Origin of the sequence: Maribacter sp. Asnod2-G09 (genome assembly GCF_045063795.1) — a bacterium.
In the GTDB taxonomy this organism is placed as follows: Bacteria; Bacteroidota; Bacteroidia; order Flavobacteriales; family Flavobacteriaceae; genus Maribacter.
The window spans coordinates 1-115,343 of the sequence record NZ_JBEFOA010000005.1; the positions used below are offsets into that span (position 1 = coordinate 1).

Annotated in this window: 129 protein-coding genes and 1 other RNA gene (1 of these 130 running past the window's edge); 45 read left to right on the plus strand and 85 right to left on the minus strand. The window is 35.4% G+C overall.

Annotated features, from left to right (window positions below):
* Positions 1-129 precede the first annotated feature (129 nt).
* Positions 130-675, plus strand: a complete 546-nt coding sequence (locus tag ACJJVT_RS12035; protein WP_405398972.1) for a hypothetical protein — start codon at positions 130-132, stop codon at positions 673-675.
* A gap of 233 nt (positions 676-908) precedes the next feature.
* A complete protein-coding gene (locus tag ACJJVT_RS12040; RefSeq protein WP_405398974.1) occupies positions 909-1,430 on the plus strand; it encodes a hypothetical protein in 522 nt (173 codons plus the stop codon).
* Positions 1,431-1,799: 369 nt separating this feature from the next.
* Here the strand turns inward: ACJJVT_RS12040 and ACJJVT_RS12045 are convergent, their stop codons facing one another.
* Positions 1,800-2,237: a winged helix-turn-helix transcriptional regulator gene (locus ACJJVT_RS12045; RefSeq protein ID WP_405398976.1), complete on the minus strand. Its 438-nt coding sequence runs from the start codon at positions 2,235-2,237 to the stop codon at positions 1,800-1,802.
* 150 nt (positions 2,238-2,387) lie between these two features.
* Here ACJJVT_RS12045 and ACJJVT_RS12050 point away from each other — a divergent pair, with 150 nt between their 5' ends.
* The 6 genes from ACJJVT_RS12050 (at position 2,388) to ACJJVT_RS12075 (ending at position 6,921) form a co-directional block, all read left to right on the plus strand.
* Positions 2,388-3,254 carry an SDR family oxidoreductase gene (locus tag ACJJVT_RS12050; RefSeq protein ID WP_405398977.1) on the plus strand — a complete coding sequence of 289 codons (867 nt, stop codon included), beginning with the start codon at positions 2,388-2,390 and terminating at the stop codon, positions 3,252-3,254.
* 1 nt (position 3,255) lies between these two features.
* The gene (locus ACJJVT_RS12055) at positions 3,256-3,996 is read left to right on the plus strand and encodes an SDR family oxidoreductase (protein WP_405398979.1); all 741 of its coding nucleotides are present in this window, start codon (positions 3,256-3,258) and stop codon (positions 3,994-3,996) included.
* Between the two features lie 21 nt (positions 3,997-4,017).
* On the plus strand, positions 4,018-4,383 hold the full coding sequence (locus ACJJVT_RS12060) for a nuclear transport factor 2 family protein (RefSeq protein ID WP_405398981.1): 366 nt from the start codon (positions 4,018-4,020) through the stop codon (positions 4,381-4,383).
* Positions 4,384-4,567: 184 nt separating this feature from the next.
* Positions 4,568-4,768 carry a hypothetical protein gene (locus tag ACJJVT_RS12065; protein ID WP_405398983.1) on the plus strand — a complete coding sequence of 67 codons (201 nt, stop codon included), beginning with the start codon at positions 4,568-4,570 and terminating at the stop codon, positions 4,766-4,768.
* 15 nt (positions 4,769-4,783) lie between these two features.
* Positions 4,784-5,479 (plus strand): hypothetical protein, encoded by a 696-nt coding sequence (locus tag ACJJVT_RS12070; RefSeq protein WP_405398984.1) that lies wholly within the window; start codon positions 4,784-4,786, stop codon positions 5,477-5,479.
* A gap of 938 nt (positions 5,480-6,417) precedes the next feature.
* Positions 6,418-6,921 carry a hypothetical protein gene (locus tag ACJJVT_RS12075; protein ID WP_405398986.1) on the plus strand — a complete coding sequence of 168 codons (504 nt, stop codon included), beginning with the start codon at positions 6,418-6,420 and terminating at the stop codon, positions 6,919-6,921.
* 192 nt (positions 6,922-7,113) lie between these two features.
* On the opposite strand, the gene ACJJVT_RS12080 is transcribed toward ACJJVT_RS12075, so the two are convergent.
* The 14 genes from ACJJVT_RS12080 to ACJJVT_RS12145 form a co-directional block, all read right to left on the minus strand.
* Positions 7,114-8,088, minus strand: coding sequence for a helix-turn-helix domain-containing protein (locus tag ACJJVT_RS12080; RefSeq protein WP_405398988.1), 975 nt, complete (start codon positions 8,086-8,088; stop codon positions 7,114-7,116).
* A gap of 294 nt (positions 8,089-8,382) precedes the next feature.
* On the minus strand, positions 8,383-8,904 hold the full coding sequence (locus tag ACJJVT_RS12085; RefSeq protein ID WP_405398990.1) for a DUF6985 domain-containing protein: 522 nt from the start codon (positions 8,902-8,904) through the stop codon (positions 8,383-8,385).
* Between the two features lie 280 nt (positions 8,905-9,184).
* Positions 9,185-9,838, minus strand: coding sequence for a hypothetical protein (locus ACJJVT_RS12090; protein ID WP_405398992.1), 654 nt, complete (start codon positions 9,836-9,838; stop codon positions 9,185-9,187).
* A gap of 82 nt (positions 9,839-9,920) precedes the next feature.
* Positions 9,921-10,634: a haloacid dehalogenase type II gene (locus tag ACJJVT_RS12095; protein WP_405398993.1), complete on the minus strand. Its 714-nt coding sequence runs from the start codon at positions 10,632-10,634 to the stop codon at positions 9,921-9,923.
* Between the two features lie 24 nt (positions 10,635-10,658).
* Positions 10,659-11,003, minus strand: coding sequence for a DoxX family protein (locus ACJJVT_RS12100; protein ID WP_405398995.1), 345 nt, complete (start codon positions 11,001-11,003; stop codon positions 10,659-10,661).
* A 35-nt stretch (positions 11,004-11,038) separates the two neighbouring features.
* A complete protein-coding gene (locus tag ACJJVT_RS12105; protein ID WP_405398996.1) occupies positions 11,039-11,701 on the minus strand; it encodes a peroxiredoxin-like family protein in 663 nt (220 codons plus the stop codon).
* Positions 11,702-11,723: 22 nt separating this feature from the next.
* Positions 11,724-12,368, minus strand: a complete 645-nt coding sequence (locus ACJJVT_RS12110; protein ID WP_405398998.1) for a DsbA family oxidoreductase — start codon at positions 12,366-12,368, stop codon at positions 11,724-11,726.
* A 3-nt stretch (positions 12,369-12,371) separates the two neighbouring features.
* On the minus strand, positions 12,372-12,686 hold the full coding sequence (locus ACJJVT_RS12115; protein ID WP_405398999.1) for an EthD family reductase: 315 nt from the start codon (positions 12,684-12,686) through the stop codon (positions 12,372-12,374).
* Positions 12,687-12,752: 66 nt separating this feature from the next.
* A complete protein-coding gene (gap, locus tag ACJJVT_RS12120; RefSeq protein WP_405399000.1) occupies positions 12,753-13,745 on the minus strand; it encodes a type I glyceraldehyde-3-phosphate dehydrogenase in 993 nt (330 codons plus the stop codon).
* 109 nt (positions 13,746-13,854) lie between these two features.
* Positions 13,855-14,403 (minus strand): carboxymuconolactone decarboxylase family protein, encoded by a 549-nt coding sequence (locus tag ACJJVT_RS12125; protein WP_405399001.1) that lies wholly within the window; start codon positions 14,401-14,403, stop codon positions 13,855-13,857.
* Positions 14,404-14,478: 75 nt separating this feature from the next.
* The gene (locus tag ACJJVT_RS12130) at positions 14,479-15,042 is read right to left on the minus strand and encodes a TetR/AcrR family transcriptional regulator (RefSeq protein ID WP_405399002.1); all 564 of its coding nucleotides are present in this window, start codon (positions 15,040-15,042) and stop codon (positions 14,479-14,481) included.
* 163 nt (positions 15,043-15,205) lie between these two features.
* Positions 15,206-16,468, minus strand: a complete 1,263-nt coding sequence (locus tag ACJJVT_RS12135; protein WP_405399003.1) for a serine hydrolase — start codon at positions 16,466-16,468, stop codon at positions 15,206-15,208.
* A 20-nt stretch (positions 16,469-16,488) separates the two neighbouring features.
* Positions 16,489-17,082: a hypothetical protein gene (locus ACJJVT_RS12140; RefSeq protein WP_405399005.1), complete on the minus strand. Its 594-nt coding sequence runs from the start codon at positions 17,080-17,082 to the stop codon at positions 16,489-16,491.
* 1 nt (position 17,083) lies between these two features.
* Positions 17,084-19,249 carry a PEP/pyruvate-binding domain-containing protein gene (locus ACJJVT_RS12145; protein WP_405401038.1) on the minus strand — a complete coding sequence of 722 codons (2,166 nt, stop codon included), beginning with the start codon at positions 19,247-19,249 and terminating at the stop codon, positions 17,084-17,086.
* A gap of 1,023 nt (positions 19,250-20,272) precedes the next feature.
* On the opposite strand from ACJJVT_RS12145, the gene ACJJVT_RS12150 reads away from it, so the two are divergent.
* The 3 genes from ACJJVT_RS12150 (at position 20,273) to ACJJVT_RS12160 (ending at position 23,118) form a co-directional block, all read left to right on the plus strand.
* Positions 20,273-20,578, plus strand: a complete 306-nt coding sequence (locus ACJJVT_RS12150; protein WP_405399007.1) for a hypothetical protein — start codon at positions 20,273-20,275, stop codon at positions 20,576-20,578.
* A gap of 139 nt (positions 20,579-20,717) precedes the next feature.
* Positions 20,718-21,452, plus strand: coding sequence for a polyphosphate--glucose phosphotransferase (ppgK, locus tag ACJJVT_RS12155; RefSeq protein WP_405399008.1), 735 nt, complete (start codon positions 20,718-20,720; stop codon positions 21,450-21,452).
* Positions 21,453-21,567: 115 nt separating this feature from the next.
* A complete protein-coding gene (locus ACJJVT_RS12160) occupies positions 21,568-23,118 on the plus strand; it encodes a hypothetical protein (RefSeq protein ID WP_405399009.1) in 1,551 nt (516 codons plus the stop codon).
* A 101-nt stretch (positions 23,119-23,219) separates the two neighbouring features.
* Here the strand turns inward: ACJJVT_RS12160 and ACJJVT_RS12165 are convergent, their stop codons facing one another.
* The 6 genes from ACJJVT_RS12165 to ACJJVT_RS12190 form a co-directional block, all read right to left on the minus strand.
* Positions 23,220-24,119 (minus strand): hypothetical protein, encoded by a 900-nt coding sequence (locus tag ACJJVT_RS12165; protein ID WP_405399011.1) that lies wholly within the window; start codon positions 24,117-24,119, stop codon positions 23,220-23,222.
* 34 nt (positions 24,120-24,153) lie between these two features.
* A complete protein-coding gene (locus tag ACJJVT_RS12170) occupies positions 24,154-24,942 on the minus strand; it encodes an SDR family NAD(P)-dependent oxidoreductase (protein WP_405399012.1) in 789 nt (262 codons plus the stop codon).
* Between the two features lie 295 nt (positions 24,943-25,237).
* Positions 25,238-27,040, minus strand: coding sequence for a translational GTPase TypA (gene typA / locus ACJJVT_RS12175; protein WP_405399014.1), 1,803 nt, complete (start codon positions 27,038-27,040; stop codon positions 25,238-25,240).
* A gap of 107 nt (positions 27,041-27,147) precedes the next feature.
* Positions 27,148-27,693: a hypothetical protein gene (locus tag ACJJVT_RS12180; RefSeq protein ID WP_405399016.1), complete on the minus strand. Its 546-nt coding sequence runs from the start codon at positions 27,691-27,693 to the stop codon at positions 27,148-27,150.
* Between the two features lie 52 nt (positions 27,694-27,745).
* Positions 27,746-28,330 carry a hypothetical protein gene (locus ACJJVT_RS12185; protein ID WP_405399017.1) on the minus strand — a complete coding sequence of 195 codons (585 nt, stop codon included), beginning with the start codon at positions 28,328-28,330 and terminating at the stop codon, positions 27,746-27,748.
* 89 nt (positions 28,331-28,419) lie between these two features.
* Positions 28,420-28,986: a hypothetical protein gene (locus ACJJVT_RS12190; protein WP_405399019.1), complete on the minus strand. Its 567-nt coding sequence runs from the start codon at positions 28,984-28,986 to the stop codon at positions 28,420-28,422.
* A gap of 83 nt (positions 28,987-29,069) precedes the next feature.
* On the opposite strand from ACJJVT_RS12190, the gene kdsA reads away from it, so the two are divergent.
* On the plus strand, positions 29,070-29,888 hold the full coding sequence (gene kdsA / locus ACJJVT_RS12195) for a 3-deoxy-8-phosphooctulonate synthase (protein WP_282049342.1): 819 nt from the start codon (positions 29,070-29,072) through the stop codon (positions 29,886-29,888).
* Between the two features lie 16 nt (positions 29,889-29,904).
* The gene (locus tag ACJJVT_RS12200; protein WP_405399021.1) at positions 29,905-30,441 is read left to right on the plus strand and encodes a hypothetical protein; all 537 of its coding nucleotides are present in this window, start codon (positions 29,905-29,907) and stop codon (positions 30,439-30,441) included.
* Positions 30,442-30,463: 22 nt separating this feature from the next.
* On the opposite strand, the gene ACJJVT_RS12205 is transcribed toward ACJJVT_RS12200, so the two are convergent.
* Complete coding sequence (locus ACJJVT_RS12205; protein WP_405399023.1) at positions 30,464-30,844, minus strand: DUF1801 domain-containing protein; 381 nt, start codon at positions 30,842-30,844, stop codon at positions 30,464-30,466.
* A 134-nt stretch (positions 30,845-30,978) separates the two neighbouring features.
* Here ACJJVT_RS12205 and ACJJVT_RS12210 point away from each other — a divergent pair, with 134 nt between their 5' ends.
* The 8 genes from ACJJVT_RS12210 (at position 30,979) to ACJJVT_RS12245 (ending at position 36,505) form a co-directional block, all read left to right on the plus strand.
* Complete coding sequence (locus tag ACJJVT_RS12210; RefSeq protein WP_405399025.1) at positions 30,979-31,623, plus strand: DUF1361 domain-containing protein; 645 nt, start codon at positions 30,979-30,981, stop codon at positions 31,621-31,623.
* A 50-nt stretch (positions 31,624-31,673) separates the two neighbouring features.
* Entirely contained in the window at positions 31,674-32,585 is a 912-nt protein-coding gene (locus tag ACJJVT_RS12215) for a phospholipase A (protein ID WP_405399028.1), read from the plus strand.
* 239 nt (positions 32,586-32,824) lie between these two features.
* Positions 32,825-33,460, plus strand: a complete 636-nt coding sequence (locus tag ACJJVT_RS12220; protein ID WP_405399029.1) for a hypothetical protein — start codon at positions 32,825-32,827, stop codon at positions 33,458-33,460.
* Between the two features lie 21 nt (positions 33,461-33,481).
* A complete protein-coding gene (locus ACJJVT_RS12225; RefSeq protein WP_405399032.1) occupies positions 33,482-33,772 on the plus strand; it encodes a winged helix-turn-helix domain-containing protein in 291 nt (96 codons plus the stop codon).
* A 55-nt stretch (positions 33,773-33,827) separates the two neighbouring features.
* Complete coding sequence (locus tag ACJJVT_RS12230; protein WP_405399033.1) at positions 33,828-34,280, plus strand: hypothetical protein; 453 nt, start codon at positions 33,828-33,830, stop codon at positions 34,278-34,280.
* Between the two features lie 127 nt (positions 34,281-34,407).
* Positions 34,408-35,808, plus strand: a complete 1,401-nt coding sequence (locus ACJJVT_RS12235; protein WP_405399034.1) for a DUF4173 domain-containing protein — start codon at positions 34,408-34,410, stop codon at positions 35,806-35,808.
* Positions 35,805-36,101, plus strand: a complete 297-nt coding sequence (locus tag ACJJVT_RS12240; protein ID WP_405399035.1) for a hypothetical protein — start codon at positions 35,805-35,807, stop codon at positions 36,099-36,101. Before ACJJVT_RS12235 ends, ACJJVT_RS12240 begins: the two co-directional genes overlap by 4 nt.
* An 11-nt stretch (positions 36,102-36,112) precedes the next feature.
* Positions 36,113-36,505, plus strand: coding sequence for a DUF2809 domain-containing protein (locus ACJJVT_RS12245; RefSeq protein ID WP_405399037.1), 393 nt, complete (start codon positions 36,113-36,115; stop codon positions 36,503-36,505).
* 14 nt (positions 36,506-36,519) lie between these two features.
* Here ACJJVT_RS12245 and ACJJVT_RS12250 read toward each other — a convergent pair whose 3' ends face one another.
* Positions 36,520-37,725 (minus strand): NAD(P)-dependent oxidoreductase, encoded by a 1,206-nt coding sequence (locus ACJJVT_RS12250; protein WP_405399039.1) that lies wholly within the window; start codon positions 37,723-37,725, stop codon positions 36,520-36,522.
* 176 nt (positions 37,726-37,901) lie between these two features.
* Here ACJJVT_RS12250 and ssrA point away from each other — a divergent pair.
* Positions 37,902-38,301: a transfer-messenger RNA gene (gene ssrA / locus ACJJVT_RS12255) on the plus strand.
* A gap of 214 nt (positions 38,302-38,515) precedes the next feature.
* On the opposite strand, the gene ACJJVT_RS12260 is transcribed toward ssrA, so the two are convergent.
* On the minus strand, positions 38,516-38,920 hold the full coding sequence (locus ACJJVT_RS12260) for a two-component system response regulator (protein WP_405399041.1): 405 nt from the start codon (positions 38,918-38,920) through the stop codon (positions 38,516-38,518).
* Between the two features lie 621 nt (positions 38,921-39,541).
* Between ACJJVT_RS12260 and ACJJVT_RS12265 the strand changes: the two genes are divergently transcribed.
* The 4 genes from ACJJVT_RS12265 (at position 39,542) to ACJJVT_RS12280 (ending at position 42,509) form a co-directional block, all read left to right on the plus strand.
* A complete protein-coding gene (locus ACJJVT_RS12265; protein WP_073242711.1) occupies positions 39,542-39,772 on the plus strand; it encodes a hypothetical protein in 231 nt (76 codons plus the stop codon).
* Between the two features lie 403 nt (positions 39,773-40,175).
* On the plus strand, positions 40,176-40,352 hold the full coding sequence (locus ACJJVT_RS12270) for a hypothetical protein (RefSeq protein ID WP_405399044.1): 177 nt from the start codon (positions 40,176-40,178) through the stop codon (positions 40,350-40,352).
* 287 nt (positions 40,353-40,639) lie between these two features.
* Positions 40,640-40,840, plus strand: a complete 201-nt coding sequence (locus ACJJVT_RS12275) for a hypothetical protein (RefSeq protein ID WP_405399045.1) — start codon at positions 40,640-40,642, stop codon at positions 40,838-40,840.
* Positions 40,841-41,144: 304 nt separating this feature from the next.
* Entirely contained in the window at positions 41,145-42,509 is a 1,365-nt protein-coding gene (locus ACJJVT_RS12280) for an exonuclease domain-containing protein (protein ID WP_405399047.1), read from the plus strand.
* Between the two features lie 18 nt (positions 42,510-42,527).
* On the opposite strand, the gene ACJJVT_RS12285 is transcribed toward ACJJVT_RS12280, so the two are convergent.
* The 7 genes from ACJJVT_RS12285 to ACJJVT_RS12315 form a co-directional block, all read right to left on the minus strand.
* Positions 42,528-43,937, minus strand: a complete 1,410-nt coding sequence (locus ACJJVT_RS12285; protein WP_405399048.1) for a rhodanese-like domain-containing protein — start codon at positions 43,935-43,937, stop codon at positions 42,528-42,530.
* A 53-nt stretch (positions 43,938-43,990) separates the two neighbouring features.
* Positions 43,991-45,739, minus strand: a complete 1,749-nt coding sequence (locus ACJJVT_RS12290) for a SulP family inorganic anion transporter (RefSeq protein WP_405399050.1) — start codon at positions 45,737-45,739, stop codon at positions 43,991-43,993.
* A gap of 53 nt (positions 45,740-45,792) precedes the next feature.
* The gene (locus ACJJVT_RS12295; RefSeq protein WP_405399051.1) at positions 45,793-46,137 is read right to left on the minus strand and encodes a TfoX/Sxy family protein; all 345 of its coding nucleotides are present in this window, start codon (positions 46,135-46,137) and stop codon (positions 45,793-45,795) included.
* A gap of 3 nt (positions 46,138-46,140) precedes the next feature.
* The gene (locus ACJJVT_RS12300) at positions 46,141-46,914 is read right to left on the minus strand and encodes an SOS response-associated peptidase (protein WP_405399053.1); all 774 of its coding nucleotides are present in this window, start codon (positions 46,912-46,914) and stop codon (positions 46,141-46,143) included.
* Between the two features lie 27 nt (positions 46,915-46,941).
* Entirely contained in the window at positions 46,942-47,727 is a 786-nt protein-coding gene (locus ACJJVT_RS12305; protein ID WP_405399055.1) for an aldose 1-epimerase, read from the minus strand.
* A complete protein-coding gene (locus tag ACJJVT_RS12310; RefSeq protein ID WP_405399057.1) occupies positions 47,720-49,015 on the minus strand; it encodes a M20/M25/M40 family metallo-hydrolase in 1,296 nt (431 codons plus the stop codon). Before ACJJVT_RS12310 ends, ACJJVT_RS12305 begins: the two co-directional genes overlap by 8 nt.
* A 76-nt stretch (positions 49,016-49,091) precedes the next feature.
* Positions 49,092-50,333: an ABC transporter permease gene (locus tag ACJJVT_RS12315; protein WP_405399059.1), complete on the minus strand. Its 1,242-nt coding sequence runs from the start codon at positions 50,331-50,333 to the stop codon at positions 49,092-49,094.
* Positions 50,334-50,336: 3 nt separating this feature from the next.
* On the opposite strand from ACJJVT_RS12315, the gene ACJJVT_RS12320 reads away from it, so the two are divergent.
* Positions 50,337-51,572 carry an exo-beta-N-acetylmuramidase NamZ domain-containing protein gene (locus tag ACJJVT_RS12320; protein WP_405401039.1) on the plus strand — a complete coding sequence of 412 codons (1,236 nt, stop codon included), beginning with the start codon at positions 50,337-50,339 and terminating at the stop codon, positions 51,570-51,572.
* Here ACJJVT_RS12320 and ACJJVT_RS12325 read toward each other — a convergent pair.
* The 5 genes from ACJJVT_RS12325 to ACJJVT_RS12345 all read right to left on the minus strand — a co-directional run bounded on the left by ACJJVT_RS12325 (position 51,561) and on the right by ACJJVT_RS12345 (position 55,401).
* A complete protein-coding gene (locus ACJJVT_RS12325) occupies positions 51,561-52,433 on the minus strand; it encodes a sterol desaturase family protein (RefSeq protein ID WP_405399060.1) in 873 nt (290 codons plus the stop codon). The genes ACJJVT_RS12320 and ACJJVT_RS12325 overlap by 12 nt on opposite strands.
* 273 nt (positions 52,434-52,706) lie before the next feature.
* Positions 52,707-53,273: a hypothetical protein gene (locus ACJJVT_RS12330; RefSeq protein WP_405399061.1), complete on the minus strand. Its 567-nt coding sequence runs from the start codon at positions 53,271-53,273 to the stop codon at positions 52,707-52,709.
* Between the two features lie 241 nt (positions 53,274-53,514).
* Positions 53,515-54,240: a tRNA-uridine aminocarboxypropyltransferase gene (locus tag ACJJVT_RS12335; RefSeq protein WP_405399063.1), complete on the minus strand. Its 726-nt coding sequence runs from the start codon at positions 54,238-54,240 to the stop codon at positions 53,515-53,517.
* Positions 54,241-54,360: 120 nt separating this feature from the next.
* A complete protein-coding gene (locus ACJJVT_RS12340) occupies positions 54,361-54,642 on the minus strand; it encodes a DUF3144 domain-containing protein (protein WP_405399064.1) in 282 nt (93 codons plus the stop codon).
* Positions 54,643-54,909: 267 nt separating this feature from the next.
* A complete protein-coding gene (locus tag ACJJVT_RS12345) occupies positions 54,910-55,401 on the minus strand; it encodes a YkgJ family cysteine cluster protein (RefSeq protein WP_405399066.1) in 492 nt (163 codons plus the stop codon).
* 75 nt (positions 55,402-55,476) lie between these two features.
* Between ACJJVT_RS12345 and ACJJVT_RS12350 the strand changes: the two genes are divergently transcribed.
* Positions 55,477-56,190: a class I SAM-dependent methyltransferase gene (locus tag ACJJVT_RS12350; protein ID WP_405399068.1), complete on the plus strand. Its 714-nt coding sequence runs from the start codon at positions 55,477-55,479 to the stop codon at positions 56,188-56,190.
* Positions 56,191-56,235: 45 nt separating this feature from the next.
* Positions 56,236-57,138: a hypothetical protein gene (locus tag ACJJVT_RS12355; protein ID WP_405399071.1), complete on the plus strand. Its 903-nt coding sequence runs from the start codon at positions 56,236-56,238 to the stop codon at positions 57,136-57,138.
* A gap of 16 nt (positions 57,139-57,154) precedes the next feature.
* Here ACJJVT_RS12355 and ACJJVT_RS12360 read toward each other — a convergent pair whose 3' ends face one another.
* Positions 57,155-57,787 carry a 7-carboxy-7-deazaguanine synthase QueE gene (locus ACJJVT_RS12360; protein ID WP_405399073.1) on the minus strand — a complete coding sequence of 211 codons (633 nt, stop codon included), beginning with the start codon at positions 57,785-57,787 and terminating at the stop codon, positions 57,155-57,157.
* Between the two features lie 171 nt (positions 57,788-57,958).
* Between ACJJVT_RS12360 and ACJJVT_RS12365 the strand changes: the two genes are divergently transcribed.
* From ACJJVT_RS12365 to ACJJVT_RS12385, 5 genes are all read left to right on the plus strand, one after another.
* Positions 57,959-59,464: a helicase HerA-like domain-containing protein gene (locus tag ACJJVT_RS12365; RefSeq protein WP_405399074.1), complete on the plus strand. Its 1,506-nt coding sequence runs from the start codon at positions 57,959-57,961 to the stop codon at positions 59,462-59,464.
* A gap of 3 nt (positions 59,465-59,467) precedes the next feature.
* Positions 59,468-60,022: a hypothetical protein gene (locus tag ACJJVT_RS12370; RefSeq protein WP_299320983.1), complete on the plus strand. Its 555-nt coding sequence runs from the start codon at positions 59,468-59,470 to the stop codon at positions 60,020-60,022.
* 65 nt (positions 60,023-60,087) lie between these two features.
* Positions 60,088-60,927, plus strand: coding sequence for an alpha/beta fold hydrolase (locus ACJJVT_RS12375; RefSeq protein WP_405399076.1), 840 nt, complete (start codon positions 60,088-60,090; stop codon positions 60,925-60,927).
* A 57-nt stretch (positions 60,928-60,984) separates the two neighbouring features.
* Positions 60,985-61,236, plus strand: a complete 252-nt coding sequence (locus tag ACJJVT_RS12380) for a Rho termination factor N-terminal domain-containing protein (RefSeq protein WP_299796917.1) — start codon at positions 60,985-60,987, stop codon at positions 61,234-61,236.
* Between the two features lie 2 nt (positions 61,237-61,238).
* Positions 61,239-61,664: a VOC family protein gene (locus ACJJVT_RS12385; protein ID WP_299320990.1), complete on the plus strand. Its 426-nt coding sequence runs from the start codon at positions 61,239-61,241 to the stop codon at positions 61,662-61,664.
* Positions 61,665-61,792: 128 nt separating this feature from the next.
* On the opposite strand, the gene ACJJVT_RS12390 is transcribed toward ACJJVT_RS12385, so the two are convergent.
* The 3 genes from ACJJVT_RS12390 to ACJJVT_RS12400 all read right to left on the minus strand — a co-directional run bounded on the left by ACJJVT_RS12390 (position 61,793) and on the right by ACJJVT_RS12400 (position 65,158).
* Entirely contained in the window at positions 61,793-62,374 is a 582-nt protein-coding gene (locus ACJJVT_RS12390; RefSeq protein ID WP_405399078.1) for a hypothetical protein, read from the minus strand.
* Between the two features lie 62 nt (positions 62,375-62,436).
* Positions 62,437-63,408: an aldo/keto reductase gene (locus tag ACJJVT_RS12395; RefSeq protein WP_405399079.1), complete on the minus strand. Its 972-nt coding sequence runs from the start codon at positions 63,406-63,408 to the stop codon at positions 62,437-62,439.
* Positions 63,409-63,424: 16 nt separating this feature from the next.
* The gene (locus ACJJVT_RS12400) at positions 63,425-65,158 is read right to left on the minus strand and encodes an alpha/beta hydrolase-fold protein (protein WP_405399081.1); all 1,734 of its coding nucleotides are present in this window, start codon (positions 65,156-65,158) and stop codon (positions 63,425-63,427) included.
* 115 nt (positions 65,159-65,273) lie between these two features.
* Between ACJJVT_RS12400 and ACJJVT_RS12405 the strand changes: the two genes are divergently transcribed.
* A complete protein-coding gene (locus ACJJVT_RS12405) occupies positions 65,274-65,420 on the plus strand; it encodes a hypothetical protein (protein WP_405399082.1) in 147 nt (48 codons plus the stop codon).
* A gap of 51 nt (positions 65,421-65,471) precedes the next feature.
* Here ACJJVT_RS12405 and ACJJVT_RS12410 read toward each other — a convergent pair whose 3' ends face one another.
* From ACJJVT_RS12410 to ACJJVT_RS12420, 3 genes are all read right to left on the minus strand, one after another.
* Positions 65,472-66,356 carry a bifunctional 5,10-methylenetetrahydrofolate dehydrogenase/5,10-methenyltetrahydrofolate cyclohydrolase gene (locus ACJJVT_RS12410; protein ID WP_036152216.1) on the minus strand — a complete coding sequence of 295 codons (885 nt, stop codon included), beginning with the start codon at positions 66,354-66,356 and terminating at the stop codon, positions 65,472-65,474.
* A gap of 33 nt (positions 66,357-66,389) precedes the next feature.
* Positions 66,390-67,727 carry a signal recognition particle protein gene (gene ffh, locus ACJJVT_RS12415; protein WP_405399085.1) on the minus strand — a complete coding sequence of 446 codons (1,338 nt, stop codon included), beginning with the start codon at positions 67,725-67,727 and terminating at the stop codon, positions 66,390-66,392.
* Between the two features lie 235 nt (positions 67,728-67,962).
* On the minus strand, positions 67,963-69,732 hold the full coding sequence (locus ACJJVT_RS12420; protein ID WP_405399087.1) for a hypothetical protein: 1,770 nt from the start codon (positions 69,730-69,732) through the stop codon (positions 67,963-67,965).
* A gap of 91 nt (positions 69,733-69,823) precedes the next feature.
* Between ACJJVT_RS12420 and ACJJVT_RS12425 the strand changes: the two genes are divergently transcribed.
* The 3 genes from ACJJVT_RS12425 (at position 69,824) to ACJJVT_RS12435 (ending at position 73,968) form a co-directional block, all read left to right on the plus strand.
* Positions 69,824-70,351, plus strand: coding sequence for an RNA polymerase sigma factor (locus ACJJVT_RS12425; RefSeq protein ID WP_405399088.1), 528 nt, complete (start codon positions 69,824-69,826; stop codon positions 70,349-70,351).
* A 205-nt stretch (positions 70,352-70,556) separates the two neighbouring features.
* Positions 70,557-71,468 carry a FecR family protein gene (locus tag ACJJVT_RS12430; RefSeq protein WP_405399090.1) on the plus strand — a complete coding sequence of 304 codons (912 nt, stop codon included), beginning with the start codon at positions 70,557-70,559 and terminating at the stop codon, positions 71,466-71,468.
* A complete protein-coding gene (locus tag ACJJVT_RS12435; protein ID WP_405399092.1) occupies positions 71,449-73,968 on the plus strand; it encodes a carboxypeptidase-like regulatory domain-containing protein in 2,520 nt (839 codons plus the stop codon). Before ACJJVT_RS12430 ends, ACJJVT_RS12435 begins: the two co-directional genes overlap by 20 nt.
* 1 nt (position 73,969) lies before the next feature.
* Here the strand turns inward: ACJJVT_RS12435 and argS are convergent, their stop codons facing one another.
* The gene (gene argS, locus ACJJVT_RS12440; RefSeq protein ID WP_405399094.1) at positions 73,970-75,751 is read right to left on the minus strand and encodes an arginine--tRNA ligase; all 1,782 of its coding nucleotides are present in this window, start codon (positions 75,749-75,751) and stop codon (positions 73,970-73,972) included.
* Between the two features lie 116 nt (positions 75,752-75,867).
* Between argS and ACJJVT_RS12445 the strand changes: the two genes are divergently transcribed.
* The 3 genes from ACJJVT_RS12445 to ACJJVT_RS12455 are packed head-to-tail and all read left to right on the plus strand — an operon-like array spanning position 75,868 to position 78,246.
* Positions 75,868-76,293 carry a hypothetical protein gene (locus ACJJVT_RS12445; RefSeq protein WP_405399095.1) on the plus strand — a complete coding sequence of 142 codons (426 nt, stop codon included), beginning with the start codon at positions 75,868-75,870 and terminating at the stop codon, positions 76,291-76,293.
* A gap of 1 nt (position 76,294) precedes the next feature.
* Positions 76,295-76,807 carry a DUF1648 domain-containing protein gene (locus ACJJVT_RS12450; RefSeq protein WP_405399096.1) on the plus strand — a complete coding sequence of 171 codons (513 nt, stop codon included), beginning with the start codon at positions 76,295-76,297 and terminating at the stop codon, positions 76,805-76,807.
* The gene (locus tag ACJJVT_RS12455) at positions 76,807-78,246 is read left to right on the plus strand and encodes an SDR family oxidoreductase (RefSeq protein WP_405399097.1); all 1,440 of its coding nucleotides are present in this window, start codon (positions 76,807-76,809) and stop codon (positions 78,244-78,246) included. Before ACJJVT_RS12450 ends, ACJJVT_RS12455 begins: the two co-directional genes overlap by 1 nt.
* Before the next feature lie 12 nt (positions 78,247-78,258).
* Here the strand turns inward: ACJJVT_RS12455 and ACJJVT_RS12460 are convergent, their stop codons facing one another.
* The 41 genes from ACJJVT_RS12460 to rpsL all read right to left on the minus strand — a co-directional run bounded on the left by ACJJVT_RS12460 (position 78,259) and on the right by rpsL (position 106,380).
* Positions 78,259-80,433: a molybdopterin cofactor-binding domain-containing protein gene (locus tag ACJJVT_RS12460; protein ID WP_405399098.1), complete on the minus strand. Its 2,175-nt coding sequence runs from the start codon at positions 80,431-80,433 to the stop codon at positions 78,259-78,261.
* A 3-nt stretch (positions 80,434-80,436) separates the two neighbouring features.
* Positions 80,437-80,928, minus strand: coding sequence for a (2Fe-2S)-binding protein (locus tag ACJJVT_RS12465; RefSeq protein WP_405399100.1), 492 nt, complete (start codon positions 80,926-80,928; stop codon positions 80,437-80,439).
* A 9-nt stretch (positions 80,929-80,937) separates the two neighbouring features.
* On the minus strand, positions 80,938-81,549 hold the full coding sequence (locus tag ACJJVT_RS12470; RefSeq protein WP_405399101.1) for a hypothetical protein: 612 nt from the start codon (positions 81,547-81,549) through the stop codon (positions 80,938-80,940).
* Positions 81,550-81,639: 90 nt separating this feature from the next.
* On the minus strand, positions 81,640-82,569 hold the full coding sequence (gene ctlX / locus ACJJVT_RS12475) for a citrulline utilization hydrolase CtlX (protein ID WP_405399104.1): 930 nt from the start codon (positions 82,567-82,569) through the stop codon (positions 81,640-81,642).
* A 42-nt stretch (positions 82,570-82,611) separates the two neighbouring features.
* A complete protein-coding gene (locus ACJJVT_RS12480) occupies positions 82,612-83,526 on the minus strand; it encodes a dimethylarginine dimethylaminohydrolase family protein (protein ID WP_405399106.1) in 915 nt (304 codons plus the stop codon).
* A 95-nt stretch (positions 83,527-83,621) separates the two neighbouring features.
* A complete protein-coding gene (locus tag ACJJVT_RS12485) occupies positions 83,622-84,908 on the minus strand; it encodes a citrate synthase (protein WP_405399108.1) in 1,287 nt (428 codons plus the stop codon).
* A 114-nt stretch (positions 84,909-85,022) separates the two neighbouring features.
* The gene (locus ACJJVT_RS12490) at positions 85,023-86,558 is read right to left on the minus strand and encodes a glycogen synthase (protein ID WP_405399109.1); all 1,536 of its coding nucleotides are present in this window, start codon (positions 86,556-86,558) and stop codon (positions 85,023-85,025) included.
* 119 nt (positions 86,559-86,677) lie between these two features.
* A complete protein-coding gene (gene eno / locus ACJJVT_RS12495; RefSeq protein ID WP_073242629.1) occupies positions 86,678-87,970 on the minus strand; it encodes a phosphopyruvate hydratase in 1,293 nt (430 codons plus the stop codon).
* Positions 87,971-88,072: 102 nt separating this feature from the next.
* On the minus strand, positions 88,073-89,200 hold the full coding sequence (carA, locus tag ACJJVT_RS12500; RefSeq protein WP_405399111.1) for a glutamine-hydrolyzing carbamoyl-phosphate synthase small subunit: 1,128 nt from the start codon (positions 89,198-89,200) through the stop codon (positions 88,073-88,075).
* Between the two features lie 94 nt (positions 89,201-89,294).
* Entirely contained in the window at positions 89,295-89,828 is a 534-nt protein-coding gene (gene rplQ / locus ACJJVT_RS12505) for a 50S ribosomal protein L17 (RefSeq protein ID WP_299321046.1), read from the minus strand.
* 59 nt (positions 89,829-89,887) lie between these two features.
* On the minus strand, positions 89,888-90,880 hold the full coding sequence (locus ACJJVT_RS12510) for a DNA-directed RNA polymerase subunit alpha (RefSeq protein ID WP_073242624.1): 993 nt from the start codon (positions 90,878-90,880) through the stop codon (positions 89,888-89,890).
* Positions 90,881-90,897: 17 nt separating this feature from the next.
* On the minus strand, positions 90,898-91,503 hold the full coding sequence (gene rpsD / locus ACJJVT_RS12515; protein WP_073242622.1) for a 30S ribosomal protein S4: 606 nt from the start codon (positions 91,501-91,503) through the stop codon (positions 90,898-90,900).
* A gap of 89 nt (positions 91,504-91,592) precedes the next feature.
* Positions 91,593-91,985, minus strand: coding sequence for a 30S ribosomal protein S11 (rpsK, locus tag ACJJVT_RS12520; RefSeq protein ID WP_027064807.1), 393 nt, complete (start codon positions 91,983-91,985; stop codon positions 91,593-91,595).
* A gap of 9 nt (positions 91,986-91,994) precedes the next feature.
* Positions 91,995-92,369: a 30S ribosomal protein S13 gene (gene rpsM / locus ACJJVT_RS12525; RefSeq protein ID WP_073242620.1), complete on the minus strand. Its 375-nt coding sequence runs from the start codon at positions 92,367-92,369 to the stop codon at positions 91,995-91,997.
* Between the two features lie 2 nt (positions 92,370-92,371).
* Positions 92,372-92,488: a type B 50S ribosomal protein L36 gene (gene ykgO, locus ACJJVT_RS12530; protein ID WP_013305171.1), complete on the minus strand. Its 117-nt coding sequence runs from the start codon at positions 92,486-92,488 to the stop codon at positions 92,372-92,374.
* Between the two features lie 8 nt (positions 92,489-92,496).
* The gene (infA, locus tag ACJJVT_RS12535; protein ID WP_013305172.1) at positions 92,497-92,712 is read right to left on the minus strand and encodes a translation initiation factor IF-1; all 216 of its coding nucleotides are present in this window, start codon (positions 92,710-92,712) and stop codon (positions 92,497-92,499) included.
* A 3-nt stretch (positions 92,713-92,715) separates the two neighbouring features.
* Complete coding sequence (secY, locus tag ACJJVT_RS12540; RefSeq protein ID WP_073242618.1) at positions 92,716-94,059, minus strand: preprotein translocase subunit SecY; 1,344 nt, start codon at positions 94,057-94,059, stop codon at positions 92,716-92,718.
* 14 nt (positions 94,060-94,073) lie between these two features.
* Positions 94,074-94,526: a 50S ribosomal protein L15 gene (gene rplO, locus ACJJVT_RS12545; RefSeq protein WP_405399115.1), complete on the minus strand. Its 453-nt coding sequence runs from the start codon at positions 94,524-94,526 to the stop codon at positions 94,074-94,076.
* A gap of 12 nt (positions 94,527-94,538) precedes the next feature.
* Positions 94,539-94,718, minus strand: coding sequence for a 50S ribosomal protein L30 (gene rpmD, locus ACJJVT_RS12550; RefSeq protein ID WP_073242614.1), 180 nt, complete (start codon positions 94,716-94,718; stop codon positions 94,539-94,541).
* Between the two features lie 10 nt (positions 94,719-94,728).
* Positions 94,729-95,253: a 30S ribosomal protein S5 gene (rpsE, locus tag ACJJVT_RS12555; RefSeq protein WP_058103817.1), complete on the minus strand. Its 525-nt coding sequence runs from the start codon at positions 95,251-95,253 to the stop codon at positions 94,729-94,731.
* Between the two features lie 9 nt (positions 95,254-95,262).
* The gene (rplR, locus tag ACJJVT_RS12560; protein ID WP_073242612.1) at positions 95,263-95,619 is read right to left on the minus strand and encodes a 50S ribosomal protein L18; all 357 of its coding nucleotides are present in this window, start codon (positions 95,617-95,619) and stop codon (positions 95,263-95,265) included.
* An 11-nt stretch (positions 95,620-95,630) separates the two neighbouring features.
* Positions 95,631-96,173, minus strand: coding sequence for a 50S ribosomal protein L6 (rplF, locus tag ACJJVT_RS12565; RefSeq protein ID WP_073242610.1), 543 nt, complete (start codon positions 96,171-96,173; stop codon positions 95,631-95,633).
* 19 nt (positions 96,174-96,192) lie between these two features.
* Positions 96,193-96,591: a 30S ribosomal protein S8 gene (gene rpsH, locus ACJJVT_RS12570; RefSeq protein WP_073242608.1), complete on the minus strand. Its 399-nt coding sequence runs from the start codon at positions 96,589-96,591 to the stop codon at positions 96,193-96,195.
* A gap of 66 nt (positions 96,592-96,657) precedes the next feature.
* Positions 96,658-96,927 (minus strand): 30S ribosomal protein S14, encoded by a 270-nt coding sequence (gene rpsN, locus ACJJVT_RS12575; protein WP_076547391.1) that lies wholly within the window; start codon positions 96,925-96,927, stop codon positions 96,658-96,660.
* 1 nt (position 96,928) lies between these two features.
* Positions 96,929-97,480 carry a 50S ribosomal protein L5 gene (gene rplE, locus ACJJVT_RS12580; RefSeq protein WP_036152150.1) on the minus strand — a complete coding sequence of 184 codons (552 nt, stop codon included), beginning with the start codon at positions 97,478-97,480 and terminating at the stop codon, positions 96,929-96,931.
* Between the two features lie 2 nt (positions 97,481-97,482).
* Complete coding sequence (gene rplX / locus ACJJVT_RS12585; protein WP_073242606.1) at positions 97,483-97,797, minus strand: 50S ribosomal protein L24; 315 nt, start codon at positions 97,795-97,797, stop codon at positions 97,483-97,485.
* A gap of 13 nt (positions 97,798-97,810) precedes the next feature.
* Positions 97,811-98,179, minus strand: coding sequence for a 50S ribosomal protein L14 (gene rplN, locus ACJJVT_RS12590; RefSeq protein WP_027064819.1), 369 nt, complete (start codon positions 98,177-98,179; stop codon positions 97,811-97,813).
* Between the two features lie 3 nt (positions 98,180-98,182).
* The gene (rpsQ, locus tag ACJJVT_RS12595; protein ID WP_027064820.1) at positions 98,183-98,440 is read right to left on the minus strand and encodes a 30S ribosomal protein S17; all 258 of its coding nucleotides are present in this window, start codon (positions 98,438-98,440) and stop codon (positions 98,183-98,185) included.
* 12 nt (positions 98,441-98,452) lie between these two features.
* Positions 98,453-98,644, minus strand: coding sequence for a 50S ribosomal protein L29 (gene rpmC, locus ACJJVT_RS12600; RefSeq protein WP_036152146.1), 192 nt, complete (start codon positions 98,642-98,644; stop codon positions 98,453-98,455).
* Positions 98,645-98,656: 12 nt separating this feature from the next.
* The gene (gene rplP / locus ACJJVT_RS12605; RefSeq protein WP_073242604.1) at positions 98,657-99,085 is read right to left on the minus strand and encodes a 50S ribosomal protein L16; all 429 of its coding nucleotides are present in this window, start codon (positions 99,083-99,085) and stop codon (positions 98,657-98,659) included.
* A 19-nt stretch (positions 99,086-99,104) separates the two neighbouring features.
* Complete coding sequence (gene rpsC, locus ACJJVT_RS12610; RefSeq protein ID WP_073242602.1) at positions 99,105-99,821, minus strand: 30S ribosomal protein S3; 717 nt, start codon at positions 99,819-99,821, stop codon at positions 99,105-99,107.
* 1 nt (position 99,822) lies between these two features.
* The gene (gene rplV / locus ACJJVT_RS12615; RefSeq protein ID WP_405399120.1) at positions 99,823-100,230 is read right to left on the minus strand and encodes a 50S ribosomal protein L22; all 408 of its coding nucleotides are present in this window, start codon (positions 100,228-100,230) and stop codon (positions 99,823-99,825) included.
* A gap of 3 nt (positions 100,231-100,233) precedes the next feature.
* Entirely contained in the window at positions 100,234-100,512 is a 279-nt protein-coding gene (gene rpsS / locus ACJJVT_RS12620; protein WP_027064825.1) for a 30S ribosomal protein S19, read from the minus strand.
* A gap of 13 nt (positions 100,513-100,525) precedes the next feature.
* Entirely contained in the window at positions 100,526-101,350 is an 825-nt protein-coding gene (gene rplB, locus ACJJVT_RS12625; RefSeq protein ID WP_405399124.1) for a 50S ribosomal protein L2, read from the minus strand.
* A gap of 9 nt (positions 101,351-101,359) precedes the next feature.
* A complete protein-coding gene (rplW, locus tag ACJJVT_RS12630; protein ID WP_073242596.1) occupies positions 101,360-101,650 on the minus strand; it encodes a 50S ribosomal protein L23 in 291 nt (96 codons plus the stop codon).
* A gap of 4 nt (positions 101,651-101,654) precedes the next feature.
* Entirely contained in the window at positions 101,655-102,287 is a 633-nt protein-coding gene (gene rplD, locus ACJJVT_RS12635; RefSeq protein ID WP_133672046.1) for a 50S ribosomal protein L4, read from the minus strand.
* Positions 102,288-102,292: 5 nt separating this feature from the next.
* Positions 102,293-102,910, minus strand: a complete 618-nt coding sequence (gene rplC, locus ACJJVT_RS12640; RefSeq protein WP_299797013.1) for a 50S ribosomal protein L3 — start codon at positions 102,908-102,910, stop codon at positions 102,293-102,295.
* Between the two features lie 141 nt (positions 102,911-103,051).
* On the minus strand, positions 103,052-103,357 hold the full coding sequence (gene rpsJ / locus ACJJVT_RS12645; protein WP_007094989.1) for a 30S ribosomal protein S10: 306 nt from the start codon (positions 103,355-103,357) through the stop codon (positions 103,052-103,054).
* Positions 103,358-103,366: 9 nt separating this feature from the next.
* Entirely contained in the window at positions 103,367-105,499 is a 2,133-nt protein-coding gene (gene fusA / locus ACJJVT_RS12650; protein WP_405399126.1) for an elongation factor G, read from the minus strand.
* A gap of 6 nt (positions 105,500-105,505) precedes the next feature.
* On the minus strand, positions 105,506-105,982 hold the full coding sequence (gene rpsG / locus ACJJVT_RS12655; RefSeq protein WP_282049290.1) for a 30S ribosomal protein S7: 477 nt from the start codon (positions 105,980-105,982) through the stop codon (positions 105,506-105,508).
* Positions 105,983-106,005: 23 nt separating this feature from the next.
* Entirely contained in the window at positions 106,006-106,380 is a 375-nt protein-coding gene (gene rpsL, locus ACJJVT_RS12660; protein WP_027064832.1) for a 30S ribosomal protein S12, read from the minus strand.
* A 401-nt stretch (positions 106,381-106,781) separates the two neighbouring features.
* Between rpsL and ACJJVT_RS12665 the strand changes: the two genes are divergently transcribed.
* From ACJJVT_RS12665 to ACJJVT_RS12680, 4 genes are all read left to right on the plus strand, one after another.
* The gene (locus ACJJVT_RS12665; RefSeq protein ID WP_405399128.1) at positions 106,782-110,024 is read left to right on the plus strand and encodes a SusC/RagA family TonB-linked outer membrane protein; all 3,243 of its coding nucleotides are present in this window, start codon (positions 106,782-106,784) and stop codon (positions 110,022-110,024) included.
* A 30-nt stretch (positions 110,025-110,054) separates the two neighbouring features.
* Positions 110,055-111,731, plus strand: a complete 1,677-nt coding sequence (locus ACJJVT_RS12670; protein ID WP_405399130.1) for a SusD/RagB family nutrient-binding outer membrane lipoprotein — start codon at positions 110,055-110,057, stop codon at positions 111,729-111,731.
* Between the two features lie 11 nt (positions 111,732-111,742).
* Complete coding sequence (locus tag ACJJVT_RS12675; RefSeq protein WP_405399132.1) at positions 111,743-112,612, plus strand: hypothetical protein; 870 nt, start codon at positions 111,743-111,745, stop codon at positions 112,610-112,612.
* Between the two features lie 83 nt (positions 112,613-112,695).
* Positions 112,696-115,343, plus strand: the 5' portion of a protein-coding gene (locus tag ACJJVT_RS12680) for a VCBS repeat-containing protein (RefSeq protein ID WP_405399133.1). Its footprint extends 724 nt past the window's final position; only the first 2,648 of its 3,372 coding nucleotides appear in the window; it begins with the start codon at positions 112,696-112,698; its stop codon lies off the right edge, out of view.

Sequence of the window (115,343 nt, forward strand, 5' to 3'; positions counted from 1 at the left end):
AATGTATTTTTAGGTTACTTTGATGAACATGTATTTAGAAAAAAAGAACAATCAGTGAGGTTAGAAACTAATTTAGTGTAAACTCTAATCTATAACTTTTGTAAACCATGTATATTAACGAACATTTTAATGAAATTTATAACCACAATCATATTTACAGTTTTTATCACCTTTTGTTCATTCTCTCAATATTCTAAGGAGTACAAAATTTTGACTGAAAAGTTGATTGCAACAGATACTATAAATTTTGAAGAGCTATACAAAAACGGAGAGTTAAAGGAAAAGGGAACTGTTTTAACATACAAAGTTGGGGATTATTCTGCCGACTACTATTTTAGAGATTACTATCAGTATTACAGGAATGGACAAGTGAAAATGAAAGCCAAATTTGACCGATTTGGAAATTTGTTATCTCAAAAATGTTATTTGAACTTTGGTGGACTTTGTAGCGAATCAACAACCTTTGAAATTGATTCGGAAACCTCCGATTTGGAAGAGTTGTTACGTGTGGACGAAAAAACTAAAGTCATAAGTAATGACAAATTCTATAACTATTCAATGAAATTAGATAGTATGTATCTAAAGAAAGAGGGCAAAATGATTGGGAATAAAAAAATAGGAGTCTGGAAAATCTATTCTAGGACTGGAGAATTAATTGAGGAAAAGCAGTATTAAAAAAACGTTTTACAACAATACCTAAACGTAATGCGGACTTAAGGGCAAAACCAAAAGGTCTGTGTATATTTATGATGTCGCTAAATCTTATGGATTTAGCTTTGGACAAGAAAAAATAAAACTAATCAATAAGCTTTAGCTTCGTGCGTAGACGGAAACGAAAAGTTTCCTTACTACCGCACTACGCTTAGCCTGACCGTTGTAAAACATTATGCCACTCATCAAAATAGACAATGAATCTAAAAAAATTCACTAAGGTTATTCTTGTTTTTATTGTTCTATTGGTAATTACTTTTTCGCCATTTTATTTCATCACAATTAAAAAAGAAACAAAGGAGCTAATTCATCAAACTGAATTTGTAAAGGAAAAAGTAAAAATTGATTCAATTCGTATCCAAACTTCAAATATAGATGGACCTGGAGCAAGTCATTACTATATTTATTACCACAATAAAAGAGATTATTTAAGTTTGCTAGATTACCGAGATGTCCTTTTTTCTACTGAAAAACAAAAAAAAGACTTCAATCATTTCTTAAACGTAACAAATAAGGACAGTACGGTTTATTCATCAAGTAATGATTCAATTTGGGTTTGGCATCATCCCATTTTAGAAGACAATTATGCAACAATGGAAGAAAGTCAATTGGATGTTTCAAATAATATATTCTTAATAATCATAAATAGTCTATTACTAACAATTTCAATATCAGCAGTATTTTGGCAAATTAAACAATGGACTAAGAAGAAGTCTTAAAAACGAAAATGAAAATTAAGCCCAAATGGAACTGAAAATCAAAACGCAAATGGACTTGATACTGAGTGTAAAAAACTTATACCGAAAGTGTACGGAAAATAACGTTTTACAACAAAACCTAAACGTAATGCGGACTTTAGGGCAAAACCGAAAGGTCTGTGTATATTTATGAAGTCGCAAAATCTTATGGATTTAGCTTTAGAAAAGAAAAAATAAATCAAAACAATAAGCTTTAGCTTCGTGCGTAGACGGAAACGAAAAGTTTCCTTTCAACCGCACTACGCTTAGCTAAACCGTTGGCAACAAGCTGAAAAATCTCACAACCCATAGATTAAATTAGCTCTTCGAATTATTAAGTATGACTATAAATTAAACTTCGCTCCATTTCCAATTTTCTGACTTATAGTCTTCAATTGTCTTTTTAATAAAAGCTTCTTTATTGTTTTTTACAATATCAAGCGTATCGCCAGAATACAATTCTGGATGAAACTCTCTAACGTGTTTATCACTCCAAATAGATAATTCCGCAATTATTGGCATCAAGTCAACACCTTTTTCGGTTAAAGTATAAATATTTGCTTTTTTATTATCTGGCAGTTTATCTTTTGTGATAATCTTAAATTCTTCAAGCATTTTTAATCTTGAAGACAATATGTTAGTAGCAATAGCTTCTTCACTTTCAATAAAATCTTTAAAAGTTTTTTTTCCTTCAGTCAATATTTGTTTAACAATAACTAATGCCCATTTATCGCCAATAACATCAAGTGCAACAGTAATTGGGCAATTACATCTGAATTTATGTCCCATTATATCGAATGTATTTATTAATTGATTGCAAAGATACAATTTCTATTTTTTTTACTTGCAAAATGAAATTAATTTAATTTTTACTTGCATAATAAAAGTAATCTAAATATTTTTGCTTGCGAATTACAAGTAATAATTAAAATTTTTAAAATGAAAAAAGTAATAATAACAGGTAGTAGTAGTGGATTTGGATTATTATCAGCGAAACATTTTGCTGATAACAACTATACAGTTTACGCAACTATGAGAACGTCTCAAAAAAATGAGCCAATTAAAAAAGAGTTAGAAGATTACTCTTCTAATATTAAGGTAGTAAGTATGGATGTTTCAACAGACGCGTCTGTTAGCAAGGCTATTGATACTATTCTTGATGAAGCAGGAGATATAGATGTATTGATAAACAATGCCGGTATTATGCATATGGGGATTGCAGAAGCATTTAGTATAGAACAAGCAAATGATTTAATGAATGTAAATTATTATGGCGTAATTAGAACAACACAAGCCATACTCCCAAGTATGCGTAAAGCAGGAAAAGGGCTAATCATTAATACAACATCTGCGTATGGTAGAGTATTTGCACCTTTTGCAGCAACTTACGGAGCATCTAAAGCTGCTGTAGAGGCATACACGCAAAGTTTAAAATATGAATTGGCTCCTACTGGCATTGAAACCATTTTAGTTGAACCAGGACCATTCGCAACAAATTTAGCACACTCATTTTCACCTGAAGCTAGAACAGAAATTGTAGCCGAAAATTCAGAACTACAATCAATTTTTAATGGTATGGTTGAAGGGTTCTCAACCCTAATGCAATCTGAAGACATACCACAGCCAAGTTTAGTTTCTGAAGCCTATTTGAAACTTGCTGAAATGCCACAAGGCTCTAGACCAACACGTACTACTGTTGGATTGCCATTTGGAGCCGATAAAGTTAATGAGTTGACACAGCCAATACAAGATGGCTCATTACAGGCTTACAAAATGGAATATTTATTAGAAACAAAAGTAAAATAAAATGAACAATAATATAGCAGGCAAAGTAGTAGTCATTACAGGAGGAAGTAGCGGATTAGGAGAAGCTACAGCTCATTATTTGGCAGAAAAAGGAGCTAAAGTAGTAATAGGTGCTCGTAGGGTTGAAAAATTAGAAAAAGTGGCTTCAGAAATTAAAAAAAATGGAGGTACTGTTGAAATTTTAAGAACAGATGTTACCAATGCAGATGATGTAAAAGCTTTGATAAAAAAAGCAATTGACAGTTTTGGCAAAATTGATGTTATGGTCAATAATGCAGGTATTATGCCTCTAGCACCATTAAGTGCCTTAAAAATTAACGAATGGGATAGTATGATCGATGTTAACATAAAAGGTGTGTTATACGGTATTGCTGCTGCCTTACCAGAATTTGAAAAACAAAAATCGGGTCACTTTATCAATTTAGCATCTGTTGCTGGATTAAATGTAAGTCCAGGCGGAGCAGTCTATAGTGGAACTAAATATGCAGTACGTGCCATAAGTGAAGGATTGAGGAAAGAGGTTGGTAAGGTTATTAGAACAACCATATTAACACCTGGTTTAATAGATTCTGAATTACAATTAGGAAGCTCAGATGAAGCAACTTCACAATTTATACAGCAAGTTTACAAAGATGCTATTCCTGCAATTTCCATTGCAAAAGCTGTTGCCTACGCTATTGAACAACCTGCAGATGTAGATATTAACGAACTAGTAATTCGCCCTACAATACAAGAATTTTAAAAATAACATAAAAAAACAAAAATGACAGATATTAAAGAATTATGGAATGGTTGGTGCAAAAGTTGGACAATAACTAATCGCAATGAAAGAGATCAAGAATTACAAAAGATATTAGCTGATGATTTTAAATATACAGACCCGCTTTTTGAGGCAAAAGGTCTTGCTCAAATATCCGATTATATAAGTCAGTTTCAAGAACAATTTCCTGGAACAACCTTTACCCCAACAAAAATAGTTTCTCATCACGATAGAAATCTAGTAAAATGGGATATGCTAAATAAAAAGAGTGAAATTGCTGATGATGGTTCTAGTTTTGCGATGGTTGAAAATAATAGATTAAAAGATATAACAGGTTTTTTTAAAGTGGATAATTATCCTAATTTATAATTTAAATCTCTAAAAGGGTTATTAATAAAAATCACAGTAATAAGCTTTACTTTTACTGTGATTTTTTTATTGGACCAACAATAGGATAAAGCCAGTTGCCAACAAGGTATATAAAAAATAGCAATTTAGTCGCTTAATCTAAAGAAAATGAATAAATTAGAGTCATTGTTAAACTGAAATATTATTGCTTAAAACCCGCTACTTTTCATATACAATACCGTTAGCAAACATATACCAAGAACCTTTACCATTGACCGATACCGTGACATGGACTACAAACCAAAGAAGCCAGCTAATTGATAAGTTTAAAACCAACGAACCCAAACACCTTGATGTTCAAACTGATGCTATTGCAACAGATAACACAAACCATAAAGGAATTTAATTAGAAACTTACAATATGAAACCATATATAAATTCGATTGAAAATATAGTTTACAATATCACTAAAAATGATTTTAGAGCCGTTCACAGAAATGATTTAGGAATGTTATTTGTTAAAGAAAATGATATTACCATTAAAGGCATAATGGTTTATATAAAAGATGATGAAATAAAAAACATTACTACTTTTTTTAATGATCAAACCGTTCAAAGTTTTTTCAAGTCAGAATATGACAAGTATTCCAATTATATGATTGATGATACTTGCATGCAACACCTATTTGATAACGTAATTGATATGAAAATGTTAAATCAATTACCAATTAGCTTAGTAGACGAAGAAGGTGTTGAAAAAGCTTGTGAATTATTAAAACAATATATAACACAAAAGGCAATTCCTTTTTTTAATTATTGGCAAGACATAAGAGATTTTATACCTTTTTTAGAAACAGATGACCCTATTTTTATTCAGGATATATTTTGTGGAGATGGTGTTGAGAAAAAGGTTATTATTTGGAAGTTGTGTAACCACCCAAAATATCAAAATTATGTTCAGGTGTTAATCCAATCTTATGTGGATTATTTAGAAGAAAACCCGAATGATAAGTGGGCTATTAAAGATTTTAAAAAGATAAAAGACATTGTTAAAAGGCTAGAAAAAACCGAGCCACTCTATACATGGGACGAACGCTATCTGATAAAAAAAGAATGACCGTCGGGATATTAAAAAACATATTGAACAAACCAAAAAATTAGAGAAATAAAACGAGTAAAATACGTTTGCTAACAAAACCTAAACGTAATGTGGGCTAAGGTATTTATTCGCAGCGTTTGCGTATTTTTATTGAGTCGCAAAATCTTTGGGATTTTGCTTTGGACAGGAAAAATTAAAACAAAACAAAAAGATTTTGCTGCGCGCCGTGGCGCAACGGGAATTGCATTCCCGCTCCCCCACTACGCTTAGCTAAACCGTTGGCACAAATTTTAAAAAGTGGACTTAACCAATAAAATTATAATTACGATAGTTTTAGCTTTATCATATTTATGGTTGAAATTTATGTTTCCCCTAGTTACTGATTTTTTCAAAAGCATATTTAAGTCCTTCATACCAAAATCTGACAATACTACTCCTTTATATCTTGATTTGATTGAAAGATTACCTGATATTTTAGGTGTATTCATGTTTATCGTAATAATATTAGTTTGGACAAACTAAACGTGATTTTATGGCGGAATGGACAACTTAATTAAACGCAACTAATGTGCGAATGGACTTCTAAGCAAGTTTGGGCTGATGGACTTCACTCGAATAAAATGGCAGTGAAATTTTCACCAAGCAAAACGCGAGTAGTAGCACGCAAAAAAACTTGTGCCAACAATGCCTAAACGTAATGCGGACATAAGGGCTTAAACGAAAGGTTTGCGTATATTTATGAAGTCGCTAAATCTTATGGATTTAGCTTTGGACAAGAAAAAATAAAACTAAACAATAAGCTTTAGCTTCGTGCGCTGACGGAAACGAAAAGTTTCCTTACGACCGCACTACGCTTAGCCCAACCGTTGTAAACAATTTTGACCTTTTCGATAAAAGCGACAAACAAACTATTTATTAAAGTTATTGTCAAAATACTCTTTAAGAAGTACAAAAATATGCAGGAAGTAGAAAGGAAAATGAAGGGTAATGACCTTAAAAAACTACAATATAATAGTACATCATCTTTGAAAATGTCTATCATATTAATGGTTGTGGGATTCTCTCTACTGTACTATTTATGGGACAGAGATATCATATTCGTGAAAGTTCTATGCGGAATCATTGGATTTTTAGGGGTTTTAGGTTTTTGGCAAGACTTTTTTAGTCAAAAAAAGGAAAAAGACCAAAGGGAGAAAATAAAAATTATAGTTAAGACCAAAATAATAGATAAAGAAATTATTGTTATCCGTTCTTCAGGCGATAGCAACGTCACTGACGAAACTAAATATAGACTATTCTTTGAAAATTCTAAAAGTTATGATGTGAAGGATTATATATTTAATAAAATGCAAATTGGCAGCGAAATTGAAATAGAATATGCAAAGCACTCAAAATGGATTATCAACATATACGGTAAATCAATGAATATTGAAAATGATTCTGTGGTCCAACGGTATTGATAAAAACTGTTTACAACACAACCTATAAACAATACGGGGTTCGGGGGTATTCGCAGGGTTTGCGTATTTTTATGAAGACCGCAAAATCTTATGGATTTTGCTCTGGACAGGAAAAAATAAATCAAAACAATAAGATTTCGCTATGTGCGTGGCGGAAAGCAAACGCTGGTTTGCTCCCGTACTGTTCATAGCTCAACCGTTGTATGCCATTTGGTACGATATACAAACATCCTTTACAGAGTTATAGAAACATCGTTTACACTTTTTAAGTTGCATTTGAAACCAAAATTCAGATGCTATGCCTTGGAAAGAATCAACGATTATGGAACAAAAAAAGCGCCTTTGTTGTGCTTTTAGGTCATAAGCTGAAGGCTTGGCACAAGCGGCTTTTAAATCGCGGTGCATACGTTCATGTCGTCCGTTCTGTTCAGGGTGTGCCGGATCTGAAAACACGGGCATGATGCCCAGTTCAATGAACCAATAGGAGAGTCGGGTAAATCTTTGTATCGCGGCAACCGAACCAAAAGGACTTCCATTGTCGGTATGTATTTGTCCAGGGATACCAAATTTTCTAAAAACCCTTTTAAACTCTGCCTTTGCCGATGCAAGGTTTTCTTTGTAATGACCTTTGGCCGTAAATACAAATCGGCTTTTGGAATCTGCAATGGTCAGTGGGTGACAGTAGATTTTGTTGCCCATCAAGAACTTCCCTTTGTAGTCTGCACTCCACACTTCATTACACTCTTCGGGGTCGAAAATGGGATGTACGGGCTTCACTCTTCTAAGTCGTTTTTGAGGCGATACCAGACCGTGTTTTTTCAGGATGTTATGAACGGTCAAGACAGATGGTATCAAATCATCGGGGAAATCTTTATACAACAAGGTGTGCAATTTTTTAGCGCCCCATGCCTTGTGTTTTTCTTTCAATTTAAGAATTTGGCCCACTACTTTCCCATTGGTGGCATTAGGGTGTGGGCTACGCGGTTTTCTGGAGAGTTCCCTAAGCCCTTCATAGCCTTCGTTTTCAAAGCGGGCAATGATTTTGTAAGCCGTTGGCCTTGATATCTCAAAGACTCGGCAAAGCTCCGTGATGGTATATTTTCCAGTTCGCCATTCACAGATAAATTCAATTTTTTGTTCCATAATCGTTGATTCTTTCCAAGGCATAGCATCTGAATTTTGGTTTCAAATGCAACTTAAAAAGTGTAAACGATGTTTCTATAACTCTGTAAAGGATGTTTGTATATCGTACCTAATGAAGCACAACGGTTAGTATATGGCAAGTAGGGCAGTAGAAAGGGATAAACTTTCGGGTTTGCTCTGAGCCAAATCGTTGTATTTTGTTTTTATCTTATTCATTTTAAAAGCCAAATCAACGATTTGGCAGTGTTTGTAAATAGCACTGAACTTTCGTAAACCACTAAACGCCCTATTTGCTATATACCGTGTTATGCTCTCTTTCTATTCAACTAAGGTGATTTCTCCATCCTTCAGATGAATAACCATTCCATGCTCACTTTCCCAAGGCACATCAAACTGCCAACATGATATAACATATTCGTTTTGATTTTCATCTTTTTTTTGGGTTATCAATACTTCAATCGGTTTTAAATTTTCAAATGCTGATTCAGTCGAATTAATATTGAAGTGCTGGTGATTTATTTGCTTCAAATCGTCATTATATTTCAACCTCAATTCTTCAGTAGCAATTCCAAAGTCTATTGTTTCAATACATCTTTCATAATGACTAAGGGCTTCCTTTGATATCCGTGAAATCATTTCTTCATCAATATTTTCAAAATGTGTGATAGCAGTCAGAATTGGCTTTGATATTTTAAGTTCTTCATTAGATTCAGTATCCAAAAATACTTGATATGGTACTTGAATATTAAACCGTTCATGAAACTCAACAAATCTTGTTGAAATTTCATAGGCAGATTTAATATGTTCTCCAGTCTTTAATATTTTCTTTTCTGTAATCATCAAATTATATTGAGCATAACACACAAATAAGTGCAATTGACATTATAACTAAGAAAGATACAATTTTCAATTAAAATCAAGCTATACAGTTGATTTAAAAGCAAATAACACTTTAGCAAAAAAAATATCAACTACATATTCTTAAAATGATATATTTTTTGATGAATCAAAAAAAATCAACACTTCTACATTACAAATAATGCTTAAGCCTTAAAAATAGCTCATAAAAAAAGCCAGCATTTTAGGATGCTGGCTGTAATTGATTCTAAAGAGAATGGAACTACTCCTCTCCCAATTCGGTGATTTTCTTCTCGTATAATTTCTTACTCTCTACAACGGCAACGTTCAATTCTTGCATGATACCGTCTACACGACCTTCTATGCTTTTCATTTGATCATTGATATTATCGAAAGAGTTAAGCGCAGCAGCCACTTCTAATGCTTTAACGACCTCAACGGCATCGCCATGCAACAACCTTAATTTTTCTATAGCCGTAGAAGTATTCGCTAATGTTGCGTTGTATTTGGTTCGTGCCTTTTCTATAGCACCCAAGAGTGTTTTTTTACTCTTTTCATCATTTAGGCTATTGGTCTGTGTCTCCATTGCCGTGAACAGATTGGAAGCTTTCTCTTTTAAGTCTTCGTACTCCTTATTCAAGTTATTAACTCTACGATCTACTTTTTCCCAATCTCCATATACCTTGGCGAATTCCTTATCTTCATTCTTGGTATCTTCCAAAGCGCTTTTTAAAGCGTTTAGAGATTCTAGACCTTTATTTACATTTTTGTTCGCGGTCTCTTTCTTATTCTCAAAATCGTCGACTTGAGACTTGAATTTATCTTTTAAACGAATAAGGTCTTCGGGACTTTTATCTTTCCAACAAGATGTTAGGGTAAGTGCAATTAGGGCAACAAATAGTGTTCTTTTAAACATGAAATACTTTCTTTAGTTAATGGTACGCCAAAGATACATATTCTAAGATGCTTTTTTATTTGAAAATGAAATGGTCGAAATTTTAGCTGTAAGTCACTAAAATATCTGCTGCTTTTTTTAAGTCAGATACTATAATTTCTGTTTTTGGAGCTAACGGATATTCTTGTTGACCAGGTCTACCAATAAACGCTGCTCGCCAACCTGCCCAAAGTGCTCCAGCAACATCCCAGCCATGGGCTGCAATGAGCATACACTCTTCTACTTCTAAGCCCATTTGCTTTGCTCCCCATGCGTACGTATCTGTAAAGGGTTTGAATTTTCCCGTTGGTTCTACGCTTAGCATTTCATCAAAATACTTGGTCAATCCGGCATTTTCAAATTGCTTTTTTAATCCGTCTTTAGATGAATTGGTGAATGCTACTAATTTGTATCCGGCGTTTTTTAATTGTGCAAGCGCTTCCTTAACCTCAGGATGCGGTGGTAGATTGCCCATAGACTCAGAAATGGTTTTACGCGCATCTGCTTCCGCCAGGTTTATATTATGATTTGCAGCTACCATTTGCAATGCAGCAGCACCAATATGACCAAATGGCTTGTATTGACCACTAGCCGAAGTCACTAATGAATACTGCAACATTGTCGTAAACCAAAGAGAGAGTAAATCTTCTCTTCCGCCTAATGCTTTGCCTACTTCTTTTTTAACTTTAGTAAGATCTAAAAGCGTTTCGTTGACATCAAAAAACAACACTTTAGGCCTGATAGTTTTTGAATTTTTATGTTTCGTAGTATTATCCATAACCCTAGTTGTTTTTAATTGTATTTATATTTTTTTACTAAAGATATAAGAAACTACCAATGCCACCCAAGCAATTACAGCTGCCATTTGTTCTCCATCACTTACCATAATGTGTGCAAAAAATGCTAAGGTAACCGCAAAGAAAAATGCGGAGTATGCCCACTCTTTTATAACATGAAACCTAGGGTTCCAGATAGCAAACAAACCAAATAACTTTGCCGTAGCATAAGGGTAAATTAAATATGTTGGGTAGCCCAAACTAGTAAAGGCTCCTTTAATATATTCATGATTAAAAAAATACATACCTGCAGAAAACAGTATTACCAAGGTAAAAATACCTGTAGCTACGTAATAGATTATTTTGTTCATATTCATAATTATTGGTGGTTAACTAGTTGCTTATACTATTTCAGCTTTTCTAAAGCCGTCAATATTTCTGACACTTCTGCTCTTTCGGTATAATCTGCGTCTAAAAATGCATATTGTATAATGGCATCGGTATCAATCACATAAGTCGCAGCCAATGGTAGTTCATTACTATGATCTCCATTTACCTTACTCAAACCAAAACCTGCTTCATACATTGCAGCAACGTCTTCGGTTAACGTATATACTACTCCATATTCTTTGCCAACAACATTACCAACATCGCTCAAAACAGAAAACGCCAACGAATTCTTTTCTGCAGTGCTTAACGAGTTATCTGGCAACTCTGGTGTAAGAGCGATTAAGGTAGCACCTGCTTTTTGAAATTCAGGTAGATTTTCTTGCAAATAGTGTAGTGTGATGTTACAATACGGACACCAGCCACCTCTATACCAAGTAACAACTACAGGTCCGTTTTTAAGTTCCTCATACAAAGAAACCGATTTGCCCGATGCATTTTTCAAGGTGAAGTTAGTTGCTTTACTATTGACATTGAGTGCATTTTCCAATACACCAGATGCCGCAACACTACTAATACCCTCAGCATAGGTTTGCTTTTTCTCATCGGTAAACTTCACAGCTGCTTCTTGGCGTTTTACAGCTAATAATGCATCTAGTTCTCCTTTATTAGTTGTGCTCATGATAGACGAATTTATATTTTTATTAATCGGCAATTAGTTCGCCAAGTATTTGTTTAAAAGTAGAAACGGGTTGTGCACCTGTTACTGCACTTTTCATATTAAAGACGATAGTAGGCACAGAGTTTACACCCATATTCTTCCATTCGCCCTGTTTGTTTCTTACCTCAAATCTTGCTTCTTCATTATCTAACCTAGCCAATGCTTCATCTGCATTTAAACCTACAGCTACCAAAGCTTCTTTTAATATTTCTCTGTCAGACACATCTTTTCGCTCACCAAAAAATGAATTCATTAATCGCAATTTCAGTTCGGTCTGCTTGTCAAACTCTTTAGCATAATCCAATAATACATGAGCATCAAATGTATTAGCCATGCGCATTTCATCAAAATAATCGAATTTAAAGCCAAGCTCCTCTCCTATCTCCGTCATGTTCTGTTGCGACGCTTGTTGTTGCTCTAACGTAGAACCGTATTTTTCTGTAATATGCTCGGTTACATTTTGTCCCTCAGGTGGCATACCAGGGTTTAAATCAAAAGGTTGCCATTCTATTTCTACTTGATCTTCAATACCAAGTTCCGTAATCGCTTTCTCTAAACGCTTATACCCAATAGCACACCAAGGGCATACTACATCAGATACAATATCTATTTTTAATTTTTCTTTCATAATTTAAAATGTTACCAAGTCGCTAATCTGAATTTCACCTTGTACATTGGTATAGTTCTTTACATCATCTGCAAAGGTTGCCGCATGCGGACCAAATGCCGCTTGAAATGAAGCTACATCCTCAAACTTTAAATGAGCAATAGCTACATAGGGTGCAGCTTCGCCTGGCGCTCTGCCACCAACACCAAGATCCAATTCCAATCCTTTCAAAGCACTACCCACTAGTTTTTGAACCATTGGCAAGTGTGCATTTTTATAATATTCCGTATCGAACTTTACGCCTTTGCTGTTCGGATACATTACAGATACCTTTATCATTTTCTGAGTTTTTAAAGTTGAAAAAGTAGCGGTTCTATTCAATCAAGAAACGCTACCTCGTTTATTTTAGTTTTCTGATAAAATTTGACGAATCATTTGATTGGTGAATCCCCATTCGTTATCATACCAGGTCATCACTTTTAATAAATCGCCATCTACGACTCTAGTCATACCTAAATCAACAGTTGACGCATGCGGATTTTTCACAATATCAGAAGATACCAAAGGCTGATCTGTTGTAGCAAGAACGTTCTGATATCTTTTAGTAGCCGCTTCTTCCCTAAAAATAGCATTAATAGCTTCTGGTGTAATATCATGTTCCATTACAAATGTTAAATCGGACATTGAACCTACCGGAATAGGAACACGTAAAGCAACACCATCAAATTTACCGGCTAAACCTGGCAAAGCTTTAGTGGTTGCAATTGCTGCACCAGTAGATGTTGGTACTATATTCGCCGCACCGGCACGCCCCATTCTTAAGTTCTTCTGTGATGGAGAATCTACAATACCTTGCGATGCCGTATAGGCATGTACCGTAGTCATGATAGCTTTCTTAATACCAATTCTACGACTTAAAATCTCAACAACAGGACTTATGTTATTTGTTGTACAACTAGCACATGAAAATATGTTAGTTTCTCCAGCTTCCGTATTTACACCATGAACTACCGTTGGTATGTCCTCACTTTTTGTTGGTGCAGAAATAATAACAGATTTAGCACCTGCTTTAATGTGTTTTTTAGCGTCTTCGCTTTTGGTAAAGAAACCAGTACTTTCAATAACTACATCAATATGATGTTCTGCCCAAGGTAAATCTTCAGGATTACGTTGCGAGTTGTATTGAATTTTTTGACCATCTATGATCAAGTTGTTATCATCATGAGAAACCTCTTTTTCATAAATCCCATAAACTGAATCATACTTAAGTAAATAAGCTATATTCTCTATAGACACGATATCGTTTACCGCCACTAACTCTAATTCTGGAGTATCCAAAATCACCTTTAAAGAAGCGCGACCTATACGCCCCATTCCGTTTATTGCTATTTTTTTCATTTCGATGTATTTAGTTTATTAAAATTAAATAACCTTCCGCCTAAAGACGGAAGGCTACAAATAATCACTCAATCAACATATGGTTTCGGGGGAAAAACTGAAACCTCAATTATTTAGACCATGCAAAACCTTGAAAAGGTGCGTCTACTGGCGTATGTGCAATATGGTTTGTGTAGTTACTGATCACTTTTTGAGATAAGCCTAAGATAATTTCCAATACTTGTTGCTCACCATAACCAGCTGCATAAAAAGTATCTAAATCTTCTTGCGTTACATTACCTCTGTTACGAACAACACTTAATGTGAACGTACGTAAAGCCTCTAATTTTTCATCTACCAAAGGAGTTTCGTTACGTAATGCTTCTGTAATAGCATCATCAACCTTCATCATTTTAGCAATACCCGTGTGCGCTGGTACACAGTAATGACAAGCATGCTCTACATTGATTGTCTGCCATACTACTGTCAACTCATCGTTGTTAAAAGAAGTTTCAGTAAATAGTTTATGTAATGTCTGGTATGCTTCTAAAATTTGTGGAGAAGCCGCCAACACACCGTGCAAACCAGGGATCATACCAAATGATTTTTGAGAGTTCTCTAATAATCCTTTGCTACCTTCTGGTGCAGATTCAATGTCGTGTACTTTTAAAGTTGTCATAATCTTATTATTTCTATTAATTATTATATTTATGTTAAATCTAAGCGACTGCTTAGTTATTGCTCAAAAAAAATGTTATAAGTGTAAAAATGTAATCTTAATAATGTCTTTCAGCTGGTCTTCACTAAATACTTTAGAAGAAATTGAAAGTCCTAAAAGCGCATTCATTAAATAGTCTGCTTGTGCTTCTATATCTTTTACATGCCTTTCGTCGTCTTGTTTTAGATTCCTTACAAACAATTCTCTAATATTTAAAGAAAAGCGTTTTAATGCCGCCATAATTACGGGGTTGGAATCTTCTTTTATTTCGTTTACCGTATTGGTAACCAAACACCCTTTAAAGATGGCTCCTTCTCTAGAAAACTCAAGAAAATCTAAAAAATATTCTTTAATACCAAGCACACCATTATTAGATTTTTCTAATGTATCGATAATGCTTTTTAATTGGGTATTATAGAATTTTATACTTTCTAAAAAAACTCCTTCTTTGTTTTTAAAACTGGCATAAATAGAGAATTGGTTGATACCCATTTCTTTCTCTAACATACGAACCGATGTACTTTCATAGCCATTACGCCAGAACAAGCGCATTGCCTTTTCTATGACTTCGGTTTCGTTATATTGTTTTTTACGTGCCATTATTTCTAATTACACTACAAAACTAAGCAAGTGCTTTGATATAAAAAAACTTTTAACTTTAGCTTAAGTATTCATAAACATAAAAAACTACTTAAAACAAAAATAACCTATTGACATATAGCGCAATAGGTTATTTACATAGAATGAATTAGAAGTTCGAAATTTACCCCTTTCGTATAATTTTATCAATATTACCCGCTAAATACATATGATCACTAGCAGAGTTTTTACGGAGTACATTTGTCATTAACACCACCATATACCTGCAATTATCTGGATGCTCAACAATGATAACAGAGTTCATAAAGTTGGTTACGTTCCCCATATATTTTCCACAAGTTTCCCCTTTACTTCTATCACATTTGTATAAAGAGCCCGATTTAAAATACACAGCAGCATCTTTCAATACTGGCGATTGCGCGTAACGAATTCTACGATCGGTCATGTACATTAATCGCTTCATTTCTAAACTAGATGCTTCGTCGACCACATTACCTTGTTCTAACTGCACCAAAAATTTCATTAACCCTTGTGGCGAACCTATGCTACCACCTTTATCACCTACATAGGTATTTGCACCTCTAGTGAAAAAACTACCCAATCGCCATTCATCTGATGTAATACCTAAGTCCCGCAATGGCAAGTTGACAACATCATTACTTAAATCTGTTAATTCCTTTTTAGGGGTTTCTTTAAAATAAGCATCTGCTTCTTCTTGTGTCAAATCTGGATATTTATCTCCGAATGCCGCCATTAAAAGTGCCTCTCTCCATACAATACTTGCTGCACCGTTATTACTCACCGATAACATGTGATCTGCCCATTCATATAATGAGAACACATCGCTAGCAATCACCTGGCGCTTTACCAAGGTATTCTTTTCAATATTATAGATAGGAATGGTATGTTCATCAGTTAATCCCCAAACTCCAGCTTTGACAGATTTATTTTTTAACAGCTCCGTTCTTTTTTCGAATGAATTCGGATAAATTTTCTCTAACTGCGTGAACAATCCTAATAAGACTGCCAATTTACCAACACTACCTGGCTGATAACCTGCAGTCTCATTTCGCTCGGCATAACGTACATTCTCAGGGTCAGATATATCTAAAACAGTAAGAGAATAACTTTTATCCAATCCGCGGAAAAGTGCACTGATTTCTTTCTGAAAATCTTCGTTCACCTGCATTAATCCCATAGCGCTATCATTCTTTCTTGATAGCAAGTTCAATTGAATATCGCTGTACGATTTCATGGCACCAGCAGGTAATGCAGATGCATCTTTGATCTCTCCGTTTTTAATCATCTCTAAACGCTTTAAACGCTTAATACCTGTGAGCTCGTAACCGTCAATTGGGTAATATTTGTATGTTGTAAATGCAGATGCACTTAACACAACAATTAGTAATACTATAATTTTCTTCATACTTATATTAATAGTAATTTTTAAAAACTCTTATACGTAACATCAAAACGACCGTCGGTTATATTAACGAATTGACCGTTGTCATCTACTGCTGAAAAATAAAAAGTTCCGGATATGAACTTCTTCTCTTCATCAATTTTTATTATTTCTAAAACTCCACCAATGCTTTCATTAGAGTAAAATTCTGATTCAATTTTTTCTCCGCTAATTTTGCTATTAATTCTACAAGTAGCATTAGCTATGGGCATATCATTCGTTTCTAATGTAGTTTGTGAAAGAGAATACAACCCTTCGGTCAGTGGTTCAGCTCCATTAAAAAGTTCTAGCGCAATAGAAACGTCACCGTCTTTGTCATTGAATGTTCCTAAAGAAAATCGATACTCACCAAACACTTCGCCATACGTTAATTGCAATTTAGGTGCATCTGCACAGTCTAAACAAAAACTTCCTTTTTCAGGCACATAGACTTGTTCATTAATGAGGCATCCAAATGTATTAAAACCTGCTATTGTTGACGCTGGTAATTCTTCATCAACAACATCGTCATCATCTGCATCGCACCCAGTGAAAACAAAAAATAACGAAGCAATTAAAAACAAATAGATCTTTTTCATATTACAATTTTGTACTTAAAGAAATTTCTTTCTCTGTATTAATTTTCGGGGTGATAGATTCTAGATACCCAGAACTCAACGCTTTCTTATTCTCAACAAATGGTCTAATTTGAAACAACCATAATTTATCTTCTTTGAAACCAAGCTCCACATCGTAAGCACCTTCATAATCTGAATTTGTTTCTTTAGGCAAGGTTTCACGAATAGTTTTTGCCAAGGTCTTAATATCTTTCATATTCCTTTCATTTACCACCCGGTTTTGAAACGTGGCAACTTTCTTGCCAGTTCCGCCAGTTGCAGGTAAAGTATTATACATTGGCTCGCGTGCGGGTGCCAATAAACGATAGCCATTACTATCATATATAGTATAGGTTTCTGCGGACTGACCATCTACAGCACCACCTGCTCCTCTACTAAAAGCAACAGTTAAATCTTTGTCGTTACCAGAATTAATCCCCTTTGTAATTAATACGCCAGAGTAATCTACATCTACACTTGGTATGACCAAAATAGAAGGAAATACATTCTCAGGATTCAACAAATATACTTGTCGCCATTTAAAGCTACGCTCGGTATATGGTGAAGCCCACACATCTTTTATGCCTTCTAAAACTTTCTCCTTATCCAACACATTAAAAAGTGTCAAGTTTAATCCCGCACCGGTAAACTCCTTCAAATCTTCCATATTGGTATCGCTACGCAAGAACACGGGTATTTTTCCGAAGTCCGACCCAAGAACAGATTTAAATTTGCTTTCAAGCTGATTCATAAAATCTTCTTTCAACGGCATTTTTTTGATAGCACCTCTTAAAGTCTCTAATTGTCGCAATTGATAATTCTCAACTTCTGGCTCTGGCACATCTGCATTTCGCATACGCTCGGCTTCTTTGAACATAGCATTCAAATATTCCCAATACGAGCTATTTTCACCAGGCATTTGCTGATCCATGTGATCTCTGAAAATTCCGAACGGAATCACCAACCCCTCAACCACCTGCTCAGGAAACATCTTTTTCAACTGACCAAGGTTGGCAGCTTTTGGTCCGCATAAAGCTCCTGAATCACTGGCATCAACATCACGCATGTTCAAAACATCGGTATTGCCTAATTGAATCTTTTCAACTGGCACTTCAATCTTATCGGTATTACGTTCTTTCTTTACGAATAGTCCGCGTTCTTGATCCGTCATCTGCGATTCTGGTTTCAGAATAACATTTCCTTTATTAGATACTGCATAGAATACACGGTCGCCACTATACTTCTTTAAACTCTGAAGATTCTGATCAGATAATGCAGCATTTGGTATGCCCAAATTTCGCGCTAATAATTGCACGTGCGATACCATATTCCCTTCAGCTACAGTAGCAATACCTGCAACAGGTTTTAAGTCTGACGGTGAGCGTTGAAAAATATAAATTTTATCTGCCGATACTTCAACATCTTCAGACGAACCATCTACAACGACCAACTCCCCAAAAGCATAGCCAGGGTTCAATCCTCTAAACGTACTTTGGTTAGCAACATCCATCACTTTATTGGTCAAGGCAGATTCTTTTGAAATAAAATCTCCCAACTCACCAACACTTTGTCCTAAATGCAATGCTACCGAACCTCGAATTCTATCATCGATAAATGCATAAGCCTTTGGTTCAAACGTAGTATATGTATTTACAACTTCTTGGTAATTTGTTTTTACCATGGCTGCACTCCACTCTACCGCTGCTCTAGCTGTTTCTAACACCTGCGTTAATTCTGCCAAGCTTAATTGATCTTGATTGAATTTACTAAGGGCTCCAGAAATCTGTTCCCACTCCCATAGCTCTAAATATCCTGCACCGACCGATGCCGTAGTCAATGCACATATTTTTTCTAACTGTCCGCTTACCGTTGTAGGCTCCCAATTAGGTGCATTTTGAAATAATAGCTCTTCTAACTTTAAAGAAATATCAAGCAATTGTAATCGTGCCAAAGGTCGCTTCTCGGTTAGCAACTCTTCTCTGATTTCTAAAAGTAACTGTGCCGCTTCATTTACTGAATACGAAGGGGCTTCATTATTCGCACTGCCATCTACAAATGATTGTACCTTATCACCTAAGATTGTTCCTTTTACCAATTTTGATTTATTCAATAATGATTGAACATCTACAGGTTTAAAAAACGTATTCATTGTCGCTACAAGTCCGTCTAACTTTTTATTCAAATCGGTAGTCAGCGATTTTTGATTCTTAGCTTTAAAATCGATTACCTTTTGAATATCAGTTTTCTCGGGCTGACTATGAATTTTTGTTCTTAGATCCATAAAAGGAACGAACAAATCTGAAATCACTTTCGATTCGCTTCGCATGAGTTGCGCTATATTATCATCGCCGTTATGCGGAATATCTTTCAATGACTGACGAATAAAATAGAAGTTATCGGCAACGACAGCATCTTTAGATAAAATCGATTTGTAGAAATCGATTCCCCAAGCTTCTTCATCCTCTACCTGAACCGAACCTCTATAAAACTGTCCTTTTTGATTGATCCATCCGTCATCGACCAATCGCAAATACTTATCTAACTGATATTGTTTTAAACGAGAATGGTTGTGGTCGGTATCCCAAAGTTCATCAATAGTCGTATACGCTAAAATTTGACCAAAGTAAATATGATTGCTTTTACCCAAAGCGACTACTTCATCTTTGTAGCGCGCATGCTGAACCCCTGGACCAATATTATCTGGACAAGGATCTTTTGGTTGACGAACGCTACCGTCCGAACAAAACCAACGAATATCTTTATAAGGGCCTCGAATATCACTTTTATACTTCGCTACTAATGTTTGAACATTTTCGGTAGTTAAAGTAGATTGTGCATTAGTACTTTGAACCAAAGTAAAGAGCACAACAACAAGCGGAATAAGGTGGTAATTAATTTTATTATTTTTCAATTGAATTCTATTATTTTATGAAGCAAAGGTACTATCAAATAAGATTACTTAATTCGTTAACAATAAATTATTTTAACACAAAAAAGTAAAAATACGCTACTGAATTACAGTAGATTAAGATTAAAAAAAAGATTCATAATAAAATGATAAAATTATTCGTTATTCAATTAATTAGATTTCATTTGTATCAACTTTTTAGGTCCATAAACAGGACTTAAAAAACGGACAAAAAAATCTATAATTAACTAAACAATTAAAAAAATGAAATCACTTTTAATAGTATTGTTCGTAGCAGTTTCTTCGTTGACCTCATATGGTCAAGAAACCAGCACCATGAACGGAACTTATGTAGGCTATGTTGATGGCGCATATGTTTTTTCTGATAGCGAAGGTTACAATGCTGAATTCACCAACATTACAGATGATGTTGCTAATGCGTTCGATTTAAACAGCCAAAAATTCGTTGGCAAACAATTTATGATCACGTTCATTGTTGATTCTGAATTAGATGAAGATGATGAAGAAATTCAAGTTAGCACTATAGTTGAGCTGCTAATGCCAATGTAAAATAAACAGAAAGGACCTAAAAAGGTCCTTTTTTTATGCTCTAAAATGAGCAAAAAATGACGTATATATTTACAAAAACAATCTCACTTCAAAGACCCGATTCTTTTTCGTTTCTTTGTAATTCATAACAAAACACAAAATGACTTTACTAGGTATTGATGTAGGTGGCTCTGGAATTAAAGGAGCATTAGTTAATTCGGAAACAGGAGAAATGATCTCTGAACGCCATAGAATACCCACTCCCATACCTAGAACACCAGAAGCAATGACCGATGTTATTGCCCAAATTGTAAAACATTTTGATTACAAAGGCAAAGTTGGCTGTGGTTTCCCTACCATTATTAAGAACGGAGTCTGTAAGGCTACCGGTAATCTTGACAAAAGCTGGTTAGGTGTAAATGTCGAAGAGCTATTAGAAAAGAAAACCGGACTTGATTTTACCGTAATCAACGATGCAGATGCTGCTGGTTACGCTACCATGAACTACGGTACAGGTAAAGGAGAAAAAGGATTCGTTGTTATGATCACCATTGGCACTGGATTAGGTAGTGGCGCGTTTTTAGATGGTAGATTGATACCTAATTTCGAATTAGGACAAATACCTTACAAAGGTTATTCTAAAATAGAAAAATGGGCAGCTGGATCGGCAAAAGACCGTGAAGGACTATCGTATAAAAAATGGGGAAAACGATTCAACACCTTTTTAGAATATGTTGAATTGATCGTATCACCAGATTTAATTATTCTAGGTGGTGGCGCCTCAAAAGATTTTGATGAGTTTAAATCTAAAATCAAAATCGACACAAAAGTAATACCCGCAAAGCTTCAAAATCACGCAGGTATTATTGGTGCGGCAGTAGCTACACTTCATTAATCTTTATTCAAGTACAACATATTATCAAAGTATATTTTACGTAAATGTTCCACTTTAAAACAAAGTGTAATAGCTCATGTTCAATATTTTCATATAACCAACCAAAATAACCACAATGAAAAAAGTACTAAGTTTATTTGTAATTATCTGTTGCCTTTCTGCCACTAAACTGTTAGGGCAAAGGGCAAATTTAGACCGAGAATATTTTCAGGTCTCATATGTCGATTTACCTTCAATACCAATTCTAGATGACTCAAAAAGAACCTTTACCTCAAGCAGTCGTAATATTTTTTTAGAAGGATTTTCTAGAGTAGCACAAAACGGAACCTTAGATTTTAGATTCAATTTTCATGGTACAGAAATAGGTGATGTAGATATCAAAAAAAATAAACACGAAGAAAAAGACAAAGAAGGAAACGTAACCAAAACAACGTATACATATGACGTAATTTGTAGTTATTCTTCTTCTGCTACAATATCAATTAATAATTCCGATTCTGGCGAAAACTCTTCTTTTACACTTTCTGAAAATGACGACTATTCTAGTACAGGATTCAAAACCTATTCTAAGGCAAGCTCTTACTACAATAATAATCGCTACAGTATACGAGACAAATATCGTACTAAGCATCGCAATAGCATGATTAGCCAAACAAATAGTAAGATCAATTATAAATACGGTTATGTACCGAAAACATTAAGTCAATCACAACATTTCTGGATAATCGCTACTAAGAAGCACCCAGAATTTGCCAATCACCAAGAAGCATCTGAATCTTTAAAGGCAATATTTTCAAAAATGCAGCATAACCAACCAGTTGGCGATTTATTAATAGAAGCGCAACCATGGATCGATTATTTCAACGACGTTGTAACAAGATATAATGAAGATGACAAGCAGCATAAAAAAGTGCGTTATGCGAGTTACTACAATATTGCAAAAATCTATTTGAACTTAGATCTACCCGAAAAAATTAAGGAATACTCCGATCTACTTATCGCAAACGAGTACGATAAAAAAGACGGAAAGCGACTGAATAATAGTGCAGAAGATTTAATTAACGATTTTACCGTAAATGAAATCTCAACAAGACATTTTGAAGTTATTACCGAAGACCTTTCAAATGAGCCAGATGTAGCAATTGTATATGCAGAAGATCCAGCTGAAGAATCAGAAAAAGCAGTTGCGTTTTTAATAACAGCCGCTAACGATACTTTACAAACAACAGTCGCTATTGATGAATTGACGAAAGCGAGCGCAGCAATACAAATGTTAGACGAAAATAACAAAGCACAAGAAGTTGCTGCTATAGACAGTAAACAGATTGTATTAACTACAGGTGATATTTACGAAGTTGTAAATTTTGCATCGTCAGTTGCAAGTGATAAAACTAATGCTCCGAAATTCGCAAAAGCAATTTACCAAGGTAGCAAAGTTTCATTGTACGAGCATATGGGTAAAGAATATGTTTTAAAGTATACCAATGCTGAAGACGGTTTATCTACAATGAGCAAAGATTTTGTTTTCGGCTTCAATAAAAAATTAGCAGCCCTAAGTACTGAATGTGAAGCGGTAAAAGGAAAAATTATGGCTAACGAATACAAAAACACTAAAGAAGGTCTATTAGCTTATAGTCAAGCATATGATGCCTGCGCAGCTGAATAAAATCGAAACCATATTTAAAGTATAAAGCGTGTATCTAAAAAGTATTTTTTAGATACACGCTTTTTTTTGCTTTGTAACAACAACTTAAATCTTAAGAGATATTACTCTAAAATTTTCGCGCCCTCTGGAGCATCAAAAAAGTCTTTAGGTAATTCTTTCTCGAAGGATACATCTGTAAAATCAATTTTAGTGATATAGTCACCAGGTTGATTGTCTTTAACCGTCCAGTAGGTTTTAAATCCGCCTGGCATAGTAATACCATCGACAGTTTGCTCCCCAATAAACTCCGTGAATTTTTCTGGAGCGTGACCACCATCTTTAAAGTACTCTGGGTATGAAACGATATATCTCATAACCGCTAATTTACTGGTTTCCTTATTTACATATAGAATATAGTAATCATCTGGTGCATCACCAGTTTCAGCATCAAAAGTTACTTTCACAACATTGTAATCTTGACCTTTAAATTTCTCAGGATCTAACAACTCTAGGTTCACCCCTTCACCACTCAATACAAACGGATGCCCAACAAACCATAATGGTGTTAGCGCCCAGAATTTAGTATCATAAGCAAAAGCAGTACTGTCTTTAGCCATCATCCAAGCTTGTTCACCTGTCCAACCAAATTTAGCAGCACTATCGGTAGCACTTGTATGCACAGATCTGTTGCTCCACGTATCTACTGTTTGATAACTATCTCTAGCAGTTTTACCATCTAAAGGCTGATAATTAAAACGAAAAGTAATTGGTCCGTTTGCATACCAAGTATCCAACCCGCCATGCGCTTCCATTGCATTCCAAATTACTTTTCCTGCTTCTGTAGTATTTAGTCTTTCTTTTGTTTTTGCAACTCTAGAAGACACCCAAGAATCTGGATAAGCAATTACATTAGTTTCAGCCACCACTTCTTTAGCGGTTTCGGTTGTTTTTTTAGGTGTTTCTTTACAGGATACAATAACTGCAAGTACTAATAATAGTGATAGTTTGTAAAGTAATTTCATAGTTGTTCGCCGTTTGTTGATTTCCCAGTTAAGATTATACGGCTTTATGATCTAAACTGGCTATTTTTCGTTCCTCGTAACTCTCTGCGACCACCTTATCTAACTCCGCAGGTGCCTCAAAATTTAAGGTATTTTCTTTTAGTCGTTCTTCACCTCCAAAAATAACTTGAATCTCTTTATTAAATAATCCTTCTAAGGATCGCTCTGCAACGTACTCTGGCGCATCCATCTTTCTACCTTTAAATTTTTGCATCATCTCGGTATCTGTAGCGGTGGGGAAAGCACAGGTTACCGACACTTTAAAAGGCGCCAATTCTCTACGCATAGAATCTGAAAACTGACGTATAGCGGCTTTGGTACTACCATAAACTGCATAGAATGGCATTCCTATTAATCCCAATCCAGATGAAATATTTAAGATATAGGCCTCTTCAGAAAACCTTAAAAGTGGAATACAGTATTTTGTCAATAACATTACCGCGGTCAAGTTTACAGCAACCTGATCATATAAATCTTCATCTTGTATATCTTCTAAAGGACCTGCAGCGACGATACCGGCATTGTTTATCAATATATCTAAATGACCCCATTTATCTTCAATACGTGCCGCAGCATCGCGTAAAACTTGAATATTTGCAATATCACCGGCAATTCTGATAAAACTTACCTCTGGATATTCTAATGATAATTCTTTTAGATTTTTCTTGTCGCGTGCAATTACAGCAATATTGGTGACCCCGTTTTTAATTAGGTTTTGGACCATGCATTTACCAATACCCCGAGTACCCCCAGTAATGAGTACATTTTTTCCTTTTAGTTGCATAATAGTGTTCGTTTGAGTTGTGATTAAATTCCACTTTAAATTAGCTATAATTCAATGCAGAAACGAAGAAAAATGCAGGATAGGCGCATTATTGAGAAAGTAGGAAAATCTATCCTAATTTTTTGCATTTTTCTTAATGCAACGACACTAATTAACATTATATCAGCTAAGTAAAATCAAAATACATTTCACATTTAAATCTCCCGAAAAACTCTAAAAACAAAAAAACCACCTGAATAGGTGGTTTCTATATTTAAAAGCAAAAAAAAGCTCCTTTTTTAAGGAGCTTTAATACTTATGCTATTTTATTTCTCTTACGCTCATTTTCTGTCAAATAGATTTTACGTAAACGTAAATGCTTAGGCGTAACCTCAACATACTCATCTTTTTGGATGTATTCTAATGCTTCTTCAAGAGAAAACTTAATTGCCGGAACAATTTTAGCTTTATCATCTGCACCAGAAGAACGAACGTTAGATAATTTTTTAGTTTTTGTAATGTTAACCGTCATATCATCTCCACGAGAGTTTTCACCGATAACTTGACCTTCGTAAATATCTTCACCCGGATCAACAAAAAACTTACCACGATCTTGTAATTTATCGATAGAATAAGGAATTGCTTTTCCTCTTTCCATAGAAACTAAAGAACCATTTTGTCTTTGTGGAATATCACCTTTCATTGGTTGATACTCTAAGAAACGGTGTGCCATAATAGCCTCACCAGCAGTAGCCGTTAACAATTGGTTACGAAGACCGATGATACCACGTGATGGAATTTGAAATTCACATAACATACGGTCACCTTTAGCCTCCATACTAGTCATCTCACCTTTACGGATAGATACCATTTCAACAGCTCTACCAGAAACTTCTTCAGGTAAATCGATAGTCAAATGCTCGATAGGCTCACATTTAACACCGTCAATCTCTTTTATAATTACTTGTGGTTGTCCAATTTGTAATTCATAACCTTCGCGACGCATAGTTTCAATTAAAACTGAAAGGTGTAATACACCACGACCGAAAACTAGAAACTTATCTGCACTATCAGTTTCGTTTACACGTAACGCCAAGTTTTTCTCTAATTCTTTTGCTAAACGATCTTTAATATGTCTAGAAGTAACAAATTTACCATCTTGACCAAAGAAAGGGCTATCGTTAATAGTGAACAACATACTCATTGTTGGCTCATCGATTGCGATAGTTTTTAATGCTTCAGGGTTTTCGATATCAGCAACAGTATCACCAATTTCAAAACCTTCAACACCAACTAGTGCACAAATGTCACCAGTTTGAACTTCTTCTACTTTTTTACGACCAAGACCTTCAAATACATAAAGTTCTTTGATTTTAGATTTTACGATAGAACCGTCTCTTTTAACCAAAGATATTTGTTGTCCTTCTTTTAATGTTCCTCTTTGTAATCTACCGATAGCAATTCTACCTGTAAATGAAGAGAAATCTAAAGAAGTAATCAACATTTGAGTGTTACCTTCTTTTGGTTCAAAAAGAGGAATATGCTCAATAACCATATCTAATAATGGCTCTATGTTGGTAGTTTCATTTTTCCAATCTTCGCTCATCCAGTTGTTCTTTGCAGAACCGTATACTGTAGGAAAGTCTAACTGCCACTCTTCAGCACCTAGTTCGAACATCAAATCGAAAACTTTTTCATGTACTTCGTCTGGAGTACAGTTTTCTTTATCAACTTTATTGATTACCAAACAAGGCTTTAAACCAAGGTCGATCGCTTTTTGAAGAACAAAACGTGTTTGTGGCATAGGACCTTCAAAGGCATCTACCAATAACAAAACACCATCTGCCATATTCAATACACGCTCAACTTCACCACCGAAATCGGCGTGACCAGGAGTATCGATAATATTTATTTTAGTATCCTTATATATAACGGAAACGTTTTTGGAAGTAATGGTAATACCACGTTCTCTTTCCAAATCGTTATTATCCAAAATTAAATCACCTGTATTCTCGTTTTCGCGAAACAAGCTACAGTGGTACATTATTTTGTCTACCAAGGTTGTTTTACCGTGGTCAACGTGCGCAATGATCGCAATATTTTTTGTAGTAGTGGACATAAAAGGTCTTATTTAAGCGTGCAAAGATACTTTAAATAACAATAGCCACACTTAAACTTATGTTATTTTTATCTTATTGATTTTGAGAGAGTTCCACAATACGAATCCTACTTTTTTCTACCACCAATAACCCAACCAAGTCTAGCATCAATTAAAACACCAGCATCTGTATTAAATTCATTCACAAAAACACCTGGTCCGAAAGCCAGGCTAAAGTAGAATCCTTTCTTGTAAGTACGCTGTAAACCATAGACTAACGCAGCGTTATAATAGTAGTCTGATGCGTATTCTAAATCACCAATAATAGGTGTGCCGAATTGAAACTGATTTAAAAAACTGAAGTAATTACCGGTGTTACCAGATATGTTTTTACCTTTTTTTAATCTTCTGTCGAAGTTATTATAATATCTAAAGTCAGCCGCAAAACCAGGGTATAGTCCGAACTCTGTTTCTACATTAGAAGCCCCACGAAGGGCAAAACCTATAATAGCTTCTGCATTTATCGTTGTTCTTTCCCCTACTCCTATTTCATATGAAACACCAGGTAACAACGCATTAACTTTAAAGAGTCCGTCTTCTACAAATTGACCAGACTGTGCATTCACATAAAAAGCGGACAAAAGAATAACGGATAGAAAGGTGATTTTTTTCATGATATAATTTGGTTTGATTTTATTGGGGATGTATATCAAATATCAGACCACATTAATCAAAAGTGGGTTTGGTAGATTTTCTTTTTGTGGCTACCCACCCAAAGGTAACATGAAGCAAAAAGCCATGACCACTATCTAAAGTTTTTGAATCAAAATAGCCATAACCTACTTCTGCATTTACATTGAAACCTTTTCTATTGGTACGCTGTATACCGTATACTCCGCCATAGAAAGCAAAGGCATAATCACTATTTCCGTCAGATATATTATCGGTAAACTGAACCGGCTCCCAGAATATACTTCGCGCAGGACCAATGTAATTTGCTGAATTACCTATTATATTCTTATTTACATCTAAGCGTTCTTGAAAATTATGGTAATACCGAATTCTGGTATGCCAAGCAAAACCTAAAGCATAGCCCTCTTGGTAACGAGCAAAAGCCGGTGTAAAACTGGTAGACGCACTTACATTTTTAAAAAGACCCAGCTCATATCTAATTCCCGGTCCTAATAAGTTTATAGTAAATTGATGTCGCTCTAGATTAACGAGTCCGTTGCCTTTTTCGGAGAAATCTCTAATCTGAGAATGTGCCGTTGTGATGGCTAAGAATAGAAGAATTAAAGTAATTTTTTTCATGTAGTTAGATTGATGTTGCAACTAAAACTACATGTTTATAAAAAGTTAACCACCTGATTTATAGAAATATTAAGAAAATACTTACGAAATTAACGCCCAACGCACCATCGTTTTTCACTAATAATAAAACCGATGCTCAAGTTAGCCACCGGATAAATTCCGCCTTCAAACTGTCCGTCATAATATGCCGCACCAACATCTACCGAAAAGTTGAATCCCGAATCAAAACTGCGCTGTATACCTGTCACTAAACCGGCATAACCGAAAGCACCTTCTACATTTTCATTGGCAATAGTTCGTGAACCTGGAAAGAAGACCGCTACAGCAGGCGCTACATAATTTGCAGAATTACCATAAATCTGTTTTCTTTTACGCTGACGTTTTTCAAAATTATAGTAGTAACGATATTGACCAGCTATTGCAGGAAAAACCCCGAATTCACTATACACATCTGGCAAGAGAGGATCCAAAGCCACTTGAATTCCCGCTTTAATATCTAAAGTGGTGTTTGTGCCCAAAGCCATTTCATACTCAAGACCCGGATTAAGTAGATTGATCTTCACCTGCCTCAGCTCGCAATTTTTACCAAATTGAGCATGGGCATTACCGGCAATAACTACCAGCAATAGTGTAATTAAAAAATGTTTGATTTTCATTTCGATTTGGGGTTTCGACAATCTTATCTTAATAGAACAGTAAGCTTCTTAAAATAGTATCTTTGATTAAAAATATTCGACGAATGAACCTATCTCTTATACCTCAAATAAAACATACCGACAGTAATAACTTTTTTCTTCTTTCTGGACCCTGTGCCATTGAAGGGGAAGATATGGCGATGCGCATTGCAGAGCATATCATTACTATTACCGACGAGCTTAAAATACCTTACGTTTTTAAAGGAAGTTTTAAAAAAGCAAATCGTAGTCGTTTAGATTCATTTACGGGTATTGGAGATGAAAAGGCATTAAAAATTTTACGTAAAGTTTCCGAAACATTTAAAGTACCAACGGTAACCGATATACATACAGAACAAGATGCTGTTATGGCTGCCGAGTATGTGGATGTTCTTCAAATACCTGCATTTTTAGCACGACAGACAGATTTAGTTGTCGCCGCTGCAGAAACAGGGAAAACGGTCAATATTAAGAAGGGGCAATTTATGAGTCCTGAAAGTATGAAACATGCGGTTAATAAAGTTACCGAAACCGGAAACCAACAAGCTATAATTACCGACCGTGGCACCATGTTCGGTTACCAAGATATGATCGTAGATTTTAGAGGTGTACCGACCATGAAGCAATTTGCACCAGTGGTATTAGATGTTACGCATTCATTACAACAACCGAATCAAACATCTGGTGTAACAGGCGGTAGACCAGCTTTAATTGGTACTATGGCACGTGCAGGTGTTGCTGCAGGCGTAGACGGACTCTTCATAGAAACACATTTCGATTGCGCTAATGCAAAAAGTGACGGAGCCAACATGTTAGATTTAGGATTGATGAAAAAGCTATTGACAGATTTAGTGGCGTTGAGAGCTGTTGTTAATGAGTTTTAGGTAGTAGTCATTTTCTTTGAAACAATTAAAAACCATAATCTTAATTATATTATTAATCGTAATAATAGTTGCGCTTGGAATATATATGTCGGATTGGAACTTAACTAATCAAAATCTTATTCCGTGGTTTAATGGCTTTTTGGCTCTAATTCTTATTCTATTAATAGGAACATTACCGGAAAAGAATTGGCAAAAAATTCTAGTAATTGTTGGACTATTAGCTGTAACGACAGTCATTGGATTTAATCTGATATTTTTTTCTTATTTCAAATGCGATGATAAAATTTCAACAACCTGGGAAATAGGAGAGTACAAAATTTCTTATGGTTACGCCGAGTGTTGGGCTGGATCAGCTCAAGAACCAAAGTATAATTTAGATAAAAGAAGATTAGGTGGAATTTTAAATAAAAGGATTGACACTGTTTGGAAATCGGAAACTAAAAATTTGATCACTAACAAAACATTCATAGAAAACAAAAACTGTGTTATAAAATTTTTAGATGGAAAATATAAATTTGACCTTTGCTCAGAAAAGAGTCTACCTAATCCATAAAATATAGCTGCTATTTGTTTAGCTACGAAATATCCTTCTGCTTATAAAAGCCTTTTTTACGAACAGCATAAGCATCTTGTAAAACATCTACTAGAATATCGTTATCGATATCTTCGAGCGTAGTATAACGCAATGAACATACTACTTTTCTATTTTCAGAAATTAGTACGTTCAAATGTTTTGTAAGGTGTGCTGAGTTCCAAAAAGCAATATCTACAAACTTCTTTTTGTGCGATGCATTCAAATAACAAATGGGCGATTTACCGATATAAAAACAGGGAATATTCCATTTAAATTTCAGTTCAACTTCAGGCAAAGTGGTTTCAATCATCATCTGCAAATGCATTAAAATACCTCTGTACGGTTCTGGCTGATTGAAAATATAGTCTTCTGCTGGTTTCATAAGCCTAAAATACAAATTATAGCTTCATTATCACCCCATTCCCGAAAGGTTTTAGATAATACAAATTAAAGAATTTTCTTACAATAATTTAAATTCATTATCGTTATTTACTAGACCCCAAATCGCTCATTATCATGAATCTAATTGCAACACGAAGTTCTATATTTCAAAATAGAATTATTCAACTCACAACCTTAGCTGCAGTATTATTAGCCTATAGAATTTACATTTCTGGTACAACAGATTTCCTGTTCATGTTCTGGAATTTGTTCTTGGCAGCAATTCCACTTTTTGTATCTAGGCAGTTAATGGCAAATGTGCGTTTGGGACAATCTAAAATATTGCGATATTCCCTATTCTTTCTTTGGGTATTGTTCTTACCAAATAGTCCGTATATCATCACAGACCTCATTCACTTAGACAACTCGGCAGCTACCATTTGGTTAGATATGCTCATGCTGTTCATTTTTGCTCTTAGCGGTTTATTGTTAGGCGTTTTATCTATGATGGACGTGTTTTCATATTTACGAAAGCACAACCACCCTTTTCTAGCCAATATGATGCTATTCGGTGTTTCCTTATTATGTGGCTTTGGAATATTCCTTGGTCGTTTTCTACGTTTTAACTCCTGGGATATTGTTGCCCGACCTCAGCTACTTATGCAATGCATATTTAAATCGCTCTTACTTTGGAACGCTTGGTTATGGATTATTGGCTTTGGAGCTTTCATCTGGATATCTTTTTGGGTCCTAAAACCATATTTGAGAGGAAGAAGATAATTTTAGACATTTATAGGGTATTGTCTATTTTTGCTGATTAATTCAAGTATATGGACAGGCATTCATTAACTATCGGTTTTGTAATCACATTCATTTTAGTATTGTCAAATTTCAAAGTTTTCGCTCAAGAAGACCATGATCACAATTGGTATTTCAACAATAGTAAAAGCTTAAGCGAATTATGGGAGCTCGATGATGAGCACCAACGTGGTACCTTCATTCTTACCTCATATAAACCCATATACATAACTGCCGCAAAATTTTCTACCAACCCCAATGAATTTCCGGTAGCAGAAAATTCAGATAAAGTTTTAGATGAACCCAGCAGTTTAAATGCTGTGGAATCAAAATTTCAAATCAGTCTAAAAACCAAGATTTTTCATGGCATGTTCGATGGCAAAATGGACCTTTGGATGGGCTATTCACAAACCGCCTATTGGCAAATTTATAATACGGAGCGTTCAAGACCATTTCGAGAATTGAATTATCAACCAGAGATCATAGCAAACTTTCCCGTTAATTTTCCGATTTTGGGCTTTGAGACTAAAATGATCGGAGCAGCTATAATTCATGAATCTAACGGACAGTCAGACCCCATTTCTAGAAGTTGGAACCGTATAGCTTTTCATGCCGGATTTGAAAAAGGAAACTGGCAGGTAATGCTAAAACCATGGATACGTATAGGTAGTAAAATTGATGATAACGAAAATATATCGGACTATATAGGGCGTGGTGAAGCTGATATCACTTATGATTGGGGTAGACAACGTTTTAGAGCCATTGCCAGACATTCTTTGAATTTGGGAGATAAAAGTCGTGGGAGCTTACAACTCAATTGGTCTTTCCCTATTTTCGAAAACTTCAATGGTCATTTTCAATTGTTTGATGGCTACGGAGAAACACTCATTGATTACAACCACCGCCAAACTACATTTGGTATTGGGGTTTCGTTGATCAATTAAAAGTACCCTTTACGTAATTCTTGAATTAAATTGGTCGCTTTTTTTTGCATTTGGTCATGACTAATCCATTTTAAAATACGGATTTACAAATAGGTTCTAATATCTAATTTCTTTAGATATACCAGCACTTTCAATAGAAATTCAGGCTTGCATTCAATAATCTTTTTTTTATTTTTTTGATTCAGCTTTGTTGAAGTTTCAGTTATTTAATTTAACTTTGAATTTCAAAGTACTTTAATATGGAGACGAATAAGTATCTAAACGATATTACCGAAATCAAGAATTTAATGAATCGTTCTTCACGGTTTATTTCCTTAAGCGGACTCTCAGGAGTACTTGCCGGGATCTATGCTTTGATCGGAGCTGGCTTTGCTTATGTTAAGCTAAAAGATACCTCAGCTGCCAATTATGAAAACTTTTCTGGTAGGTCTTCGTCACTTTGGGGTTCAGATACTGTTAGCGATCTAACTTTAATTGCTATTGCAGTTTTAGTGGCAGCAGTAATTACCGGTTTCATCATGACCTTGAAAAAGGCTAAAAAAAGTGGAGAGAAAATTTGGGACAGTACCAGCAAACGACTAGTATTCAATTTCGCTATTCCTTTAGTAGTTGGCGGGCTCTTTTGCTTGGTATTGATGCAGCAAGGCATCGCTGGTCTTGTGGCACCTGCTACCCTCATTTTTTATGGGCTAGCTTGTGTAAATGCTAGCAAGTACACCATGGGCGATGTTCGCTATATGGGTTTAGCTTTTATAGGAATCGGACTAGTTAGTACGCAATTTATAGGATATGGATTGTATTTTTGGGCTTTAGGGTTTGGCGTTTGCCACATTCTATATGGTGCATTAATGTATTATAAGTACGATAGAAATTAAGATCAGCCCAGCTATAGATAGATGAGTTTAATTGATAACATAAACAAAGCTTTTGACCACCGAATACGTTTGGGCATTATGTCTATTCTAATGGTGAACGATTATGCCGACTTTAAAATGTTGAAGGAGTTGCTGGGTGCAACAGATGGTAATTTAGCCAGCCACACTAAAGCACTTGAAAAGGAAGAATACATAAAAGTGGAAAAGCAATTTATAGGCAGAAAACCAAACACACGTTACTCTGCCACCCCACTTGGTAAAGCAGCGTTTAAGAAGCATATTAATGCTTTAGAAAAACTAATAGGTAATTAGTATATTTTTTTACCATTTTACTTTGAAATTCAAAGTACTTTTAAAATAAAAAATAATGAAGGCAGCAATTTTAGAAAAATTATATGATTGGAGTGTAGCACCCTATCAATACTTCAAGAAAAATGAAGCGTGGAAATACAATGCAAAAGAGTTAAAAGAGTACCCAAACGAATCTTTAGGTTATCACATGGGTAAATTTCTTATTGCCAACAGCTTTCAGTTGCAAGAAAAACTAGAGAGTCATGATGTATTTCATGTACTCACCGGAACAGGAATTACGGTACCCGATGAAATAAGTATGCAATTCTATTTATTGGGAAATGGAAAAAGAAGTCTTTACTTATTTACCGTCATATTAATAGGCTCTATACTGTATCCGGAGTATTGGAGGTTCTTTAAATCAAAATATAACTGCGGAAAATCTGCACTACCCTTTCATCAATTAGATTTTCAGAAACTGTTGCATCAACCCATCCAACGAATAAAGTCCACATTTTTAATTCCATAAAATCATGATACTAGGACCATCTCAAATTTCAAAATCCCGTAAGACAGTGCACCTCATTCTTGGTTACTACTTCTTATTAATAATCATAAAAATTAAATCACTATTAACCTTTTAAACACATCGCATTATGAATGTCCATATAAAATCACTCTTATCTGCCTTAGCCTTCAGTTTACTATTCTACAGCAAAAGCTTCGGTCTAAATCTATTCTTAATATCAATTTTAGTCGTAGTGCTTGTTTCTACCTTAAAAGAAACTAGAACCATGTCTTGGGGCTATGCACTAACCTATATTATTACCTCAGTCTTTATACTCATTAACCCAACGGGGTTTACCATATTTGTTCACTTCATGTCATTAATGGTATTTGTAGGCAAGTCCATTTCGAGCAAAACCTCTTTATACCTTTCTTGGCTACTTGGCTTTACTAATTTATTGGTTGCGTCTATCGCAAATTTCATTCAAAGACAAAATTCAGTAGAAGAAAAAGATGTAAAAAAAGAGACTTCACCAAAACTGTTGAACCGTTTAAAAGGTGGCTTCTTCGCTGGTGTTCTACTGATCTTATTTGCGATGCTTTATAAGAATGCGAATCCGGTTTTTGAAAATCTGGTAGATCAAATCTCTTTTGACTTTATAAGTATCCCTTGGGTATTCTTTACATTTCTAGGTTATGTTATATTTCTAAACATTTTACGTCCGTTAGATGCACAAGAATTAATAGCCGTCGATGCATCTCAGAAAAACGAATTGAAGACTCCGACTGAAATAGAAATTATCGGGCAAAAAAAGCAATTAGAAAGTGAACACACTTTAGGCTCCATCATTTTTATCGCCCTTAATTTTTTACTGGTATTCTTTTTAGTGACAGACGGTATTTACCTATTCCAAAAAACTGATATCTCAAATGCAGAATACTCGGCATCTGTTCACCAAGGGGTATATGCCTTGATGTTTTCTATCGTCTTAGCCATTATATTAATTCTTTATTTCTTTAGAGGGAATCTTAATTTTTACAAGGAAAATCAGCAACTAAAAACACTCACTTATGTATGGATTTCTTTAAATATTATACTCATCATCTTTACAACATTTAAGAACTTCACCTATGTTGAAGCCTTGGGTCTTACCTATAAGCGTATTGGGGTTTTCGTTTACCTTTTACTTACCCTTACCGGATTAATTACAGCCTATATTAAAGTGGCAGAAGTAAAAAGTTTCATTTATTTAGTACGTACCAATATTACTACGGTGTTTGCCTTTTTGGTAATCAGTGCTGCCATTCCTTGGGATAGAACTATTACCCATTTCAATTTAAGCACACTTGAAAACCCTGATATTCATTACCTCATCAATTTAGGAGAAACAAACAGTATTCAATTATATAACTATGCAAATGAGAAAGAAGTGAATTATGATCTCAAAATTAGTATTCAAGAAAAGTATGACGAATACATCACCTTACAATCAGAAAAAACTTGGCAAGAATATACATTTGCCCAACTAGCTAAAAACGATACCGAATGATGGTTTTATTTAAACATAAATGGAACCGTAGAATTTTGAGGGTAGTTTCATTGTATTTTCTACTCTCAACTTTACTACTGTGTATTGCCTTAATACCAGAAACCGAGTTCACTACCATTATAGGTATTATTGTATATCTCAGCTATATCGTCATTACCTGTATAGCGTTGATTATAATTTTGGTCAATGTACTTCGGTATTCTAGCGATATACAAGAGCATACTATGACGCTCATATTACTGATTATGAATTACCCAATAAGTATGCTATACCTCTATTTTTTAAACGCTTAACTATTCAACACATGAAATTCAAATTCAACCGTATCTATTTTATATACTTTCTTGTACTGCTAGCGATCGAAATCTTGATTGCCATATTCTTAAAATCCGGATTCATTCGACACACTTTCGGTGACTACTTGGTCGTCATTCTCATGTTTTTCTTTTTCAAATCTTTCGTAAAGGCAAATGATATTGCCATTGGTCTTGTCACATTATTAATAGCATATGCAATCGAATTTTTACAGCTAACAGAAATACTTAGTTATTTCGGACTAGAACATTCTAAATGGGCAAACTTAGTCTTCGGAAACTATTTTAGCATACAAGATTTATTGGCATATACCTTAGGTATACTTACCGTAACCAGTTTAGAAATCAAAAAACGTTTTCTATTAAAACATCCTATAAATTAAAATGAAATCAATCCTTATTCTTTACCATCAACATAATCTTGCAAGTATGCATAACGCTCGGTCAGCTTCCCATTTTGTGTCATTCTCGCTCTTTCTAGAACTCCGTCTTTATCGTTATTAAAGAAAGCAGGAATAACATTTTTTATAAAAGCATCACCAAAACCTTCACTTGCATCTCTAGGCAATTCGCAGGGCAAATTATCAACTGCCATAACCGCAATCGCATCAGCATTTGTAAAATCCGCTTCAGATTCTGATTCTGGGTGATATCCGTAAATGGGATCTGCAATTGTTGAGGGACGAATAGTAGAAGCTACCGGCCCGTCAATATCGCAACTTACATCGGCAACAACTTGAATTTTAAAATCTTCATGCTTGGCATCTTCACGGGTAAAAAGATACGGAGACCCTTGACCAAAATAATGACCCGCAATATAGAAATCACTCACCTTCGCAAATCTGAAAAAGTTAGATTTATATTCTTCTGGGTTCGCAAAAAAATCGGCTTTATTACCACGGACTCCGTCTTTACGTTTGTTATATTCGCCAGCATCAATTTGGCAATATACAGGCTCATTAAATGTCTCTTCTAGGTATTCGGTAACATTTACCCTTCTCATTCCCATGCCGTCTAGCATTTCTCTAGCGCCATTACCAACCCTACCTCTACCGGTAAGCAGTACTTTAATTGCAGGTAATCTTAATTTTTTTAGTTCATTTATTAAAGCCTCTTGATCTTCTAAATCGTTGGCTTTTGGTAATTGAAACAAACCAAATTTGAATCCGTATGCACGAAATCCGTTATAGGCACCCACAATACCAGCGTATCTACCAAAGGCAACAACACGTTGTTCTTGCTTGTTGGTAATTACCTCATGGTCGTACATTTCAATATTCTTCTCTAATATAGCTTGAAGCAAATCTCTATTATAAGGTTGCTTTTTAATGGTATGTGAAAAGAAAAAGTACTTTTTATTCGGAATTAGCTCATCTATCGGCACCTCTTTAACACCTAATAGTACTTCGCAATTATTCATTTCATCGGCTACCGATATGCCCAAAGCTTTATAGGCATCATCGGCATACGCTCTAATAGACGAAGGTTCTACAATAATTTCAGCCTTAGGAAATGTATTTAAGACTTTTTGACATGCTTTTGGAGATAGAACAACACGCTTATCTGGCGGATTCTTACGTTCTCTGATGATTCCGAACTTCATATGGGTTTGGTATAAATATTGCACTAAATTATACAATTAGAAACACTTGGCTTCGGTCAAAATAAAAATTATATGGGATCGTAAAGTTTTGTTAGCTTTGCTGCCCACTATTTAATAGTTAAATTCGATTGAATCGACGCAGCTATTATTTAGATTAGGAAGTTCTTTTACATATTGGGGCCGACCGGTTTTGACAGCGAGACCAGTTGGAATGTAAGCATGTCGAGCGCTGGGAAACAGCTCGTTAATCTCATTTTTCACACTTTTAATTGGCGAAAATAATTACGCTCTTGCCGCTTAATCTGAATTATAGTAAGATTAGCCTCGTCCCTACCAGGTAGGGAAGCGAGATGTTCCTGAATAGCCCTTGTTGATGGCGATTCTTATAGGAGCACCAGAAAAGTCAACATAAGGGTGTCCGCTCACTTTGGCGACACCACCAAAATCTTAAGAAGATAAGTGTGTATTGGGCGGTTTCTGGTCAGGTACGCATCGAAAATTAATCAGATTCTAAGCATGTAGAAAGCATTTTAATTGCTTGTTTGGACGAGGGTTCGAATCCCTCCGGCTCCACGATCACCCACAACTGTATTGTGGATGAAAATAAAAAATCCCATCAAGTTCACTTGTTTGGGATTTTTGTTTTTATACACCAAGGCTTTTTTTAGCCTTGACAGTTGTATTTGCAAAACGGAAGCTTTTGGGAACACCGTAAGGTAATCCTCCGGCTCCACAAATAAAAACCACCTTTAGGGTGGTTTTTTTCGTTACACCCTCTAGGTTAGAATTTTTATGATGCAATTTTACCCATAGATATGATATCAGTAAGGTTTTTAGCAATTAGGGGTTTTGAGATAAAATCACGAACCATTTCATAACTTCTACCTTTTTCAATTTCTATTGCATCAAAATGCGAACTCACAATATATACCTTTGGTATGTTACTAAAAGTTAGTTTTTGAAATTTATCTAAAAACTCCCAACCGTTCATTACTGGCATATTTAAATCTAATAAGATAATATCGGGCATTTTCTGTCCGTTTTTCAGAAGCGTTGTTAAACTATTTAAAGCCTCATAACCATCTTCATAAACCAGAATATTAGCACTCACAAAGTTATTGTGATTCAAAAGAATTTTAGTGCCATAAACACAAATGGGGTCGTCGTCTATAATACAAACTGTGTCGATTTTCATAGCAATTATTTTTTTGATACTACTTTATATAATAAATATACGTTATAATAATTTTAACAAGATAAAACTTACAAAATAATTTTACAAAAAAATGGTATTTATCACATAAAGGTCAATTTTAAGTATATAAAAACTTATCCTGAAACATGAAACAAACTCATTACCAGCTATTTATTACCGATAATTCATAGAAACCAAAAACCAACACAACGGGATTTCGAAGAAATGATGCATCTAATCTTAATATGATAAGAAAATAATTGATGAAAGAATACGCTAGTTTTTAATTATCGAATGAAAATCTTATTTAATTACACCAAATAAGGAGCACCTCCATTTGCATTAAAAAAAAACGTTCAACTTGCTTTTATACAATACTACTCAAAAATCAACTTAAATATAAAAAAACAAGATTGTGAATTCAGCTCATTAGTTAACTATAGCTAATACTATATATGTACTTTCTTATTTACAGATTCTTAATAACTATTTAAAACCAACCAAAATATAGCTTTAAAACAAATGTGAATTACATTGTTATCAACATGCTCATATCTATTTCAATAAATTACCTATTTGAAACACTTTTTTATTTATTTTTGGATTCTACCAAAACCAACCATGACCGAAAATATAAGACAAATGTTCAGTAAAATGAACGACGAAACTCGCGATGAAGCGCTACTTCTCTTGAAGTCTGAGTTTAATTTAGAAAGTACCAAGTTCGTTAAGAAAAACTGGATTATTGGCGGTCGCATACCTGAAAAAAATCAAGAAAAAATAGTTCAGATCTTTCAGAACCTTCTTAGAACTCAGGTTTTTAAAATCAATGAGATTAGAGTTCAACTTTAATTTACACGCAAAACACCACTTTACTTCTCCTCTAATTTCGAGCATAAAAAAACCGACACACATATGAGGATGCATCGGTAGTTCTACTAACTCAAAACGTACTCTAAACTCGATACAAAGATGCATTCATTTATTAAGTTGAAGTTTACCTAAACATCAAGGTAAGTTTAAATTCTTTGCACTCCGTCTAGTCTATATTGTAATCAACCATTCCTCATTCCCTAACAAGTAAAAATAGCCCTCTTAACTTTATCATTTATAATATACCCGTTATTGGGTATTGTTTAGATGTACGCCTACTTCTATTTTTAACCAACATATACTATGGCAAGTAAAGTAAAGTGAATTGTTTGTTGTAAAAAATCTGTCCTCCCCACAAGAGGGCAGATTTAAATTAAGAAATATGCAAAGGCAAAAAGAAGAATTACAAATTTTGGCAAAGTTGGGCGAACGAAAAATAAAATCGTTGAAGACAAGCTATGAACTTACCGAATCTGAACTTCTATTGATTATTAAGCTACATTATAAATACGCTCATGGTAAAAAGACCGATGCTTTTAAAACATTTAACATTTTTTAGACCAAGCCCTTCATGGAAATTGTTGATCGAAATCGGGGGAAATAGAGAAACAAGGAAAATGAAGGGCTTGATTTATTATTTATTTCATAAAAAATTCAACACTATCTTATATACAATATAAGTCAATACACTTATATTATGTGGCATTTATATTATCAACAATAGGTGTTAATAATATTTATGTGCATTTCATCGAATAAAACCAACTTTTCGTCGTTAATGAATAAAGTTTAAATATTTTCGAAATGCGCTAATAAAATAGCGAGATAATTTTTACCACCAATTACATGAAATTATACCCTACCAAAACCTTTTTCGTCCCTGTAGCAGCCATTATTTTTCTATTAAGTTTATCTTCTTGCGGGAAAGATTATGACCTAGTTTCAGAATACGTAGTACGAGATAACGCTGAAAAAGTAATATCAAACAATACCACCGACAGCAACAATTTTGGGGTAGCGGTTATTGATAATGTGAGTGTAAAATAGAAATAAGAAATAGGCACCGTTTTTTATACCGCTTGTTCACCTTCTATTAACACCAATCTATTTCAAATTGAATTAAAAGCTAGAAATCTTATTTAGCTATTTTTGTACACCACAATCTTTACACTTTAGGAACCACTTTATCTTACTAGGAATCAAAAGTGGATACACGCAACACTTGTTCACAGATACGTTCAAGTAACCTTGTACACATTTACATTTTAGCCTAATGCTAAACCTATTAGAGATGCACCTTTATTAATGCATTTTCTACTAACTTTGCAGTACTAAATACATTCTTCTCTTTTTGTACACGATAATTGACATAGAAACTACCGGAAACGGTATAAAGGGTAATCGTATTACCGAAATTTCCATTTTCAAATATGATGGTCACGAGGTTGTTGATGAGTTTACCTCGTTGGTGAATCCGGAATGTGCGATACCTGCTTATATTACCGGACTCACTGGTATTGACGATGACATGGTACGAAATGCTCCGTTATTAGAAGAACTGATTCCGCAGATTGTAGAAATTACCAAAGACACCATTTTTGTGGCGCATAGTGTCAATTTCGATTATAACGTCATCAAAAACGAGTTTAAATTATTAGGTCATGACTTCTCTAGAAAGAAACTATGTACCGTTCGTTTATCAAGAAAATTATTACCTGGCTACAATTCGTACAGCTTAGGTAAATTAACGGCTGCCTTAGGTATTCCTTTAACCGATAGACACCGCGCAAGAGGTGATGCCCATGCCACGGTACTTTTATTCCATAAATTACTGAGAGCCGAAAATGCCGATACTGTTTTCAAACAATTCTTGAATTCAAAATCTCAAGAAGCTACTTTACCACCTGGATTACCAAAAGAAGAATATTTAAAACTACCGACTACTGCTGGTGTATATTACTTTAAAGACAGTAAGGGTAAAATTATCTATGTTGGTAAAGCCAAAAATATTAAGAAAAGAGTACTTGGTCATTTTTATGACAAAAAAACAAAAGAAATTACGCTCTGTGCAGAAACTACATCATTAGATTTTGAGGAAACTGGTAATGAACTGATTGCCCTACTGAAAGAATCTGCTGAGATTAAACACCACTACCCTAAATACAACAGTGCTCAGAAAAGATCGATTCAACAATACGGCATTTTTACTTACGAAGACCGAAACGGCATTATACATCTTGCGTTCAATAAAATTAAGATGACTCCGAATCCTGTTGCTATTTGTTATAGTCCGACCGAAGCCAGACAGTTTTTAGAAACCCTGTGCAGTACTTTTGAACTTTGCCCTAAGTATTGTCATCTACAAGAAAATGTAGCTGTATGCTCGCATTACAAAATCAAACAATGCATAGGTATTTGTTCTGATTTAGATATGGTAGCGGCATACAACCAACGGGTACAAGAAGCCTTACAAAGCATAAAAGATGTAGAAGCAACGCTGGTTATCAAAACCAACGGCAGAACTATGGATGAAAACGGATTTGTAGTTATCAGAGAAAATAATTATGCCGGTTACGGCTTCGCGCCTACCGATGTTACCATAGCACAAATTGAAGATCTTGAAATGTTCATTACGCCACAAAAAAATACGCTGGAAACCCAGCGTATTGTTGAAAGCTATGTAAGAAATAATCCTACTGCCGTATTTGCATTATAAGCTCAGTATTACAACTACTTATAAAGTGGTCGGACAGACATAATCTGTCTTCTCTAAATCTTCATTTTTCAGTGCTCCGTATCCGCCTTTTACATCAATAAGATTATGGATGCCGCGACTCTTTAAAATAGACGATGCTATAACAGAACGGTATCCGCCAGCACAATGCACTAAAAATTCTCCCTTCTCAGGAAATTCAGATAAATGCTTGTTCAGTTCGCTCAACGGTGTATGAACAGCACCTACCAAATGTTCACTTAGGTATTCCCCATCTTTACGAACATCAAAAATACCGACATTGCCTTTATCGATTAGGTCTTTAGCTTCTGATGAAGTAATTGAGGTTATTTGGTCTATTTCTTTACCTGCCGCTTTCCAAGCTTCAATTCCACCTTTTAAATATCCAATAGCAGAATCAAAACCTACACGCGATAATCTGGTGATTGCTTCTTCTTCCTTACCTTCAGGTATCACCAATAACAAAGGTTGTTTGGTATCGGCAATTAAATCACCCACCCACGGAGCAAAATCACCATTAAGTCCGATAAATATGGATCTTGGTATATGTCCTTTTACAAATTCGTCTTGGTGTCTTACATCCAACACCAAAGCTTCCGTATCGTTCGCTGCTTTTTCAAACTCATTGGGTGATAACTCAACATTACCACGATCAAGCACATCACCAATATCTTCATAACCTTCCTTATTCATCTTTACGTTCAAAGGAAAATATTTAGGCGGTGGCAACAACCCATCGGTTACTTCTTTTACAAATTCTTCTTTGGTCATATCTGCCCTTAAGGCATAATTCATATTCTTCTGATTTCCCAAGGTATCCACTGTTTCCTTCATCATATTCTTACCACATGCAGAACCTGCTCCGTGCGCAGGATATACAATAACACCATCTGCCAACGGCATAATTTTAGTTCGTAAACTATCAAACAGCGTACCTGCTAATTGCTCTTGTGTCATGTCTGCAGATTTCTGTGCTAGATCTGGTCTTCCTACATCTCCCAAAAACAAGGTGTCCCCAGAAAAAATCGCATGGTCTTTACCATTTTCATCTCGCAACAAATAGGTAGTACTCTCCATAGTATGCCCTGGTGTATGCAACACCTTGAACGTAATCTTACCCAATTTAAATTCTTGTCCGTCTTCGGCAATAATAGCATTAAAAGAAGGGTTTGCGGTAGGACCGTAAATTATAGGCGCACCAGTTTCCTTTGATAAGGTTACATGACCGCTAACAAAATCTGCATGGAAATGTGTTTCAAAAATATACTTGATTTTTGCATTATCATTTTCGGCTCTTTTCACATACGGACTCACCTCACGCAATGGATCAATAATAGCTACTTCACCATCACTCTCAATATAATATGCTCCTTGAGCCAAACAACCAGTATATATCTGTTCTATATTCATTCTACACTTTTTTATTTTTAAAATATCTCTTAACCTTTAAGGTACGGATTTATTTATTTTAGGCTTCTTTTCGCTCTAGCCATTCTGCTATTTTCATAAGCTACTTTTGCAGCCAATAATGAAATTTCATTTGGATTCTCGAAAAAATCAACGGCTTCTTTCGTTTTTACGAATAAAAACTCTCGCTGCAATTCTTTGATTATACCCGTATTAAAAATGATATCTCGTGTGGGTCCTATTGCTCCTGCAATAAAAAATTGAAGTCCTCTTTCACGAATATCATGTATTAACTTCGATAGCATATCTGCCGCGGTAGCATCTATATAATTTATAGATTCTGCATTCAGAATTATTCCTTTTAACTGAGGCCCCTTTGCTTTGATATGCTTTAATAACTGCTTTTTAAAATACGCTGAATTACCAAAGTACAATTGCGAATCAAATCGAACTATTAATAGATCATCACGCACTACCACCTCATCTGCAAAACGAATTACATTTTTGTAATAGTCGGAATTACCGATATTACCAATCTCCACAAAGTGCGGTTTAGATGTTCTATATACCATCAACAATAAAGAACACAAAACCCCGATTAAAATTCCTTGCGTAATCCCCACAAACAGCGTAATCAGAAATGTAATCAACATAACAAAAAACTCATCTTTACGGTTGAGCCATAAATGTTTAAAGTAGGCAATATCTATAAGTTTTACTACGGATACCATAATGATACTCGCCAAAATAGCATTGGGTAAATACTGAAACAAAGGAGTTAAAAACAATAATGTCAATACCACCAGAACAACACTGAAAATTGCGGACAAGTTGGTTTTAGTACCAGCTTCATAGCTAATTGCCGATCTAGAAAAGCTTGCCGTTACCGGATAACCTTGAAAAAAAGAACCCACAATATTTGAAGAACCAATAGCAATTAATTCTTGATTTGCATCTATAGTATCTTCGCCTGTTTTATCTTCTATAGCCTTACCAATAGAAATCGCTTCTAAATAACCAACTAATGCCAAAGCAATGGCGATAGGCGCTAATTTTTCCATATCTACAACATCAAATGAAGGCATAACAAAGGATGGGAATCCACTAGTAACTTCACCAACCAGCTTTATGCCGTAAAGATCTAATTGAAATAGATAAACAGCCAATATACCTAACACCACTATTATTAAAATTCCCGGTATATTTTTATTCCACTTTTTAAAACCTAAAAGAAGAACAATACCAACCAAACCAATACTAAAGTCTACCCAATTGATATCGCCTAGTTTATAAAAGATATTAAATATGGTCTCATAGATTTTATTACTTCCTGCCACGGAAACACCCAATAAATGCTTCAGCTGACTAAGCACTATTATTATTGCTGCAGCAGAGGTAAATCCACTAATAACAGGTTTGGAAAGAAAATTAACTAGAAAACCCATACGAAGCACCCCTAGAATAAACTGAATTGCACCAACCATTAAGGTGAGCAAAACAACCATTGTAATATAGTTTTCTACTCCTGTAATTGCCAAAGTTCCTAATCCTACAGCTACCAAAAGTGAATCCATAGCAACAGGACCAACGGCTATTTTTCTTGAGGTACCCAATAAGGCATATGTAAGTATAGGCAACAGAGAGGCATACAGCCCATGAACCGGTGGAAGTCCAGCAATCATAGCATACGCCATACCTTGTGGTACCAATACGATACCCACGGTAAGACCAGCCAACAAATCTTTTATGAAGTAAGCTTTTTTATAGGTTGAAACCCATTCCAAAAAAGGGAAAATGTTTTTCACTTTGTAAATTTAATCAATTCAGAGGGCACTAATGCCAAATTAAAACGATAACATTAGGCATTCAAAAGCCTATTAAATTCCAAAGCTTTATCTACCCAAAAATCAAGATCATCTTCAGCATCAAATCCATCTGGACCAACGAATAGAAAACCGCGCAAGGGTTTGCCCGTAAAGTCCATTGGTCTGCTACCAGGTTTATTTAGTAGTTCTTCATAATTTAATTTACACACCCTGACCATTAATTTATCTTCTTCGGTTTTCTTATCGAACATGATGCCCAAACACATTTTACCATTGACCATGAATGTGAGACCACCCATCATTTTCTTCTCTTCAATCAGGCCTTTTCCTTTTAACCTTGGTCTTACCCTATCTGCCAAATACTCACTATATGCCATAACCTAGAAATCAAGTTCTTCCGGTTCAAGCTCATTGTATACTACTTCTTGCGTAACTGATTCTATATTTCCTTTATAGCTTTTACCACGAAGTTTGCCTACGGTATGCGCTTGCAATGCTATATTGTTATTAGAGCTTAGCAGCCCTTTTAATTCCTTTTGAAAATCTGCGGATGAAGTTAGCCACTGCTGCTCCAAATCTTCAGAAAGCATTAAAGGCATACGAGGTTCTTTCAATTTTGGGTTGTTATGAATTTTAGCCATCATACCATTACCTTTTGTGGTTACAATTGAGAATGAATTTATGATTCCACCATGCTCAGGATGTATCCACTCAGACCATAAAGCAGCCAATGCTAATGGTTCATTATTTTTTCGATGGATGAAAAACGGATAGGTATTATTATTAAAATGGTGATGCTCGTAAAATCCGTCTACATAAAAAATACAGCGTTTTTCATTAGCAGCATCTCTAAAAGAAGGTTTGTCAAAAATGGTTTCGACCCGAGCGTTCAAGGTACTGTTCCAAATTTTCTTTTGTTGTTCAACACTATTTACCCAATGCGGAATAAGACCCCAAGTAGCTACCATAGGGTAAAACGGGTCTTCGTTTGTATAGATTAAAACCTCAGGATGCGAAAACCCCGATGCATGGTGAAGCGGTAAATCTGTCAACGGCCCCAATTTTTCAACGATTTCTTCAATCGCCTTTAAATCTTGACTTCTCTTTGCCCTTTTTAACTGCGCCTCTAAGCTGGTTTTTACATCATAGCACATACACTACTTTTAGTGATGAATTTTAAACTATACCGGTTTTAACGCTACAGCAAAAATTGCAGACTCATCCTTTAATACCATAAAGCCTTCAGCTAAATCATCTTGTTCCACAGCATACGGATAGAATGTTATGGGCTCTATACAGACCATATTCGGTACCTCTGTCCAAAGCATAAAATGACTAAAACCTTCGGATGTTATTTGTAGCGATTTCTCATCTTGTAAAGTAATAACATCGGTATTTGGCACTTGTAATGCCCTACTACCAACTTCCATCACCTCTGGTATGGTAATGTTTTGTTCTCCGGTAGAAATAATAGCATTATTGCTATGCAACATAAATGCAGGGTGATAGCCCAACATAAAAGGCATGCCCTCTTCACCAGAAATTGAAAATGTAACCACCAAGGAATTGTCTTTTAATTCAAACGACTTTACAAACTCAAAATCATAAGGCCAGCTCAATTTCTCTGCGGTAGATTTTTTTGGGTATTTTGAATTTAAAACGGCTGTATATGCTGCATATTTTTTAGAGAATACAGCTTTACTTGCTGAGCTTTCCATCAACTTATATTTCATTTCACGAAGCAAACCGTGCTGATCTTGAGTGGCAAAACCTTTAGGAGTTTTCACTTTAAAATCTGCCTCATTTGTTGGGCCGATCAACGGGAACATTTCAGTATCTACACTACGCCACCCAGGGTTTCCTTTTTGGTGCATAAATTCATAACCAGAAACTTGGTAGCCTACCAATTCTCCCGCTTCAATTGTCACTTGTTGTTCACCTACTTTTAATGTTGTTATATTACTCATTTATCAATCTATAAATTAATAATGCTGTTCTTTTCGTTAATGCTTCAATAGTATTCAAATTCACTGTTTCTTCGGGAGTGTGAGCTGCATTACCCATAGTACCCAATCCGTCTAAGCAATCTACATACTCCGCCACAAAAGAAGTATCTGCCGCACCTCTTTTACCCGGGTCGTATGCCAAAACTTCACCTTGTTTTAAATCTAAACTCACCTTGTTCAATTTTGTCAATAATGCCTTATTACCTTCTGTTGGTTGCATTGCCGGGTAACTATCTTTGAAAGTTACTGTTGCAGATGTATGTGGCAAATTATTCGCCACTATGGTTCGCATATTTTCACGAGCGCGTTCTTTTTGTTCTTCTGATATAAAACGTAATCCGCCACGGACTTCTGCTTTTTGCGCCACTACATTAGTCTTGCCAAAAACAGTTCCCTTACTGGTCATTTCATCGAATTCCACAAAAGTACCACCAACCAGAGTCCCCGGATTAAAGGTCAATAAATCTTCTCCTCTTACATCTGTATAAAATCCGTTTAATATTCTAGACATTTCAAAAATCGCCCCTGCACCTGTGTCTTCACTAAAAATACCAGATGAGTGTGCTCTCTTACCCTCTACTTCAACTTTCCAACCAGAAGAACCTCTACGGGCAACGGTTGCATAATTGAAACCAGTAGAGTTTTCAAAACCTAAACCTATGTCACTTCTTTTGGCAGCTTCAATTAAATCGTGTCTACTTTTTTCTAACGGACTACCTGTACTTTCTTCATCACCCGTAAAGGCTACAATAATTTGAGCATCATTTAGCAATCCGTTTTGTTGTAATGCTTTTAGCGCATATAACACTATAACATCGCCACCCTTCATATCATTACCACCTGGTGCATGTGCGATAGAATCGTTCACCATTTCAAAGGTTTGAAACGGACTATCTTCTTCAAAAACCGTATCAAGATGACCAATTAGTAATAACTTCTTTCCTTTGGTGCCTTTTATTTCAGCAAACAAATGTCCCGCCCTATTCATTTCTTCGGGCATAGGTATCCAAGTACTTTCAAAACCTATATCTGTGAACGCAGAAGCAAATTCTTGCCCTACCATTTCAACACCTTTAAGATTTAAGGTTCCGCTATTAATGTTTACGACTTTTTCTAAAAATGAAATTGCCTCGGCATTATTTTGCTCGATAGCTTTTACAACCTTCTTCTCGTTCTTTGAAAGTTTCTGTGCATTGACACCTGTCAATAAAAACACAGCAATTAGGGTAAGTAGTAGTTTTTGATGCATGTGGTCTGTTTTACATCAAATTTACCAAAAAGGGGTCTAATCGAAGATTAATTCCGAAATAAGCTATTGAAAAAAATTACTCAAACCGAATAGCTTTTACCGGTGTTATTCTTGTAATAATGTATGATGGGATCAAAAGCATCAATAAACAAAGAAGCAATACTCCCGCATTTAAAAGAAGAATGGTCCACAAATCTATACTTACAGGTATGTACTCAATGTAGTATTCTTTCGGATTCGGAAATTTGAACACACGAAACTTATCTTGTATAAAAATAACACCCAGACCAATAAGATTACCCCAGAACAACCCAACTGCAATAAGGTAGGCTGCATTATACAAAAACACCTTTCTAATACTCCAATTGTTACTGCCCAACGCTTTTAGAATACCGATCATTGGCGTACGTTCTAATATTAAAACCAATAATGCGGTAATCATATTTATACCACCAACAATGATCATGATACCTATAATGAGTGCGATATTAAAATCGAACAAGCCTATCCATTCAAATATTTTATAGTACTTGTCTTTTATAGTTTTGGTATCTAAACTGGCTACTGTTTCACCATAGATTTCATTCGCTTTTTGATCAATATCATCAAAACTATTTAGGAAGATTTCAAAATTACCCACTTCGGTATCTTTCCATTTATTCATGCGCTGTATATGGCGTATGTCTGTAAAAATATAGAGTCCGTCAATTTCTTCAAATCCGCTATCGTAAATTCCGGTAATGGTAAACTTTCTCTGGTTGGGTATTTTATCGGCTGCATCATCCCGCAAGAAAAAGGTAAAGAAAGAATCTCCCACTTTTAAGTTCAACCGATTTGCCATTATTCTTGAAATAAGCACATCAGAATTTAGCTCTCCTGAATAATCAGGTAAAACACCTTCAATCAAAAACTCATCGAACGGTTCCCAATTATATTCTTTGCCGACACCCTTGGCTATAATACCTTCAAAGGTTTCTTCAGTACGGATAATACCAGCCTTAGTAGCCACAGCTTGTATATGCACAATACCATCTACCATATTGAAGTCCGGATAAAACTCTTGCTCCGTACTCACCGGCACAACAGAAACTTCCGAATTATTATTGTCGTAATTATAGATTTGAACGTGACCGTTGAAAGCTGTTACTTTTTCCCGAATTTTCTCTTTTAAACCACCGCCTGTAGCAATGGCGACCAACATCATGATAACCCCTATTGCAATTGCTGCAATGGCTATTTTTATTATTGGTGCAGATATGCTAATTTTATGCTCCTTACCCTTTATAAGCCGTTTGGCGATAAAATATTCTAGATTCAAATGATGTTATTTTTATCCAATTTCAAAAGTACAGTTTTATTATGGTTTTTGGTATTGGCTACCTGCGGAAACGAAACCAAAGAGCAAGCCATTACCACATCACCAACCGATGAACCTCAAATAGAACAAGAAGCAAAAAAAATTGTAGTCGCTGCTAATCGTACAGAGGCATATATTCCGCTTTTAAAAGGAAAAAAAATAGCTGTTGTAGCTAACCAGACCAGTGTTATTTTCAAACCAGAAGGACATACACATTTGGTAGATAGTCTTCTTTCTTTAAATGTAGATATTAAACACGTATTTGCCCCAGAACACGGATTTAGAGGGAATTTTGATGCAGGTGAGCACGTAAACAATAGTAAGGACATTAAAACAGGACTGGATTTAATATCATTACATGGTAAAAACAGAAAACCAAGTCAAGAGCAATTAGAAGGTGTAGATTTAGTTGTATTCGATATACAAGATGTAGGCGTTCGTTTTTATACCTATATATCTACCATGCAATTGGTGATGGAAGCTTGTGCGGAAAAAGGAATTCCTGTTTTAGTTTTGGACCGCCCTAACCCGAACGGTCATTATGTAGATGGTCCGACTATGGAAGCTGCAAACACCTCTTTTCTAGGGATGACTGAAATTCCGTTAGTGTACGGAATGACCATTGGTGAATATGCAAACATGATCAATGAAGAGAATTGGTTAGAAGGTGATAAGAAAGCCGACTTAACTGTGATACCTTTAGAAAACTGGACATATGAAAGTTTCTATAGTTTACCAATTAGACCTTCTCCTAATTTACCAAATGACACTTCTATTACGCTATACCCTAGTTTAGGAATGTTTGAAGGCACTAATATTAATGCCGGTCGTGGAACGGAGTTTCAGTTTCAACGCTACGGAGCTTCATTTTTAGACGTAAAGGTGTATGATTTCACCTATATTCCAGAGCCAAATTTTGGTTCTAAATACCCAAAGGAAGAAGGAAAATTATGCTACGGTAAAGACTTATCTAAAGCTGAGCGTATGAACGAGGTTACTATGGATTATATTATTGACGCCTATACCAATAGCGTAGATAAAAGTAAATTCTTTCTAACTAGCGGATTCACCAAACACGCTGGTAACGATAGACTTCAAAAACAAATTGAAGCCGGTGCAACCAATGCCGAAATAAAAGCGACTTGGCAAGATGACATTGAAAAGTTTAAAAAGATAAGAGCAAAGTATCTACTTTACTAAAGGCTGTTCATTTACAATTTCTGTAAGGTCACTACCATCTGTAGTTGGTTTTCTATAACCCACAAAAGGATATTTCAACAACGAGCTAATTTGTCCGTTTGCAACCTCATCTGGGAAAGTGTCCACACCATAAACGATTTTCTCTCTATCTAAATGCATGTAGGTGCCGAATAAACGATCCCACCAAGAAAATATGTTTCCGTAATTACTATCTGTATATGGCAATACATAGTGATGGTGCACTTTATGCATATCTGGTGAAATCAGCACCCAACTTAAAGCTTTGTCTACACTCTTTGGCAATTTAATGTTGGCATGATTAAATTGAGACAATACTACCGAAAGACTTTGGTACAACATAATTATACCTACAGGAGCACCAACTACAAAAACCCCCACCAAAGTAAAAATATATCGAATTAAACTCTCTAAAGGGTGGTGTCTATTCGCAGTAGTCGTATCTACATTATGATCCGTATGATGCACCAAATGTACCATCCACAGTGGTTTTACACGATGCTCTACCAGATGGGCCAAATAGGCTCCTATTAAATCTAATAAAGCAACACCTAAAAATACATACGCCCACAAAGGCATTTCTGGTAACCAATTAATAATTCCGAATTCATTGGCAACTGCCCAATCAGAAGTTTTTAATAATAAAAATGCTAGTGGAAAGTTGATAACTATAGTGGTCAATGTAAAAAAGAAATTAGGCAGCGAATGTTTCCATTTGTTATAGCTACCATTAAATAAGGGTACAATACCTTCTAGTATCCAAAAAAAAGTAATTCCTCCAACTAAAATAAGTGATCTGTGGGCTGCAGGGATTGATTCGAAATAAGTTATGATTTGTTCCATTAAATGAGGGAGTCGTTTAAGTTATGAGCCGCGAAAAAATATTCTAATACCTAATTATTGTATCATCAATAAAGAATGTGAATTATAACAAATTCGCAACTAATCACCCAATATAATAAACTTTTGTTGATTTTATAACTGAGAGTTGTACTTTTTAAAAATCTTGTTTCAAAAATACAAGGCTTGAAATAGTATTTTCAATCGCAACAATAGTTAATTATCTTCTCTTGGAAAAAGAATATAAGACACTGTAAATATCATGTAGATTATCCTCTATGCAATTCTAACAACCCGACATTTTTCACACAATGGATACTCATTAAGTAATGGTTTGATTCGATTATGCATTTCGTCAAAGCTTTCGCCATATAAGTATAAAGAAGTTTCTTCACCTTCCCAATAACTAGCAATTTGTCCTGTTTTAAAATTTCCAAGCAGACGTTCAATCTCCTGATAAATATAATTTACATCACCGTTTTTATAAACATCATCTTCCAATTCATTACTTAGATATAAACCTAAACCTTCATGTTTTCCAAAAGGAATTGTTTTGGCTTCTGAATTCTCATCTTCCGGATAAATAATAAGTTTTGAACCCACAGGCGCTAACATCGCCTCCATAATTCCTATTATCTGATTAATATTATCATCAGAATCGTCTGAAATACTTAATTCAATATCACAAGATGCGATTTCTCCATTAGGCTGTTGTGAGGTACCGCCACCTACAGCTTCAGCTTTAAAATCAAGTTTTTCAAGAGTTTCTTGCAATACATCTTCTAAATCATGGCGATGCATTGGTTGTAACTTTGCGTTTAAATTAATGGTAAGGTTTATCATAACTTATATTTAATGAATTCAAAGTATATATAATAGTTTCGATTCAGTATGATAAATATTATAAGGCAATGGAATTACCTCTTTTAAACCTATACTGAAGAACTATTTATTTATTAACTTTTTCTCTTCCAACATATTGCAAGAAGAAAACCAAATCATGATATATACAAACACCTTTATAAAACACCTTTAAGCGTTTTCACCATTCTAGATGTTATCTTATTAAGTTAAACAATACTATCTATTCCAACTCAAAAACAACATTTCTCTCCTTATTATTTTTATACATCGTCTTCGGACCAATATCTCTGTTCGCAGTTTCGTTATAGTTTTTATTATGCGGATTTAGAATATAGTCGAGTTGATGTTCGATCATCTTTTCAAACGGGACTAGGAAGTCCGAAGTATCACATTGTTCTACCCCACCTTTCTTCAATAAATTTAAAACTGTATAAACCGACTCGATAGTACTAAGGCAAAGCGCCTCTGGCTGCTGCTTGATTATGAATTTTGATTCTATACTATTATCAAAACTTACTCTATTCAATTTTTGCAAGTTCGTACTTAGCTTTAGCATTTTACGAGCGCAGGGCCATGTACCATCGAGAATGAAAATATTAGCAGCATTACCCAGAAAAGCCTCCATTTCTGAACCATTTCTCTGAGATAGGTTAAAACTGTCTTTACCAGGATAGAGTAAGAAAGAACTACTTTTCTCATCGTTCAATATTTCATTGACGCGCTCATTATTATTAAAATCGACACCAACAATAATTTCTGAATTTTCAAGCTGAAGATTCGTCATGCACCCAGTTCCATTTTTTTCTTTCTTGTACTCTTTTGGGTGCATCAAAATAATGAAACGCGTATTGGTTTTGACGGTACTAATATGCTTACAAATACAGGTACTCGACGGACGCATACATTTGTAACATTTTACTCTTGGATTATTTATTTCAACTTGCAATATAAATTACTTTTGTTTTTCTCTTAAATGACATTGACCAAGCGTATAAAATCGTGGCATACAAAAAGGCTCTAGATTTTGCACTTATTATCTATACTTTATAACCGTGTAGTACTTAGTTTATTTCATATATTTTTCAAAATTATCAATATAATCTTGTACGTTTTCTCTCAACATTTTTTCATATTGAGTAGTAAAATATTTAATATTTTTTTCTTTAGCATTTTCCAGCTCTATGGCGTCTTTGCATCCAATTGCACTCATAAATGCGTTAAATCTAGACAGACCAAACATCATTGAAGCACTTACTTCACCCACATTAACATTGCCTTTCACCTGACTATTTGAAAGATTTATATGTTGATCAGCTCTATCATAAAATTTCTCGTCAATTTTACTCATTTTAGTTTTAATTTTAATTTTAGACCAAACCCATAATTATATCTAGTCTATTAGCAGGGGCATCAGGTGACAAAAAATCGAGAATTGTTTTTTCTGATCTTTCCAGCTGATGAGATGGGAGAATATTCTCCAACTTTTGTTTCGTCCAATACTTTAGGATATTTTGTCATTTTATAATTAAGCATAATAAAATACCATCACTAAAGATATCCGTTTCACCAATTCAAATTAATTTTCTTTAAATGCAAACCTACTCCAATCAACTTCTTACTTAATCAACTTCTTCATTTCCTCCACAATATTAAAAGCAGCTGGGCAAATAGCTACATTCTTTAGGGTAAGATTACTTATTTGCTGAAACTTCTTTCGATCTGTATGCGGAAACTCCCGACATGCTTTTGGGCGTACATCATAAATAGAACAGTAGTTATCGGACCCTAAAAAAGTACATGGCGTTTGTTGCAGTACAAAATCATTCTCCTCATCGACCCGTAAATAGGTTTCGATGAATTTCTGAGGTTTCATTCGAAACGATTTTGCAATACGCTCCACATCTGCATTGGTAAAAAGTGGTCCGGTAGTTTTACAACAATTGGCGCAGGTTAAACAATCGGTACGCTCAAATTCCGCCTCATGAAGTTCTTGCATGATATAGTCCAGATTCTTCGGCGGCTTCTTTCGTAGCTTGACAAAGAACTTTTTATTCTCGTTATGTTTTTCTTTTGCCTTTTGCGGCAATTCTGGTAAAACCTCTTCCATGTGCAAAATTAATTCTTCAAAACTAGCGAAGTAGTACCAAAAAGCGAGACTTTTGTAACTAGAAATACAAGAATTTTGAACAAGGACATTTTAGGTACGGCACTTTTAGATTATCAGAACGGTAACTACACTGAAGATATTACCACATATTCATCGCTACTCGAAGATGATATTTTACCGCTGCCTTATATGTTCAGGGGTTTTAAAGAAATGCCTGAGCTTGAGCAAAAGGCTTTACAACTATGTAAAGGCAACGTGTTAGATGTTGGTTGTGGTGCTGGCAGCCATGGGCTGTATTTACAAGAAAAAGGTCTTTTAGTCACTGGTTTAGATGCATCAAAAGGTGCTATTGAAGTCAGTAAATTACGCGGACTCAAAAACACTACACACTGCGAACTACTTAATTACGAAGGTGAGCAATTCGATACCATTCTAATTTTAATGAACGGCGTTGGCTTGGCAGGAACACTAGCCGGATTGGAACCGTTTTTCTCCAAATTAAAATCGCTTTTAAATGAGGGCGGACAAATTCTGTTAGATTCCAGCGATATTATTTACATGTTCGAAGATGACGAAGATGGTGGATATTGGATACCTGATAACGTTAATTACTATGGCGAAGTAAGCTTTGAAATGGAATATAAAAAGGAAAAAAGTGCATCTTTCCCTTGGTTATATGTAGACTACAACACCTTACAAAGAGCAGCAAATTATAGTAATTTAACATGTAAGCTTGTAATGGAGGGCGAACATTACGACTATTTAGCAAGATTGACGCATATGAAGTAATAGCGACTCTTTTTTTTCGTTATGCTATTTGTACAAAACAATTTTATGAATAAGCTCAAAAGTTTATTGCTAATTAGTATTCTAGCACTTGCTGTTTCTTGCTCCAAAAATTCTTCTGATAATGATAGCTCAGAAGCCAAGGTTGACAAGACTTCTAATTTACAGGCAACAGGAGATTCTGCCAAAGACATTCTCTCTAACGATACCTACGATAAACTTCTAATTGAAATAGCATATGTTACCGGTTTTAATCCGACCGAAGCTGCAATGACAGATTTTACAGCGTATCTAAAAGAGCACACCTTCAAAGAAGATATTGAATTAGTATATAAAGAATTATCTAGTCCGTCAGAAGATGAGCTTACATTACAAGAAATTGCAGATTTAGAAACCTCGAACAGAACAGCCTTTAATACAGGTAGCACATTGGCTATCTATATTTACTTTGCAGATGCACCGGCAGAAGGTGATGATTTAGAAGGCGGTCTTGTAACGTTAGGTGCTGTTTACCGCAACACTTCTATGGTTATACATGAAGCTACCGTAAGAGATTTAGCTAGTTTAAGTTCTTCTATTAGCGAAGCAGATGTAGAAACCACCACTTTAAATCATGAATTCGGACACCTTTTCGGTTTGGTCAATTTAGGTTCTGATATGGTAAATGACCATGAGTCTGAATCTGAAAATGAAGACGGACAATTAGTTCCTGATAACCATTGCAACCAAGCTGTTTGCCTTATGCGTGCAGAATTACAATTCGGTGGGTCTTCTGGTAAATCTTTACAATCAAATACTCTTGCTCAATATGAAGACGGCGTAAAATCTGGCTGTAGATTATCTGGCACAACCGTTTTAAGCTTGTTACAACAGCATACTGCTAAAACTACAAACACGGTGCCATTAGATGCCGAATGTGTATTAGATATTCAAGCTAACGGAGGGCGTTAATAAAGAACCTTAAATTTTAAGGGATATTTAAATACTTGTGCGTTTGCAATGACACTTTCCATTTCGGATTTTTCATCACATAGTCCACAATCATAGGCACAACCTTATCGCTAACACTCCATTCTGGTTGCAAGTATAAAATGCAATTGGCATTAGTTTTCGCAGCTTGCTCTTCAGCAAAAATTAAATCGTGCTTGTTATAAACAATCACCTTTAGCTCATGGGCTTCGTCGTAAATACGACCTTCAGGTAATTTGTTCTTTTTTGGTGAAAGACAGATCCAATCCCAATCGCCCGAAAGTGTATAGGCCCCAGAAGTTTCAATATGTGTTTTTAGACCTTTATCCTTTAATGCTTTTGTAATTGGGTTCATATCCCACATTAAAGGTTCTCCGCCTGTAATCACAATAGTATCAGAATATTTAGCGGCATTATCAACAATTTGCTCAATGGCAGTAGGCGGATGCGTTTCTGCATTCCAGCTCTCTTTTACATCGCACCAATGGCAACCAACATCACACCCGCCAACACGAATAAAGTAAGCTGCAGTTCCTTTATGAAAGCCTTCACCCTGTATTGTGTAAAACTCTTCCATTAAGGGTAAATACACCCCTTTATTCACTTTCTCAAGTACCTCCTCATTTTTCATTCGGCAAAGATACGTTTTAGTTGACAAATTCTATTAGAAGTACGCATCGGTAAATTCTGTACTCAGGCGCGTACTGTTCGTACGTCAAATGTTAAAAAGTCGTGATATTTAAGGCTACACATGTCTTTAGGTTTGGTTAAAAATCCCCTATTTTTATCGAAAATATATAAAATGGCCGGTACCGAAGATTTTTTTGAGCATATAGAAAAGGGATATGCTACGAAAGGCGATTACATTAATATGGGCGCAGCTATGCTAAATGGTGAAGCGGTTACTAATGCATTCGTGAAAATTCCGTTAAAAACTTTAAACAGGCACGGGCTTATTGCAGGTGCTACGGGTACTGGTAAAACAAAAACATTGCAAGTGCTTGCAGAGAATTTATCTGAAAAAGGTATTCCTGTAATGTTGATGGATTTAAAAGGAGATTTAAGCGGATTGGCACAACCTAGTCCCGGTCACGCTAAAATTGATGAACGTCATGCTAAAATCGGTTTCCCATTTGAAGCAAGTAGCTTTCCTGTAGAAATACTTTCGTTATCTGAACAAGATGGTGTAAAGTTGAGAGCCACGGTTTCTGAATTCGGACCAGTATTATTATCACGTATACTTGACCTCTCTGAAACGCAATCGGGTATTGTTGCCGTAGTATTCAAATACTGCGATGACCAAAAAATGCCATTGCTAGATTTAAAAGATTTCAAAAAAGTATTGCAATATGCAACAGGAGCCGGCAAGGCAGAATTCACAAAAGAATACGGTCGTATTTCTACAAGTTCTACCGGTACCATTCTTAGAAAAATTATTGAGTTAGAGCAACAAGGTGCTGAATTGTTTTTCGGTGAAAAGTCTTTCGATGTAAATGACCTAACTCGTATCGATGAGCAAGGCAGAGGCTATATCAACATTTTACGCCTAACAGATATTCAAGACAGACCTAAGTTATTCTCTACATTTATGTTAAGTCTACTAGCAGAAATATATGACACCTTCCCAGAGCAAGGCGATAGTGACAGACCAGAGTTAATTTTGTTCATAGACGAAGCACATCTTATTTTTAAAGAAGCTTCAAAAGCATTATTGGATCAAATAGAAAGTATTGTTAAACTGATACGTTCAAAAGGTATTGGTTTGTATTTTGTAACCCAAAACCCAACAGATGTACCAAATGATGTATTGTCGCAATTAGGGTTAAAAGTGCAACATGCATTACGGGCATTTACCGCTAGAGATAGAAAAGCAATTAAATTGACGGCAGAAAACTACCCAGAATCTGAGTTTTACGATACCAAAGAAGTACTTACCTCATTGGGTATTGGTGAAGCTTTAATATCTGCATTAGATGAAAAAGGTAGACCTACGCCACTTGCGGCTACATTATTACGTGCACCTATGAGCCGTATGGATGTATTGACCGATAAAGAATTAAAAGAGGTAAATGATAGATCTTCACTAGTAAAAAAATATGGTGAAGTAATTGATCGAGAAAGTGCTTATGAAATCTTGAACGAAAAGATTGAGAAAGCAGAGAAATTGGCGGAAAAAGAAAAGAACAAACCGGCTGCTAGAAAAACATCTAGCAGAACAAGCACAAGACAAAACCCGGTGATTAAAGTATTAACAAGTGCTACTTTTATTAGAGGTGTACTTGGAGTATTAAAAAAAGTGATGAGATAGCATATGAAGTTTAGATATACCCTTTTATTAATTTTCTGCTGTGGTTTACTAATAAATTGCACAGATGAGAAGAATACAGATTTTCAAATATCTGGTGATCAAGTTGGTAGATTATCAAAGCAAAGCTTAGCACGTGATATTGAATTAATTTTTGAAAAAGACTCGGTAGTACAAGATACCGTGAAGCTAAATTTCGGTAATGGTGCCAGTAAAATAAAAATTTACGAAAAAGGTGGGGCTTTATTATTGACCTTAACACCAAATAACGATAGCATTGCTACCATACAAAATGTACTGGTCAATGATGAACGCTTCGTAACAGATAAGGGCATTTCTAAAATAAGCACTTTCAAAGAAATACGAGAAAACTACCCGATTAAAAAAATCATAAGCGCAATTAATAATGTAGTGGTTTTACTGAAGGATAGTGATCTTTATTTCACCATAGACAAAAAAGAACTACCTGAAAGCCTTCGATATAATGCTAATAGCACTATTGAAGAGGTACAAATACCAGATACTGCAAAAGTAAAATACATGATGGTCGGTTGGGATTGATATTCTTAAAACCCTAAAATTTGATATCCTTCGGATAGCTTTTATACATTTCAAAATTTTATCAGGTGCCAGTATTCCTTCAAAAGCTTATACCTAAATTAATCGGATTCTACTTTAATATCCTTGTATGGTTTTCTCCAAAGAAAGCCGCTTACAAGGCTTTTTCAGTATTTACAAAGGTTAGAAAAGGTCGCGTTCTACCAAATCAAAAAGCATTTTTAGACCAAGCCAAACTAGAGGTATTATCATTAGATCAAAATGAAATTCAAGTTTACAATTGGCGCGGAAGCAAAGCAACCGTTTTACTAGTACACGGTTGGGAAAGCAATACCTGGCGTTGGCATAAACTCATAGAAAGATTACAAAAAGCAGATTATAATATCATTGCTTTTGATGCGCCCGCACACGGGTATTCTTCGGGCAGTATGCTACATGTACCACTTTATGCAGAAGCCGTACAGCAAGTACTGAACAAATACCGACCAACTGTTGTTATAGGGCATTCCATGGGCGGCATGTCTGTGTTGTATAATGAATCTATACACCCTAACGAAACCATTGAAAAAATAGTCACCATAGGTTCGCCATCAGAATTTCATGAAATTCTTACGCATTATAAAAACTTGCTAGGTTTCAATGACAAGGTTTTAAAAGCACTGAAAAACTTAGTGTACAACAAATTCCAATTTACGGTAGCCGAATTTTCAAGTTCTAAGTTTGTTCAAAGCAATACGAAAAAAGGATTACTCTTTCATGACAAATTTGATATGATAGCTCCGTACCATGCCTCTGTTGATGTGCATAAACATTGGAAGGGAAGTGAATTGGTAAGTACAGAAGGATTAGGGCATTCTATGCACCAAGATGGGGTAAATGAAAAGATTGTTTCTTTTTTAGAAGGATAATTTCCGATTGTATACAGCACACCCAAAAGTCACTTTTTATTTAAATTTAAAATTAAAATGGCAAAATCAAACAACATACCACAAATACAGAACGAAGAGCAATACGAAGCTTTAGTAGACAAAGGATACAGTAAAGAAAAAGCTGCACGTATTGCAAATACTAAAGATGCAGGAAAGAAAGGCGGTAAAGCTTCTACCTATGAAGAAAGAACTAAAAAAGAGCTTTATGACCAAGCTAAAGAAATTGGTATTGACGGACGTTCGAAAATGAGCAAAAAAGAGTTAATTTCAGCCTTAAGAAATAACTGATTATGCAAAACGTAACACCTTTCCACATTGCCATTCCCGTTCATAACTTAGCGGAATGCAGAACTTTTTATAGAGATATCTTAAATTGCGAAGAAGGTCGTAGTAGTGACCACTGGGTAGATTTCAATTTATTCGGACATCAATTAGTGATCCATTACAAACCTAAATCTGAGACAGAAAGCGTTCACCATAATCCTGTAGATGGTCATGATGTTCCCGTACCACATTACGGAGTAGTTTTACCTTGGGATGTATTTCAAAGCTTTTCAGAGGAGCTGAAATCAAAAGGTGTAAAGTTCGTCATTGAACCATATGTTCGTTTTGCAGGTAAAGTTGGCGAACAAGCTACCATGTTTTTCTATGACCCAGCAGGTAATGCTTTAGAGTTTAAAGCTTTTAAAGATATGGGGCAGTTGTTTGCGAAGTAAGCGAGTATAATTATTTATTCAAAAAATGTATTATTTTTTACTATTAATTAGTGATGAAGCTAACTAGTATTGACATAAGCAATTTATATATTTTGCCTAAACGAAATATTATTTATAGTATTTAGATTTTATCTCGTTAATCTAGATATTTTATATTCATTTTTCTTTTCAATGTATTCCTTTTCACTGATAAATTTATTGTTAAGTAACCAGCTCAATTGATTCATAAATGTTTCTTCTGGCAAGTCAGCATCAATTCTAGAATATTTGTTCTTTATCTTTTCTTTCGATAAATTTATAAGACCATCAACAAAAATTTCTACTTCTTTTCTAGAAGGTGAATCCAAAAAAAAACGAAGTTCATATCCTCCGCTTAGAGTAATTGTATTGTTCATTGGGGCTTTAAAACATACAAAACCAAGTAAGAGCATAAAGAGTCCACCCCAAACTAAAATATCGAGTTTCTCGTTCGGAGTTTCTTCGAAAAATGGTACAATCCAACAAGTTATAGCTATAAAAACAAAAAAAATTCCTATAATATTTAAGCCTTTTCTAGAATGTGTTACTACTGATTTTTGATGACCAATATATTCTATGTCAATAGTCTTCTCCGTAGAACTCAATAAATATTTTTCCTTAATATGTAATTCGGTTTCGTTAATTAGTTCAAATTCTTTTTTTTGAGAACCAATAATCTGTACTATTTTCATTAATTTTTTATGTTGGTTAAAACAACCTAATAACACTACCTGTATTAAATCTAGCTAAAATACTACTGCGACCAAGATGTCGGCACTCTGTCCCAACGATGCTTTTTTAACTCTTCATACAGTTCATTAGATAGTAATTTACCATCACTAGTGGCAGTATTAGCCAACACATTACGTTGCTTACGCATACCCGGTATTGTAGTACCGACATTATCGTTCATCAATATAAAACGAAGTGCCATTTCTGCCATGGTCATACCTTCAGGTATCAAAGGGCGTAAAGCATCTGCATGCTCTACCGAAGAAATTAAATTCTCAGGCACAAAATAGGTGCCACGCCAATCGCCTTCAGGGAAAGTGGTTTCTTTGGTCATAGTACCGGTCAATGTTCCTTCATCAAAAGGTACACGTGCAATGGTTGCTATGTCTAGCTCTTTACAGAGCGGAAACAAGTTATCTATTGGTGCTTGATCGAATATGTTGTAGATGACCTGTACAGCATCTAACAATCCTGTTTTTAAGGCTTTTATTCCATTTTCAGGCTCCCAACGATTCATACTAATACCCATTGCAGCTACTTTACCCGAAGTCTTTAAATCTTCAATAACGCGTTGCCATTCTTCTCGGTCACTCCAACCGTCATCCCAGGTATGAAATTGCATAAGGTCTATTTGTTCCAACCCTAAATTCTTTAAAGTCTTATGGATGTATTCCATTAGATGTTCTGTAGGATAAGAGTCCTCAAAAGCATATTCAGGTTTTGCTGGCCATTTAAAGTTTTTTGGCGGAATTTTACTCGCTGTATATAATTTCTTCGAAGGATGTCTTTTAACCAACTCTCCCAATAACTCCTCACTATGCCCTTCTCCATAACCCCAAGCGGTATCAAAGAAGTTGACTCCGTTTTCAACTGCCAAGTCTAATGATTTTGCAGATTGGACATCATCACTTGCCGTCCAACCGGCCATTCCCCACATTCCGTATCCTATTTCACTTACTTGCCAATCTGTACGACCGAATCTTCTGTATTTCATGTTTAAACCTTGTGTCTTATTTATACCTCCAACTTGTCAAATCTGCCCCTTTAGGAGCACTTTTCTCTATACGCTCCATAATCTTAGGCACGTACATGCTGTTGTATCTTAAACGAGTAATAGCGTTAGGTTGGTCTGGATCTCCGTTCCAACAATGTTCGTCTCGATCTCCATATAAAACCTCGCCTTCATAATAAGGTTCGGTAGTACTCTCTAAGAAATCTTCCATTAAATACACCGCATTGTTTAGATAGTAATTATCCATATCGCCACAATAAATATGAATTTTCCCTTTTAGGTTATCACCCAGCTTATCCCAATCGCGTTCTAGAATATGACGAAGATCGAAATTCTCTTTCCAGTATTCAGCTACCTTAGGATCGATATCGCCGGTCTTTTTATCCCAAATCCGCTCTGGGTAACCATCATCACCTTGTGGAGAATAGGTTGCTTCCCAAATATCCCATTGTTGTCCGGATCTCGATTTATCTCCCAACACCAATTCTAAATGATTTCCTTGTTTTAAGGTAGATTGTATTTGCCCTAGGTAATTACGATGCGATGGCACTTCTAATGTTTTATGTGCACTCTTATAGAAGTAGGCATTTTCATCTTCATATATATTCGTTAAGGTATACGCTCTAAAATCTATGGGATCTGGGCATGCCGCAAAACAACCGTTATATTCATCTGGGTATTTCACCTGTACTGCCAAAGCTTCCCAACCACCGGTAGAACCACCATAAAGAAAACGAGACCACCCCTCTCCCATTCCTCTAAATTGTTTTTCTATTTCCGGAATCAATTCATAGGTAATGGCATCACCATACGGACCTTGACTTGCAGAATTCACTGCATAAGAATCATCATAATATGGTGTAGGATGCTGAATTTCAATAATAATAAAACGAGGGAAATCTGGTTCGTTCCATCGCTTATAAAAATCATAGGCTTCTTGCTGTTCTATAACATTATACCCTTCTAAACTAAATCGTTCAGAATATTCTGGTTTCATTTTAGGATCTGGAGGTGTAGTTCTGAATCCGCCAAAATCTGAAGGAAAATGTCCGTGAAAAACCATTAAAGGATACTTAGCTTCCGGATGCTCCTCAAATCCCTTTGGGAGCAACACATGAGCTCCTAAGAAAATATCTCTTCCCCAAAACTCAGAAAGCTTTTCTGACTTCACCTTTACGTGTTTTATCCACTTAGTATCTTCTGGTTCTGCAATTGGCGCAATTACTTGATCTAAATCAACCGACACATTTTCAAAGCCGTTACTTGCAACTCTAATTTTAAAAGGCTTACTATATAAATTACCAGGAGATTTTTGCCATTGCTGCCCCTCGCCATTATCCATAGGCAACTTAACTGTATGACCGGTAGAAAGGTTAAAAGTTTCATACACGTTTAAAAGTGCCTGCACATTATATTCCCCAGGTGGTACATCTTTTAAACTTTCGTATGGATAACCAAATACAATTTCATCAAAAGTCAGCACAGAATCTTTAGCCCAATTCTCCACATTCATACCGAAAATGAGTTGCGTTTTGAGTCCGTCATTAATCTGAAACCTTGGTTCATTGCTATCATCTGAAGAAAGCATTAGTAGTAACCTACCATCTTTTGCCAAAGAATCTACCTCAGCTGAATAACTAACATCAATTGTAAACTTATGCTCTAATTTAGGAGGTTCTGAGCACCCCATTACAAAAGCTACGACCACTAGAACCAAAAGAATTTTTCTCATAAGGATAAATGTTTCACAAAAGGTACAGTATTCTATAATCACATCAAATACCAAGACTAAAATTTCAACGTTTTAAATACATGACCTTTTAGTATTGCACCTAAAAACCTATGCTATGAAAAAATTATTATACACCTTATTAATCGGAGTTTCGATAACATTAGTAGCAAGTTGCGATTATGATGATAGCAATGACATCGACATCTTAACACCGAATGACACTACTGAAACGGGAGTAACCATCAATAAATTACCGGCATAAAAAAAGCCTTACAATAGTATTGCAAGGCTCATTTTATGATTTTAAAGAAATCTAATTTCTACTTCTATGTCTCTCACGAGCTAACAATGTATTTTTCAATAGCATTGCAATGGTCATAGGACCAACACCACCAGGAACGGGAGTAATGTACGATGCTTTTTTACTTACATTTTCAAAGTCAACATCACCCGTAATATAATATCCTTTTTCTTTAGTTTCGTCTGGTACTCTAGTAATACCCACATCTATTACAACCGCATCATCTTTTACCATTTCTGCTTTCAAGAATTTTGGCACTCCCAATGCAGAGATAACAATATCTGCCTGCGAAATAATCTGTGTAATATTTTTAGTGTGGCTATGAGTAAGTGTTACGGTCGAGTTACCTGGCCATCCTTTTCTACCCATTAAAATACTCATTGGTCTACCCACAATATGGCTACGACCAATAACTACAGTATGTTTCCCTTTTGTATCTACTTTATAACGTTCCAGTAATTCAAGAATACCGAACGGAGTAGCAGGTATGAACGTACTCATATCTAACGCCATTTTACCGAAGTTGGTAGGGTGAAATCCGTCAACGTCTTTATCTGGATCAACGGCCATAATCACCTTTTGGGTATCTATTTGCTCTGGTAAAGGCAATTGAACAATAAAACCATCGATATCATCATCAACGTTCAATTCTTTAATCTTGTTCAATAATTCTTGCTCAGAAGTGGTACTCGGCATTTGAATTAAAGTAGATTCAAAACCGATACGCTCGCAAGAACGCACTTTACTACCTACGTAAGTTAAACTAGCGCCATCACTACCAACAATAATTGCTGCTAAGTGTGGTACTTTTTCACCACGTTCTTTCATCTTGGCAACCTCTGCCTTGATTTCTTCTTTTATTTCGTTGGATACTTTTTTACCATCCAATAATTCCATATCCGCTTCTTTTTAAGTTGTGTAGTTTGGTTGTTATTTCATTCCTTTCATGGCACCCATCATCTGCATCATCTTCTTACCGCCGCCACCTTGCATCATTTTCATCATTTTGCTCATTTGATCAAACTGCTTTAAAAGCTGATTGATTTCTTGAACTTCTCTTCCAGAACCTTTTGCAATACGTTTTTTTCTACTTGCATTTAATTTAGATGGTGTAGAACGTTCTTCTGGAGTCATAGAATATATAATAGCTTCTATATGCTTGAAAGCATCATCATCAATATCCAAACCTTTTAAGGCTTTTCCCGCTCCAGGAATCATCCCCATAAGGTCTTTCATATTACCCATCTTCTTGATTTGCTGAATTTGGCTCAGAAAATCATCGAATCCGAATTTATTCTTGGCAATCTTCTTTTGGATCTTTCTAGCCTCCTCTTCATCAAACTGTTCTTGAGCCCTTTCTACAAGTGATATCACATCACCCATACCCAAGATACGATCTGCCATACGTGATGGGTAGAAAATATCAATAGCTTCCATCTTCTCTCCAGTACCAATGAACTTAATTGGCTTATCTACCACAGATTTAATAGAAATAGCGGCACCACCACGGGTATCACCATCTAACTTGGTTAAGATAACACCATCAAAATTCAAGATATCGTTGAAAGCTTTTGCTGTATTCACAGCATCTTGACCGGTCATAGAATCTACTACGAACAAAGTCTCTTGCGGCTGAATCGCTTTATGAATGTCAGATATCTCTGCCATCATTTTCTCATCTACAGCTAAACGACCAGCGGTATCAATTATAACCACATTATACCCTTCCGCCTTTGCCTTTGCAATACCTGCTTGTGCTATAGCGACTGGATCTGTATTTTCCCTATCTGAATATACAGGTACATCTATCTGCTCACCAACTACGTGCAACTGATCAATTGCCGCCGGACGGTATACATCACAAGCAACCAATAACGGCTTTTTAGATTTTTTTGTTTTTAGGAAATTGGCAAGTTTACCAGAAAAGGTAGTTTTACCAGATCCCTGCAAACCAGACATTAAAATAACCGATGGATTCCCGGACAGATTAATACCTTCTGACTCACCACCCATTAATTGGGTAAGTTCATCTTTTACAATCTTGACCATTAACTGACCAGGTTGTAAGGTGGTCAATACATCTTGCCCCAACGCCTTTTCTTTTACCCTATTGGTAAATTCTTTGGCTATTTTAAAGTTAACATCCGCATCCAATAAGGCTCGGCGTACTTCTTTGGTAGTCTCTGCAACATTAATTTCTGTAATCTGACCATGTCCTTTTAGTACATGTAATGCCTTGTCTAGCTTATCGCTTAAATTATCGAACATTCTTTTCTTTTTTAAGGGGTTACAAATTTAATAATATCAATGTAAAATTCGTAGCAAGTGCCAGAAAATAAACAAAACAAAAGAGCATCCACTATAAATGGATGCTCTAAACTTAGTTGTGGGGCAAAAAAGGTATTACATTTTCATAAGCTGCAAGTTCAAAACCTCCATCAATACCGCCAACGAGGCCCAACTCTTTACTGTTGACGGTATATTTCTGGATGTTCTAATCTTACTATCTTTCTAAAACTAAATGGTCATATAAACCAGTATCATTTTCATGTTTAAGCTCTATTCTTGTTTCATCTATCTCTAATATCTGATAATCATTTGCCAACGGCTCGTAATTACTACCTGCTTCGAAAGAAATTATCATTTCTAACTTACCGCTAAATGTATTTCTATATACAAACCACGTGCCATTGCTATAGACTTCTCCTTCTAAATTTCTAACTTCTAAAGTGCCGTCATTTTCCAAGTATAATTTTACATCTGCAAAAAGTACTGTAGACTCATCATCATTTTCTGCGAAGTAAGCCACATCCCATTCCGTATTATTGAATATGCTTTTAATGAAAGTGATATCTTCCTCTTCATCGTCTTCATCAATACATTTTTTAACGATTACTAGTTCATAGAATTCCTCTTCTACATTGAATTTTACTATTCCGTCTTTAAGATCTGTCAACAACCAATCGAAACTTACCGTTGGCTCGTCGTTCATTGTCATGGCTACCACCCATCTACCTTGCTGATTGGTCGTCACCACCCAAGTACCCTCAGAAACCTCAGCATCATTAGTAAGTATTAAAACGCCTTCTACTTGAAATTCAAGTTCAGCACCAAATAATCCATCAATCTGATCACCGTTATTTTTCAATCTTTTAATGATCCATGCGCAATCGCTCAATGTTTCTGAAATGCTTTCAGCAGTTACTTCTTCTAAATCTTCATCACAGAATTGCTTCATTACAATACGGTTACCATCGCCATTGTATAATTTGATTTTATCATCACCTAAGTCGTAGACATTCCATTCTAAATTGAAATCGGTAGAGTTCTCGAATTCCATCGTAAGTTTTGCGCCATCATCGCCAACGGTTGTTGTCCAAGTACCTTCAACTACAGTTGCACCGTTAAACCCAGTACTAACCGTACCATCTTCTTTAAAGTTTAAAATGTAGTTTACGTATTGCGGAGTCTGGTCAACATTGTCTCTTTTAAATTCTGTAACAAACCATACACACTCGATCAATTCTTCATTTAATTCATCTTGGTCAAAATCATCATCGTTGTAATCATCGTCGTCATCTTCATCACAATCATCTTTTGCATTCTCAATCGCAATGGCTAATTCTTGATTGCTTTCTACTACAATCGTAGTTTCGTCAGACAATTTTAAAGTCACGGGAAAATCAAAACTTATTAAGTTGTCGTCGCCTAAATCTTTGAAGAATAAACGTAGTTCTCGATCACTTGTAACCTCAACAGTACTGGTCTGCTCTAAGTTGACATTAAAGGTGAACATAGTCATAGGATACACAAAATCTATACATTCGATATCATCATCTTCGCCACCTTCTTTACAATCTGCAGCTAATGAACGTAATTCGTCTAATCCATTAATAGTAAATTCAGAGAAGTCACCCGCAGTAATGGTAACAGGGAAAATGATATCTAGAAGATTTTCATCATCATCTATACTATCAAAAATTTCTTCTATCTGCTCAATATCATCTTCAGACTCAATGGTAAGTGTTATTCCGTTTACCTTAACCGTATACGGAAAATTGATTTGAAAACAACTTGTACCATCAACGATATTATCGCAAGAACCATCGTTAGAACTGGTACGTTGAATTAAATCTGCTGTAGCAGAATTTGCTGTAATTGCTGTCGGCTCTTCTCCGTTATTAATTTCTTCGATCTCATCTTGACAAGCAGTAAAGCTCAGCGCAATTGTTAGTAGGCTAACATACATTGCATATTTAAAAATCTTTTTCATAATGACTTGGTATTGTTTGTTATTATGTTTCTAAAACAACCGACTTTAAAAATACCCTACCTTCTTTTTTATTTTTTTTCAAATATCTTTGATGAAAAGCAATCTATTGAAAGCAGACCAACAACTAAATGTGTGCGAAGAACAGGTTTACAAAAGTGTTTTTAACGAAACGTCTAAATCCATCTTCAATTATATTTATTACAAATTTGGTAATGAAGAGAAAGCAAACGATGCTGTACAAGAAGCATTTGTAAAGCTATGGGAGAATTGCGCCAAGGTGGCACCAGAAAAAGCAAAATCATATTTATATACCGTTGCCAATAACCTGTACCTAAATATTATTAAGGCAGAAAAGGTTCGGTTAAAATATGCCGATGCTACTTTAAAGACTACCAATGAATCTCCGGAGTTTATTATGGAGGAAAATCAGTTCAAAGAAAAATTAGATAACGCTTTGAATAGTCTGCCAGAAAATCAACGCACTACTTTTTTATTAAATAGGATTGATGGAAAAAAATATGCCGAGATCGCAGAAATGGAAGGTGTAAGCGTCAAAGCAATCGAAAAAAGGATGCATTTGGCACTGAAGAGTTTGAGGGAGCAGATTGATGGAATTTAATTGGTTGTTGGTTGTTGGTTGTTGGTTGTTGGTTGTTGGTTGTTGGAAATAAAATAATACTTTTTACTTAATACTTAATACTTAATACTTAATACTTAATACTTAATACTTAATACTTAATACTTAATACTTAATACAAAAATAAAAAAATAAAAAAGTAGGGTATTCATCTACTTAGTTGTTATACTAATACAAAGCTAAAAACATGCAAGACAATTACTTAGCAAAATGGCTTAATGATGAATTGACCGAAGCCGAGTTGGCGGAATTCAAAAAGTCGGAAGCTTATGAAACATATCAGAAAATTAAGGAGTCGGCGGCACAGCTAGAATCTCCTGAATTTGATATGGATAAAGCATGGGAATCTATTGAGCAAACGAAGACCGTAGAAGAAACCAAGGTATTTATCTTATCACCATTCAAGAAGTTTCTTCGTGTTGCAGCTGTAGTTGCCGTATTACTTACCGCGTCGTTCTTTTATTTAAATACTTTGAACGAATCTTATACAACGGAATACGCCGAGAACAAATCAATCACCCTACCAGATACTTCTGAAGTTATCTTGAATGCTGAATCTGAATTGGCCTTCAGTGAAAAAAAATGGAATTCCAACAGAAATGTAGATCTTAAAGGAGAAGCTTATTTCAAAGTTGCCAAAGGAAAAAAATTCACCGTAGAAACGGCTGAAGGATTGGTTACTGTTTTAGGAACTCAATTTAATGTAGAAACTAGAGAGGACTATTTTGAAGTCACCTGTTTTGAAGGTTTGGTAAGTGTCACGATCAACGGTGAAGAAACCAAACTACTTGCAGGGAATTCATTGCTTGCAATAAATGGAAAAAGCACCATGTCTAAAGCTATCGTAGATGGCCAACCTTCTTGGTTGTCTAAAGAGAGTTCTTTTACAAGTATTCCGTTACATTATGTCTTAGATGAATTGCAACGACAATTTAATATTACCGTTACGGCAAAGAATATTGATACCGCACAACTTTTTACAGGCTCGTTTAGCAATGAAAATTTAGACCTTGCCCTAAAAAGCATAAGCGTTCCTTTACAAATTAAGTTTAACTTAGATGGGAACAAAGTGCTGTTCTATGCTGAAGAAGCACCTTAATACTTTTATCACCTTATTTTTCTTACTGATTTTCAGTGGGGCGAGCTATGCCCAAACCACAACAAAAGATAGTGTTGCATTACGCGATTTCTTATCTGAACTACAATCTAAATTTGAGATAAAATTCTCTTATGCCGATACCGATGTTAATACTGTGTACATCACAAAACCAACATCCAATGCTCTTGATGAAATTCTCACCGAATTAAGGGAAGCAACGGGAATAACCATCAACAAATTAAACGACCGTTATTACACTCTAACCAAAACAACAACCATTTCTATCTGTGGTTATATTTTCGACAACTTTGAAGAAAACAATATACCCGGTGCCACAGTTGAAATTTACGAATCTGACCTCTCTGGAGTTACAGATGAAAACGGTTCTTTCAGCTTTGAAAATGTCCCCATAAACTCATTAGTCTATATAAAACATCTTGGTTACAAGCCCATTTTTATTGAAGCAAAAGAACTTTCAAAAACTTCCGATTGCAAAACCATTGCCATGGCACTTAGTTATCAAGAGTTAGATGAAGTAATTGTAACGCAGTTTCTAACCACAGGATTAAATAAACTTAACAACGCAGGTTTTGAATTGAGTCCCGCAGAATTCGGAATTCTACCGGGAGTAAGTGAACCAGACATTCTGCAGACCGTACAGGCTTTACCGGGAATTAAGAGTGTTGATGAAACGGTATCTGACATTAATATACGAGGTGGCACAAATGACCAAAATCTTATTCTTTGGGACGGAATTAAAATGTACCAAACCGGACATTTTTTCGGGTTAATATCAGCATTCAATCCGTATGTGACGGAAAAAGTAACCATCATCAAAAATGGTACATCTGCCATGTATAGTGATGGTATTAGCGGAACTTTGAGCATGCACACCAAAGATGAGTTACCATTAAACATTACCGGCGGAGCCGGATTCAATTTAATCTCGGGCGATGTTTTTGGTGAAATCCCCATTCAAGATAACATGGCGTTACAAGTATCTGCCCGTAGATCATACACCGATTTTTTGAACACTCCCACGTACACTACCTTCTCAGAAAAGGCATTTCAAGATACCGAAGTAAATAGTGAGAGCGAATTCTATTTCTATGATTTCACGGCGAAGTTTATGTATGAAATCAATCCGTATCAGAAAGCGAGTATCAGCTTAATTAACATGAGCAATAACCTAAATTATCTCGAAACAACTAGTGATACTATTGCTCCAAATAGAAGTAATCTGAATCAAGATAATTTTTCAATTGGTAGCGAATTACAAAGCGAATGGACAGATGATTTATCATCTCAATTAAGTTTCTACTACACGCAGTATGACTTGGATGCCCTATCCATATCAAATAATGATGCTCAGCAGTTAGAACAGAATAATCTAGTAAAAGAGTCTAATATTAAACTCACCACCTATTACAAAATTGGAGAGCATTTAAATTGGATGAACGGTTATGAATTTACTGAAACAGGAATTGAAAATACAACCAACGTTAATCAGCCACCATTTGCAAGTAATATAAAAGGTGTTATACGTAAACACGGATTATTCAGTGAAATATCCTATAGCTCAGAAGATGAGAAATTAACTGGGTTTATTGGTGGAAGATTGAACTATATCGAAAATCTAGATACGTTTCAAGAATACATATTTGAACCTCGCATTAATGTTAGTTATGAGTTGCTACCTAATTTTAAAACCGAAGTATTAGGCGAATATAAAAGTCAGGTTACCAATCAGATTATCGATTTGGAACAGAACTTTCTAGGTATAGAAAAAAGAAGATGGATACTTTCTGACGGCAATGCCTTACCCATCACCAAAAGCAAACAAGGATCTTTTGGCTTTAATTATGATACCAATAGATTATATGTAGGCATAGATGCTTTTTACAAAGAAGTAAATGGTATAAACGTGTACACCCAAGGCTTCCAAAATCAGAATCAATTTGATGGAGAGATTGGCTCGTACGCAGTTAAAGGAGCCGAATTCTTAATCAATACAAAGAATAACGACTATAGCGCATGGCTTAGCTACACCTTCAATAAAAACGATTACACATTTGATGTCTTAAATCCAGCTACATTTCCGAACAATTTAGATGTTAGACATGCTATCACCCTTGCAGGAAACTATACCCTTGGTGATCTTAAATTAGGAATAGGTATTAATTACAAATCTGGAAAACCATTTACCCGACCAGATGAAAATGACCCCATAAATGCTACTGTTTTTCCTACTGAAATAAATTACGAAGAACCTAATAGTAGCAGATTACCCGAATATTTCAGGACAGATGCATCAGCAAATTACACCTTAAAAATGGGCGATAAAATGAATGCTATTTTTGGCGTATCGGTATTGAATATTACGAATAGACAAAATACCCTAAACACCTATTACAGACTGCAAGATGATAATACTATTGAAACTATTGAACGCTTATCATTAGGTATTACACCCAATACCAGCATTCGAATAAGTTTCTAAGTTACATACGTTCAGGCACTTCAACACCCAATAATTTGAATGCATCTTGTATTACCTCAGCTACTTTTTTAGATAACTGAACACGTAAAACTTTCTTCTCATCGTCAGACTCGCCAAGTATAGAAACTTGCTGGTAGAACGAATTAAATTCCTTCACCAAATCATAAGTAAAATTCGCAATCAATGCCGGACTATAATTCTCCGCTGCCAATTGAATGATATCTGGGAAGATTTGAAGTTGTTTTATCAGCTCTTTTTCTTTCGCGTGTAATTCCGTAACCTGAGCATCCTTAGAACTATCGATACCCATACTTTCTGCCTTCCTTAATATAGACTGAATACGTGCATAGGTGTATTGAATAAACGGACCTGTGTTCCCTTGAAAATCTACCGACTCTTCAGGGTCAAATAAAATTCGTTTTTTAGGATCTACTTTTAGTATGTAGTATTTTAAGGCACCTAAGCCAATCATCTTATACAACGACTGCTTTTCTTCCTCATTATAATCTTCAAGCTTACCTAATTCCTCAGAAATTGTAGCGGCAGTTTGCGTCATATCAGCCATAAGATCATCGGCATCAACAACAGTACCTTCTCTACTTTTCATTTTTCCACTAGGCAAATCGACCATACCATAACTAAGGTGGTGCAATTGGTTAGACCAAGAGAATCCGAGTTTCTGTAGTATTAAGAACAATACTTTAAAGTGGTAATCTTGCTCATTACCAACTGTGTACACCATACCATTTACATCTGGGTGGTCTTTTACACGTTGTATCGCAGTACCAATATCTTGGGTCATGTAAACCGCAGTACCGTCTGATCGAAGAACAATCTTCTCATCTAATCCGTCTTCGGTTAAATCAATCCAAACACTACCATCTTCTTTCTTAAAGAAAACACCTTGTTTTAATCCCTCAGCAACAACATCTTTACCTAAAAGATAGGTGTCACTTTCATAATATAGGTTATCAAAATCAACTCCTAAATTCTTGTAAGTAACCTCAAAACCTTTGTACACCCATCCGTTCATGGTTTTCCAAAGTTCAACGGTATCGGCATCTCCAGCCTCCCATTTCAAAAGCATATCTTTTGCTTCTAATAAGATCGGCGCTTCTTTTTCAGCAACATTTTGGTCAGTACCTTCTGCTAATAATGTTGCTATTTGTTCTTTATACGCTTTATCAAAAGCAACGTAATAATTACCAACTAGCTTATCTCCTTTTAACCCTGTAGACTCTGGCGTTTCTCCGTTTCCGAATTTCTGCCAAGCCACCATACTTTTACAAATATGAATTCCTCGGTCATTAATAATCTGGGTCTTGTACACTTTTTTACCTGATGCCTTTAAAATTTCAGCAACAGAATATCCTAATAAGTTATTACGAATATGACCTAAGTGTAATGGCTTATTGGTATTCGGAGAAGAATATTCTACCATTACGGCATCATCAGACTCCTTTACAAATCCGAAATTCTCCTCTGAAGAAATTGAATTGAAAAAATCTAAATAGAAACCATCATTGATAACAATATTTAAAAAGCCTTTAATAACATTAAAGCCTGCAACGGCATCTACATGTTCTTCTAAATAAGCCCCAATTTGCTCACCAATTTGAACCGGATTACCCTTTACCACGCGCAACATCGGGAAAACCACAATCGTGATATCGCCTTCAAAATCTTTACGGGTAGGTTGAAATTCTACATTTGGCAATTCTTTGTCAAAAATAGATTTAACCGCTTCTTTTACTTTATCTGATAGTACCTCTTGAATATTCACCAAAACGTTTAATTAAGGCTGCAAAACTAATCATTTTTTAGGCTTTTAAGGTAAACAGATGCTGTATTCATTTGGCATTTCGCTAACTTTAATAAAAACAATGTAATTGAATTCGTATGCTTGTAAATGTATCTTACAACAATAAAGAGGCTACTCGAAAAATAGATGATGCAGTCGGCAAGCCTTTTACCTTAAAACAACGATGGGCAATGGGCGGTATTGGCTCACCAAAATTGATCATTACAGAAACAAGTGTTGAGATAAGAAACCTGTTAATTTTAGATAATAATAGAGATATCTGTAATATAGAAATGAGACCTGATGGAATCATAGTTGGGTTTAGGTCATTATTAGAATCTTATGCTTTGGTAATACCCTACTATAAACTCTCTATGTACAAAGGTGAAGCATCTGTTTATTCAATTTACCGCGACCATCATTTTATTAAAGTAGAATCTGACACCAAAGCAGTACAGAAATTCTTTAAAAAAATATTAGGCTACAAAGCTGACAATGCACCCACCTCAATTGAAGATTTATAATATGTTCGCAGATTTACCCAAAATAGATATAAAATTTACTAAAAATCAGCAAAGACAAATTGCTATTGGGTGGATTATGATAGTAATCAATTTTATAATTATTGGCATTTTTTATACTGATCTACCAGATAGCATTCCTGCACATTTTAATTACAAGGGAGATGTAAATGGTTATGGTCATAAAGATTCAATTTGGACTCTTCCTATTATAATGGCATTAACATATACCCTTTTATTTCTAATTATTAAAAAGGTAAAGCCATGGAATATGAATTACCCTGTTAAAGTAACAGAAAAAAATGCTCCAAGAATTTATAAAATGTCATTGCAAATGCTGATATACATGAACTTGTTAATATCGATTATAGCCACTCCAACAATTATAGAAACTATTTTACAAGCTCATGAAATCAACTTAGGTTTTAAAATATCAAGTCTATCCATAATTATTGTAGCTATCGTAACCCTACTACCCCTCTATTACATTTTTAAAATGTTCAAAATACCCAAATAATGAAAATACTACTTACAGGAGCCAATGGTTATATAGGTATGCGTATTCTACCGCAGCTATTAGAAATGGGGCATGAAATAGTTTGTGCTGTACGTGATGAAACCAGACTTTCTGTAGACAAAGAAACTAGGCAACAAATAGAAGTCATAGAAATTGACTTTTTAGAAGAACCCAAAGAAAATGTAGTTCCACAAGATATAGATGCCGCTTATTTTCTAATTCACTCCATGAGTTCGTCAACTCAAGATTTTGATGAAATGGAAGCGAAGACTGCTGAAAACTTCAATAAATATGTAGCAGAAACTCAAATTAAACAAGTCATTTATTTGAGCGGAATTGTGAATGACAATAACCTTTCTAAACACTTGCAGTCACGTAAAAATGTTGAGGATATTCTTTATCAAGGTGATTTTAACCTAACTGTTTTAAGAGCAGGCATCATTGTAGGATCAGGAAGCTCTTCTTTTGAAATTATTCGAGATTTATGTGAAAAATTACCTGTGATGATTACGCCGAAATGGGTATTGACAAAAACACAACCTATTGCCATACGAGATGTTATTGCATTTCTAACAGGTGTATTAGGAAATGAAAAAACATATAACGACTCCTTCGACATTGCAGGTCCCAATGTACTTACCTATAAAGAAATGCTGCATAAATATGCAGAAGTCAGGGGCTTCAAAAACTGGATTTGGACCGTACCCGTTATGACTCCGAAATTATCCTCCTACTGGTTATATTTTGTCACCTCAACCTCATATAAATTGGCATTGAATCTGGTAGACAGTATGAAGATTGAAGTCGTGGCAAAAGACACGCGATTGCAAGATATTCTCGGAATTACTCCCCACACCTACAAAGAAGCCATTGATTTAGCTTTTAAAAAAATAGAACAAAATTTAGTGGTCAGTAGCTGGAAAGACAGTATGATCAGCGGTCGATTTGTTGACAACTTAGAGAAACATATACAAGTACCTAAATATGGTATTCTGAAAGATTATAAACAACTTAAAATCTCGAATCCCGAAGAAGTATTAGAACGCATTTGGAGCATTGGCGGTGAAACCGGATGGTATTACGGCAACTGGCTCTGGAAAATACGCGGATTTATGGACAAGCTTTTTGGTGGTGTCGGTTTAAGACGTGGTAGAACGCATGCTCATAAAATATTTGCAGGTGATTCGCTAGATTTTTGGCGGGTACTATTAGCCGATAAAAAAGCAAAACGACTATTACTATTTGCCGAAATGAAATTACCGGGCGAAGCATGGTTAGAGTTCAAGATTGATGAGAACAATGTACTACATCAAACTGCAACTTTTAGACCACGTGGCCTACGAGGTAGATTATATTGGTACAGCATAGTGCCGTTTCACTACTTCATTTTTGGCGGAATGATCAAAAATATCGCTGATCAGAAAAATGCTAATCAATAATCAGAACTTCTATTAAGCCTTCTTCGAAAGCTTTAGTGGTAATTCAGTTAATCGTTCTCCCGTTAAGCGTCTAACAGCATTGGCAATCGCAGCTCCAATAGGTCCTAGAGGTGGCTCCCCTACTGCACCTGGTGTATCTTTACCTTGCAATAAAACTACATCAATTTCTTTTGGTGCATTCTTCATCAAAGCCATTTGATAAGGTCCGTAAATTGTTGGCGTTAATTCTCCGTCTTCCACAAACATTTGCTCGTAAAGTACGGCACTCATCCCCATAATTACACAACCTTCGCATTGTGCACGAATTTGATCAGGATTAACAGCTAAACCTGGATCCATTGCAACAGTTACTTTATGTACCACAATTTCATTATCAACAATTGAAACCTCTGCTACCTGTGCACATGGTGTATTTGCATCTATAGAAGCAGCAAAACCCATAGCACGACCATCTTTTACTTCTTCGCTATAATTAGCTTTTTCAGCAGCTGCTTTAATTACATTTTTTAAACGAATGTCAATTGGTTCATCTGCTATTTGATGCAATCTAAAATCGACCGCATTCTTATTTGCTTTTAACGCCATTTCGTCTATAAAACTTTCCATGGCGAACGTATTAGCCAACAACCCCAAACTACGCCACCAGCTGGTAGCAAAAGGCAATTCTACATGCCAGCACTCCGCTTTAAAATTAGGTATAGCAGTGTATTGAATGAATCCGCCACGAATAGCACCAACATCGGCACCCAAAAAGTTGGTAAGTGCATTAGGTATCAGAGCAGAATCGGTGGCAACATCACCACTCACGAACTGATGTTCTAGTCCGTCTAAATAACCCTCCGCATTTAATTTTCCTTTAATCACATGATGTGTAGGTGGTCGAAACATATCATGCTGAAATTCTTCTTTTCTACTAAAGAAATACTTTACCGGTTTGCCAACAGCTTTAGACATAATTGCCGCTTGAACTGCATGCGGCGTATGTAATCTTCTACCAAAACCACCACCCAAATAGGTAGGTATAACGTTGACATTTTCTACATCTAAATCTAAACGTTTGGCAACCTCTTTTCTAGTAATGCCGACAACTTGTGTCGATATTTTTATAGTAGCGCAATCGCCATCAACAAAGGCAACAACACCATTTGGTTCAATTTGAGCATGCGCCCCTATAGGACTTCTGAATTCTAAAGTGACTACTTCATCTTGATCATCAAAAGAATCTCCGTTCTTTTGTATCGCCGAAGAATTTCCGTTTCCCACGGTCATCATTTTTATGATTGCCTCGGTATTTAAATTATCATAGCTATCCCATGCAACGATAATGGCATCTTTTGCTTTCTCCGCTTCTAGCATAGAGTTTGCCACTACACCTACAAAATCATCTTCAACAACAATCTTAACTATACCAGGCATATACTCTGCTGCTTTAGTATCTGCACTGACGAAAATTGAACCTATTTTCGTAGGTCTAACCACGGCACCATAAAGCATATCTGGCATTTCCGCATCCATACCGAATATCGGATCTCCGTATACTTTCTCATCCAAATCAACCCTAGCAATTGGTTGACCTATGTATTTATAATCTTTAGCATCTTTTAATACAGGAACATCTGGCACCTCCCAATTCTCAACTCCCTCTGCCGCTTGCGCATAAGTCAATGTTTTTCCGTTGCCGGATATAACGCCATCTACAACAGAAAGCTGATCGACATCTACATTCATTTTAAGAGCAGCTTCTTTTAAAAGCATTACCCGAAGCATGGCAGAAAGTTCTCTAAGCGGTTTCCACAGTCCAGATATAGAAGTACTACCACCAGTGGCAAAACTATCTACATTTCCAGTTGATGAAGCTGCATGTACTACTTGAATTTGATTCAAAGAAACAGACAGTTCTTCGGCAGCCATTTGGGCAATACCGGTAAATGTGCCCTGCCCCATTTCCATTTTCGGAGAATGTAATAGGATGTTATTATCAGAAGTCACCTCAAACCAAATCATTGGTTGGTCAATATTATCTAGATAAGGCGCTTCAAGTGAATTTACCACGCCTAAAATTTGACGTCGAATAGGACTTCTAAATAAGTAGGCACCAATAGCTACCACACCTATGGTTCCTAATCCGCCTTTGACCAAAAATTTTCTTCTAGACACTTTCTTTGAATCTTTTTCTTTATCAGCCATCAATTATAACTCTTTAGATTCACTAATTACCTTCTCTGCTTGCAACTCCGCCGCCTTATGAATGGCTTTTCGCATTCGGTAGTAGGTACCACAACGACATACATTTATAATGTTCTTATCAATATCTTCATCTGTTGGTTTGGGCACTTTGTTTAACAAGGCAGCCGTTGCCATCATAAAACCTGGTTGACAATAACCACATTGTGGCACAATCTCTTCGATCCAAGCCTGTTGAACAGGGTGCGGATTTTCTCTATCCCCCAGCCCTTCAATTGTAGTCACTTCTTTTCCTTCTGCAAATTGTACGGGATAAGAACATGATCTGACAGCATCACCATCTACATGTAACGTACAGGCACCACAAGCTGCTTTTCCACAACCGAACTTTGTACCCTTTAAATTTAAAGTATCTCTAACAACCCAAAGTAAAGGGGTGTTTTCATCTGCTATATCTACGGTTTTTAAAACACCGTTTACAGTCAAGGAAATTTCCATAAAATTTTATTATTTAGAAGGTATTATTGCTCCGTCAGCAAACCAATTTTCAACAGCTTTCTTAAATTCTTCTTTTGAAACTGGCGGTATCGTTCTTGGCTCACCATCTGCATCTACACCTGGTTCCCAAGCCCAAAGCACCAAATTATCTTCGGTCATATGTTCAATAAGTTCTTGATGACTTCGATTGCCATTCATGCTTTTATCAAGTAAACGTTCTGCTATTTGTGCGCGCGTGAGTCCTTCCCAAGCCATTGAAGCAGGTGCCAATGCCCAATGAGGAGCACCTGGAACACCTGAATGTAAATTATTCTGAGATTGATGACATGTATTACAACTAGTCGCTTCAAAACCATGATCATCTTCACCCCTTGCCATTCCAAAATAATGAGGATGGCTTTCATCGCCCTGTTTTGGTATGTGATCACTAGGGTGACAATTCATACAACGTTGATGCGTTAATACATCCATCATCTTGTTATATGAATCATCAGATTTTACTTCATTAATCACTTCATTTTCTACAGATGAATAACCAGATATTTTCGGAGAACTTGCAAATACAAGTATAGCTCCAACAACAAAAAGTGATACAAAAATATAAAATGGTTTCAGCTTCATAATCAAAATCTGATTTCTATGAAGATAACAAAAGGCTTTGACTTTTATTAATCCATTTAAACAAATAATCAACTAGGCAAGCCAAATGATTTATTTCTTCGGAAGAAAAACCTCTGCCATCATACAACGTGCACTACCGCCACCACAAGTTTCAATAGTATGTAATGAGCTATGTAGAATTGCGCAATGATTTTCAATCTGTGCTATCTGTTCTGGTCGCAAACTATCATAAGCTGCAGAACTCATTACCATATACCTTTTGTCGTCACTACCTAAAACCTGAAGCATATTACCTGCAAAATGATGCATTTGTTGTTCGGTAATAACAATCACTTCTTTACCATCTTTTTTAAGGTGGTCCAACACATTTTTTCTTTCCTTCTTATCATCAATAGAATCTGTACAAATGACTACGAAATTTTCGGCCAAAGCCATCATCACGTTTGTATGATAAATAGGTAATCGCTTACCATCAACAGACTGATTAGCTGTAAAAATCACTGGAAAAAAATCAAAATCTTCACAAAACTCAATGAACAAATCTTCATCTGCACGTTCAGATAATGCACAATATGCCTTTTTGTTTACTCTATCTATTAATATACTACCTGTACCCTCAAGAAATAATTCTTCTTCTTCGGCAGAAGTATAATCGACAACATCATTGATTTTAAAACCGTTCTGCTCTAAGATCTCAAAAATATCTTCTCTGCGTTCATTTCTTCTATTCTCAGCAAACATTGGGTAAACACCGACTGTACCATTCGCATGAAAAGAGATCCAGTTATTAGGAAAAATACTATCTGGAGTGTCTGGCTCTTTAGTGTCTTGAACAACGATAATATTAACTCCCTTATCCTTTAATACGGATACAAAGTCATCAAACTCTTCTTGAGCTTTCTTATTTATCTCTTGATTCTTCATATCAATATCTTCCATAAAATAGTTATTGACAGCGGTCTGCTCGTTCATTCTAAACGACACCGGGCGAATCATGAGTATGGTATTTGTTATTTGCATAGGGGTACTAATTAAATTTTTCTTTTTTATAAATCTTTAAAATTAAGCTCTAATTAAAGGCAGGGTACTACAACGCAACAGCCCTTCTTGCTTTGAAATTTCGGCATAGGCAATTTCTTCTACCGTAAAACCTTGTTCACGTAACCAATTATTAAGACGCGTGAAATTACGTTCGGACACTACAACATCTGGTGAAATAGAAAATACATTACTATACATATGGTACATTTCATTGGCATCTATTTCGAAAATATTTTCTTTTCCAAAGAAATCTACCAACCATTGGTACTCCTCTTCTACCAGAAATCCGTTTTTATGTAATATTGCTTTCCCTTTTCCTAGAGGTTGAAAACAGCAATCTAAATGCAATGCATTTTCTTGCGCAACAGTATTAGACTTTCTTAATTCGAAGGACTTCACAGTTTTGTTTGGAAATTGTTTTGTCAAATACGCTACGGCAGCTTTATTAGTTCTCGCCGTTATATAAGAAGAATAGTCAGGTGCAGTATATGTACCAACAAAAATATAATCGTTCCAAGGCATAACATCACCACCCTCAACATGAACGTCTTCTGGAGGAGTCAGAATATTATCATCATCGATCTTATCTAAAACATGTAAAATTGCTTCTACTTCTTGTTCTCTATCAGGTAGTATATTTGCTTTGATAAGTTTGTCTTCAATAACAAAAGCAATATCTCTAGTAAATATTTGATTACAGTTTTCAAGAACTTCGGGTCTAAAGACTTTAACATCATATTTCTCGAACACTTTTCTAAAACCTTCCATTTCGGCAACCATATCTGCTTCAATAGGGTATGTACCAGCCTTTATATGTTCTACCGATTTTGGATCATAAGCTTCTTCAATAGTTGGCGTAGGTCCAGAGCTTTTAGCGATACCCAATACAACCGCTTTTAACTGTGAAACTTCATCTTTGATATGTAACTGTAACATAAGTTTTAATTTAAATATGAATTAAAAAAAAGGCATAAAAAAAAGCCCCTTTAAAAATTAAAAGAGCTTTTTGTTTTTTTGATAACGGTAGCAATCTACCTTTTGTCAAGTTCGACAAAAGATCTTAAATTTTCACCAGTATATACTTGTCTTGGTCTACCAATTGGTTCACCATTCAATCTCATTTCTCTCCATTGAGCAATCCACCCAGGTAATCTACCTAAAGCGAACATTACTGTAAACATTTCTGTTGGTATGCCTAATGCTCTATAAATAATACCTGAATAGAAATCTACGTTAGGGTATAATTTTCTATCAACAAAGTACGGATCTTCAAGTGCTTCTTTTTCTAAACCTTTTGCAATTTCAAGAATTGGATCATCTATACCTAGATCTGCCAATACTTCATCAGCAGCTACTTTAATAATCTTAGCACGAGGATCGAAGTTTTTATACACTCTATGACCAAAGCCCATTAATCTAAAAGGATCAGACTTATCTTTAGCCTTAGCCATGTATTTTTTAGTATCGCCACCATCTGCTTCAATAGCTTCAAGCATTTCTAATACCGCTTGGTTTGCACCACCATGTAATGGACCCCAAAGCGCAGAAATACCTGCAGATAAAGATGCAAATAAACCAGCATGAGAAGAACCTACAATACGAACAGTACTCGTAGAACAGTTTTGCTCATGATCAGCATGTAAAATCAATAACTTGTCTAACGCCTCTATAACAACCTTGTTCTGCTTATAATCTTGATTAGGACGTTTAAACATCATTTTATGAATGTTCTCAACATACCCTAAACTATCATCACCGTAATCTAAAGGAAGACCTTTCTTTTTACGTAATGTCCAAGCTACAAGAACTGGAAATTTAGCAAGAATACGCACAATCGCGTGGTACATATCTTCATCAGAACTCACATCAACCGTTGACGGGTTAAATGCAATCAATGCACTAGTCAAAGAAGACAACACACCCATTGGATGTGCTGATTTTGGAAAACCGTCCAAAATCTTTTTCATCTCTTCATCTACATGAGATTCATCTTTAATGTCTTTATGAAATTTCGCTAGTTCCTCTGAATTTGGTAATTCACCAAATATCAAAGCATAAGCTACTTCTAAGAAATCAGCTTTCTCGGCTAACTCTTCAATTGAGTATCCTCTGTAACGTAAAATTCCTTTTTCACCATCTAAAAAAGTAATAGCACTTTCACAAGATCCTGTGTTTTTAAAACCTGGATCAATAGTTATAATTCCATTGGTAGCCGAACGCAAAGTTTTGATATCGATTGCAAGTTCGTTTTCGGTTCCCTTAATTACAGGAAACTCATATTTTTCACCATTATATTCTAAAATAGCTTTGTCTGACATTTTTCTTTTTACGTTTTAAATACTTCTCGTAAAGTTAACAAAACAAGACTGGTTTACCAATTTCCAAAATCTGTTTTGGGTAAAATTAACAATAAGTACTATGAATAGCTTTCATTACAACAGATATAGTGACTCGTAATATGCATCTAAAGATTTCTCCCAAGTAAAACGCGCCTTTTTCGCATTGGCTTTTATCTTTTTCCAAGCAGGTTTATCGTTCTCCCATAAGGTCAAGGCCTCATCAAAACTTTTCACCATATTACTAATTTGCTCGTCGTAGGTATTTCCACCAAAAACAAATCCTGTTTTCATGTGATCGACAGTATCTTTTAGTCCGCCAGTATGATGCACCAAACACGGGTTACCATTTCTCATCGCCAACATTTGACTAATACCACAAGGTTCGAACAAACTAGGCATAAAGTACAAATCTGTTTCTAAATACATTGAATCAATCAAATCTTCTGATTGCCCGTTGGTAAATACAAAGTTTTTATGATGATAGCTCATATGACGAAAGAACTCTTCATAATCTGGGTCACCAGTACCTAATAAAATAAATATACCATCAATTTCATTTAACCTCGCAAGCATTTTTTCAAATGCTTCAGGAGATCGTTTTAAGAAATAGAACTTCTGCTCAGTTAATCTTGCTACACTAGACACAATAAACTTTGGTCTATTACCAACAAACTGCATAATCTTCTCACCAGTATGGGCAAGAAAATCTGCCTTATACTTCTTTGAATTTTCTTGAAGCCATCTAAAAATAGCTTTTACCGTATTTCTATATAACAATCCTTTTTCAGCTTCTCGTATATTGCCATAGTTGCTGGCATTTAAGATACCGAAAAGTCTACCTTCATTATTCGCTTTAATTAAATCTTCTTCTAAACTTTCACCTCCTATAAACTCTGGTCTTCTACTTGGCAACAGCACATCTTCTTTATAAGATGGCGAAACCGTATGTACCGCATCTGCAAAACGAATACCGACTGCCATTAAATTAATACAGTCTTGATATCTCGGATCCATCAGTGCTTTATGATCTAATTGAATTTCTGGAAACCAATGATTGACGGAAGCGTAGTTATTATAAAAAGGACGAATACCCTGAATAGCTAGGTTATGAATCGTATACACATATCGCATCTTTTTCAAATCTTGATATTGAGGATGATATGTTTTTATAAATAAGAGCGCAGCAGAATGCCAGTCATGCATATGAACGATATCTAAATCGCCAAAGGCTATAATTTTAATTGCTTCTGCCGTAGCTGTGCAAAAAATAATGAACTTTATAAAGTCATTGAAAAAAGGCTCTGTAGGATCATCATGATATATATGAGCTATACCACCTTCTGATATTTCAGGATGGTGAATAACATAATGAGTAATATTTTTATCTACTCTTTTAGGAATAACCTCATACAATTCTGCTGTATATGGCATACCCCTAAGACTAAATTCTAGTTTAGTTTTAAAGATTCCATTTTTATGCAATCTAGAATATGAAGGTACGACCACGTGAACTTTATCTCCTCGTTTCGATATCTCTCTAGGCACGTCTCTAACCACGTCACCCATTCCACCAGCTTTACAATCAGGAATGGCATCATTCTCTGCGGAAACAAAAAGAAAATTATTCATACGCTAACAAAGAGGGGTTATTATTGGTTTATTCTCAAAAGGTAGTTAAAGTTTTGAAGTACGCCAAAAAAAAAAGCCTTTCTCGAAAGAAAGGCTTGATTATATATTTCAATTAAGAATTAACCTAACTTAAAGGCTTTTTCTTGTGGGTAATAAGCTGTACTACCTAATTCTTCTTCGATACGAAGTAATTGGTTGTATTTAGCCATACGATCAGACCTTGATGCCGAACCAGTTTTAATTTGACCAGTATTCAAAGCTACAGCCAAATCAGCAATAGTATTATCTTCTGTTTCACCAGAACGATGCGACATTACTGAAGTATATCCTGCATTTTTAGCCATATTAACAGCTGCAATTGTTTCTGTCAATGTACCAATTTGGTTTACTTTAATCAAAATTGAATTTGCAATACCTCTTTCGATACCTGTAGATAAACGCTCAACATTTGTAACGAATAAATCATCACCAACTAATTGAACTTTATCTCCGATTTTATCAGTCAAAGATTTCCAACCGTCCCAATCATTTTCATCCATACCATCTTCGATAGAGATAATTGGATATTTAGCACTTAAATCAGCTAAATACTGTGCTTGTTCTTCAGAAGTTCTTATAACACCAGACTCACCTTCAAATTTAGTGTAATCATATTTTCCATCAACAAAGAATTCTGCTGCGGCACAATCTAAAGCAATCATTACATCATCACCTAAAGTATAACCAGCATTTTTCACTGCTTTTGCAATAGTATCTAAAGCATCTTCAGTACCACCTGCAAGGTTAGGCGCAAAACCACCTTCATCACCTACTGCAGTACTAAGCCCACGGTCATGTAATACCTTTTTAAGGTTATGAAAAATCTCAGTACCCATTTGCATTGCGTGACTAAAGTTTTTTGCTTTAACAGGCATTACCATGAACTCTTGAAAAGCGATAGGAGCATCTGAATGCGAACCACCGTTTATAATGTTCATCATTGGCACAGGAAGCGTATTAGCGCTAACACCACCAATATATCTAAAAAGAGAAAGACCTAATTCATTTGCAGCAGCCTTGGCAGCAGCTAGTGAAACACCTAATATAGCATTGGCTCCTAACTTCGATTTGTTTGGTGTACCATCTAAATCGATCATCGTTTGATCCAAAAGATTTTGATCAAAAACACTCATTCCTAATATCTCTTCTGCAATAATGCTGTTTACGTTATCAACAGCTTTTGTTACGCCTTTACCCATGAAAGCTTTACCACCATCACGTAATTCAACAGCTTCATGCTCACCAGTAGAAGCACCAGAAGGAACAGCTGCTCTTCCCATTACTCCGTTTTCGGTAACTACATCTACTTCAACTGTTGGATTCCCTCTAGAATCTAATATTTGTCTTGCGTGAACATTTAATATAATACTCATTTTAATCTTTTTATTAGTTGTTTGTTTAAAAAGTAAAGATACAAAAGCATGTTTTTAACTAGCTCGTTCCAACCCTACAATTGCCAATTAATTAATGTTTATTTAAACTATTTCGTTATGTTTTGAACAATTCTCAATTAATTTAAAAAAATCATCAAAAAGGTAATCTGCATCATGTGGACCCGGACTTGCTTCTGGGTGATACTGAACAGAAAATACATTCTTATCTTTCATACGAATACCTGCAACCGTCTTATCATTAAGATGTGTATGCGTAATCTCAAGATTTGCATTAGCCTCAGTTTCTTCTCTATTAATAGCAAAACCATGATTCTGTGAAGTAATCTCACCTTTGCCAGTAATAAGGTTTAATATTGGATGGTTAATACCTCTATGTCCATTGTGCATTTTGTAAGTAGATACTCCGTTTGCCAATGCCAATACTTGATGACCTAAACAAATTCCAAAAAGAGGTTTATCTGTTTGAATCATTTTTTTAACTGCTGCAATAGCGTCTACCAAAGGTTCTGGATCTCCAGGTCCATTAGATATGAAAAAAGCATCAGGATTCCAAGAAGACATTTCTTCAAAACTACTGTTATAAGGAAACACTTTTACATAAGCACCTCTCTTAACCAGGTTACGTAAAATATTCTTCTTAATACCGATATCAAGCGCTGCTATTTTAAAATTTGAATTTTCGTCACCAACAAAATATGCTTCTTTCGTAGAAACTTTAGAAGCCAATTCTAACCCCTCCATACTTGGCACTTCACTCAAACGTCTTTTTAAGTCTTCTATATTATCTATATCAGTTGAGATTACGGCATTCATTGCACCATTATCTCTAATATAGCTGACTAATGCTCTAGTATCTACATCAGAAATCGCAAACAAATTATTCTTATCTAAAAAACCTTGCAAACTATCATCAGCCAAAGGTCTAGAATACTCATAACTAAAATTTCTACAAACCAAGCCTGATATTTTAATTGACTCAGATTCTATTTCATCTTTATTTACTCCGTAATTACCAATATGAGCATTGGTAGTTACCATTATTTGTCCGAAATAAGATGGATCTGTAAATATCTCTTGGTAACCTGTCATTCCAGTATTGAAACATACCTCTCCAAAAGCAGTTCCTTCTTTGTCTCCAACAGATTTTCCAAAAAAGATAGTACCATCTGCAAGTAATATTATAGCTTTTCTCTTTGCCTGATATTTCATTTTAGTCTTATAATTTATTCGTTCACAAAAAAACATAAAAAAAGGATAAGCTAGAAAGCTTATCCTTTTTCATTATTAATATTTATTGACAATTTTATTCCTTAGAATCATCTGTCTTAGCTTCTGTTTCAGTTTGAGCTTCTTCAACTTTAGTTTCTTTCTCTGCAGAAACAACTTCAGCATCACTACCACCTGATCTTCTACTTCTTCTAGTAGATTTCTTCTTAGGCTTACCAGCATTATACAATTCGTTGAAATCAACCAATTCTATCATTGCCATATCAGCGTTATCACCTAAACGATTACCTAATTTGATAATTCTAGTATAACCACCTGGTCTATCAGCAACCTTTTCAGATACAACACTGAATAACTCAGTAACTGCATACTTATCACGAAGATTCTTAAAAACGATACGTCTGTTATGAGTACCTTTTTCAGCACTTACATTATTTTCTGCTTTTGATTTAGTAATCAAAGGCTCAATAAATTGTTTTAAAGCTTTCGCTTTAGCAACTGTAGTGTTGATTCTTTTGTGTTCGATCAAAGAACAAGCCATGTTAGCTAACATAGCTTTTCTGTGGGCAGTTTTTCTACCTAAGTGATTAATTTTTTTACCGTGTCTCATGTTTCAATTTTATCATCTTGCTACCAAACTCGACAGAACGAGGAGCAAAATATGATTATTTAATCTTTATCTAATTTGTATTTTGATAAATCCATTCCAAAACTTAATCCCTTGTTAATTACAAGTTCTTCAAGCTCTGTTAAAGATTTTTTACCGAAGTTTCTGAACTTCATTAAGTCATTCTTATTAAAAGAAACTAAATCTCCTAAAGTATCAACTTCAGCTGCTTTCAAACAGTTTAGAGCACGAACAGAAAGGTCCATATCTACTAATTTAGTTTTCAATAATTGTCTCATGTGTAAAGACTCTTCATCATAAGTCTCTGTCTGAGCAATTTCGTCAGCTTCTAATGTAATTCGCTCATCAGAGAATAACATGAAATGATGAATAAGAACTTTTGCTGCTTCAGTTAAAGCATCTTTAGGATGAATTGAACCATCTGAAGATATTTCAAAAACTAATTTCTCATAATCAGTTTTTTGCTCTACACGAAAGTTTTCAATACTATACTTTACATTCTTAATAGGTGTAAAAATAGAATCGACAGCTATAGTACCTAATGGTGCACCAGATTTTTTATTTTCCTCTGCAGGAACATAACCTCTACCTTTTTCAATAGATATTTCCATATTGATACTAACTTTAGCATCCATATTACAAATAACTAAATCTGGATTTAATACTTGGTATCCAGAAATAAACTTTTGAAAATCACCAGCAGTTAATTGATTCTTACCACTTACTGAAATTGAAACAACTTCAGCTTCAGAATCTTCTATTTGCTTCTTGAAACGAACTTGTTTCAAGTTTAATATAATCTCTGTTACATCTTCAACAACGCCAGGTATAGTAGAAAATTCATGTTCTACTTTATCAATCCTAACCGAAGTTATTGCATGACCTTCTAAAGAAGACAACAATACTCGTCTTAATGCATTCCCAACAGTTAATCCATAACCAGGTTCCAAAGGGCGAAATTCGAACTTCCCTTCGAAATCAGAGGAATCGATCATTATTACTTTATCGGGTTTCTGAAAATTAAATAATGCCATAATTGGATAGGTATTGTTTATTTAGAGTATAACTCCACGATTAATTGTTCTTTGATATTTTCTGGAATCTGTAATCTTTCAGGAATTGTAACATAAGTACCTTCCTTCTTCTCACTGTTCCAAGAAATCCACTCATAAACTGCACTACTAGCAGCTAATGAATCTTGAATACTTTGTAATGATTTAGATTTCTCTCTAACACCAACAACATCTCCTGCTTTCAATGAATAAGAAGGTATGTTTACCAACTCGCCATTTACCGTAATGTGTCTATGAGATACTAATTGTCTTGCTCCACTTCTAGTTGGAGAAATACCCATTCTATAAACCACGTTATCTAAACGAGACTCACATAATTGAAGTAAAATTTCACCAGCAACACCTTCTTTTCTTTTCGCAGTTTGGAATAAGTTTCTAAATTGCTTTTCTAAAATACCGTAAGTATATTTAGCTTTTTGCTTCTCCATTAATTGAACAGAGTACTCAGATTTTTTACCTCTTCTTCTGTTATTACCGTGTTGTCCTGGAGGGTAATTCTTTTTCTCGAAAGATTTGTCATCTCCGAAAATTGCTTCGCCAAATTTACGGGCGATTTTTGATTTTGGTCCTGTATATCTTGCCATTTTCTTTTAATTTGAAAGTGAGATTATGAATTAAGGCTTATCCTTCGATAATCGTAACTACACTTTCGGTGAAATATAATAGTAATTAATTAAACTCTTCTTCTTTTAGGAGGTCTACATCCGTTATGAGGCATTGGAGTAACATCGATAATCTCTGTTACTTCGATACCAGCATTATGTAAAGATCTGATTGCAGATTCTCTTCCGTTACCTGGACCCTTTACATAAACCTTAACTTTTCTTAAACCTGCTTCGTGAGCAACTTTAGAACAATCTTCTGCAGCAACTTGTGCAGCATAAGGTGTATTTTTCTTAGACCCTCTAAAACCTAATTTACCGGCAGATGACCAAGAAATAACATCTCCTTTTTTATTTGTCAAAGAGATAATGATGTTGTTGAAAGATGCACTTATGTGCGCCTCACCAACAGAATCAACTATAACTTTACGTTTCTTGGTAACTTTAGTACTTGCCTTTGCCATACCTAATTATTATTTAGTTGCTTTCTTCTTGTTAGCAACTGTTTTACGCTTTCCTTTTCTAGTTCTAGAGTTGTTCTTAGTACGTTGACCTCTTAAAGGCAAACCTGATCTATGACGAATACCTCTATAACAGCCTATATCCATTAAACGCTTAATGTTCAACTGAGTTTCTGAACGTAATTCACCTTCGATTACAAACTCAGAAGCAGCTTCCCTGATACGACCTATTTCATCATCATTCCAATCAGAAACCTTAGTATCTTCGCTAACTTGGGCTTTACTCAATATTTCTTGTGACCTACTTCTTCCGATTCCGAAAATATAGGTTAAGGCGATTACGCCTCTCTTTTGTTTTGGTATATCTATACCTGCGATTCTTGCCATAATTACCCTTGTCTTTGTTTAAATCTAGGATTCTTTTTGTTGATTACGTACAACCTGCCTTTTCTGCGAACAATCTTGCAGTCGGCACTTCTCTTCTTAACTGATGCTCTTACTTTCATCTTGTATCTTAGTATCTATATGTAATTCTTGCTTTAGTAAGGTCATAGGGACTCATCTCTAATTTAACCTTATCTCCAGGTAATAGTTTAATATAGTGCATACGCATCTTACCTGATATATGCGCTGTTACCACATGTCCATTCTCCAACTCTACACGAAACATTGCATTTGATAATGCTTCAATGATAGATCCATCTTGTTCTATTGCTGCCTGCTTAGCCATAAATTATGCTACTTTTCTATTTTTACCCGTTTTCATTAAGCCATCATAATGTCTATTCAACAAATACGAATTAACCTGCTGTACTGTATCTATTGCCACACCCACCATAATTAAAAGAGAGGTACCACCATAAAATAAAGCCCATCCAGCTTGAACATCCATTAATTTAACAACTATCGCCGGTAAAATAGCCAGCAAAGCTAAGAAAATAGATCCAGGTAACGTTATTAAAGACATAATCTTATCTAAATAATCTCCAGTTTCTTTTCCTGGACGAATTCCAGGGATAAAACCACCACTTCTTTTAAGGTCATCTGCCATCTTATTGGTAGGAACCGTAATAGCGGTATAGAAATATGTAAAGATTATTATCAATATTGCGAATAGTAAATTATATGCCCATCCAAAAATATCACTGAACTGTACTTGCATCCATTGTCCGAATGCCGTATCATCAAAAGCACCACCTATCATACCTGGCACAAACATAATCGCTTGTGCAAAGATAATTGGCATTACTCCAGATGCATTCAATTTCAAAGGTATGTATTGTCTAGATCCCATGATGTTCTTCTCATATCCACCAGAAGCAGTTCTTCTAGCGTATTGAACAGGTATTTGTCTTGTAGCCATTACTAAAAGAATACAAGCCAAAATAACTAAGAACCAAACAATCACTTCAATTAAAATGAACATTAGTCCACCATTATTATCTGTTGTTCTTGAAATAAACTCTTGAACAAAAGACTGAGGCATTGTAGCGATTATACCTATCATAATCAAAAGTGAAATACCATTACCAATACCTTTATCAGTAATTTTTTCACCCAACCACATTGCAAATACAGTACCTGTTACCAATATAATAACTGCAGGCACCATAAAGTCTAAGCCTTTACCTAATAAGAAAGCACTATCTCTAACACCAAAAGCTTCTAAGCCATATAGGTATGCAGGAGCTTGAACAATACAAATACCGATGGTTAACCATCTAGTAATTTGATTTATAGTCTTACGACCACTTTCACCCTCTTTTTGTAATTTTTGAAGATAAGGAATTGCAATACCCATCAACTGAACTACAATAGACGCAGAGATATAAGGCATAATACCTAATGCAAAAACAGAAGCATTAGCGAACGCTCCTCCTGTAAATGCATTTAAAAGACCAAAAATACCTTGATCAGTACTATCCGTTAAACCACCTAATTGTGTTGAATCTATACCTGGAAGTACGATTTGACAACCAAAACGATAAACCAACAAAAGACCTAATGTAATAAGAATTCTATTTCTTAGCTCTTCTATCTTCCAAATATTGGATATTGTATCAATAAAATTCTTCATGCTCTCGTTTATGCTTACAAGCTTATTGCTTCACCACCTGCTGCTTCAATAGCTGCTTTAGCAGTTGCTGTAAATTTATGTACTGAAATTTTAAGAGAAGCTTTCAACTCTCCATTTCCTAAAATTTTCACTAAATCATTTTTACCAACTAAACCATTCTCGATCAAAAGATCTAAAGTAACTTCATTAGTTAAAACCTTATTATCAACAAGCTCTTGTAATTTCTCTAAATTGATACCTTGGTAGTCTTTACGATTAATGTTCGTAAAACCAAACTTAGGTACACGACGTTGCAAAGGCATTTGACCACCTTCAAAACCAATTTTCTTAGAATAACCAGATCTTGACTTTGCTCCTTTATGACCTCTTGCAGCTGTTCCGCCTTTTCCAGAACCCTGACCTCTTCCAAGGCGTTTTCCGTCTCTATTTACCGAACCTTCTGCAGGCTGTAGATTATTTAAACCCATTTTATTCTAAATTTAAGCCTCCTCAGTGGAAACTAAATGTTTAACTTTATTTATCATTCCAAGAATGTTAGGTGTATCGTTATGCTCTACAACCTGACCAATTCTTTTTAAACCAAGAGCCTCTAAAGTTCTTTTTTGATTTTGAGGTTTCTTAATTCCACTTTTTACCTGTGTAACTTTAATCTTTGCCATAATTTTCCTCTTAACCTTTAAATACTTTTTCTAAAGAAACACCTCTTTGTGTAGCAATAGTTTTTGCATCTCTAAGTTGTAATAAAGCATCGAAAGTAGCTTTTACAACATTATGTGGATTTGAAGATCCTTGAGACTTTGATAATACATCATGCACACCAACAGATTCTAATACTGATCTTACAGCACCACCAGCAATTACACCGGTACCATGAGATGCAGGTTGAATATATACTCTTGCACCACCAAATTTACCTTTTTGCTCGTGAGGTAAAGTTCCTTTGTTTAAAGGAATACGAACTAAGTTCTTTTTACCATCTTCGATTGCTTTTGCAATAGCAGTAGCAACTTCTTTTGATTTACCTAAACCGTGACCTACAACACCATTTTCATCACCTACAACAACAATTGCAGAAAAACCGAATGCTCTACCACCTTTTGTTACCTTGGTTACACGTTGAATACCAACTAATTTATCTTTTAAGTCTAAACCACCTGGCTTAACAGTTTCTACGTTTTTATATTTTTGGAACATACTAGTATATTAGAATTTTAGTCCTGCTTCTCTTGCACCATCAGCTAAAGATTTTACTCTTCCATGATACAAATTACCTCCTCTATCAAAAGCGACTTTATCTAAGCCAGCTTTTACAGATTTCTCAGCGATTGTTTTACCAACCAAAGCAGCAATCTCGGTTTTATTTCCTTTTGCTTTCGCGATATCCTTATCTCTTGAAGAAGCGGATACTAAAGTGACTCCTTTAACGTCGTCTATAACTTGAGCGTAAATTTCGCTGTTACTTCTAAACACAGACAACCTTGGTTTAACTGCAGTTCCAGAAGAAACCTTACGTATTCTACGTCGGATTCTTAATTTTCTTTGTGTTTTTGATAATCCCATAATATCCTTTATTAAGCTGATTTACCAGCCTTTCTTCTTAATATTTCACCTACAAACTTAATTCCTTTCCCTTTGTACGGCTCCGGACTACGGAAAGATCTAATCTTTGCTGCTATATGACCCACTAATTGTTTGTCATGAGAAGTAAGCTTAACGATAGGGTTTTTACCTTTTTCAGAAATTGTTTCAACTTTTACCTCAGAGGCAATGTTAAATACAATGTTGTGAGAAAAACCTAAAGCTAAATCAAGTTTTTGACCTTGATTACTAGCTCTATACCCTACACCTACTAATTCTAATTCTTTGGTCCAACCTTTAGAAACACCATCAACCATATTAGTGATAAGTGATCTATATAAACCGTGCTTTGCTTTATGCTCCTTAGAATCAGATGGCCTTGTTACGAAAGCCTGTCCGTCTTCTACTTTAACCGATACTCCTGAGAACTCTTGAGTCAACTCACCTAACTTTCCTTTAACAGAAATGATATTGTCGTTGATTTCAACTGTAACTCCTTCAGGAATTGCGACTGGATTATTACCTATTCTAGACATTTTCTAAATCTTTAATCAATTAATAAACGTAGCACAAAACTTCACCACCAACTTTTTCTGCCTTTGCCTGCTTGCTTGTCATTACTCCATGAGATGTAGAAACAATAGCAACACCTAAACCATTCAATACACGAGGTAAATCTTCATTACCTGCATATTTTCTAAGACCAGGCTTACTTATACGCTGTATTTTCTTGATAACAGGTTCTTTTGTAAGCTTATCATACTTCAAGGCTATTTTAATAGTTCCCTGAACTTTGCTCTCTTCGAACTTGTAGCTTAAAATATATCCTTGATCGAATAATATTTTAGTAATTTCTTTTTTTAGATTCGACGCAGGTATTTCAACAACCCTATGTCCCGCTCTACTTGCGTTTCTAACTCTCGTTAGGTAATCTGCAATAGTATCTGTTACCATATGTATATAATTCGGAAACGGTTTTCAGCACTTAAGCTAAACCTGGATCCATTAATAATTCTAATCTTACCAGCTAGCTTTCTTAACACCTGGTATTAAACCGGCATTAGCCATCTCTCTGAATTTTACCCTTGAAATACCAAAAGTTCTCATGTAACCTTTAGGTCTTCCAGTTAATTTACATCTGTTATGTAAACGTACCGGAGAGGCATTTTTAGGTAGTCTCTGTAAAGCTTCATAATCACCAGCTTCTTTCAAAGCTTTGCGTTTTTCAGCATAATTTGCTACAGTTCTTTCCCTTTTTCTCTCACGGGCTTTCATTGATTCCTTAGCCATACTAATTCTTTTTAAAAGGTAAACCTAATTCTGTTAATAATGATTTTGCTTCCTTGTCTGTATCTGCAGAAGTTACAAATGTAATATCCATACCGTTAATTCTATTGATTTTATCAATATTAACTTCAGGAAAAATAATTTGCTCTGTTACACCAAGATTATAATTTCCACGTCCATCAAAACCTGTAGCTTTGATACCTTGAAAATCTCTAACTCGTGGTAATGCAGAAGTAACCAAACGGTCTAAAAATTCGTACATACGCTCACCTCTTAAGGTAACTTTAGCACCAATTGGCATACCTTTTCTTAACTTAAAGGCAGCAACATCTTTCTTAGACATGGTAGCAACGGCTTTTTGACCCGTTATCATAGTCATTTCATCTATTGCATGGTCAATAAGTTTCTTGTCAGCAACAGCAGCTCCTACACCTCTACTCATTACTATCTTCTCTAACTTAGGAACCTGCATTACATTACTGTAACCAAACTCTTCGGTAAGGGCAGCTACTATTCGCTCCTTATACTCTTTCTTTAATCTTGCAACGTATGCCATAACTAAATTACTTCATTGGATTTTTTGGAAACCCTAACTTTTTTACCATCCTTCATTTCGTAACCTACTCTTGTTACATCTCCAGATTTACTGTCGATCAATGCTAGATTAGAAATATGGATTAAAGCTTCTTTTTTTACAATACCACCTTGAGGATTCTTAGCACTAGGCTTCTCATGTTTAGATACCATATTGGCACCTTCAACGATGGCTTTATTTTTCTCAAGATTTACACGCATAACTTTACCTTCGGTACCTTTATGGTCACCTGCAGTAATTCTTACCGTATCTCCTGTTTTGATTTTTAACTTTTTCATCTTGTCCGTTATATTATAATACCTCTGGGGCCAATGATACAATCTTCATGAACTGCTTATCCCTAAGCTCTCTTGCTACAGGTCCAAAAACACGAGTACCTCTCATTTCTCCGGCAGGATTCAATAACACACAAGCGTTATCATCAAATCTTATATAAGATCCATCAGGTCTTCTAACCTCTTTCTTTGTACGAACTACAACAGCAGTTGAAACCGCACCTTTTTTGATACCTCCGTTTGGAGTAGCTTCTTTAACAGTAACAACTATTTTGTCACCTATTGAAGCATATCTTCTTTTGGTACCACCAAGAACACGGATAGTTAAAACTTCCTTTGCTCCTGTGTTATCCGCTACTTTTAGTCTAGATTCTTGCTGTAACATAACTTATTTAGCTCTTTCTAAGATTTCTACTAATCTCCAACATTTGGTTTTACTCATAGGTCTTGTTTCCATGATCTTTACAGTATCACCAATGTTACAATCGTTCTTTTCGTCATGTGCAACATATTTCTTTGTCTTCAAAACGAACTTACCGTACATAGGATGTTTAACTCTTTTTACTTCTGCAATAACAATAGATTTCTCCATTTTATTACTAGTAACAACTCCTACTCTCTCTTTTCTTAAATTTCTTTTCTCCATAAAGCCCACCAGTTATTGGTTCTCCCTATTAGTTAATTCAGTAGCTAATCTTGCTACCGTTCTCCTTACTTTTCTAATCTGAAGCGGATTTTCTAACGGAGTTACAAAATGTGCCATTTTCAAATCTGCATGCTGCTTCTTGTACTCGGCTAATTTCTCCGTAAGTCCTTCCACAGACATTTCTTTAATCTCTTGTTTTTTCATTATTCCTTACGTTTAATTTACAGCCTCGTAATCACGAGCTACAATGAATTTTGTCTTAACAGGAAGTTTCTGAGCCGCTAATCTTAAAGCTTCTTTTGCTACTTCCAAAGGAACTCCGGCAACTTCGAACATTATTCTACCTGGCTTAACCACGGCAACGAAATATTCTGGCGCACCTTTACCTTTACCCATACGTACTTCTAATGGCTTTTTGGTAATCGGCTTGTCTGGAAATATTTTAATCCACAATTGACCTTCTCTCTTCATAAATCTAGTAGCAGCAATACGAGCAGCTTCTATCTGGCGTGAAGTCAAAAATGCAGCATCATCAACATTCTTTATACCGAACATACCATTTGAAAGTTGGTGTCCTCTTCCAGCAAGACCTTTCATACGGCCTTTCTGCATCTTACGGAACTTTGTTCTTTTCGGTTGTAACATTACTTTAGTTCTTTAAAAATTACTTTCTACGACGTTGTTTTCTTCCACCTTCTTGCTTACCACCTTTAGAAGAATCTTTTTGCATTCCTACTAATGGAGATAAATCTCTTTTACCATATACCTCACCTTTCATAATCCAAACTTTAATACCAAGTTTACCATATGTAGTTTGAGCTTCATGTAAAGCATAATCAATATCTGCTCTAAAAGTTGATAGTGGAATTCTACCATCTTTATAAGATTCTGAACGCGCCATTTCAGCACCATTCAATCTACCAGAGATTTGAATCTTTATTCCCTCGGCATTCATACGCATTGCTGCAGCGATTGCCATCTTTATTGCTCTTCTAAAAGAAATTCTACTTTCAATTTGACGAGCTACACTTGCTGCTACTAAATTCGCATCAAGCTCAGGTCTTTTTATTTCAAAAATGTTGATTTGAACCTCCTTATTGGTGATTTTTTTCAACTCCTCTTTTAATTTATCAACTTCCTGACCACCTTTACCGATAATAATACCAGGTCTAGCAGTTGTTACAGTTACAGTGATTAATTTTAGAGTACGTTCAATTATAACTCTCGAAACACTAGCTTTAGAAAGTCTTGCATGAATATACTTACGTATTTTATCATCCTCAGCCAATTTATCTCCGTAATCGTTACCACCATACCAGTTAGATTCCCAACCTCTAATGATTCCTAGACGATTTCCTATTGGATTTGTTTTCTGTCCCATCCTAGTTTTCTGTTATATTTTTTGACCCCAAAACCAATGTAACATGGTTTGAACGTTTCCTAATTCTATGTGCTCTACCTTGTGGAGCAGGACGCAATCTTTTCAACATTGCACCACTATCAACTCTAATCTCAGCTACAATTAAATCAGCATCTTCTACACTTGCCTCTTCATTTTTTGCTTGCCAATTAGCCAAAGCTGAAAGTAATAATTTCTCTAACTTTCTAGAAGCCTCTTTAGGGTTGAACCTTAAAATAGCTAAGGCTTGCTCTACCTTTACACCACGAATTAAATCCGCAACTAAACGCATTTTTCTAGGTGAAGTAGGACAGTTATTTAACTTAGCAAAAGCTACCATCTTCTTCTCAGCCTTTATTCTTTCGGCCATCTGTTTTTTACGAACTCCCATAGCTTACTTTTTTCCTTTGTTTTTCGCACCTGCATGACCTCTAAAAGATCTTGTTGGTGAAAATTCCCCAAGTTTATGTCCTACCATGTTTTCTGTTACAAAAACAGGTACAAATTGTTTTCCGTTATGAACCGCTATTGTCATCCCAACAAAATCAGGAGTGATCATAGATGCTCTAGACCAAGTTTTGATTACCGCTTTTTTACCGGATGAAACACTTTGTTGGATTTTCTTTTCCAAACTATAGTGAACGTAAGGTCCTTTTTTTAGTGAACGTGCCATTTCTTTCTAGTTTTTATTTCTTTCTACGTTCTATTATATACTTGTTGGTGCTCTTGGTCTTAGAACGAGTTCTGAATCCTTTAGCAGGTATTCCGTTTCTCGATCTTGGGTGACCACCTGAAGCTCTACCTTCACCACCACCCATTGGGTGATCGACAGGGTTCATAGCTACCGGTCTAGTTCTTGGTCTTCTACCCAACCATCTACTTCTACCAGCTTTACCTGATACCAATAATTGATGATCTGAATTAGATATAGCACCAATAGTTGCTAAACAACCAGAAAGAATTAATCTAGTTTCACCAGATGGCATCTTAACAGTAACAAACTTACCGTCTTTTGCCATAAGTTGAGCAAATGTACCAGCACTACGAGCCATAACAGCTCCTTGACCAGGTCTTAACTCAATACATGAAATTATAGTTCCTAAAGGAATTTCACTTAATGGTAATGCATTACCAATCTCAGGCGCAACAGTAGCCCCAGCAGATACCTGCTGATCTACTTGCAAACCATTTTGAGCGATTACATAACGCTTTTCACCATCTGCATATTCCAAAAGAGCAATAAATGCAGTTCTATTTGGATCGTATTCAATAGTTTTAACAGTAGCAAGCACATCTTGCTTATCTCTTTTAAAATCTATTACACGATACCTTCTTTTATGACCTCCACCTTTTTGGCGTATGGTCATTTTTCCTTGACTGTTTCTACCTCCGGACTTTTTTAACGGAGCAAGCAAGCTCTTCTCCGGCTTATCAGCAGTAATGGCGTCAAATCCATTTACTACTCTAAAACGCTGTCCTGGAGTGATTGGTTTTAATTTTCTAACTGACATTTCTTGTCTTTATAGATTACTGTAAAAATCGATAATATCACCTTCTACAACATCAACAATTGCTTTTTTAATAGCATTTGTTTTTCCATGCTGCACACCAGTTTTTGTATATCTGGATTTTCTTGTAGGACCGTAATTCATTGTACGAACCTTTTTCACAGAAACACCATAAGTAGCCTCAACTGCATCTTTGATTTGCAACTTGTTAGCCTTAGGGTCAACTACGAATCCATAACGGTTATTCAACTCGCTATCAGCAGTCATTTTTTCCGTTATAATTGGTTTTATCAACACACTCATGATATTATTGTTTATTTAAATTCGATTCAATTCCTTCTAAAGAGCTCTCTAACAATACCACGCTATTAGCATGAAGAATTTTGTAAGTACTTAATTCTGAGTTAGTTATAACTTCTGAACCTTTAAAATTACGCGAAGACAAATATACACCTTTATTTGAATCACCCAACACTATTAAAGACTTTTTATTCTCAAGACCTAATGTCTTTAAAACATCAATAAAATCTTTAGTTTTTGGAGTATCAAAATCAAAGTCTTCCACAACTAAAATCGCATTCTCTTTAGACTTTAAAGTCAATGCTGATTTTCTTGCCAAACGCTTTAAGTTTTTGTTTAACTTTTGAGTATAATCTTTAGGTCTAGGGCCGAATATTCTACCACCACCTCTAAAGATTGGAGATTTAATACTACCTGCTCTCGCAGTACCTGTACCTTTTTGTTTCTTAATCTTTCTAGTACTACCAGCGATCTCAGCTCTTTCCTTTGCTTTATGCGTACCTTGTCTCTGATGAGCTAAATACTGCTTTACATCTAGGTATACTGCGTGATCATTAGGCTCTATAGCGAAAACATCATCAGAAAGGTTTGCCTTTCTACCTGTGTCTTTTCCTTTAATATCTAAAACTGCTATCTTCATTACATCTACCTTTGTATGGTTACATAAGCATTCTTATGGCCCGGAACACAACCTTTTACTACTAAAAGATTCTTTTCTGGAACTACTTTTAAAACTCTAAGATTCTGAACCGTTACACGATCAGTACCCATTCTACCGGCCATTTTCATACCCTTAAAAACTCTAGCAGGATATGATGCAGCACCAATAGAACCAGGAGCTCTAAGTCTGTTATGCTGACCATGAGTTGCTTGACCAACCCCAGCGAAACCGTGACGTTTTACTACACCTTGAAAACCTTTACCCTTAGACGTTCCAACAACGTCTACGAATTGTCCTTCAACGAAAACATCAACACCAACAGTGTCACCTAATTTAAATTCACCTTCAAAATCTCGGAATTCAACGACTTTTTTCTTAGGAGAAGCACCTGCTTTTTTAAAATGGCCTAATTCAGCCTTAATAGCACGACTTTCTGCCTTGTCATCGAAACCAAGTTGAAGGGCACTATACCCGTCGACCTCTTCGGTTCTGACTTGGGTAACTACACATGGTCCAGCTTGAATAACGGTACATGGAATGTTTTTTCCATTCTCGTCAAAAATACTGGTCATGCCTACTTTCTTTCCTATTAACCCAGACATACTTATTTATATTAATTATTATTAAATTCTTTTCAAAAAAATAGGGTCAAAATAATTTAACCCTAAATTATTTTTTCCGTTTTTCCCTCGCACGCAGCTTAGGACATGTAGTCTAACCTATTAATAAGCCAGACGGCAAACTTACACCTTAATTTCTACTTCAACACCACTTGGAAGCTCTAACTTCATAAGTGCATCAATAGTTTTAGATGAAGAGCTATAAATATCTAACAATCTCTTGTAAGAACTTAACTGAAATTGCTCTCTTGATTTTTTATTCACGTGAGGTGAACGTAAAACCGTAAATATCTTTTTATGTGTTGGCAAAGGAATTGGTCCTGTTACAACAGCACCGGTTGTCTTTACCGTTTTTACAATCTTCTCAGCAGACTTATCCACCAAGTTGTGATCGTAAGATTTTAGTTTTATTCTAATTTTCTGACTCATGTCCTAAATTTATGCTGTTATACCTTTTGCTGCTTTGATAACTTCTTCTGATATATTAGAAGGAGTTTCCGCATAATGTGAAAATTCCATTGTTGAAGTTGCACGACCTGAAGATAAAGTTCTAAGAGACGTTACATATCCGAACATTTCTGATAATGGAACAGTACCCTTAACTACTTTGGCACCAGCTCTATCACTCATATCACCAATAGTACCTCTACGTCTGTTTAAATCTCCAACGATATCACCCATGTTTTCTTCTGGGGTAATAACTTCTAACTTCATAATTGGCTCCATGATTACGGCACCAGCAGCTTTACCAGCAGCTTTATAACCCATCTTAGCAGCTAATTCGAAAGAAAGTGCATCAGAATCCACAGGGTGGAAAGATCCATCTTTCAATACTACTTTCATAGAATCCATCTCAAATCCAGCCAAAGGTCCGTTTTGCATTGCTGCAGCAAAACCTTTTTCAACAGATGGTATAAATTCTTTAGGAATACGACCACCTTTAATTTGATCAACAAATTGAAGTCCTTCTCCTTCGAAATCCTCATCAGCAGGACTCATTTCGAAAGAAATATCACCAAATTTACCACGACCACCAGATTGCTTCTTGTAAGTTTCTCTGTGTGTTGCAGTTTTTGTTAACGCTTCTTTATATTCAACCTGAGGCTCACCTTGGTTTACTTCTACTTTAAATTCACGTCTTAAACGATCCACAATAATATCTAAGTGAAGCTCACCCATACCAGATATAATTGTTTGCCCTGAAGCTTCGTCAGTTTTCACTTGAAAAGTAGGATCCTCTTCAGCTAATTTAGCCAAAGCCATACCTAACTTATCAACATCTGCTTTAGTTTTAGGCTCAACAGCAATACCAATTACAGGCTCTGGGAAGTCCATACTTTCCAAAACAATTGGGTGCTTTTCATCAGACATGGTATCACCAGTCTTAATATCCTTAAAACCTACAGCCGCACCAATATCACCTGCTTCGATAAAATCGATAGCATTTTGTTTATTAGAGTGCATTTGGTAAATACGAGAAATACGTTCTTTTTTACCTGAACGGTTATTCAATATATACGAACCAGCATCTAAACGACCAGAATATGTTCTAAAGAATGCCAATCTCCCTACAAAAGGATCAGTAGCAATTTTAAAAGCTAAAGCCGAAAATGGCTCCTTAACACTTGGCTTACGTTTTTCAACAGCGCCAGTATCAGGGTTAGTACCTTGAATATCATCCTTATCTACAGGAGAAGGTAAATATCTACAAACAGCATCCAATAAAAACTGAACACCTTTATTTTTAAATGAAGAACCACAAATCATAGGTATGATTGCGCGATCCATTACAGCAGCCCTTAAAGCAGCATGTACTTCTTCTTCAGTAATAGAGTCTTCATCTTCGAAGAATTTCTCCATTAACTCCTCATCATATTCAGCAACAGCTTCGATTAAGGCAGCTCTATACTCCTTAACTTCAGCTTTCATATCTTCAGGTATGTCAATTACATCAAAAGTAGCCCCGAAACCCTCTTCGTGCCATGTAATCGCTCTATTCTTAGCTAAATCAACAATACCTCTAAAATCAGCTTCATCTCCGATTGGAAGTACTATTGGCACAGCATTAGAACCTAACATCTCCTTAACTTGCTTACAAACCATAAGGAAATTAGAACCTTGACGGTCCATCTTGTTCACGAAACCAATTCTCGGAACCTTATAATTATCAGCCAATCTCCAGTTAGTTTCAGACTGAGGCTCAACACCATCAACCGCACTGAACAAAAAGACTAAACCATCTAATACACGTAAAGAACGATTTACCTCTACGGTAAAATCAACGTGACCAGGAGTATCAATAATATTAAAGTGATAAGGCTTTGTTTCATCAGTTAACTGACCATTTTTCATTGGAAAGTTCCACTCACATGTAGTAGCAGCTGAAGTAATAGTAATACCTCTTTCTTGCTCCTGCTCCATCCAGTCCATAGTAGCAGCACCATCATGAACCTCACCTATTTTATGACTTACACCTGTATAAAAAAGTATACGCTCAGTCGTTGTGGTCTTACCAGCATCAATATGCGCAGCAATACCTATATTTCTTGTGAATTTTAAATCTCTTGCCATGTCTTTCTAGAATCTAAAGTGCGAAAATGCTTTGTTTGCCTCAGCCATCTTGTGCGTATCGACTCTCTTTTTAACAGCAGCACCTTCTTCTTTTGCAGCAGCTAAAATTTCTCCAGCTAGTTTTTGAGCCATACCTTTTTCATTACGCTTTCTCGCATAACTAATCAACCACTTCATAGCTGTTGATATTTTTCGGTCTGGTCTAATTTGCATTGGAATTTGAAATGTTGCACCACCAACTCTTCTACTTCTAACTTCTACGTGAGGCATAACATTACTTAATGCATCTTTCCAAAGCTCTAAAGCTGTCTTTTCTTCATCAGTCTTCTTTGCATCTACAATGTCAATTGCATCATAAAACACACCAAAAGCTACTGATTTTTTACCATCCCACATCATCATGTTGACGAAACGTGTCACCAACTGATCATTAAATCTTGGATCTGGTAAAAGTGGTCTTTTCTTTGCCTGTTTTTTTCTCATTACTTCCTTTTAAACAAGTTTAATTAATTTTTAGGGCGTTTCGCACCATATTTAGATCTACGTTGTGTTCTACCGGCCACACCTGCTGTGTCCAATGCACCACGTACAATATGATACCTTACTCCTGGTAAATCTTTAACTCTTCCGCCTCTTACTAATACTATCGAGTGCTCTTGAAGATTGTGACCCTCTCCTGGAATGTAAGCATTTACTTCCTTACCGTTAGTTAACCTTACCCTTGCTACTTTTCTCATAGCTGAATTTGGTTTCTTTGGCGTGGTAGTATAAACACGTGTACAAACACCCCTTCTCTGAGGACACGAATCCAAAGCAGCCGATTTACTCTTCTTAGTAATCGTCTCTCTTCCTATTCGTACTAATTGTGATATTGTTGGCATACTATAATGATATATAAAAAATTACCCCTACTTTAAGGGTCGGCAAATGTAGTAATATTTCAGTAAAATTCAAACCAAGTTAGATTTATTTTCATTTTTTTTTAAATACCACATTTTAAACGTAAAATATCTTTTGTTAAAACCAACTTAACATTTGAGAAACCGCTAGCGAATTCTATACAATATTCGATCTGAATAAAATGCAAGTTTTTCTGTATTTTTTTGAAGAATTACGAATATGATAAAAAAAACCATGCTGAATTATATAACTTTAAATATGGATCGTGTTTTATCTGTAACTCCTGATTTTATAACACAATCTTAAAATTTTATTAAAATTGTCTTGCATTATTAACACATTATTGTGAAGTTTGTCGCTAGCTAATTCAAATAATTTAAAAATGAGAACAAAACTAAATGGATTGTTAACGCTACTTTTAGCGTTAGTTGTGCATATTTCTTTTGCACAGCAAAAAACAGTTTCCGGTACGGTTACTGATCAGGGAGGGCTTCCTTTGCCCGGAGTTAACATTGTAGTTGAAGGTACCACCACTGGTACACAAACTGATTTTGATGGTAACTACTCTATTATGGCCGCACAAGGCGAAACATTATTGTTTACTTACATCGGTCAAAAAGCAGTAAGAAAATCGGTAGGTGCCGGTAGCACAGTAAGTGTACAAATGGAAGAAGACGCACAAGCACTTGAAGAAGTGGTTGTTACCGCTCAAGGTATTAAGCGTGAGAAGAAAGCTTTAGGTTTTGCAGTTTCATCTGTAGACGAAGAAGATTTAGAGTCTCGTTCTGAAGGTGATGTTGCGCGTGTATTATCAGGTAAAGCATCTGGTGTTCAGATTACTGCTGCTGGTGGTATGTCTGGTTCTGCAACTAACGTTGTTGTAAGGGGTTTAAGTTCCTTTAGTGGAAGTAACCAAGCTCTTTTTGTTGTTGATGGTGTACCTTTTAGTAGTGATACTAATGCACAAGATACAAATGGTGGTGGTTCTAATTTCTTAACCGGTAACACTGGTTCTTCAAGATTTTTAGATTTAGATCCAAACAACATCGCAAAAATCGAAGTACTTAAAGGTCTTGCTGCGGCAACACTTTATGGTTCTCAAGGTAAAAACGGTGTAATCCTTATTACAACTAAAGCAGGTTCTGCTGTTGGTGGTAAAAAGAAAACAGAAATTACTGTTAATCAATCTTACTTTGTTAATGAATTTGCTTCATTACCAGATTATCAAGATGAATATGGTAACGGATTTGACCAAGCCTTCGGTTGGTTCTTTAGTAACTGGGGTCCTAGTTTTGAAGAAAGCGGACTTTCTGGTTGGGGAAGACAAGCGTCAATTGATGCGAATGGAACTTTAGAGCACCCGTACAGTAGTACTGCAGTTAGATCTACTAGAGAAGCATTTCCAGAACTTCAAGATACTAGATATGATTGGAAACCTTATGACTCTGTTGAAAACTATTTCAAGCCAGGTTCAGTAAGTTCTACATCTGTTAACATTAACGGTGCTTCTGAAGATGGTAACACTACATTCAACGCTAACTTTGGTTACTTGGATGATGAGTCTTTTATTCCTGGTAACGGATTATCAAGAGCAAACGTTTCTATCGGTGGTAGATCTAAATTATCTAACAGATTTACAGTATCTGGGGCAATGAACTACTCTAGAACAGATTATAGCTCACCTCCAATTGCGGCAAGTGAAGGTAACGGAACAACTGGTCTTTCAATTTTTGGTAACATTTACTTTACACCAAGAAGTGTTGATTTATTAGGTTTACCTTACCAAAACCCAATTGACGGTTCTAGTGTTTACTATAGAAATGGTAATGACATTATCAACCCTCGTTGGACTGCAAATAATGCTAAGTACTCTCAGTTAACTACTCGTGTTTTCTGGAATGCTTCTGTACAATATGACATCAACGATAATCTTAACATGACGTATAGAGCAGGTTTAGATTATTATAATGAAAGAAACGAACAATACTCTAACAAGGGTGGTGTTGCATTTACAAGTGCAATTTTCGGTTTCTTAAATACATATGATAACAACAATACAATTTGGGATCATTATTTAGCTTTAAATGGTAACTATGATTTATCAGAAAAACTAGGTATGACTTTCAATGTTGGTGCAACTACAAGATCAACAACTTTTGATCAGTCTGGTGTTGCTAGTACAGGACAGATTGTATTTGACATACAAAGACACTTTAACTACGCTAACCAATCTCCTATTCAGTATACTGAAAAAAGAAATATCGCTGGTTTGTTAGGTCAGGTTACTTTAGATTATGACAACATGTTATTCTTAACAGGTTCTACTAGAACTGACTGGGTTTCTAACCTTACTACAGAGAATAATAGCCAAACGTACCCAAGTGTAAGTGCATCTTTCTTGCCTACTGCAGCTTGGCCTGGCATTAAGTCTGAAAAGGGACTTAATTTCTTAAAGCTTAGAGCTGGTTTAGGTCAGTCTGCAACTTTCCCAACTGCTTACCCTACCATTAGTGTAGTAGAGCAAAATACTCAAGTTTATGGTGAAGGTGGTGAAGTTACAACTAATCAAGTTGCAGGTTTCAGAGCAAATCCAGACTTAAAGCCAGAAATTCTTTCTGAATTTGAAGTAGGTTTCGAATCTAAATTTCTTAACAATAGAGTTTCTTTAGATTTCACTTATTTTGATAGAACTACAAAAGATCTTATCGTTAGAGAACCTCTTTCTCCTTCTACTGGTTTTACCTTTACTCAAAGTAATGTTGGTAAAATTGAAGGTGATGGTATAGAAATTGATTTGGGTGTTGACTGGGTAAGAAGTGACGACGCAAGTGGTTTCAACTGGAACACAAGAGCTAACTTTACTAAAAACAAATTTATTGTAACCGAGCAAGAGCAAGATATTATTATATACGCTGGTAGTTCTACACTATCTGTAGGTGGTAACGCAGCTATAAAAGGTGAGCAATTAGGTGTAATAGTAGGTGATGCAATCGCAAGAGATGCTGAAGGTAATTTCTTAATTGATGATGGTGGTGATTATGTTACTACTGAAGTTGATATTAATGGAAATGTACCTGTAATTGGTAATCCAAATCCTGACTACATCATGAACATCATAAACTCTTTTTCTTATAAGAATTGGAATTTAGGTTTCCAAATTAGTCATATTAAAGGTGGTGATGTTGTTTCTAACACCATCGGTACTTTATTAGGTAGAGGTTTAATTACTGAAACTTTAGATAGAGAAAATACTTATATCTTACCTGGTGTATCTCAAAGTACTGGTGAAGTAAACAATAAGCAGATTAACAACTCTACTTACTACTTCAACAATATCTTGTTCGGCCCAACTGAGTTAAAAGTGTATGATGCTTCTGTTCTTCGTTTACAAGAACTTTCTTTAGGGTACACATTCCCTGCTAAGTCTTTAGAAAGAACTCCTTTCGGATCACTTACAATTACTGCTCAAGGTTTCAACTTATGGTATGATGCATACAACACTCCTGATGGTGCAAACTTTGATCCAAATATTCAAGGTGCTGGTGTTGGTAACTCTCAAGGTTTTGACTTTATCAACGGTCCAAGTTCTAGAAGATATGGTGTTAGTATTAAAGCAACCTTTTAAAAATTGCTAATCTTAATTAATAGAAATATTATGAAAAAAATAATTAAATATATAACCGTTGTTTTTACCGCAGGAGTGCTATTAAACTCTTGTGAAACAACAGACCTAGATCTTAGGACTAGCCCTAATGATCTTGCTGCAGATCAAGCAGATCCAAATTTGCTTTTGAATTCAATTCAATTAGCATACGTAGCAAACATGTACACGATTAATGATATAGGTTCTGAATTAACTAGAATCGATTATATGCTTGGTCGTAACTACTTTAACACTTACCCTGGTAATACATTTGATGATATCTGGGAACGTCTTTACAGTAGTACAGATGGTAACAATGATGTATTCACAACAGACGTTGACTTAGGTATTTTTCCTAACGTTGCTAACTTACAAACCATTGATGCTGGAAGTGATACAGATTATTCTTTCCACATCGCGGTAGGTCAAACTTTAAAAGCGCACATGCTTTTATTATTAGTTGATTATCTTGGAAAAGCAACGTTAAGCGAAGCAGGTAACCCAACAGATTTTCCTGCACCATTATTAGATGATGGTCAAGATGTATATGCTGGAGCTTTAGCTTTATTAACTGAGGCAGAAGCATTATTTGCTGCTGACCCTGCTACTCAAGGTGCTGAAGATTTTTTCTACGGTGGTGACACAGAAAACTGGATTAAATTGATTAACACCATAAGATTAAAAGCTGCTGTTACTACTGGTGACACAAGTACTTTTAACTCAATTATTGCAGGTGGAGATTATATTTCAGCAAATGGTGAAGATTTTCAATGGCAATATGGCACTAGAGAATTACAACCTGATACTCGTCATCCAGATTACCAAGATGATTATACTACCAGTGGTGCAAACATTTACCAAAACAACTGGTTAATGAATTATATGTTGACGAAAAATGACCCAAGAATCAGATACTACTTTTACCGTCAAGAAAGTGCTACACCAGGTGCATCAGGTGAACCTGCTAATGAAGAACTACTTGCTTGTTCATTAGCAATACCACCAGTACATTATGATGGATTTATTTATTGTTCAGTGCCAAACGGTTATTGGGGTAGATCTCATGGTAACAATGAAGGTACACCTCCAGATGGTTTCCAAAGAACTGCTGTTGGGGTTTATCCTGCAGGTGGTCGTTTTGATGATAGTAGTTTTGACGTTGTTGGTCTTGGCCTAGGTGGCGGAGGTGGTGGTATCGAACCAATCATCTTAGCTTCTTATGTAGATTTCTGGCAAGCTGAAATGGCTGGTACTGCTGCTGCTAAAGCAACTTTCTTAGAAGCAGGTATGACGAAGTCAATTGCTAAAGTTCAAAGTTTTGGTTCTTTAGATTCTGGAGCAGATTTATCTGTTGCACCTTCAGAAACTGATGTTACTACTTATATTGATGACACAGTTGCTGATTACTTAGCTGCTACAGGTGATGACCAAACAAATATTTTATCTGAACAATACTGGATCGCACTTTACGGTGGTGGTGTTGAAGCTTTCAACTATTACAGAAGAACAGGCTTCCCTACAACTTTAGCTCCTAACTGGGAACTAAACCCAGGCGCTTTTCCAAGATCATTTTTGTATCCTCAAACAGAGGTTATCACAAACTCAAATGTTTCGCAGAAATCAGATTTATCAACTCAAGTATTTTGGGATACCAATCCAGCCGGACCAGCTTTCCCATCTGCTAACTAAAAAATAAGAAAATGAAAATAAACAATAAAATATTAGGCGCTATTATAGGTGTATCCTCGCTACTAATAACATCATGTGATGACGATGGTGGTAAAGTTATTGATGAAGTATTTGCAGAAACTACCAGAGGTGCTGTTTTAAGAACAATTGAATCTGGCGGAGTTTTTGACCGTTTTGATACTTCTACCAGTTTTGCCTTTACTTTTGAAGAGCAAGATTATGAAGATGGTGATTTGTTAGAAAAAGTTGATTTATATATCAGCTTTGACGACAACACAGAAGCCAATGGTGATTCTTCGGTTGATGAGATTTTAATACAGACTTATTTACCAGCAGATTTTACTGATGGTGAATTTGGTCTACCTAGAGCTAGCTACGAAACAACTTTAGCTAATGCTTTATCTCAATTAGGTTTGGTTGAAGGTGATTTTGACGGTGGTGATGCTGTTCAATTTCGTTTAATCTTAACTTTAACAGACGGTAGAACTTTTACCAACGATGATAGTACGGGTACCATTACAGGTTCATTCTTTAATGCCCCTTACTTCTACAACCCTGTAATCAAATGTATTCCACCTGCACCAGTTGCTGGTGAGTACACTATCGATTTAGTTGATAGTTATGGAGATGGATGGAACGGTGCATCTATAGATGTTGTAATCGATGGCGTTGCCTCTTCTTACACTATTGAAGATGGTGGTGCAGGTACTGCAGCATTTACAGTTCCTGAAGGAACAACAGAATTTACATTAGAATTTGTTTCTGGTGCATTCGATTCTGAGGTTACTTATGAAATCATTGCTCCAACAGGAGAAACAGCAATTTCAGATGGACCAAGTCCAGCAGTAGGAGCTATTACTTTGAATATCTGTAACGGATAATCTTAGAAATAATTAAATTATTTAATAGCTGCCTTATTCATTTAGGGCAGCTATTTTTTTTTACCACTATTAATCACCCCCGCATGCTACAGTTTTTAAAGATTACAAGAGAAAAAATATTAATTATTAGCTATTTGATTATATCAACATTGCTAATGTTATCATGTTCTGATCAAAAAAAAGAAACAAAAAGTAATGTAGCATCCAATGAATTAAGTAATCAAAAAATATTTAAAAAAATATCTAGCGAGCATAGCCAAATAACATTTAGCAATGAGCTTAAAGAAAACATAGAAACGTATGACAACGTTTTTAATTTTGACTATTTCTATAATGGTGCTGGCGTTGGTGTTGAAGATATAAACAACGACGGACTATTAGATATATTCTTTTCAGGAAACCAAGTAGAAAACAAGTTATATCTGAACAAAGGCAATCTTGTTTTTGAAGATATTTCTGCTAAAGCAGGTATTAACATCAATAAAAAATGGAGCAACGGCGTAACCTTTGTAGACATTAACAATGACGGATGGCAAGATATCTATATATCGCAAGGTGGACCTAATAATAGAAGTAATAGAAACAATCTATTATACATTAATAATCAAGACGATACTTTTACAGAAAGTGCAAAAGAATACGAACTAGACGATGCCGGAATCTCTACTCAAACAGCTTTTTTTGATTATGATAAAGATGGAGATCTTGACTGCATAGTAATGAATGAGAATGAACTGTATGGTTTAGACCCTATTTCTCTACTTAAAGCAGTAAAAACCTCTTCAGAAACCAAATACTTCAATAGTAGTCATTTCTACAAAAATATCGATGGCAAATATGTTGATGTAACCAAAGAAGTTGGTTTAGAAAACCCAATATTTGGATTAGGACTATGTGTCTCTGATATTAATGACGATGGATATTTAGACATCTATATTTCTAGCGACTACTACTTACCTGACGCCCTATACCTAAACACCCAGAATGGTAGTTTTAAAAATTCAGTAAAAGAGCTTACTCAACATATTTCATTTTATGGTATGGGCTTAGATATCGCAGATATTAACAATGATAAATTACAAGACATTTTTGTTTTAGATATGGCATCTAGCGATCATTTTAGAGCAAAAACACTTATGGCCTCTATGAGTACAGATAAGTTTAATTACCTAACTACTACAGCCGGTTTTCAATACCAATACATGTTCAATTCGCTTCAATTGAATTTAGGTCAAAACCACTACTCAAACATATCTCAACTTACATCAATGGCAAGCTCAGATTGGAGCTGGTCTGTTTTAATGTCTGATTATGATAATGATGGATTAAAAGATATTTTTATCACCAATGGCTATAGAAAATATGCACTAGACAATGATTTTCAGAACAAAGTATACAAAACCAAAGTAAAATATAAAGGCAATATACCCAATACCATAAAGCAACAACTTTATGATGAAATGCCTTCAGAGAGTTTAAGTAACCTAATGTATAAAAACGAGGGTCACCTAAACTTTAAAGAAAAAGCCAATGATTGGGGATTAGAGGAGCTAACCTTTAGCAATGGTGCTGCACAAGGAGATTTTGATAATGATGGTGACCTAGATTTAATAATCAACAATATAGACCAGAAAGCTTTATTATATAAAAATAATACAGTTGATCACGCCCTAGGAAATTTTCTAAAAGTAACTGCCAAAAGCAAAACAACTGAGTCCTTTGCCAAGGTTACCATCTCATATGATAATAAAAATCAATATGAAGAGATAAAGAGAGTTAGAGGTTATATGTCTTCTCAAGAAAATTCGGCACATTTTGGCGTAGGCAACGCTACAACTATTGATACTGTAAAAGTCGAATGGCCAAGTGGAAAAGTAGCTTATCAATTTGATGTGAAGTCAAACTCTAGTTTAACTTTTTCTGAAAAAAATGCTAGTCTAATTTCTAAAGAAACAACAATTGAAAAAAATCCTTTCTTTATCGCAAAAAATCAACAAGAGTATAATTTAGATTTCGAACATAAAGAAACCACCTATGATGACTTTGCACAAGAAATCCTTTTACCCTATAAACAATCTAATACCGGGCCATTTACGGCTAAAGGTGATATTAATGGTGATGGAAAAGAAGATTTATACATAGGCGGTGGATCCGGGCAGCCAGGCACCTTATACGTACAAGGCGAAAATGGATTTATCAAACAAACCCAAATACCATTTCAACTAGATAAAGGAAAAGAAGATGCAGAATCGGTTTTCTTTGATTTTGATAATGATAATGATTTAGATCTTTATGTAGTAAGTGGTGGAAATGAGTATGGCGAAAGCTCTTCTTATTATGCTGACAGATTATACTTAAACGATGGTAAAGGTAATTTTCATAAGATGGACACGCCAATTTTACAATCATTTCCAAAAAGCGGAAAATCGGTAACCATAATAGATTTTGATAAAGACGGTGATAATGATGTTTTGGTAGGAAATAGAATTATACCACATAATTACCCAAAACATAGTGCTTCAATACTTTATGAAAATGACAATGGTGTATTAAAGAATGTTACTGAAAATATAGCCCCTGAATTAGAAAATTTCGGATTAATCAACAGCATAATCACTACAGATTTTAATAATGATGGCTGGCAAGATTTTATTGCGGTTGGGGAGTGGACACCAATAGGAATGTTTGAAAATAAAAATGGAAAATTTCAACGACTTTTAAGCAAAGAAAC

Bases quoted from the DNA above. Each gene is read 5' to 3' on its own strand.
- rplO (WP_405399115.1), bottom strand. From the start codon at position 94,526: ATGGGTTTAAATAATCTACAGCCTGCAGAAGGTTCGGTAAATAGAGAC.
- ctlX (WP_405399104.1), bottom strand. From the start codon at position 82,569: ATGCAAATAACAAATACCATACTCATGATTCGCCCGGTGTCGTTTAGA.
- ACJJVT_RS12420 (WP_405399087.1), bottom strand. From the start codon at position 69,732: ATGAAAAAGATTTTTAAATATGCAATGTATGTTAGCCTACTAACAATT.
- ACJJVT_RS12225 (WP_405399032.1), top strand. From the start codon at position 33,482: ATGAGTTTAATTGATAACATAAACAAAGCTTTTGACCACCGAATACGT.
- rpsQ (WP_027064820.1), bottom strand. From the start codon at position 98,440: ATGGAGAAAAGAAATTTAAGAAAAGAGAGAGTAGGAGTTGTTACTAGT.
- ACJJVT_RS12085 (WP_405398990.1), bottom strand. From the start codon at position 8,904: ATGATTACAGAAAAGAAAATATTAAAGACTGGAGAACATATTAAATCT.
- ACJJVT_RS12055 (WP_405398979.1), top strand. From the start codon at position 3,256: ATGAACAATAATATAGCAGGCAAAGTAGTAGTCATTACAGGAGGAAGT.
- ACJJVT_RS12250 (WP_405399039.1), bottom strand. From the start codon at position 37,725: ATGAAGTTCGGAATCATCAGAGAACGTAAGAATCCGCCAGATAAGCGT.
- rpsD (WP_073242622.1), bottom strand. From the start codon at position 91,503: ATGGCAAGATATACAGGACCAAAATCAAAAATCGCCCGTAAATTTGGC.
- ACJJVT_RS12320 (WP_405401039.1), top strand. From the start codon at position 50,337: ATGTTATTTTTATCCAATTTCAAAAGTACAGTTTTATTATGGTTTTTG.
- ACJJVT_RS12080 (WP_405398988.1), bottom strand. From the start codon at position 8,088: ATGCCTTGGAAAGAATCAACGATTATGGAACAAAAAATTGAATTTATC.
- ACJJVT_RS12140 (WP_405399005.1), bottom strand. From the start codon at position 17,082: ATGAAAAAGATCTATTTGTTTTTAATTGCTTCGTTATTTTTTGTTTTC.
- rplP (WP_073242604.1), bottom strand. From the start codon at position 99,085: ATGTTACAACCGAAAAGAACAAAGTTCCGTAAGATGCAGAAAGGCCGT.
- ACJJVT_RS12675 (WP_405399132.1), top strand. From the start codon at position 111,743: ATGAAAATAAACAATAAAATATTAGGCGCTATTATAGGTGTATCCTCG.
- ACJJVT_RS12075 (WP_405398986.1), top strand. From the start codon at position 6,418: ATGCAGGAAGTAGAAAGGAAAATGAAGGGTAATGACCTTAAAAAACTA.
- ACJJVT_RS12670 (WP_405399130.1), top strand. From the start codon at position 110,055: ATGAAAAAAATAATTAAATATATAACCGTTGTTTTTACCGCAGGAGTG.
- ACJJVT_RS12295 (WP_405399051.1), bottom strand. From the start codon at position 46,137: ATGGCATATAGTGAGTATTTGGCAGATAGGGTAAGACCAAGGTTAAAA.
- ACJJVT_RS12405 (WP_405399082.1), top strand. From the start codon at position 65,274: ATGAAAAAATTATTATACACCTTATTAATCGGAGTTTCGATAACATTA.
- ACJJVT_RS12150 (WP_405399007.1), top strand. From the start codon at position 20,273: ATGAAATCACTTTTAATAGTATTGTTCGTAGCAGTTTCTTCGTTGACC.
- ACJJVT_RS12145 (WP_405401038.1), bottom strand. From the start codon at position 19,249: ATGAATACGTTTTTTAAACCTGTAGATGTTCAATCATTATTGAATAAA.
- ACJJVT_RS12135 (WP_405399003.1), bottom strand. From the start codon at position 16,468: ATGAAGAAAATTATAGTATTACTAATTGTTGTGTTAAGTGCATCTGCA.
- rplF (WP_073242610.1), bottom strand. From the start codon at position 96,173: ATGTCTAGAATAGGTAATAATCCAGTCGCAATTCCTGAAGGAGTTACA.
- ykgO (WP_013305171.1), bottom strand. From the start codon at position 92,488: ATGAAAGTAAGAGCATCAGTTAAGAAGAGAAGTGCCGACTGCAAGATT.
- ACJJVT_RS12160 (WP_405399009.1), top strand. From the start codon at position 21,568: ATGAAAAAAGTACTAAGTTTATTTGTAATTATCTGTTGCCTTTCTGCC.
- rpsJ (WP_007094989.1), bottom strand. From the start codon at position 103,357: ATGAGTCAGAAAATTAGAATAAAACTAAAATCTTACGATCACAACTTG.
- rpsM (WP_073242620.1), bottom strand. From the start codon at position 92,369: ATGGCAAGAATCGCAGGTATAGATATACCAAAACAAAAGAGAGGCGTA.
- rplR (WP_073242612.1), bottom strand. From the start codon at position 95,619: ATGGGATTATCAAAAACACAAAGAAAATTAAGAATCCGACGTAGAATA.
- ACJJVT_RS12035 (WP_405398972.1), top strand. From the start codon at position 130: ATGAAATTTATAACCACAATCATATTTACAGTTTTTATCACCTTTTGT.
- eno (WP_073242629.1), bottom strand. From the start codon at position 87,970: ATGAGTATTATATTAAATGTTCACGCAAGACAAATATTAGATTCTAGA.
- ACJJVT_RS12270 (WP_405399044.1), top strand. From the start codon at position 40,176: ATGCAAAGGCAAAAAGAAGAATTACAAATTTTGGCAAAGTTGGGCGAA.
- ACJJVT_RS12390 (WP_405399078.1), bottom strand. From the start codon at position 62,374: ATGAAAATAGTACAGATTATTGGTTCTCAAAAAAAAGAATTTGAACTA.
- kdsA (WP_282049342.1), top strand. From the start codon at position 29,070: ATGAACCTATCTCTTATACCTCAAATAAAACATACCGACAGTAATAAC.
- ACJJVT_RS12105 (WP_405398996.1), bottom strand. From the start codon at position 11,701: ATGAGCACAACTAATAAAGGAGAACTAGATGCATTATTAGCTGTAAAA.
- ACJJVT_RS12090 (WP_405398992.1), bottom strand. From the start codon at position 9,838: ATGTTTAAAAGAACACTATTTGTTGCCCTAATTGCACTTACCCTAACA.
- fusA (WP_405399126.1), bottom strand. From the start codon at position 105,499: ATGGCAAGAGATTTAAAATTCACAAGAAATATAGGTATTGCTGCGCAT.
- ACJJVT_RS12345 (WP_405399066.1), bottom strand. From the start codon at position 55,401: ATGGAAGAGGTTTTACCAGAATTGCCGCAAAAGGCAAAAGAAAAACAT.
- ACJJVT_RS12130 (WP_405399002.1), bottom strand. From the start codon at position 15,042: ATGGCACGTAAAAAACAATATAACGAAACCGAAGTCATAGAAAAGGCA.
- rplB (WP_405399124.1), bottom strand. From the start codon at position 101,350: ATGTCAGTTAGAAAATTAAAACCAATCACTCCAGGACAGCGTTTTAGA.
- carA (WP_405399111.1), bottom strand. From the start codon at position 89,200: ATGAAATATCAGGCAAAGAGAAAAGCTATAATATTACTTGCAGATGGT.
- rpsE (WP_058103817.1), bottom strand. From the start codon at position 95,253: ATGTTCCAAAAATATAAAAACGTAGAAACTGTTAAGCCAGGTGGTTTA.
- ACJJVT_RS12425 (WP_405399088.1), top strand. From the start codon at position 69,824: ATGAAAAGCAATCTATTGAAAGCAGACCAACAACTAAATGTGTGCGAA.
- ACJJVT_RS12510 (WP_073242624.1), bottom strand. From the start codon at position 90,880: ATGGCATTATTTAATTTTCAGAAACCCGATAAAGTAATAATGATCGAT.
- ACJJVT_RS12385 (WP_299320990.1), top strand. From the start codon at position 61,239: ATGCAAAACGTAACACCTTTCCACATTGCCATTCCCGTTCATAACTTA.
- ACJJVT_RS12230 (WP_405399033.1), top strand. From the start codon at position 33,828: ATGAAGGCAGCAATTTTAGAAAAATTATATGATTGGAGTGTAGCACCC.
- ACJJVT_RS12040 (WP_405398974.1), top strand. From the start codon at position 909: ATGAATCTAAAAAAATTCACTAAGGTTATTCTTGTTTTTATTGTTCTA.
- ACJJVT_RS12260 (WP_405399041.1), bottom strand. From the start codon at position 38,920: ATGAAAATCGACACAGTTTGTATTATAGACGACGACCCCATTTGTGTT.
- ACJJVT_RS12245 (WP_405399037.1), top strand. From the start codon at position 36,113: ATGAAATTCAAATTCAACCGTATCTATTTTATATACTTTCTTGTACTG.
- rplX (WP_073242606.1), bottom strand. From the start codon at position 97,797: ATGAAAAAGTTAAAAATCAAAACAGGAGATACGGTAAGAATTACTGCA.
- ppgK (WP_405399008.1), top strand. From the start codon at position 20,718: ATGACTTTACTAGGTATTGATGTAGGTGGCTCTGGAATTAAAGGAGCA.
- ACJJVT_RS12360 (WP_405399073.1), bottom strand. From the start codon at position 57,787: ATGAAAAATGAGGAGGTACTTGAGAAAGTGAATAAAGGGGTGTATTTA.
- rplW (WP_073242596.1), bottom strand. From the start codon at position 101,650: ATGAGTGTGTTGATAAAACCAATTATAACGGAAAAAATGACTGCTGAT.
- ACJJVT_RS12125 (WP_405399001.1), bottom strand. From the start codon at position 14,403: ATGACAACTTTAAAAGTACACGACATTGAATCTGCACCAGAAGGTAGC.
- ACJJVT_RS12110 (WP_405398998.1), bottom strand. From the start codon at position 12,368: ATGAAAGAAAAATTAAAAATAGATATTGTATCTGATGTAGTATGCCCT.
- rplV (WP_405399120.1), bottom strand. From the start codon at position 100,230: ATGGGAGTTCGTAAAAAACAGATGGCCGAAAGAATAAAGGCTGAGAAG.
- ACJJVT_RS12095 (WP_405398993.1), bottom strand. From the start codon at position 10,634: ATGGATAATACTACGAAACATAAAAATTCAAAAACTATCAGGCCTAAA.
- ffh (WP_405399085.1), bottom strand. From the start codon at position 67,727: ATGTTCGATAATTTAAGCGATAAGCTAGACAAGGCATTACATGTACTA.
- ACJJVT_RS12240 (WP_405399035.1), top strand. From the start codon at position 35,805: ATGATGGTTTTATTTAAACATAAATGGAACCGTAGAATTTTGAGGGTA.
- ACJJVT_RS12115 (WP_405398999.1), bottom strand. From the start codon at position 12,686: ATGATAAAGGTATCTGTAATGTATCCGAACAGCAAAGGCGTAAAGTTC.
- ACJJVT_RS12300 (WP_405399053.1), bottom strand. From the start codon at position 46,914: ATGTGCTATGATGTAAAAACCAGCTTAGAGGCGCAGTTAAAAAGGGCA.
- rpsG (WP_282049290.1), bottom strand. From the start codon at position 105,982: ATGAGAAAAAAACAGGCAAAGAAAAGACCACTTTTACCAGATCCAAGA.
- ACJJVT_RS12265 (WP_073242711.1), top strand. From the start codon at position 39,542: ATGACCGAAAATATAAGACAAATGTTCAGTAAAATGAACGACGAAACT.
- gap (WP_405399000.1), bottom strand. From the start codon at position 13,745: ATGAAAAAAATAGCAATAAACGGAATGGGGCGTATAGGTCGCGCTTCT.
- rplN (WP_027064819.1), bottom strand. From the start codon at position 98,179: ATGTTACAGCAAGAATCTAGACTAAAAGTAGCGGATAACACAGGAGCA.
- ACJJVT_RS12050 (WP_405398977.1), top strand. From the start codon at position 2,388: ATGAAAAAAGTAATAATAACAGGTAGTAGTAGTGGATTTGGATTATTA.
- rpsS (WP_027064825.1), bottom strand. From the start codon at position 100,512: ATGGCACGTTCACTAAAAAAAGGACCTTACGTTCACTATAGTTTGGAA.
- ACJJVT_RS12045 (WP_405398976.1), bottom strand. From the start codon at position 2,237: ATGGGACATAAATTCAGATGTAATTGCCCAATTACTGTTGCACTTGAT.
- ACJJVT_RS12340 (WP_405399064.1), bottom strand. From the start codon at position 54,642: ATGAGTAAAATTGACGAGAAATTTTATGATAGAGCTGATCAACATATA.
- ACJJVT_RS12435 (WP_405399092.1), top strand. From the start codon at position 71,449: ATGCTGAAGAAGCACCTTAATACTTTTATCACCTTATTTTTCTTACTG.
- ACJJVT_RS12665 (WP_405399128.1), top strand. From the start codon at position 106,782: ATGAGAACAAAACTAAATGGATTGTTAACGCTACTTTTAGCGTTAGTT.
- rpmD (WP_073242614.1), bottom strand. From the start codon at position 94,718: ATGGCAAAGATTAAAGTTACACAGGTAAAAAGTGGAATTAAGAAACCT.
- rplQ (WP_299321046.1), bottom strand. From the start codon at position 89,828: ATGAGACACGGTAAAAAAATTAATCACTTAGGTAGAAAAACTGCCCAC.
- ACJJVT_RS12220 (WP_405399029.1), top strand. From the start codon at position 32,825: ATGGAGACGAATAAGTATCTAAACGATATTACCGAAATCAAGAATTTA.
- ACJJVT_RS12170 (WP_405399012.1), bottom strand. From the start codon at position 24,942: ATGCAACTAAAAGGAAAAAATGTACTCATTACTGGGGGTACTCGGGGT.
- ACJJVT_RS12460 (WP_405399098.1), bottom strand. From the start codon at position 80,433: ATGGCTGATAAAGAAAAAGATTCAAAGAAAGTGTCTAGAAGAAAATTT.
- secY (WP_073242618.1), bottom strand. From the start codon at position 94,059: ATGAAGAATTTTATTGATACAATATCCAATATTTGGAAGATAGAAGAG.
- rpmC (WP_036152146.1), bottom strand. From the start codon at position 98,644: ATGAAAAAACAAGAGATTAAAGAAATGTCTGTGGAAGGACTTACGGAG.
- ACJJVT_RS12430 (WP_405399090.1), top strand. From the start codon at position 70,557: ATGCAAGACAATTACTTAGCAAAATGGCTTAATGATGAATTGACCGAA.
- ACJJVT_RS12285 (WP_405399048.1), bottom strand. From the start codon at position 43,937: ATGAATATAGAACAGATATATACTGGTTGTTTGGCTCAAGGAGCATAT.
- ACJJVT_RS12210 (WP_405399025.1), top strand. From the start codon at position 30,979: ATGAATCTAATTGCAACACGAAGTTCTATATTTCAAAATAGAATTATT.
- infA (WP_013305172.1), bottom strand. From the start codon at position 92,712: ATGGCTAAGCAGGCAGCAATAGAACAAGATGGATCTATCATTGAAGCA.
- ACJJVT_RS12180 (WP_405399016.1), bottom strand. From the start codon at position 27,693: ATGAAAAAAATCACCTTTCTATCCGTTATTCTTTTGTCCGCTTTTTAT.
- ACJJVT_RS12305 (WP_405399055.1), bottom strand. From the start codon at position 47,727: ATGAGTAATATAACAACATTAAAAGTAGGTGAACAACAAGTGACAATT.
- ACJJVT_RS12490 (WP_405399109.1), bottom strand. From the start codon at position 86,558: ATGAATAATTTTCTTTTTGTTTCCGCAGAGAATGATGCCATTCCTGAT.
- rpsK (WP_027064807.1), bottom strand. From the start codon at position 91,985: ATGGCAAAGGCAAGTACTAAAGTTACCAAGAAACGTAAAGTTATAGTT.
- ACJJVT_RS12190 (WP_405399019.1), bottom strand. From the start codon at position 28,986: ATGAAAATCAAACATTTTTTAATTACACTATTGCTGGTAGTTATTGCC.
- ACJJVT_RS12310 (WP_405399057.1), bottom strand. From the start codon at position 49,015: ATGCATCAAAAACTACTACTTACCCTAATTGCTGTGTTTTTATTGACA.
- ACJJVT_RS12185 (WP_405399017.1), bottom strand. From the start codon at position 28,330: ATGAAAAAAATTACTTTAATTCTTCTATTCTTAGCCATCACAACGGCA.
- ACJJVT_RS12480 (WP_405399106.1), bottom strand. From the start codon at position 83,526: ATGTTACAGTTACATATCAAAGATGAAGTTTCACAGTTAAAAGCGGTT.
- rpsC (WP_073242602.1), bottom strand. From the start codon at position 99,821: ATGGGACAGAAAACAAATCCAATAGGAAATCGTCTAGGAATCATTAGA.
- rpsN (WP_076547391.1), bottom strand. From the start codon at position 96,927: ATGGCTAAGGAATCAATGAAAGCCCGTGAGAGAAAAAGGGAAAGAACT.
- ACJJVT_RS12325 (WP_405399060.1), bottom strand. From the start codon at position 52,433: ATGGAACAAATCATAACTTATTTCGAATCAATCCCTGCAGCCCACAGA.
- ACJJVT_RS12235 (WP_405399034.1), top strand. From the start codon at position 34,408: ATGAATGTCCATATAAAATCACTCTTATCTGCCTTAGCCTTCAGTTTA.
- ACJJVT_RS12355 (WP_405399071.1), top strand. From the start codon at position 56,236: ATGAATAAGCTCAAAAGTTTATTGCTAATTAGTATTCTAGCACTTGCT.
- ACJJVT_RS12060 (WP_405398981.1), top strand. From the start codon at position 4,018: ATGACAGATATTAAAGAATTATGGAATGGTTGGTGCAAAAGTTGGACA.
- rplC (WP_299797013.1), bottom strand. From the start codon at position 102,910: ATGTCTGGGTTAATAGGAAAGAAAGTAGGCATGACCAGTATTTTTGAC.
- typA (WP_405399014.1), bottom strand. From the start codon at position 27,040: ATGTCCACTACTACAAAAAATATTGCGATCATTGCGCACGTTGACCAC.
- ACJJVT_RS12465 (WP_405399100.1), bottom strand. From the start codon at position 80,928: ATGGAAATTTCCTTGACTGTAAACGGTGTTTTAAAAACCGTAGATATA.
- ACJJVT_RS12165 (WP_405399011.1), bottom strand. From the start codon at position 24,119: ATGAAATTACTTTACAAACTATCACTATTATTAGTACTTGCAGTTATT.
- ACJJVT_RS12275 (WP_405399045.1), top strand. From the start codon at position 40,640: ATGAAATTATACCCTACCAAAACCTTTTTCGTCCCTGTAGCAGCCATT.
- ACJJVT_RS12380 (WP_299796917.1), top strand. From the start codon at position 60,985: ATGGCAAAATCAAACAACATACCACAAATACAGAACGAAGAGCAATAC.
- ACJJVT_RS12100 (WP_405398995.1), bottom strand. From the start codon at position 11,003: ATGAACAAAATAATCTATTACGTAGCTACAGGTATTTTTACCTTGGTA.
- ACJJVT_RS12445 (WP_405399095.1), top strand. From the start codon at position 75,868: ATGCTTGTAAATGTATCTTACAACAATAAAGAGGCTACTCGAAAAATA.
- rpsH (WP_073242608.1), bottom strand. From the start codon at position 96,591: ATGGTAACAGATACTATTGCAGATTACCTAACGAGAGTTAGAAACGCA.
- rpsL (WP_027064832.1), bottom strand. From the start codon at position 106,380: ATGCCAACAATATCACAATTAGTACGAATAGGAAGAGAGACGATTACT.
- ACJJVT_RS12205 (WP_405399023.1), bottom strand. From the start codon at position 30,844: ATGAAACCAGCAGAAGACTATATTTTCAATCAGCCAGAACCGTACAGA.
- ACJJVT_RS12395 (WP_405399079.1), bottom strand. From the start codon at position 63,408: ATGAAATACAGAAGATTCGGTCGTACAGATTGGCAAGTAAGTGAAATA.
- ACJJVT_RS12470 (WP_405399101.1), bottom strand. From the start codon at position 81,549: ATGAAGCTGAAACCATTTTATATTTTTGTATCACTTTTTGTTGTTGGA.
- ACJJVT_RS12410 (WP_036152216.1), bottom strand. From the start codon at position 66,356: ATGGAATTATTGGATGGTAAAAAAGTATCCAACGAAATAAAAGAAGAA.
- ACJJVT_RS12455 (WP_405399097.1), top strand. From the start codon at position 76,807: ATGAAAATACTACTTACAGGAGCCAATGGTTATATAGGTATGCGTATT.
- ACJJVT_RS12215 (WP_405399028.1), top strand. From the start codon at position 31,674: ATGGACAGGCATTCATTAACTATCGGTTTTGTAATCACATTCATTTTA.
- ACJJVT_RS12365 (WP_405399074.1), top strand. From the start codon at position 57,959: ATGGCCGGTACCGAAGATTTTTTTGAGCATATAGAAAAGGGATATGCT.
- ACJJVT_RS12450 (WP_405399096.1), top strand. From the start codon at position 76,295: ATGTTCGCAGATTTACCCAAAATAGATATAAAATTTACTAAAAATCAG.
- ACJJVT_RS12400 (WP_405399081.1), bottom strand. From the start codon at position 65,158: ATGAGAAAAATTCTTTTGGTTCTAGTGGTCGTAGCTTTTGTAATGGGG.
- ACJJVT_RS12370 (WP_299320983.1), top strand. From the start codon at position 59,468: ATGAAGTTTAGATATACCCTTTTATTAATTTTCTGCTGTGGTTTACTA.
- ACJJVT_RS12070 (WP_405398984.1), top strand. From the start codon at position 4,784: ATGAAACCATATATAAATTCGATTGAAAATATAGTTTACAATATCACT.
- ACJJVT_RS12330 (WP_405399061.1), bottom strand. From the start codon at position 53,273: ATGATAAACCTTACCATTAATTTAAACGCAAAGTTACAACCAATGCAT.
- rplE (WP_036152150.1), bottom strand. From the start codon at position 97,480: ATGGCATACGTTGCAAGATTAAAGAAAGAGTATAAGGAGCGAATAGTA.
- ACJJVT_RS12485 (WP_405399108.1), bottom strand. From the start codon at position 84,908: ATGTCAGACAAAGCTATTTTAGAATATAATGGTGAAAAATATGAGTTT.
- rplD (WP_133672046.1), bottom strand. From the start codon at position 102,287: ATGAAGATAGCAGTTTTAGATATTAAAGGAAAAGACACAGGTAGAAAG.